This window comes from Flavobacterium calami, from assembly GCF_038290035.1.
GTDB lineage: Bacteria > Bacteroidota > Bacteroidia > Flavobacteriales > Flavobacteriaceae > Flavobacterium > Flavobacterium calami.
Window position 1 is genome coordinate 288,357 of the sequence record NZ_JBBYHS010000001.1, and the last position, 115,343, is coordinate 403,699.

The 115,343-nt window shown below is 35.2% G+C and carries 80 protein-coding genes (2 of these 80 cut by a window edge); 35 read left to right on the plus strand and 45 right to left on the minus strand.

The features are described 5' to 3' along the window. The 16 genes from AAEO57_RS00990 to rhaT form a co-directional block, all read right to left on the minus strand. Positions 1-77 carry the beginning of a DUF4136 domain-containing protein gene (locus AAEO57_RS00990; protein ID WP_341688583.1) on the minus strand. The gene continues 505 nt to the left of window position 1, outside the view, so 77 of the gene's 582 nt are visible here — the first part of the coding sequence; its start codon is at positions 75-77; the stop codon falls past the left edge of the window. Positions 78-521: 444 nt separating this feature from the next. After that, positions 522-1,577: an NAD(P)-dependent alcohol dehydrogenase gene (locus tag AAEO57_RS00995; protein ID WP_341688585.1), complete on the minus strand. Its 1,056-nt coding sequence runs from the start codon at positions 1,575-1,577 to the stop codon at positions 522-524. An 86-nt stretch (positions 1,578-1,663) separates the two neighbouring features. After that, on the minus strand, positions 1,664-2,071 hold the full coding sequence (locus tag AAEO57_RS01000) for a cupin domain-containing protein (RefSeq protein ID WP_341688587.1): 408 nt from the start codon (positions 2,069-2,071) through the stop codon (positions 1,664-1,666). A 232-nt stretch (positions 2,072-2,303) separates the two neighbouring features. After that, positions 2,304-3,173: a helix-turn-helix domain-containing protein gene (locus tag AAEO57_RS01005; protein WP_341688589.1), complete on the minus strand. Its 870-nt coding sequence runs from the start codon at positions 3,171-3,173 to the stop codon at positions 2,304-2,306. A gap of 102 nt (positions 3,174-3,275) precedes the next feature. Next, positions 3,276-6,098 carry a beta-galactosidase GalA gene (gene galA, locus AAEO57_RS01010; RefSeq protein WP_341688591.1) on the minus strand — a complete coding sequence of 941 codons (2,823 nt, stop codon included), beginning with the start codon at positions 6,096-6,098 and terminating at the stop codon, positions 3,276-3,278. Between the two features lie 543 nt (positions 6,099-6,641). Beyond that, complete coding sequence (locus AAEO57_RS01015) at positions 6,642-8,234, minus strand: family 43 glycosylhydrolase (protein WP_341688593.1); 1,593 nt, start codon at positions 8,232-8,234, stop codon at positions 6,642-6,644. Positions 8,235-8,369: 135 nt separating this feature from the next. Beyond that, a complete protein-coding gene (gene uxuA, locus AAEO57_RS01020) occupies positions 8,370-9,524 on the minus strand; it encodes a mannonate dehydratase (RefSeq protein WP_341688830.1) in 1,155 nt (384 codons plus the stop codon). Between the two features lie 28 nt (positions 9,525-9,552). Beyond that, the gene (locus AAEO57_RS01025) at positions 9,553-10,371 is read right to left on the minus strand and encodes an SDR family oxidoreductase (RefSeq protein ID WP_341688595.1); all 819 of its coding nucleotides are present in this window, start codon (positions 10,369-10,371) and stop codon (positions 9,553-9,555) included. Positions 10,372-10,391: 20 nt separating this feature from the next. Then, on the minus strand, positions 10,392-10,979 hold the full coding sequence (locus AAEO57_RS01030) for a LutC/YkgG family protein (protein WP_341688597.1): 588 nt from the start codon (positions 10,977-10,979) through the stop codon (positions 10,392-10,394). Further along, the gene (locus AAEO57_RS01035; protein ID WP_341688600.1) at positions 10,972-12,372 is read right to left on the minus strand and encodes a lactate utilization protein B; all 1,401 of its coding nucleotides are present in this window, start codon (positions 12,370-12,372) and stop codon (positions 10,972-10,974) included. Before AAEO57_RS01035 ends, AAEO57_RS01030 begins: the two co-directional genes overlap by 8 nt. A 42-nt stretch (positions 12,373-12,414) precedes the next feature. Next, a complete protein-coding gene (locus AAEO57_RS01040; RefSeq protein WP_341688603.1) occupies positions 12,415-13,785 on the minus strand; it encodes a glycoside hydrolase family 28 protein in 1,371 nt (456 codons plus the stop codon). Positions 13,786-13,837: 52 nt separating this feature from the next. Then, a complete protein-coding gene (locus tag AAEO57_RS01045) occupies positions 13,838-14,584 on the minus strand; it encodes a (Fe-S)-binding protein (RefSeq protein ID WP_341688605.1) in 747 nt (248 codons plus the stop codon). A 237-nt stretch (positions 14,585-14,821) separates the two neighbouring features. Then, entirely contained in the window at positions 14,822-16,183 is a 1,362-nt protein-coding gene (locus AAEO57_RS01050; RefSeq protein WP_341688607.1) for an FGGY-family carbohydrate kinase, read from the minus strand. Positions 16,184-16,288: 105 nt separating this feature from the next. After that, positions 16,289-17,563 carry a sugar isomerase gene (locus tag AAEO57_RS01055; protein WP_341688608.1) on the minus strand — a complete coding sequence of 425 codons (1,275 nt, stop codon included), beginning with the start codon at positions 17,561-17,563 and terminating at the stop codon, positions 16,289-16,291. 209 nt (positions 17,564-17,772) lie between these two features. Further along, positions 17,773-19,914, minus strand: coding sequence for a bifunctional aldolase/short-chain dehydrogenase (locus tag AAEO57_RS01060; RefSeq protein ID WP_341688610.1), 2,142 nt, complete (start codon positions 19,912-19,914; stop codon positions 17,773-17,775). A gap of 19 nt (positions 19,915-19,933) precedes the next feature. Next, a complete protein-coding gene (rhaT, locus tag AAEO57_RS01065) occupies positions 19,934-21,004 on the minus strand; it encodes an L-rhamnose/proton symporter RhaT (protein ID WP_341688612.1) in 1,071 nt (356 codons plus the stop codon). A gap of 285 nt (positions 21,005-21,289) precedes the next feature. On the opposite strand from rhaT, the gene AAEO57_RS01070 reads away from it, so the two are divergent. The 8 genes from AAEO57_RS01070 to AAEO57_RS01105 all read left to right on the plus strand — a co-directional run bounded on the left by AAEO57_RS01070 (position 21,290) and on the right by AAEO57_RS01105 (position 33,203). Next, positions 21,290-22,330 carry a GntR family transcriptional regulator gene (locus tag AAEO57_RS01070; RefSeq protein ID WP_341688614.1) on the plus strand — a complete coding sequence of 347 codons (1,041 nt, stop codon included), beginning with the start codon at positions 21,290-21,292 and terminating at the stop codon, positions 22,328-22,330. Between the two features lie 186 nt (positions 22,331-22,516). After that, positions 22,517-23,116 (plus strand): RNA polymerase sigma-70 factor, encoded by a 600-nt coding sequence (locus tag AAEO57_RS01075; RefSeq protein WP_341688615.1) that lies wholly within the window; start codon positions 22,517-22,519, stop codon positions 23,114-23,116. Positions 23,117-23,183: 67 nt separating this feature from the next. Further along, the gene (locus tag AAEO57_RS01080; protein WP_341688616.1) at positions 23,184-24,287 is read left to right on the plus strand and encodes a FecR family protein; all 1,104 of its coding nucleotides are present in this window, start codon (positions 23,184-23,186) and stop codon (positions 24,285-24,287) included. A gap of 12 nt (positions 24,288-24,299) precedes the next feature. Further along, the gene (locus AAEO57_RS01085) at positions 24,300-27,650 is read left to right on the plus strand and encodes a SusC/RagA family TonB-linked outer membrane protein (protein WP_341688618.1); all 3,351 of its coding nucleotides are present in this window, start codon (positions 24,300-24,302) and stop codon (positions 27,648-27,650) included. Between the two features lie 4 nt (positions 27,651-27,654). After that, the gene (locus tag AAEO57_RS01090) at positions 27,655-29,139 is read left to right on the plus strand and encodes a RagB/SusD family nutrient uptake outer membrane protein (RefSeq protein ID WP_341688620.1); all 1,485 of its coding nucleotides are present in this window, start codon (positions 27,655-27,657) and stop codon (positions 29,137-29,139) included. Further along, positions 29,126-30,592, plus strand: a complete 1,467-nt coding sequence (locus tag AAEO57_RS01095; protein WP_341688622.1) for a hypothetical protein — start codon at positions 29,126-29,128, stop codon at positions 30,590-30,592. The genes AAEO57_RS01090 and AAEO57_RS01095 overlap by 14 nt, the downstream gene beginning before the upstream one ends. Positions 30,593-30,595: 3 nt before the next feature. Then, positions 30,596-31,744 carry a cytochrome-c peroxidase gene (locus AAEO57_RS01100; RefSeq protein WP_341688623.1) on the plus strand — a complete coding sequence of 383 codons (1,149 nt, stop codon included), beginning with the start codon at positions 30,596-30,598 and terminating at the stop codon, positions 31,742-31,744. Between the two features lie 76 nt (positions 31,745-31,820). Further along, on the plus strand, positions 31,821-33,203 hold the full coding sequence (locus tag AAEO57_RS01105; protein WP_341688624.1) for a T9SS type A sorting domain-containing protein: 1,383 nt from the start codon (positions 31,821-31,823) through the stop codon (positions 33,201-33,203). 107 nt (positions 33,204-33,310) lie between these two features. Here the strand turns inward: AAEO57_RS01105 and AAEO57_RS01110 are convergent, their stop codons facing one another. The 3 genes from AAEO57_RS01110 to AAEO57_RS01120 all read right to left on the minus strand — a co-directional run bounded on the left by AAEO57_RS01110 (position 33,311) and on the right by AAEO57_RS01120 (position 41,257). Beyond that, positions 33,311-35,161 (minus strand): rhamnogalacturonan lyase, encoded by a 1,851-nt coding sequence (locus AAEO57_RS01110; protein ID WP_341688626.1) that lies wholly within the window; start codon positions 35,159-35,161, stop codon positions 33,311-33,313. A gap of 200 nt (positions 35,162-35,361) precedes the next feature. Next, complete coding sequence (locus tag AAEO57_RS01115; RefSeq protein ID WP_341688629.1) at positions 35,362-37,557, minus strand: hypothetical protein; 2,196 nt, start codon at positions 37,555-37,557, stop codon at positions 35,362-35,364. A 73-nt stretch (positions 37,558-37,630) separates the two neighbouring features. Beyond that, positions 37,631-41,257, minus strand: coding sequence for a DUF4450 domain-containing protein (locus tag AAEO57_RS01120; protein WP_341688631.1), 3,627 nt, complete (start codon positions 41,255-41,257; stop codon positions 37,631-37,633). Between the two features lie 223 nt (positions 41,258-41,480). On the opposite strand from AAEO57_RS01120, the gene AAEO57_RS01125 reads away from it, so the two are divergent. The 3 genes from AAEO57_RS01125 to AAEO57_RS01135 all read left to right on the plus strand — a co-directional run bounded on the left by AAEO57_RS01125 (position 41,481) and on the right by AAEO57_RS01135 (position 47,522). Continuing rightward, entirely contained in the window at positions 41,481-42,848 is a 1,368-nt protein-coding gene (locus AAEO57_RS01125) for a rhamnogalacturonan acetylesterase (RefSeq protein WP_341688634.1), read from the plus strand. Between the two features lie 21 nt (positions 42,849-42,869). Then, positions 42,870-45,725, plus strand: coding sequence for a glycoside hydrolase family 2 protein (locus AAEO57_RS01130; protein WP_341688636.1), 2,856 nt, complete (start codon positions 42,870-42,872; stop codon positions 45,723-45,725). Positions 45,726-46,016: 291 nt separating this feature from the next. Then, the gene (locus AAEO57_RS01135) at positions 46,017-47,522 is read left to right on the plus strand and encodes a rhamnogalacturonan acetylesterase (RefSeq protein WP_341688638.1); all 1,506 of its coding nucleotides are present in this window, start codon (positions 46,017-46,019) and stop codon (positions 47,520-47,522) included. Positions 47,523-47,780: 258 nt separating this feature from the next. On the opposite strand, the gene AAEO57_RS01140 is transcribed toward AAEO57_RS01135, so the two are convergent. The 18 genes from AAEO57_RS01140 to AAEO57_RS01225 all read right to left on the minus strand — a co-directional run bounded on the left by AAEO57_RS01140 (position 47,781) and on the right by AAEO57_RS01225 (position 79,266). After that, positions 47,781-47,957: a histone H1 gene (locus tag AAEO57_RS01140; protein WP_163407400.1), complete on the minus strand. Its 177-nt coding sequence runs from the start codon at positions 47,955-47,957 to the stop codon at positions 47,781-47,783. 233 nt (positions 47,958-48,190) lie between these two features. Continuing rightward, positions 48,191-49,558 carry a sulfatase-like hydrolase/transferase gene (locus AAEO57_RS01145; RefSeq protein WP_341688642.1) on the minus strand — a complete coding sequence of 456 codons (1,368 nt, stop codon included), beginning with the start codon at positions 49,556-49,558 and terminating at the stop codon, positions 48,191-48,193. Between the two features lie 117 nt (positions 49,559-49,675). Then, positions 49,676-52,111 (minus strand): glycosyl hydrolase 115 family protein, encoded by a 2,436-nt coding sequence (locus AAEO57_RS01150; RefSeq protein ID WP_341688643.1) that lies wholly within the window; start codon positions 52,109-52,111, stop codon positions 49,676-49,678. A gap of 225 nt (positions 52,112-52,336) precedes the next feature. Then, positions 52,337-53,665, minus strand: a complete 1,329-nt coding sequence (locus tag AAEO57_RS01155) for a rhamnogalacturonidase (RefSeq protein ID WP_341688644.1) — start codon at positions 53,663-53,665, stop codon at positions 52,337-52,339. A 17-nt stretch (positions 53,666-53,682) separates the two neighbouring features. Continuing rightward, on the minus strand, positions 53,683-55,116 hold the full coding sequence (locus AAEO57_RS01160; RefSeq protein ID WP_341688646.1) for a family 43 glycosylhydrolase: 1,434 nt from the start codon (positions 55,114-55,116) through the stop codon (positions 53,683-53,685). An 88-nt stretch (positions 55,117-55,204) separates the two neighbouring features. After that, positions 55,205-56,545 carry a hypothetical protein gene (locus tag AAEO57_RS01165; protein ID WP_341688648.1) on the minus strand — a complete coding sequence of 447 codons (1,341 nt, stop codon included), beginning with the start codon at positions 56,543-56,545 and terminating at the stop codon, positions 55,205-55,207. Between the two features lie 279 nt (positions 56,546-56,824). Continuing rightward, complete coding sequence (locus AAEO57_RS01170; RefSeq protein ID WP_341688650.1) at positions 56,825-58,177, minus strand: glycoside hydrolase family 88/105 protein; 1,353 nt, start codon at positions 58,175-58,177, stop codon at positions 56,825-56,827. 30 nt (positions 58,178-58,207) lie between these two features. Continuing rightward, on the minus strand, positions 58,208-59,488 hold the full coding sequence (locus AAEO57_RS01175; RefSeq protein WP_341688652.1) for a DUF4861 domain-containing protein: 1,281 nt from the start codon (positions 59,486-59,488) through the stop codon (positions 58,208-58,210). A 24-nt stretch (positions 59,489-59,512) separates the two neighbouring features. Beyond that, positions 59,513-60,595, minus strand: coding sequence for a PKD domain-containing protein (locus AAEO57_RS01180; RefSeq protein ID WP_341688654.1), 1,083 nt, complete (start codon positions 60,593-60,595; stop codon positions 59,513-59,515). A gap of 62 nt (positions 60,596-60,657) precedes the next feature. Beyond that, positions 60,658-60,972, minus strand: coding sequence for an L-rhamnose mutarotase (rhaM, locus tag AAEO57_RS01185; RefSeq protein ID WP_341688656.1), 315 nt, complete (start codon positions 60,970-60,972; stop codon positions 60,658-60,660). A 38-nt stretch (positions 60,973-61,010) separates the two neighbouring features. Beyond that, positions 61,011-62,081, minus strand: a complete 1,071-nt coding sequence (locus AAEO57_RS01190; RefSeq protein WP_341688659.1) for a glycoside hydrolase family protein — start codon at positions 62,079-62,081, stop codon at positions 61,011-61,013. A gap of 47 nt (positions 62,082-62,128) precedes the next feature. Continuing rightward, the gene (locus AAEO57_RS01195; protein ID WP_341688661.1) at positions 62,129-63,136 is read right to left on the minus strand and encodes a family 43 glycosylhydrolase; all 1,008 of its coding nucleotides are present in this window, start codon (positions 63,134-63,136) and stop codon (positions 62,129-62,131) included. A gap of 183 nt (positions 63,137-63,319) precedes the next feature. Beyond that, positions 63,320-66,955, minus strand: coding sequence for a rhamnogalacturonan lyase family protein (locus AAEO57_RS01200; RefSeq protein WP_341688663.1), 3,636 nt, complete (start codon positions 66,953-66,955; stop codon positions 63,320-63,322). 345 nt (positions 66,956-67,300) lie between these two features. Beyond that, positions 67,301-68,803 (minus strand): sialate O-acetylesterase, encoded by a 1,503-nt coding sequence (locus AAEO57_RS01205; RefSeq protein ID WP_341688666.1) that lies wholly within the window; start codon positions 68,801-68,803, stop codon positions 67,301-67,303. 143 nt (positions 68,804-68,946) lie between these two features. After that, positions 68,947-70,887 (minus strand): RagB/SusD family nutrient uptake outer membrane protein, encoded by a 1,941-nt coding sequence (locus AAEO57_RS01210; protein WP_341688668.1) that lies wholly within the window; start codon positions 70,885-70,887, stop codon positions 68,947-68,949. Positions 70,888-70,909: 22 nt separating this feature from the next. Then, on the minus strand, positions 70,910-74,032 hold the full coding sequence (locus AAEO57_RS01215) for a SusC/RagA family TonB-linked outer membrane protein (RefSeq protein ID WP_341688670.1): 3,123 nt from the start codon (positions 74,030-74,032) through the stop codon (positions 70,910-70,912). Positions 74,033-74,576: 544 nt separating this feature from the next. Next, positions 74,577-76,121 carry a RagB/SusD family nutrient uptake outer membrane protein gene (locus AAEO57_RS01220; protein ID WP_341688673.1) on the minus strand — a complete coding sequence of 515 codons (1,545 nt, stop codon included), beginning with the start codon at positions 76,119-76,121 and terminating at the stop codon, positions 74,577-74,579. A gap of 1 nt (position 76,122) precedes the next feature. Further along, the gene (locus AAEO57_RS01225; protein WP_341688675.1) at positions 76,123-79,266 is read right to left on the minus strand and encodes a SusC/RagA family TonB-linked outer membrane protein; all 3,144 of its coding nucleotides are present in this window, start codon (positions 79,264-79,266) and stop codon (positions 76,123-76,125) included. 424 nt (positions 79,267-79,690) lie between these two features. Here AAEO57_RS01225 and AAEO57_RS01230 point away from each other — a divergent pair, with 424 nt between their 5' ends. Genes AAEO57_RS01230 through AAEO57_RS01240 form a run of 3 tightly spaced genes read left to right on the plus strand, consistent with a single transcriptional unit; the run spans position 79,691 to position 85,427 of the window. Then, positions 79,691-82,492: a glycosyl hydrolase gene (locus AAEO57_RS01230; RefSeq protein ID WP_341688677.1), complete on the plus strand. Its 2,802-nt coding sequence runs from the start codon at positions 79,691-79,693 to the stop codon at positions 82,490-82,492. A 23-nt stretch (positions 82,493-82,515) separates the two neighbouring features. Continuing rightward, complete coding sequence (locus AAEO57_RS01235) at positions 82,516-83,640, plus strand: glycoside hydrolase family 88/105 protein (protein WP_341688679.1); 1,125 nt, start codon at positions 82,516-82,518, stop codon at positions 83,638-83,640. Beyond that, positions 83,640-85,427 carry a prolyl oligopeptidase family serine peptidase gene (locus tag AAEO57_RS01240; RefSeq protein WP_341688681.1) on the plus strand — a complete coding sequence of 596 codons (1,788 nt, stop codon included), beginning with the start codon at positions 83,640-83,642 and terminating at the stop codon, positions 85,425-85,427. Before AAEO57_RS01235 ends, AAEO57_RS01240 begins: the two co-directional genes overlap by 1 nt. A 64-nt stretch (positions 85,428-85,491) precedes the next feature. Here AAEO57_RS01240 and AAEO57_RS01245 read toward each other — a convergent pair whose 3' ends face one another. The 4 genes from AAEO57_RS01245 to AAEO57_RS01260 form a co-directional block, all read right to left on the minus strand. Next, positions 85,492-87,891, minus strand: coding sequence for a glycoside hydrolase family 31 protein (locus AAEO57_RS01245; protein WP_341688683.1), 2,400 nt, complete (start codon positions 87,889-87,891; stop codon positions 85,492-85,494). A gap of 202 nt (positions 87,892-88,093) precedes the next feature. After that, positions 88,094-89,998: a 1,4-alpha-glucan branching protein GlgB gene (gene glgB, locus AAEO57_RS01250; protein ID WP_341688685.1), complete on the minus strand. Its 1,905-nt coding sequence runs from the start codon at positions 89,996-89,998 to the stop codon at positions 88,094-88,096. A gap of 178 nt (positions 89,999-90,176) precedes the next feature. Beyond that, positions 90,177-91,457, minus strand: coding sequence for a glucose-1-phosphate adenylyltransferase (locus AAEO57_RS01255; protein WP_341688687.1), 1,281 nt, complete (start codon positions 91,455-91,457; stop codon positions 90,177-90,179). Continuing rightward, entirely contained in the window at positions 91,447-92,874 is a 1,428-nt protein-coding gene (locus AAEO57_RS01260; protein ID WP_341688689.1) for a glycogen synthase, read from the minus strand. Before AAEO57_RS01260 ends, AAEO57_RS01255 begins: the two co-directional genes overlap by 11 nt. 134 nt (positions 92,875-93,008) lie before the next feature. On the opposite strand from AAEO57_RS01260, the gene AAEO57_RS01265 reads away from it, so the two are divergent. The 12 genes from AAEO57_RS01265 (at position 93,009) to AAEO57_RS01320 (ending at position 104,366) form a co-directional block, all read left to right on the plus strand. Further along, complete coding sequence (locus AAEO57_RS01265; RefSeq protein ID WP_341688691.1) at positions 93,009-93,878, plus strand: alpha/beta hydrolase; 870 nt, start codon at positions 93,009-93,011, stop codon at positions 93,876-93,878. Positions 93,879-93,888: 10 nt separating this feature from the next. After that, entirely contained in the window at positions 93,889-94,533 is a 645-nt protein-coding gene (locus AAEO57_RS01270; RefSeq protein ID WP_341688693.1) for an endonuclease III domain-containing protein, read from the plus strand. 36 nt (positions 94,534-94,569) lie between these two features. Next, complete coding sequence (locus AAEO57_RS01275; protein ID WP_341688696.1) at positions 94,570-95,304, plus strand: DUF3667 domain-containing protein; 735 nt, start codon at positions 94,570-94,572, stop codon at positions 95,302-95,304. Positions 95,305-95,395: 91 nt separating this feature from the next. Next, positions 95,396-95,722, plus strand: coding sequence for an ArsR/SmtB family transcription factor (locus tag AAEO57_RS01280; RefSeq protein WP_341688698.1), 327 nt, complete (start codon positions 95,396-95,398; stop codon positions 95,720-95,722). 1 nt (position 95,723) lies between these two features. Further along, a complete protein-coding gene (locus tag AAEO57_RS01285) occupies positions 95,724-96,293 on the plus strand; it encodes a hypothetical protein (protein ID WP_341688700.1) in 570 nt (189 codons plus the stop codon). A gap of 57 nt (positions 96,294-96,350) precedes the next feature. Beyond that, the gene (locus AAEO57_RS01290; protein ID WP_341688702.1) at positions 96,351-96,824 is read left to right on the plus strand and encodes a DUF6428 family protein; all 474 of its coding nucleotides are present in this window, start codon (positions 96,351-96,353) and stop codon (positions 96,822-96,824) included. Positions 96,825-96,839: 15 nt separating this feature from the next. After that, positions 96,840-97,469 carry a low molecular weight phosphatase family protein gene (locus AAEO57_RS01295; protein WP_341688704.1) on the plus strand — a complete coding sequence of 210 codons (630 nt, stop codon included), beginning with the start codon at positions 96,840-96,842 and terminating at the stop codon, positions 97,467-97,469. 1 nt (position 97,470) lies between these two features. Then, positions 97,471-98,532 carry an ACR3 family arsenite efflux transporter gene (arsB, locus tag AAEO57_RS01300; protein WP_341688706.1) on the plus strand — a complete coding sequence of 354 codons (1,062 nt, stop codon included), beginning with the start codon at positions 97,471-97,473 and terminating at the stop codon, positions 98,530-98,532. Positions 98,533-98,753: 221 nt separating this feature from the next. Then, entirely contained in the window at positions 98,754-101,279 is a 2,526-nt protein-coding gene (locus AAEO57_RS01305; protein WP_341688708.1) for a PIG-L family deacetylase, read from the plus strand. Positions 101,280-101,401: 122 nt separating this feature from the next. Beyond that, positions 101,402-103,132, plus strand: coding sequence for a sodium:solute symporter family protein (locus tag AAEO57_RS01310; RefSeq protein ID WP_341688711.1), 1,731 nt, complete (start codon positions 101,402-101,404; stop codon positions 103,130-103,132). 10 nt (positions 103,133-103,142) lie between these two features. Further along, complete coding sequence (locus AAEO57_RS01315; protein ID WP_341688714.1) at positions 103,143-103,691, plus strand: GNAT family N-acetyltransferase; 549 nt, start codon at positions 103,143-103,145, stop codon at positions 103,689-103,691. A gap of 111 nt (positions 103,692-103,802) precedes the next feature. After that, complete coding sequence (locus AAEO57_RS01320) at positions 103,803-104,366, plus strand: DUF3575 domain-containing protein (protein WP_341688716.1); 564 nt, start codon at positions 103,803-103,805, stop codon at positions 104,364-104,366. Here AAEO57_RS01320 and AAEO57_RS01325 read toward each other — a convergent pair. After that, the gene (locus tag AAEO57_RS01325) at positions 104,363-104,593 is read right to left on the minus strand and encodes a VF530 family protein (protein ID WP_341688718.1); all 231 of its coding nucleotides are present in this window, start codon (positions 104,591-104,593) and stop codon (positions 104,363-104,365) included. The genes AAEO57_RS01320 and AAEO57_RS01325 overlap by 4 nt on opposite strands. Before the next feature lie 95 nt (positions 104,594-104,688). Further along, positions 104,689-105,327, minus strand: a complete 639-nt coding sequence (locus AAEO57_RS01330) for a hypothetical protein (protein ID WP_341688721.1) — start codon at positions 105,325-105,327, stop codon at positions 104,689-104,691. Between the two features lie 137 nt (positions 105,328-105,464). Here AAEO57_RS01330 and smpB point away from each other — a divergent pair, with 137 nt between their 5' ends. The 3 genes from smpB to AAEO57_RS01345 all read left to right on the plus strand — a co-directional run bounded on the left by smpB (position 105,465) and on the right by AAEO57_RS01345 (position 107,727). Continuing rightward, positions 105,465-105,920, plus strand: coding sequence for an SsrA-binding protein SmpB (gene smpB, locus AAEO57_RS01335; RefSeq protein WP_025571512.1), 456 nt, complete (start codon positions 105,465-105,467; stop codon positions 105,918-105,920). Positions 105,921-105,993: 73 nt separating this feature from the next. Further along, positions 105,994-106,635, plus strand: a complete 642-nt coding sequence (locus tag AAEO57_RS01340; protein WP_341688724.1) for a hypothetical protein — start codon at positions 105,994-105,996, stop codon at positions 106,633-106,635. Positions 106,636-106,710: 75 nt separating this feature from the next. Further along, positions 106,711-107,727, plus strand: coding sequence for a Fic family protein (locus tag AAEO57_RS01345; RefSeq protein WP_341688726.1), 1,017 nt, complete (start codon positions 106,711-106,713; stop codon positions 107,725-107,727). 11 nt (positions 107,728-107,738) lie between these two features. On the opposite strand, the gene AAEO57_RS01350 is transcribed toward AAEO57_RS01345, so the two are convergent. Next, a complete protein-coding gene (locus AAEO57_RS01350) occupies positions 107,739-108,587 on the minus strand; it encodes an NAD(P)H-hydrate dehydratase (RefSeq protein WP_341688729.1) in 849 nt (282 codons plus the stop codon). 238 nt (positions 108,588-108,825) lie between these two features. Between AAEO57_RS01350 and gcvT the strand changes: the two genes are divergently transcribed. The 6 genes from gcvT (at position 108,826) to AAEO57_RS01380 (ending at position 115,248) form a co-directional block, all read left to right on the plus strand. After that, positions 108,826-109,908 carry a glycine cleavage system aminomethyltransferase GcvT gene (gene gcvT / locus AAEO57_RS01355; RefSeq protein WP_341688731.1) on the plus strand — a complete coding sequence of 361 codons (1,083 nt, stop codon included), beginning with the start codon at positions 108,826-108,828 and terminating at the stop codon, positions 109,906-109,908. A gap of 222 nt (positions 109,909-110,130) precedes the next feature. Beyond that, positions 110,131-112,167, plus strand: a complete 2,037-nt coding sequence (locus AAEO57_RS01360; protein ID WP_341688733.1) for a S41 family peptidase — start codon at positions 110,131-110,133, stop codon at positions 112,165-112,167. Between the two features lie 148 nt (positions 112,168-112,315). Then, positions 112,316-113,029 (plus strand): YebC/PmpR family DNA-binding transcriptional regulator, encoded by a 714-nt coding sequence (locus tag AAEO57_RS01365; RefSeq protein WP_341688735.1) that lies wholly within the window; start codon positions 112,316-112,318, stop codon positions 113,027-113,029. Positions 113,030-113,160: 131 nt separating this feature from the next. Then, positions 113,161-113,358 (plus strand): hypothetical protein, encoded by a 198-nt coding sequence (locus tag AAEO57_RS01370; RefSeq protein WP_341688738.1) that lies wholly within the window; start codon positions 113,161-113,163, stop codon positions 113,356-113,358. A gap of 186 nt (positions 113,359-113,544) precedes the next feature. Beyond that, complete coding sequence (gene kdsA, locus AAEO57_RS01375) at positions 113,545-114,363, plus strand: 3-deoxy-8-phosphooctulonate synthase (RefSeq protein ID WP_341688740.1); 819 nt, start codon at positions 113,545-113,547, stop codon at positions 114,361-114,363. 21 nt (positions 114,364-114,384) lie between these two features. Then, positions 114,385-115,248 (plus strand): hypothetical protein, encoded by an 864-nt coding sequence (locus tag AAEO57_RS01380; protein WP_423972133.1) that lies wholly within the window; start codon positions 114,385-114,387, stop codon positions 115,246-115,248. Between the two features lie 62 nt (positions 115,249-115,310). Here AAEO57_RS01380 and AAEO57_RS01385 read toward each other — a convergent pair whose 3' ends face one another. Then, positions 115,311-115,343 carry the end of a DUF1697 domain-containing protein gene (locus tag AAEO57_RS01385; protein WP_341688742.1) on the minus strand. It continues 510 nt past the right edge of the window, so only the last 33 of its 543 coding nucleotides appear in the window; its start codon lies beyond the right edge, outside the window; it ends in the stop codon at positions 115,311-115,313.

Sequence of the window (115,343 nt, forward strand, 5' to 3'; positions counted from 1 at the left end):
ACTGTTGGAGAACAGCTGAAAAACAAACCCAATAAAAATATTGGAATTATACGAAGATTCTTTTTTTTGAAATTCATTTTTGACATTTATTAAATTAGTAATTAACTTTAGTTTAACCTGAAAATTATAGAATTCTTACTAAACCTTAAAATGAAGGTTTAATCATACTAAACAATTGTTAAAAAAACATAAATACCCTGAAAATAAAACATTTACTATATACTCAAAGATAGGGTATTTTATTCAATTAGCATAAAAAACGTAAAAAAATTCAAACAGGAATATCTTTATCGATTTAAACAAATTTAACTATAACAATCTCTAATATTACTATTTACAACGTTTCAAGTTGTTTCATTTTATAATTTGAAACAATAAAACTTCTTACAAATCATGATTTTTCTATAATGCAAAATTTATGATTGAAGAATAACGGGCTAAACCTATCTGTATTGAACATAAAAAAAGCCGTATCCAAAAAGGATACAGCTTTAAAAAAATAATATATAAATTGCTATATGCTAGCTTTTTAAAGAAGCTATATCAATTACAAAACGATATTTGATATCTCCTTTTAACAATCTTTCGTAAGCATTATTAACATCATTTACGCCAATTAATTCAATATCCGCAGTAATATTGTGTTCTGCACAGAAATCGAGCATTTCCTGAGTTTCTGCAATTCCTCCAATCATTGAACCTGCAAAACTTCTTCTCCCTAATATAAGACTAAAAGATGTTACAGGAAGCGGTTCCATTGGTGCTCCAACTAAAACCATATTTCCATCAACCTTTAAAAGATTTAGATAAGAATCAATATTATGTTCTGCCGATACACAATCTAAAATAAAATGCAGACTTCTCGCATGCTGTTCCATCTGTTCCGGATCTGTAGATAAAACTACTTCATCAGCTCCCAAACGTTTTGCATCTTCAGTTTTAGACAATGAAGTTGTGAAAACTACCACATGAGCCCCCATAGCTTTTGCTAATTTGATTCCCATGTGTCCTAAACCGCCGATACCTACAATACCCACTTTTTGTCCTGAGCCGACTTTCCAGTGTTTCAATGGAGAATAAGTTGTGATTCCGGCACAAAGCAACGGAGCAACTCCGGCAAGATCAAGTTTGTCTGAAATATGCAATACATAGTTTTCATCCACAACAATACTTTCTGAATAGCCTCCGAAAGTCTGCCCTCCTAAATGAGCATCCGGAGAATTAAAAGTCAATATACTTCCTTCGTCACAAAATTGTTCCAAATCGTTTTTACAATGTTCACATTCCCTGCATGAATCAACCATACAGCCTACTCCGGCAAGTTCTCCAACTTTGAAATTTTTAACATGCTCTCCCACTTTTACAATTCGTCCGACAATTTCGTGGCCCGGAACTATCGGATAAATTGTTCCATGCCATTCGTTTCTGGCCGAATGAAGGTCTGAATGACAGATTCCGCAATATAAAATTTCAATTTCTACATCATGTGCCTGTACTGCACGGCGTTTGATATCTAATACTTGTAATGGTGCTTCGGCAGCTTCTGTGCCAAAGGCTTTTATGTTTTTTGTTTCCATATAGTTTTTGTCTTTTAGTTTGTTTGAAGTTTCAGATTTCAAGTTTAAAAACTTAGAATCTTAGTCTCTTAGTAACTTAAAAAAATTTAGTCATTACTTAAAAGATAATATTCTCCATCGGTTACTTTTTCTAACCAGGTTCCGTGACCTTTATCAATTTCTGTGATAATGGCAACATACGAGAACTTGTCAAATGGCGTAGCTCCATACCAATGTTCTACTCCCGGCAAAATTGTCACAACTTCATCTTTTTGAAGTTTTCGGACAGCGCATCCTCTTTCCTGATAAAATCCAGTTCCTTCTTTTGCAATCAGCATCTGCAGACCTGCGTTGCTATGCCAATTACTTCTTGCGCAAGGCTCAAAAGTAACTTCCTTAATCAGAGTGTTTTTCGGATGGATATCACTGGTTTGTTTTTTATAGGAAACGTCACCCGTCATATAAGTATTCGGGACTTTTCCTTCTTCAATAACAGCTGAATAATTTGTTGACATAAATTTAGTTGTTTTTTTGAGATTAAATTTATTTGAAATTACTATACATCAATTAACAGTATCAAAATCAGAAAACTAAATTTAAGAAAGCTAGAAACCGCTTTATGAAGTATTATTTAGTCTGTTAAGAACTGATAAATGATTTATATTGTAATTTCAGAAGCAAAATTAGGGCAACAATACTTCTTGAAAATAACAATATTCAAACAAAAAATTATGAAATTGAAACAATTTACGTTCGAAGTGATTTCGGAACTGTTCCTGTAAGTCTTTTAAAATAATTATTAAAATAGCTTGGATATTCGAATCCGAGTGAGTAGCCAATATCAGCAATACTCCAGTCTGTGTGCTGCAGTAGTGCTTTTGCTTCTCCGATAATTCTTTCTGTTATATGTGCTGTTGTCGATTTTCCGGTTATTTCTTTAACCGAACGATTTAAATGATTTACATGTACCGAAAGACTTTGAGCATAGTCCTGAGGTGTTTTTAAGATTAATGGCTGATTTTTTGTTTCAACAGGAAATTGTCTTTCTAAAAGCTCTAAAAACAATGATGTGATTCTCGAAGAAGCATTTTTATGTTTGAAAAAGTTTTCCGAAGGCTGCATTTTCATCGATTCATGGATAATCAGATTAATATAACTTCGCATTAAATCGTCTTTAAAAACATAATCTGTTTCATATTCTTTTATCATTTTTTGAAATAAAGAATCAATAAAGTTCTTTTGTTCAGCACATAAAGAAAAAATTGGAGTTCCTCCTATTTTAAACAAAGGCGATTCATGAAGTGTATCGGAACGATCTTTTGCTTTTAAAAATTCTTCTGTAAAAACACAGGCATATCCTTCATATCGATCAGAAACAGTTTCCCATGAATAAGGAATAATGGGATTACCAAAAAACAGAATGGTGCCGTCGGTTTCTATTCCGCGGTCGGCATATTGTATAATACTTTTACTGGTATTGATACAAATCTTATAAAAGTCGCGACGGCTGTAAACTGGTATTTTGCTTAAATCTCCATTTATTTGATACACTTTAAAACCTTTCAGCTTTAAATCTGAAGTAAAATCGCAATTCTGAGTTTCTGTCTGATTATTCATTTTGCAAAGTTATGAAAATCAAACAAACAAAGATTACTTGTTTTAGTTTTGTTTAGTTTCATGTTTCAAGTTATATGCGCTGCAAAAAACTGAACCCTAAAACTATTTTTTCAAAATTAAAGTGCCTGTATTTAAACCATTGGCTGTAGCCGATAAAGCTATTTCTGCAGCATTTTCCTCTTTTTGGATAATGATTTGAGCATATCCATTAAAAAGTTTTCTTTTCCATGCTTCTGCCGGTGTAATCACCTGAATAATTCCCGGATCGGTATTCATCACATCCCAGTCTTTTACTTTTTGTAAAGGCGGTGCAATAATCTGAATGGTATTTGTTCCCTGCTTTAAAACATTGCTATTCAAAACATACTTTTGATCGTCCTCTGCACTTACAGCAATTTTATTTCCGTTTACAAAAACAACTGCATCTGTACCTATTTTTTTGTAAAAGAAATTAACTGTATTTGTGCTTAAATTGTTGCTTAATTCAAACTTACCACGATACACATATGCCGGAGCCTGATTTTTATAATCGCGATCTTTAAAAGCTTCTTTCCAGCTGTTATCATCAGAAGAAATTTGATTTGAAGCATTTGCTGATGCTAATTTCTTTTCTTCAAAATTCGTAATCGGTACAAGTTCAATATTATCTATAAATTGGTCTTTCTCTAAAGAAGTTGGATTACCGTTTCCAACACCCAAAATCTTTCCTCCTTTTACAGAAAATGTAATCTCATGATTCGCTGTTGGTACATGCAATCCCTTTTTGTCTGTGGTTTCAACCGTAACAATTACAACATTTGCATTAGGCTGATTTTCTTTATCTGCAGAAAGCTTTATATTTCGAGGTGTTTCTGTAGTTTTTTGAACTTCAGAAAGTATTTTTTTGCCGTTTTTATAGCCAATTGCTTCAAGAGTTCCTGGTGCATATTTTACTTTCCATTCTAAATGGCTGTTTTGCTCCATTTTCTTTTTACCAAGACTCTTTTTATTCAGAAAAAGTTCGACTTCATCACAGTTTGAATGTACCCAGACATCAATATCTTTGCCTTCCATTCCGCTCCAGTTCCAGTGTGGCATAATGTGCAAAATCGGTTGGCTTCCCCACCATGATTTCAAATAAAAAACATTGTCTTTCGGGAAACCGCAAACATCCATCATTCCAAAATATGAAGTAACCGATGGCCAGCCATAAGGTGTTGGTTCTCCACGATAATCAAAACCTGTCCAGATAAACATTCCTGCTAAATATGGTCTCTCTGCATAAAACTTCCATCCTTCTTCGATACTGTAAAATGTTGGGCGTGGTTTTTTATCGTAAGCACTTTTATAATGTTTGGCTTCATCATCAAAATAAATACCGCGTGTTGCAAACGTGGAGCCTTCCTCTGTACCCATTCCAGGCTGTTGTTTGAATTGATTTCGATGTGCATCAATATCTCCGTTGCCCAGATAATTATAACCCATAATTTCCACCACAGAAGATATTCCGCTTTTAAAACCACTGCTTATTCCAACCGTAACAGGTCTTGTCGGATCGATACTTTTTGTTAATCCCTGCATGACATTGGTAATGCGTTCACCTACAATTCCGCCTTCAATATTCCATTCTTCATTTCCAACCGACCAGCAAAAAATACTCGGGTGATTGCGGTCACGCTCTATCATTCGTTTTAAATCATTCAGGTGATAATCGTTAATTCCCATCAAACGGGTTTCATCAATAATGAGCATGCCTAGTTTATCACAGGCATCAAGCAATTCTGGTGTAGGCGGGTGATGTGAACAACGATAGGCATTCGAACCCATTTCTTTCAGCTTTTTGATTCGGTAATATTGCAGTTCATCGGGCAAAGCTGTTCCAATTCCGGCATGATCCTGATGATTGTTGGTTCCCTTTAATTTTAAAGGTTTTCCGTTAAGGAAAAAACCATTCTCAGCATCAAACCGAATTGTTCTGATTCCGAAAGCAGTTTCATAGCGGTCAATTAATTTCCCCTCCTGCCTAATTTCAGTTATCAAGCGATATAAATTCGGGTTTTCAATATCCCACAATAATGGATTATTAACTTGTAATTTTGAACTGTAATTCGATGTTTTATAAAAATCAGGAGCACTAAAATTTTGGGAAATGTTTGCAATTTGTTTTCCGGATGCATCTAAAATACTTTGAAGAATTTCGATTTGACCTTTATAATTGCCTTTATTTTCAACAGTAATTTCGGCTGTAACTTCAGCATTGTTTTCTTTTATTTCAGAGGTTACATAAGTTCCGTTTGCAATTACATGAATCGGATTTGTTTTCTTCAGATACACATGCCTGTAAATTCCAGCACCTTCATAAAACCATCCTTCTTCCATCGAAGCATCAACACGCACAACAATCGTATTTTCTCCGCCGTAATTTACATAAGCACTAACATCATATTCAAATCCGTTATAGCCGCTTTCTTCTGTCCCGAGAAAAAAGCCATTGAAAAACACTTTAGAATTTCTAAAAACGCCATCAAATTTTAAAGAAATGATTCGTCCTTTATCACTCTCCGGAATATTGATTTTTTTTCGGTACCAGCCGATGCTTTTTTCAGGAAAACCTTTTCCCGCTGTTTTAAATCCGTGACTGAAACTGCCTTTTTCGCTAAATGACTGCTCGACAGCCCAATCGTGCGGAAGATCTAATTTTCGCCACGCCCGGTCATCAAAATTTTGTGCTGCTGGTCCGTCTCCAAATCCTGTTTTGGTTAAATACGAAAAATAGCCTGTTGCATGATTAAAATCTTTTTGAGTATCGTATAAATGACCAAACGAAAAACGCCAGTCTTTATCAATTAAAATCTGATCTCTTTCAGCTTGCTTTTGTGCTGAAATACAGAAAGATATAAAAAAAGTAAAACAGATAAAAAATCGATTAAGAAAAATTGATTTCATAAATAAATACGGTTAATTTGATGGTTGTGTAAAGTGCATAAATATACCTTTTTAAAAGCACCGGAATTAATAGTATTTTATCAAAGTTTAATGAATTTTAATGATTAAAAACTGAATTACAAATTTTACCATTTAGTCATGTTTAATGGTAATTTTAAGAAGCTGATCCCGCTATCCGTTTCAATCTTTTATGGCGAACCCCGCCACAAAAGGATTTTCACTTCAAACGAAGTTCACTGAACTCCTATGAAAATAAAAGTATAGTGAAGTAATCGGGGGCTAGGACAATTGTTTTCATAAGAATATTTATCGGTATAGTTTGTCATTTCAACGGAGGAGAAATCACTGAAGTAGAGCACTGTTGTCGAAATTACTTGTGTGATTTCTCCTTACGTCGAAATGACAAGATTGCGCATTTTTCAACGGATTAAAATCTAATTTAATAAATACTGTCACCCTGAGCGTAGTCGAAGGCTTCTATGTTAGAAAGGGCTTCGACTCCGCTCAGCTTGACACCTGTTTCCAATTATATCAACTAATTTTTTATTTTCTTACCAATGAAATATCATCAACCTGACAGGAAGCCTTTGCTTCTCCATCAAACAAAAAACCAATCTCAACTTTTCCTGCCTTAACAGGTATGTTTTTTATGATTATGGTTTTCCATGATGCATTTTCTTCCTTTATATTGTATGAAAGTTTTTTACCATTGCTTAAAGCATACATTTCTAAGCCTTTAAAACCTTTAGTGTTCTTAACTTTAGCTGTAAGCGTGTATAAACCATCTTCGAGTTTTACATAAGGCGATGGAGTAATGGTTTGAGAAATTTTTCGTTTAAAATTAATCTTATCGGTAATATTTAAACTTTTTTCACCAATTACAATCTTTCTGTCATTTTCAGTATTGAAATAATTGATTACCGGAGAAGTTAAAGTATCCAGACTAATTTTATTTCCCTCGATAACCTCATTTGTCCATCCTGTCAATTCTGTTTGTACAGGTTTTACAAGACTCGGAATATGTCTTCGATCTGCTTCAAAACTTCCGTTTTTAACATAATTATTATCCTTAGCAACTTTCCATTCACCTGTTTTAGCATTGATATTCCATGAGCTAAGTGAATTAAAATAAGGCGTTTTTCCATCAAATGATAAAGGACACCATTGATTATATCCTAAACCATTGCCTGCAAAATCTGCCCATCGGTCTCCGCAGTACATTATGGTTTCCTGCTTACTTCCTTTTACAGAAAAGAAAAAACCGGTTTGTGAAACATGCGCAAAATCATCTGAAGCGCCTTTCATAACTAACATATCATTTGCTGGAAGATAAGGTCCTCTGATATCATCGGCAACTAAATAATAGGCAAACGAAGCATCCCAGCCATATATATTAGATGCAAACATATAGTATCTATTCTGGTACTTGAACATGCAGTTTCCTTCACGACTTTCGCCTTGAAAAACCTGCGTGCAGTCTAAAAGGTTTACTTTGTCGTCTTTAATACCAATTTCTGAAACGTAGATTTTATTTCTACCTTTTCCATAAGAGTAGATTAAGTATGATTTTCCAGTATCTTCATCAGTAAATACGGTCTGATCGCCTGTATTGCTAGTCCCGATCATTTTTTCCATATTTATTTTCTGATGCCAGACAAATCGACCTGTTGGAGAATCTGAAAGCATAATCAGTACTTCACTATCATGCTGCACAAACATGGCATACTTATTCAGTTCTTTTATGTACGCTACTCCTAAACGGCCAACCCAGGTTTTACCTGATTTATTTACATCATCTTTGGTTACCACATCACCTTCAAACGTCCAGTTTACCAAATCGGTTGAACTATAACAGGGAACCGATTTAAATGTGGCATTTGGCAATGTGATATATGGGGCATTTCTGTAGATATCAGCTTCTTCATAATTTACGCCGTACCAGTAATATTTCTGCACTCCTTCAACCGGTTTTGAAAACTTAAAAATACCTCCACCCTGACTGTTTAGTGGCTGCCCGTCTTTTGTGTTCCAAAAAACATCATTTTTAATATTGTCTTTTTGTGCATTCACATTCGTAATGCAACTTAAGGCCAAAAAACTCATCATTAAAGCAGAGTGTATTTTCTTAATTTTCATATCTTTATGTTTTTTATTACAATCTTGTATATATGAAATAAGTCATATAAGTTCATCTTTTTTTAAATGTACCTATATGACTTATTTATTATAAATCTACAACTAATGAAGATTTTTTACTTTATCACAACTGAATTAAAGTGATCGAATAATACCTTCTTCAAGCCCTCTTAATTCGGCTAAACCTCTTAATCTTCCGATAGCAGAATAACCCGGATTATTCACTTTTCCTAAATCATCTAACATTTGGTGTCCGTGATCAGGTCTGAACGGAATAGAAAGGTTATTGTTTTTTTGTATTAGCAACAACTCTTTAACTACTGCATACATATCCACATTTCCGTCTAAGTGATCGGCTTCGAAAAAATTCCCTTCTTCATCCCTGCGTACATTTCGCAAGTGAATAAAATGTATTTTATCACCTAAAGCTTTTACTATTTCCGGCAAATTATTCTTTTCTGAAGCTCCAAGAGAACCGGTACAAAAACAAATTCCATTTGACTTATACGGCGCTTTTGAAAGAATAAAATCATAATCTTCCATTGAATTTACGATACGCGGTAATCCTAAAATATCAAAAGGAGGATCATCCGGATGAATCGCCAGTTTTACTCCAACTTCATCAGCAACAGGACAAATTTCATTCAGGAAGTAGCTAAGGTTTTCTCTTAAAGCGGCTCTGTCAATGTTTTTATAAGGTTTTAACTTTGCCTGCATATCGGCAACAGTCATCTTTTTTTCTCCCGGAATTCCAAACATAACCACATCAGAAAGTGCTTGTAACTGCTCTTCGTTTAACGAGTTAAAACGTTCTTTTGCTTTAGCAACGATGTTTTCAGGGAAACTACTTTCTGCATTTTCTCTTTTTAAAATATAAATATCAAAAATGGCCAGATCTACCCAGTTAAAATACAAAGCCTCGGAACCGTCGGGCATTACATAATCCAATTGCGTTCTTGTCCAGTCATTAACCGGCATGAAATTGTATGTAATAATTTTTATTCCACAGGCCGCAACGTTACGGATGCTTTCTTTGTATTTTTCGATATAAAGCTGATAATCTCCGGTTTTTGTTTTAATATCTTCGTGAACCGTTATACTTTCTACCACATCCCATGTCAGTCCGTATGCTTCAACTTCAGCTTTTCTTTTATTAATTTCTTCAATTGTCCATACATCTCCGTGAGGAACATGATGCAGAGCTGTTACGATTCCGGTAGCACCGGTTTGTTTGATATGTTGTAAACTTACGGGATCATTCGGACCGAACCATCTCCACGTTTGTATCATTCTATTCATGCTTTTCTTTTCTTAAAAATTATACTCCGCTAAAGATTGTAAATCCACCATCAATAGTCACTTTCGAACCTGTAGCAAATTTTGAAGCATCGCTCAATAACCAAACTAAAGCTCCAATTAATTCGTCAGGATTTCCAAAACGTTTGTAAGGTGTATTTGCTATGATTAAGTTTCCTCTTTCTGTTAAACTTCCGTCAGGATTAGTCAATAACGTACGGTTTTGTTCTGTTAAGAAAAAACCCGGAACGATAGAATTCATTCTGATTTTATCACCATAACGTTTTGCCAGTTCCACAGAAAACCATTTTGTATATGAATCAATAGCTGATTTCGCTAAACTGTATCCTAAAACTTTTGTGATAGCCTGTTCTGTAGCTACCGATGAAATATTTACAATGCTTCCAATGCTTTCATTGTTTTTAATAACCTCTCCAAAAACCTGCGTTGGCAAAAGTGTTCCGAATAAATTTAAGTTCATGACTTTTTGCAAAGCATCCATATTCAGTTTAAAAATATCCTGATCTGACTGAATTACAGCATCGGGCATATTTCCACCGGCTGCATTTACTAACCCGTCAATTTTTCCGTATTTTGAAAGTACCAAATCACGTGCTTTAATTAAATCACTTTCAATTGTTACATCGGCAATTAAGGCTATTGCTTCACCTCCGTTTTTAATGATTGCTTCTGCTCTTTCGTTGGCTACTTTTTCATTTCTTCCTAAAACACCAACAATACCGCCTGCAGCAGCGATACCGTTAACAAAGGCTTCACCTAAAACTCCGGTTGCCCCTGTAACAATTATTACTTTTCCTTCTAATGTAAAATCTGTTTTCAATTTTTTATATTTTAGTTTTTTTAATCCAGTAAAAATACAATTAATCCTCTTGCTCCGTGTGCGCCCAATACTAAAGATTGTTCGATATCTGCTGTTTTTGAAGGACCTGCAATAAAAGTCGCAAAACCATACTCGAGACTTCCAATTTTTTCGTAAGCCTGGTGCATTGTTGCTAATATGTCACTTTTTTTTACAATAATTGCCAAATATTGAGCGATAAATGGTGCTACACGCTGTCCCAAAATATCATCGGTTACCCAGAGTGCACTATTTTCAGCAACCCCAAAATGTGCTTTAACAATAGTTAATTCCACATTTTGAAGTGTATGCGGATCATCATTTTTCCAATCTAATGATGCTATTTCAGAAAGTTCAGAAATTGTGGTAATTATTCTTCTGTCAAGTGCATAATTATTTCTGATAAAATCTAAAATTGCATTATAATCCGCAACTTCAACACTTTCTCCGCCAATACCTTTCAAAACAGTTTTATACGTTTCTAAAATATTAGGATTTTCAGAGCTTATAAGATTTAAATCAGGTAAGTCTGTTACAGAATCAGGTTGATTTTGTTTTATTTTTTGTAAAATTTCGGCCTTGCTACTCATTATTCTTCGCTTTAGATTCACGTGAATTTTTCTTGTACCATTCTCTAAATGATTCTTCAGGAACATCTGGCATTTCACGTTGGTCATACCATTTATTCATCTTATTATTTACTGCAGCAGGAACATTTTTCATCATAAATCTTCCTGATTTACCTGCAATATTAAAAATCGTAGGATTTGCCAAAACGGTTGCCATGGTTTTCATCGCTACTGTTTTTGCAGTTGGCGTATGCCCTTCTTTAACCAATACCTGACGCCATTTGTACAATTGATCATGAATATCGATTTTTACAGGACACACATTCGTACAAGAGCCACAAAGCGTACTCGCAAAAGGCAAATCGGCATTTTTACTCATATCCAGATTAGGAGCCAGAATAGAACCTATCGGCCCTGCAACTGCATTATGATAACTATGTCCTCCGCTTCGTCTGTAAACCGGACATGTATTCATACAGGCTCCACAACGGATACATTTTAATGAGTTTCTAAAATCTTCCCTTCCTAATTGTGTGCTTCTTCCGTTATCCACGATAACGATATGCATCTCCTGGCCTTCTCTTGGTTTTTTAAAATGGCTTGAAAAAGTAGTTATCGGCTGTCCGGTTGCACTTCTGGCCAATAATCTAAGGAAAACACCCAAGTGTTTACGCTGTGGAATCAGTTTTTCGAATCCCATACAGGCAATGTGTACATCTGCAAGATGCGCCCCCATATCTGCATTTCCTTCGTTGGTACATACTACAAATTCTCCGGTTTCTGCAACAGCAAAATTAACTCCGGTTAAAGCTACCTTTCGGGTTAGGAAAGTATTTCTTAAACTTTGGCGTGCTGATTCTGTTAAATATTGCGGATTAAAATTCCCTTTTTCAGTACCTAAATGCTCGTGAAAAGTTTCACTTACATCTTCTTTTTTAAGGTGAATCGCTGGTAAAACAATATGGCTTGGCGGTTCTTTACGGAGCTGTACAATGTATTCCCCTAAATCAGAATCGATAACTTCAATGCCTTTTTCAGCTAAATAATCATTTAAATGACATTCTTCAGTAAGCATTGATTTTGACTTCACCATTTGCTTCACATTGTGCTTCGCCATTATAGCATGTACGATTTCATTATGCTCTTTTGCATCGGCTGCCCAGTGAACAGTGATTCCGTTTTTTTGAGCATTTTCCTCAAATTGCACTAAATAATCATGAATATTCGAAAGTACATTATGTTTAATTTGTGAGGCCGTTTCCCTTAGCAGTTCCCAATCTGGAATTTGATGCGCAGACTTATCACGTTTTTCACGGACAAACCAAAGTGTTTCATCATGCCAGTTTACACGTTCAACGTCTTTGTTAAAACGTGTTGAAGCTTCGCTATGCGATATTATTTTTTCTGAAGACATTTTTTATTAGTTTAAAATAAATCCGTTGGGATCAATTTAGAATCAATTTTTATTTACAAAATTCAAAACATTTTCATGAATGTTCTGAGTTTCTTTAACAGCATCAGCGGAAACATTCGTTAAAAATATATTTTCTACCGGAAGCTCCTTCTGACCTGATATTTTCGAAATAAACTTCACATCTGTTGCTTTTACATTGTTCAGATATACATTTTTTATTGGCGTAAGTCTGCGTTCAATTGTGGGAACTAAAGTACGCCATTGGTACAAAACATCTGTATCAATACCAAGTATTCCTGCGTCAATTTTACCAGAAACAATATTGCTCATATAGATATTTTTGACAAAACCTCCTCTGCGTTCATTTGTTTTTATGAAAAGAAGGTGATTCAGTTTTGCTCCATCCACAACCGTACAATTATCAATAAAAACATTTTCAATTCCGCCGGAAAGTTCACTTCCGATAGCGACTAATTGATGGCCATTTTTTACGGTACAATTACGAATAACAATGTTTTTTGAAGGTGTATTTAATAACCAGGCATTTTTTCCACAACCTGATTTTATGGCAATGGCATCATCTCCCTGATCAAAAACACAATTTTCAATTAGTACGTTTTGACTCATTTCAGGATCAACTCCGTCATTGTTATGTCCGTGAGCATATACTTTAAGATTTCTGAGCACTACATCTTTCGATAAAAAAGGATGAATCGTCCAGAAAGGACTGTTTGTAATCGAAACACCATCCATCAAAATATTTTCGCAACGGTTAAACTGAATGAACTGAGGACGAAAACGGGCAGTATCATTTGCCATTTGTCTTTCTTTCATCGGTTTATTGTATGAAGCGAGATTATAAAGCTTTTTCAGGCTTTCCATGTGTGACTTTGGTCGGGTAAACCATTGTTTCCAGATATCCATTTTAGCTTTGAGTTCGCCATCGCCCGTAATGGAAATGTTTTTACATTTGTAAGCATAAATTAATGGCGAATAATTGAAACATTCATATCCTTCCCAGGTTGAGTTTACAGCCGGCAAATAATCATTCGGTTCTTCTGAAAAAAGTAAAACAGCTCCTTTCTTTAAATGAAGGTTCACATTGCTTTTAAAGTGAAATTTCTTTGTCAGCCACTCTCCTTCAGGTATAACGACAATTCCTCCACCTGCTTTGTTTGCTTTGGCAATAGCCTTATTTATGGCATCAGAGGTTTTATTTTTATCACCTTTGATCGCACCAAAATCAACAATTGAAAATTCTTTGCATTTACTAAAATCCGGAATTTTTATCGCTGGCATTTCAAAAGGAGCTTTTACCACTACTTCTTTTAACGTTACCAAAGACGGATCTTTTTTAAACGATAAAAAAATAAGCGAAAGTACTAATACAAAACAAAGCGTTAATTTTTTCATTGTAAAATTGTCTTTTAAAATTAAAAACTCACAAATGGCTACCTTTTAAATATTAAATTTTAATTGTGGAAGAATTTAATATTTCGGCTATGTGAATTGTTTTTATATTGCTTTTTTGTCTTTTCAGAATTCCTTCTAAATGCATCAGGCAAGACATGTCACCACCTGTAATATAATCAACATCATGTTTTTCATGGTCTTTGATTCGGTCCTGACCCATTTTTACTGAAACGGCTTCTTCCGTTACGCAAAATGTACCACCAAAACCACAGCATTCGTCTTTTCTGCTTAAAGAAACTAATTCCAGCCCCTTTATTTTGCTTAATAATTGTCCCGGTTTAGAGAAAAATGGTGCATTCAATTCAGTCATCTGCGAAAGCTTAAGTCCGCGTTGCCCATGACAGCTTTGATGCATTCCTACTTTATGTGGAAAATTGCCTTCAATCGAGTCAACTTTTAGAATATCAGTAATAAATTCAGTCAGTTCAAAAACTTTTTTGCGTATTTCTGCTGCCAGTTCTTCCTGTTTTTCATCATGTAAATGATCCTTAACATGTAAAACACAGCTTCCTGACGGGCAAACGATATAATCAAATTCTGAAAAATTGGCTATAAAGTTAGCGTCACATCCTTTGGTTAAATGAGCATAACCGCTGTTTGCCATAGGCTGCCCGCAACAGGTTTGTTTCATTGGAAAACGGACATCGCATCCCAATTTCATTAATAGTTCATAGGTTGCAATTCCTACTTTGGGATAAAATTGGTCGACGTAGCACGGTATAAAAAGTCCAACTTTCATTTTTGTATTATTTTAATTTAACACATAGAGCCATAGTATTCATAGTCTAAAAAAAGACGTTTAACTTCTTGAAAAACAAATAGCTATATGTAAAATGATTTGTCATTTATTTTAATCTTTAGTTCAAAAAAACTATGTTTCCATGTGTTTAAATTTTTTTTCACGCAGATTTGGCAGATTGAGCAGATTTTTTAATTATTAATTATCAATTCTCCATTTTTAATTTTTAATTTCAAATCAGTGTTTGTAAAACTTCAAATCAATTAAATCATTCTGTATCGGTTTAGGATTCCAGTTTTGATGAATGGCAAGCGCAGCGCCTAAAGCACTAGCCTGTGCCATTGATGCGGCGTAAACTTCTACATCAGGAAAAGCTTCTGCCAGTAAATTCATAAAAATGGAGTTTTTGCTAAAACCCCCATCTACAAAAATTTTCTTTACAGGACTGTTATGAATCACTAAATTAGTTGAAAAAACCTGTTGTTCAACGAGGTCAAGCATTAATTGATGATACGCAATTTCGTAAGTTTTAAAAGTAGAAAGATCTCTCTTTTGAAAAGGACATTCTTTAAGAATATCAAAATCGTACTTTTTAGGATAGACAATTTGAAAATTTACAGCTCTTAAATTCGATACAATCTTTTTGTCAAAAAATACCTCTTTAAAAGTATCAAACGGCACATTAAAATGTTCTGCAAGTCTTTTTGCCTGTACTTCATGTTCGTTACCTGAAAACAAACGAGCCGCCTTTACTGGTTTTTCGGTGTATTGCATGTAACACAAGCAGTCATTTTTAAGTTCCTCAAACGTTAAAGGCTTATTGTTAAAAGGATTCAGGGAAATACTCCAGGTTCCGGTTGACAATAAAACAAAAGGTTCTGTAAAATTGATCGTATAAGGAATAATTGCTGATGAACTATCGTGCAAACCAATCCCAACAGCCAGATCATTTTCTTTTTTAATGACATCTCTTCCGGGATGAATTGCTGGAAGTTTATCTTTTATACCTTCATTTTTTAGCCATTTGTGATACTTCATCTTTTTAAAATTCCAAAGATTGGTATGACATCCAATACTTGTAATATCAGTGTAAGCTTCACCAGTTAAAAGAAAACTTAGATATTGCGGCAGATGCAGACAATATTTTACTTTCTCAAATAATTCCGGATTTTCTTCTTTTAGCCTGTAAATCTGCATTCCGGAATTCAGGCTTCCTAAAACAGGAGAAGCTGTTTTTACTGCAAAAACTTCTTCTCCTTTATATTTTTTGTAAAAACCATTTTTCAGTTCTTCCGGATAATCTTTCAGATAATTGTATAAAGGAGTCAATGAATTGCCTTCTTCATCAATATAAACAAAACTAGCTCCGTAAGTGCTGAAATTAATAGCTTTCAGAACATAGTTGTTTAGTTCTTTTATTTCTGATAATCGCTCGAGAATCCAGTTTCTTAGTACATCAATATTTTCGCAGGGAAAACCATCTTCATCAACGGTTTCGTCAAGATTTACTGATTTTTCCCAAACGATTTTATAATTTTCATCAAATAAAAATACCTTTTTGTTGGTTTTACCAATATCAAAAATTGCAACTACATTCATTTCTTTAATTGTAAATTGTGAATTATAAATTATAAATTTTAATTACAGAATTATGAGTTTAGCTTAATCTTTTTTAGCTTATAACTCATAATTCATAACTTATAATTACAATCCTGTGGCCATCGTTTTTAATCCTCTTTCGCCAATTAGATTTCCTCTAACGTCAAGATTACGGTATAATTCAACCGGATTTAAAGCAGCTCCTGAACGCAAACGAGCTTCAGCAACCAATGCACGAACGTCTGTACGGAAAGCATTTTGAAGAATTTCCTGCGCTTTTACCACGTCATTCTCTTCCTGAGCAATTTCTAATGCTTTTCTGTCTACAGAAAGCGCCTGAGCATAAGCAATCATAATCGCTTCAACAGATTGCAATAAATCTTCCAAAGGATCTTTTACGTTGTGAGAAGCGTCAATCATCCATCCTAAATCTTTAGCATGATTCATTCCTCTTGCATCCATTCCTTCAACCAATTCGTTGAAAATCAAGAATAACTGGTAAGGTTTTAAAGCTCCTGCAGTTAAATCGTCGTCACCGTATTTTGAATCATTAAAGTGGAAACCTCCTAATTTATTATCCATCAACAAAATAGAAACAATTTGCTCAATGTTTGCGTTTGGTAAATGGTGACCTAAGTCTACAAGCGTTTTTGCTTTATCGCCTAATTTCTGAACGTATGAATATGACTGTCCCCAATCTGCTACAGTTGTAGAGTAAAAGTTTGGTTCAGCACATTTGTACTCTAAAAATAATTTCCAGTTTGAAGGCAATGCATCATAGATTTCTTCTAAACTTTCTAATGTATTTTGATATGCTTTACGGAAGTTCAATTGTCCCGGGAAGTTAGAACCATCTGCCAACCAAACCGTAAGAGAGTCAGATCCTAATTCGATTCCGTGCTTAATCACTTCGATATTGTGAGCAATCGCCTGTTTACGAACTGCTTTGTTTACGTTTTGTAAAGAACCATATTTATAAGTCTGTTCTGCATTTGCCTGATCCTGGAAAGTATTTGAGTTCATAGCGTCAAACTTTAATCCGTGTTGTCCAGCAAGCGTTTTGATCGCATTATAATCTGTTGGAATATCCCATGGAATATGAAGTGAAATTGCTCCTGAAGCATTGTTTAATTTATGAAGCAAACCTACATCTTCGATTTTTTCTTCTAATGAACGAGGCTCTCCTCCACCTGCAAAACGTCCAAATCTTGTTCCTCCAGTTCCTAAAGCCCAGGATGGAATTGCGATTTGAAAATCGATTAATTTCTGAATGATAGCTTCACTTTCTGCAATTTCTGAAGCTGTAAAAACCAATTTATTCTGATGTTTTTTTAATAAACCATCATTATGAGATGCGATAGTGTTTGATTGAATTAACATACTTAATTATTTTTAAATAGGGTTTACAATATAAGGCTATTTCTATAAACCAAACCCTTGTTTTACGTTACTTTTTTGTATTCTTTTAATGTGTTTAGGAAATTTATTTATAAAATACAATTGTCATAAAAAATCTAACGTCCGACCGAGATCGAACGTTAGAAAACAAAAACCACTTTGTTAAATAAACTTAAAAAAAACTAAACAACTTATCGGTAAAAGCCCATTGTTACTCCACCGTCTACATTCAGGGCATTTCCTGTTGACTTATTCAACAGACCTCCTACGAATGCAAAACATGCGTTTGCAATATCATCAGGCAATATAATTTCATTTAATAAGGTACGCTTCGCGTAATAAGCAGGCAATTCCTCAACGGTAATTCCGTAAGCTTTTGCACGACCTTCAGCCCATCCTCCAGACCAGATATTAGAATCTGAGATTACAGCATCTGGATTAACTGTGTTTACACGAATTTTGTCAGCACCTAATTCTGCAGCCATCAAACGTGTTAAATGTGCCTGAGCTGCTTTTGCAGAACCGTATCCAGGATTGTTTGGACCCGCCACCACAGCATTTTTAGAAACAATGTTTACGATATCTCCACCAAAACCTTGTTTACGCATTACTTCGATTCCGGCTTTAGAAACAATAAATTGTCCTTTTACCAAAATATCATATAATCTGTCCCACTCTTCAAGAGTATGCTCTGCGATTGATTTTGAAATACTGATACCAGCATTGTTTACAATGATATCAGCACCACCAAATGCTAAACAAGCAGCATCTAATGCTTTTTCTGTACTTACGTCGTCAGTAACGTTTAATAACGTACTTGAAACAGCATCTCTGCCGAATGTTTTGATAAATTCTGCTTTTGCACCTTCTAAACGCTCTTCATTGATATCGTTGATTACAACACAAGCACCTTCTTCAGCAAATCTTTTAGCGATAGCTTTACCAATTCCACCAGCAGAACCGGTTACTAAAGCAACTCTTCCTGAAAGTGCTTTTGGTTTTGGCATACGCTGTAATTTTGCTTCTTCCAACAACCAGTATTCGATATCGAAAGCTTCCTGGTGCGGCAAAGAAGTATATTCAGAAACAGCTTCTGCCCCTTTCATCACGTTTACAGCATTGATATAATATTCAGATGCCAAACGAGCCATCGTTTTATCTTTGGCAAACGTAAACATACCTACTCCTGGATATAAAATTACAACCGGGTTCGGGTCACGCATTGCAGGCGAATTAGACTTTTTACAAGCATTGTAATAGTCTTTGTACATCGCTCTGTACGCTTCAAAAGCAGGAGTTAGTTTTGCTTTGATTGCATCTACGTCTGATAAATCTTCATTTGGATCTAATTCTAAAACCAAAGGACTGATTTTCGTACGTAAAAAGTGATCCGGGCAAGACGTTCCTAATGGAGCTAATTTTGACAAATCATTAGAGTTAATGAATTCCAAAACTCTTGCATCATCAGTATAATGACCAATCATCTGACGCTCTGAAGAACAAAAACCTCTTAAAATCGGAGCTACTTTTGCTGCTTTCAATTTACGATCCGCTTCCGGAAGACTGTCAATTTTTTTACCTCCAAAAACAGGACGTTTTTTTCCGTAGTTGCTTTCTAAGTATTCAGCACATTTTTCAATTACTTCAAGAGTATTGATATAACTTTCGTATGCAGTATCTCCCCAGGTAAACAAACCGTGAGAACCTAACATGATTCCACGTAATTTTTTTCCTTTTTTCTCAGCTTCTTCCAGACAGCTTCTTAATTGAAGCCCTAAGTCGAAACCTGGACGCTGCCATCCTACCCAACCGATTTCTCCGTCGAATAATTCTTCTGTGATTTTTGCTCCGTCTTTTGCTGCAGCAATTGCAATAGCAGCATCAGGATGAAGGTGATCAATATGTTTAAACGGTAAGAAACCGTGTAAAGGTGTATCAATAGAAGGTGCTTTAGAAGCTAAATCGAAAATACAGTGGTTAAACAATTCAACCATCTCATCTTCAAATTCAATTCCTCTGTACACATTTTCAAGATTGCGTAATCTGTCTAAATAAAGAGCCGCACAACCTGATTTTGTCAATGTTCCGATATCTCCACCAGAACCTTTAATCCACATTACTTCAGAGCTTTCGCCTGTCAATGGGTCTTTATCAGTAATTTTAACCGAAGTATTTCCTCCTCCATAGTTGGTAAGTCTTAAATCTGCTCCCAATAAATTAGAGCGATAGATAAAAAGAGCTACTTCATCTCCTGCTAATGCTGCAGCTTTAGCATCATCCCAAAGGTAGCTTACGTGCTGAAAAGTCATGTTTTTTGTGTTTATATTTGACATTTTATATATTAATTGATTATTATAAAGAGTTCCCAATTCCGACTATAACAATAGATAACATGATAAGTCCGATGCCCAACAAGAATGTGTTGAACGTTACTTTTGCCACGCCTTTCCATTCTTTCAGATAGAATCCCCAGAAGTTGGCGGTAAGTATGATAGTTGACATGTGTAAAATCCATGAGCTGGCTCCGTTTCCTAATTTACTTTCACCCATTCCGTAGAAGAAAAACTGAAGAAACCACATGGTACCTGCAATAGCAGAGAAAATTACATTTTTTGAAATCGGTGTTTTAGTATCTGTGTAATTACTAAAAGTTTTATTTTTAAAATTAAGATAGATACACCATAAGAAGTTAGTTGTTAATCCACCCCAAAGGATAACTATATAGGTAACGTTATTTTGAAATAAGAATTCGCCCTGATTTGGGTTTACCGCTTTCCATGCCTCATTAGCCACATCTGCCATTGGTTTTCCTGCTTCAATACCAAAATTAAAGAATGAACTTAGAATACCTGATACAATAGCAATGATTAAACCTTTTACCAAACTAAAATCTTTGTCTTTATCTTCGTGTCCTGTTGCGAAATCTTTTTCTTTCAGCATTCCTGCTTTTCCTAAAATGGCGATTCCTATAATACATACAAGCACACCAAACAAAACCATTTGTCCGCCTGTGTTTGCAAACATGTCACTGATTGATTCTTTCCCTTCTGTTGGGCTGAAATTGTAATAAATTGGTGGAATCAAAGCTCCAAAAGCAGAACAAAACCCTAAAGTGATTGAATTTCCTAATGACATTCCTAAATAGCGAACACCTAATCCGTAAGTTAATCCTCCGATTCCCCAGATCAATCCCATCGTGTATGCCAACATTTTTATGTTTGGAGCTGCATTAGCAATAATATCTGTAAAATTCGGAATTGTTAAATAAGCGGCGATTGGCGGAACAATTAACCAGGAGAAAAAACCTCCTACTAACCAGTAGCTTTCCCATGCCCAATCTTTAACTTTTTTAAAAGGCATATAAAAACTGCCTGACGAAAATCCTCCTATAGAGTGAAAAATAATTCCGAGTAATGATTCCATTTAATTTTTTTTGTGGTTTAAGTTGATAGTTATTGGTTTGGTAAAATAAGAGAATGTAAAAAAGAAAACTATCCTGTACTGTCCTTTCCTTAATTTATATTTATTTTAAATCATAAATTATTGCAATAAGAATGGAATTATTGTGATTTTTTAAATTTAAAATTCATATTTTAGCGAACGCCTGCGTAATTAATATTTTTTAATACTTTTTAAAGAAAATTATTACATATAATGCAATTTATAATACCATCTCAATATTTTGAGAGAGACTTTACTATACCAACCATGATTAAATTAATTAAAATAGATGAAGATTCAAGGGTTCCAAAATACAAGCAAATTGTAGACTCAATTCTGCAAAATATTGCCAACGGTAACCTGAAAATAAATCAAAAGATTCCTTCTATAAACAACTTCAGTGAAGAGTTTTACATGTCAAGGGATACTGTTGAGAAAGCTTATAATATTTTAAAAGAGCGCAAAATTATTTCTTCTATAAGAGGAAAAGGATACTATATTACCCGAACAAAATTAGAATCTAAAGTCAATATTTTGTTCCTGTTTAATAAACTGAGCGCGTATAAAATGAAAACCTACAGCTCTTTCATTAATACATTAGGAGCAAATGCACATGTAGATTTGCACATCTATCATTGCGATGAAACTTTATTTTTAAATCTGCTGGATAAATTTGAAGGTGCGTACGATTATTATGTAATCACGACACACTTTAAAACAGACGAATTAAAACATTTGAGTTTTACCGATGAAGTAGCAAAAGCCATCCAGAGAATACCACAGGACAAACTGGTAATTATGGATAACATAAAAATTGGATTAGGAAGCGAGGTTATCAAAATATATCAGGATTTTGAAAATGATATTTACAATGCCTTAAAAGAAGGACTTGCCAAAATAACCAAATATAAAAGGCTGATTTTAATATATCCGGAAAAAGCCGTTTATCCTTATCCAAGAAGAATTTTGCATGGTTTCAGGAAATTTTGTGTAGAACACGAGATTAATTTTGAAATTTTAAGTGAAGTTTACGATGATATGATCCTTAAAAAAGGAGATTTGTTTATCACTATAGAAGAATCTGACCTTGTTAATTTAGTCAAACAAATCAGGGACGAAGAATACGTATTAGGAAGCGACATCGGTATTATATCCTACAACGACACCCCATTAAAAGATTTATTAGGCATAACAGTTATGTCTACTGATTTTAATGAAATGGGTGAAATTGCAGCACGAATGATTTTAAACAAAGAAAAAGGAGAAATAAAAGTCCCTTTTAATTTTATAGACAGAAACTCTATTTAATTAATTGTAAGACTATACCGTTTTTTCTGATTTGTATTCATTACAAAAACAACCTTGAAATGTTAATTTTTTAAACTTATTTCTTTTATTTAGAATTAATATAAATAATATTTTATCTTTGTCACCAGCTTCTGGCCTAATACCACCAAGGGATAACCAATCCTTAACCAGAGTTACATAAAATAGATGAATATTAATACCAGCTTTGAACCCGGAACTTTTGAATCTTTTAAAAAAGGAGAAGAAGCTGCGTTTACCTATTTTTATGATAACTATTTTCACAGAATAACTTCTTTCTGTGTTCAATTTATTTATGATGCGGATGAAGCCGAAAACCTCGCACAGGAAGCTTTTATTAATTTATGGCAAAACAGAGAAAACATTGATTCTATAAACGGAATACAATCCTTTTTATATACTTATGCCAAATCGAAATGTCTGAACTTTATTCGTCACAATAAGGTTAAAGATAAATTCAAAAACGACTTATTAAATCATAAAGAGAGAGAACTTGATATCGAAGTCTTAAATTCGATTCAGTTTGATACTTTAGAATTTACCGAATTAGAACGTATTATTAACGAATCGATAAACGATTTACCTCCTAAAACCCGTGAGGTTTTTATTAAAAAACGTTTTGAAAATAAAAAAAACGCAGAAATTGCAGAAGAAATGCAGGTGACCTTAAAAGCTGTCGAAGCCCACATGACAAAGGCTTTGAAGATTTTAAAAACCAAATTATCTGATTATTTGTTTCTACTTTTTATTCTTATTTGTAATAATTAAAAATTAAACATAGGGTTTTTTATTTCTGGAGTGTACTTATAATAACAGGAAGTTTTAAAAACAAATTATGCCATCAGAAATAATTTATAAGTATCTATCTAATGAAGCCACAGAGCAGGAAATTCAAAACCTTTTTGAATGGATCGATGCTTCTGAAGAAAACAAAAAACAGTTTATCTCTATAAAGAAGACGTGGGCACTTTCAGCTTTAACAGAAAATATTTCTATCAATACTGCTCCAATAATTAAAATTAAACGTAAAAATAAGACTCGTAAATACTTTCAGTATGCAGCCGTCTTTATTGTATTACTTGGTTTAATAAAAATAGCTTTCAATTTTAACCCAAGAGCAAAACATTCTAAAGAAATTGTACTTGAACTTGGCAATGGTCAGACAGAATATATCACAAAAAATAATCACAGCAACATAATTAATGACAAAGGCGAACTGATTGCTAAAAAACTTCCTGGCCAAATTGTTTATTTTGGAAAAACAAAAGATGATGAAGTTATATATAACTCTCTTAAAGTTCCTTACGGTAAAACATTTAAACTTACACTCTCAGATGGAACTGAAGTAACTTTGAACTCCGGAACCACTTTACGCTATCCTGAACAGTTTGGAATTAACGGAAAAAGAACTGTTTATTTAACCGGTGAAGCGTTTTTTGAAGTTGCCAAAGACAAAGGACATCCGTTTATAGTTAATGCAAATAAGGCTGACATTGAAGTTTTAGGTACCAAATTCAATGTGAGTGCTTATGCTGAAACTCCTACAGTAAATAGTGTTTTGGTCGAAGGAAGCATTCGGATGTATGAAACTCAAAATCCATCCAATTCTGTATTGCTGAAACCAAACCAAATGGCTACATGGCAAAACAGTACGAAGAAAATCACAACAAAGTCTGTCGATTCTGCTTTTTACTCAGCCTGGACAAAAGGCGAACTCACTTTTCAGGATACCCCGTTTTCAACTATCGTAAAAATAATTCAGCGAACCTACGATGTTGAAATTATCAATAAAAATTCGGATTTGGCCAAACAGAATTTTACCGGGACAATTAAAATTAGTGAATCGAGTGTCGAAGACATTTTAGAACTCCTGAAACGTGACACCCCTTTTGAATACTCGGTTCAGCAAAATACCATTACCATAACCAAACTTCCATAAACCACTAAAAACATGACATTTACGAAAAATCCTTCAAGAAAAATTATATTTTTCTTAGCCATTCTCTTATCCTGTTTTAAAGGTTTTTCACAAAAAAAGCCGATTACATTGCATTTCAATAACGAGCCCATAAGCCTGATTATCAAATCTATTGAAGAACAAAGTGATTTTAGGATTATATACAATGCCAAAAAGATAGATGCTGATCAAAAAGCCAGTATCAATGTGAATAATGTATCCCTGGAAACTGCTTTAACAAAATTATTTAAAGGCAAAAACATTTCGTTTTATATTCAGAAAAAACAGGTTTTATTGACGAGCTCTGCTCCTGCTTCAACCGATAGTTCAGAAGAAACAGAAAGAACAATCAAAGGAGTTGTACTAAATGCCAGAGATAAATCACCCTTACCCGGAGCTACAATAATGGTCAAAGGAACCGGAAGAGGTGCCATCAGCGATATTGACGGAAGATTCATTTATCAATTAAGAGAAAAAGACATAAATAATGTTATACTTCAGGTTGTACTGCTCGGAATGGTAACTCAGGAACAGGAAGTCGGTACTAAAAATAATTTTACTTTTTACCTTGAAGAAGCTGTAGATGAGCTGAATCCGGTTGTTATTACTTCATCATACGGAACGAAAAAGCTAAAGGAAGAAATTGTAGGAAGTATTTCGACTATTACAGCAAAAGATATTCCCGTACAGCAGGCTTCTGAAAGTATTGATAAAATGCTGGAAGGACAGATTGCAGGAGTTTTAATTGAAAATACTTCGGGTATTGGCGGACCTGTAAAAATCAATATTCGTGGAGAAGGAACAATTAAATCTTTAGGTAATCCTCTTCTTGGCACTTCTACACAACCCTTAATTATTATTGATGGTGTTATTATGAGTGAACAATCCGGTATAGATAGTTCCTATTTTGATGGAGGAAGGTTAGCGGAAGGCTTATCGAATCCTCTGGCTATGATTTCGCCTGACAACATTGAAAGCTGGACTGTACTAAAAGACGCAGCAGCAGTAGGAATCTATGGTGCTGATGGAGCAAATGGTGTAATTTTAATTACCACTAAAAGAGGAAAATTAGGGAAAACCAAATTTACTTTTTCCAATCAGCTTGGAGTTTCAGAAGCTATCAACCAGATTAAATACCTGAATGGCGAACAATATACAGAACTTCGAAATGAATATTTAAAGAATACATCAGTTGGTTATGTTCCTGTGCCTTATAATGGTATTAATACTAATTGGTTTGACTTATTGAATCAAACCGGAATTTATAATAAATATAATTTTAGTGTTTCAGGAGCAAACTCCAAATTCTCTTACCGCACGAACCTTACCTATCTGAATATTGATGAACCTCAGATGGGAAATACAACAAAACAGCTTAACGGTGGAATAAGTTTAGGTTTCAGACAATCAAAATGGGATATCAATTTATCATTAAACCCGAGTTATATTAAAAAAGATGCTCCAAATATCTATTATGATTTTGCTTATATCCCGACTTTATCTCCTTACAACGCAGACGGAAGTTACTCAATGCTTGGGGTATCGGGAGGAAATACCGGTGGAAATCCTTTGGCAGCAATCGAGCAAAACAAAAATGAAACCGACAGCTATGGGGTTTTAGGGAGTTTAAATGTAGAATATAAACTGAACAATAACATAAAATTCAACACTTTATTCGGAATGGATTATGTTGACAAAACTCAGGATCGTTGGTTTTCGGGAGAAAATGAAAGTGGACAAAATAACGGAACATTTATTTTAGACGGAATTACTTATAATAACTGGGGAAAACGTCTTATGAACCAAAGAAATACTACAAAATGGAACTGGCAGGGACAAATGCTTTTCAACAAGCAAATCAATAAAAACAATACTATTGATGGTGTTTTAGGATTTGAACTTGCTGAAGAAAAAGGCAATTACAATTATGCATCTGCTTCAGGTTTTGTGAATTACACTGAAATTCAAGGAATTCGTGATGCCCTTCAGGATGATAATATAGAAACACCTGTCGACGAAACTTACGAGAGACAGATTGCCGGCGGAGAAATCAGTAATAGTTCCAGAGTTTCTATGTTTACTCAGATTAATTACAATTATAAAAAGAAATATTACGCTTTATTTAATATCAGACGTGACCAAAGTTCTGTTTTTGGTAACGATTCAGATGTAGCATACAATAGTGGCGGTGGATTCGCCTGGATTACCAGTAATGAGGATTTCCTGAAATCAAATTCGTGGATTGATTTATTAAAACTCAAAGTAAGTTATGGTTCGACAGGTAATTCCAGAATTGGTTCTTACACCTCTAAAGGACTTTATAATATTACACAAAATGGATATAATGGCTCCACAGATGCTACAGCCGGAACTTCACCAAACGGGAAATTAAGCTGGGAAAGAAACCTGAAATTTAATGCAGGTGTTGATTTTAATGTATTCAATGCAGTAGAACTTACATTAGAATATTATTATGACAACAAAAAAGACATGATTACCGGCCGAAGCATTCCTACAGAATTAGGATACGGAACTATGCAGATAAACGGTTCCAGTATGTACAATAAAGGGATTGAACTTAGCACAAGAATTAAATGGTTTCAAAAAGATAAATTCAAATGGACCACTTCATTCAATATTTCAACCGTAGACAATAAGGTAACCGACCTAATAGGTTTAGGAAGCAGCTATTCTACCGCAAGCAAGGCACTTGCTCAAAAAGTAGGCTACAGTACATCTGTAATTTGGGGAGCCAACTGGGTAGGCGTTGATCCGGCAACAGGAAGAGACCTTATCAAAAAAGACGGAAAAGTATATGATGCTGCTACTTATAACAGTCTTTTTACAGAAGCAGACTGGGAGCCAATTGGTAATACCCAGCCAGATGCCTATGGTGGATTCAGTAATACTTTTTCAATCAATAATCGCATTAGCTTGTCTATTACTGGTGCCTTCCAATGGGGCGGAGACAAACTGGTTTCAGAAGAAATCATTGCAAAATACAGAACAACTTCCAATCGAAATATGACTGTAAATGCCTATGATTACTGGAGAAAACAGGGAGATATCGTTTCGCAGGCTGTTCCCAGCAACAATACCATAATGGCCAATATGAGCAAGTACGTTTATGATGCCACTTACATCAAAATCAATAACATCAACTTAAGCTATAACGTTCCTTTAAAAAACACTTTTATTGATTCCTTAACTGTATTTGGAGATGTTTCAAATGCCTTGTATTGGTATAAGGAAAAGAGTCCGTCAGGAATGAACGGTATCAGAGAATTAAGCTACACCTATCCGCAGGCAAGAACTATTTCTTTTGGAGTTAACACTAAATTTTAAAAAGATGAACTACTTTAAAAACATAAAACAATTTACATTTTCGATACTTGTGGCGATGCTTTTATTGCAAAGCTGCAGTGATTTTTTAGAACAGGAACCAGGCACACAAATCTCGGTAACAGAACAGTTGGCTACTAAAAATGGTGTTTTACAGGCTCTTAATGGTACTTACAGAGAACTAGAAGCTAATCTAAGAAGTGAACGTTTTGGAACCTATGCAGATCTACAGGGCGGGAATATAAAATTCACTCCCTATCCTACTACCCGATCATCAGGTGTAGGCGAAATTGTTACACCTACTAATATCGAAAATCTATATTCGTTTGACGACAAATCTGTAGATTCTGATTTTGCATCATTTTACACTGGCAGTTATGACATTATTAACCAGTGCAATTTGATTTTAGAATTTACGGATGCACTTCCTGATGCTACTGAAACTGAGAAAAACGAAATAAAAGCAGAAGCTTTAACTATAAGAGCCTATTCACACTTCTTATTAAGCGAAGTGTATAGCCAAAACTATGGTTTTACTGAAGATGCATCGCATTTGGGAATCATTTACAATACACAATCTATTACCAAAGGACTGAAATATCCTGCAAGGGAAACGGTTGCTAAAACGTATTCATTGATTATCGAGGATATTACAACAGCGTTAAGTCTGTATTCCAACACTTTGCTTTCTGCCGGACCTGCTTATTCATACTTTAATGCTACAAGCGCAAAAGCATTATTGGCAAGGGTTTATTTGTCTAAAAGTGACTGGAAAAATGCTTACGATACAGCAAATGATGTCATTACAAACTCAGGAGTAAATTTAATGTCCACAGCAGATTATATTGCACAATGGGAAAAACAAGACACTCCTGTTTCTGAAATTTTATTAGAACTTTCAATTCCAGGAGACAATTCATCAGGTACAGGGGCAAACTCTATGTTTGCTTTTTTTGGTTATACATCTGAAACTGTTTATAATAATTACATCGCATCTCAGGATTTATTAGATCTGTATTCTGCAACGGATATCAGAAAACAGATGTTCTTAGAAAGACCTATTTTAACCTTGATAAACAACCAATTGGTAAAAGTCAATTACTATTTTACTAAAAAATTTCAGGGAAATGCAGCCTACGTGAGTTTCAGATTAAGCGAACAGTATCTAATTCGCGCTGAAGCTGCTTTAAAACTAAACAATACCGATCAGGCAAAAACCGACCTCAATATCATCCGCGGAAGAGCCAATGCCAGTTTACTTACTGATACAGAAAACCTTGAAGACGCTATATTTTTAGAAAGAAGAAAAGAGCTTTGTTTCGAGGGGCATTTGTTTTTTGACATTGTCCGAAACAAAAAAAGCCCTTCCAGAAATGATGGGTGTATCTCTCTGAATTGCAGCCCTTCTTATCCGTCTCCAAAATTTGTATTGCCAATACCACTAAATAATATTTATCTAAACGCAAACCTGAAACAAAATGAATCGTATTAAATTTATATCTGTATTAAGTACTGCTTTAGTGCTGTTTTATTCTTGTTCTAAAGATGATTACAAATTAGACAAAAGTGTTGATCCTTTTGTACGTTTTAATTTCATCACCAGTTCTACCGGCGTACCATTGGAGTATCCATCGGTAAATACAGGACAGATTCCTGTAAATACTTATGAAAACAAATCTGTTAAAACCTTAAAAGTCCCTGTTGCTTTAACTACAACAACTTTAAAAAATCCGGTTACAGTAAATTTTAGTGCTGCTACTTCAGGTGACGTAAACACTTTTAGTGTACAACCCGAAAATCAATTAGTATTTGAGGGAAACAAACTAATTGATACCATTTTTGTTTCTTTTGATAAAAGATGGCAGAACAAACAGAGTATTACCTTAAAATTAGAAAACGCTTCTGATCCTTTGATTCATATAGGAAACCTGAATACCGAAGCGCCTAATACTACTTTTACCATCAATTTAGGAGAGGTGGCCACAACGTACAACTTTCCGGTAAAAGACTTTACAATCAAAGGGGAAATTGGCGAAAAAGTAGATTTTAAAGTAAATTTCCCTAATGGTTTTATTCCTTCAGAAATTGAAAATCTTGAGATATTTAGTTTTTTAAAAGGATTTGATTATTCTTTAACTCATGACGATTTTGGAGACAACAGAAGTTCGATTACCTATCATTTGACCCTTTTGGAAGATATCCAAAATGATGATGCAGAATACCGAACTGATATCACATTAAACAGCGTGTCAAATTATATTGCCAACGGAAATACGATCCTGACGATTAAAAAACCAATCAAAACACCTCGTGATGTTTTAGCCAATCCGGCTTCAAAATTTTATGATTTATCCAATTCAAATTATTTAACTTATGGTGTAAACTGGTTTGACAGAAGTGGTACGTGCGTTTGGCAGGCTTTTAATGCCCTGACTTTCCCGGTAGTTGTTACAAAAGACAATCCAAATGCTATTTTGTACAGCGACAAAGGCACTACAAATCCTAACGACGACATTTATCACGATGCATTCAAAATTGGTTTCCGTGTGGCTTCGGGAACTAATACAGTAAACTCTTTTAACTTAAAAAGATGGTTTACTAATCCAAGCAGTACTGCAGCCAATTCACCCGGTTTTAACATAAGCTCTGCCCTTGAATTTTTCCCTGAAAACGGAAACAGTAAAACAAACGGAACTGTTCTTGTAATTCCGCAGTACATTAAAATTGCCGGAACAAATGGAAACAGTTACAATATTGCTATTGAAGGTGAAGGAATTTACAAAGAAATAAGTACCGGTTTATTTGAAATTTCTTTTGAATTAAAACTTACCAACGAGAAACTATTTGGAGGAACAGTTACAGGTAAATACAAAATTTATAACAAAAATGGTTTCCCAACAGTAGCGCCATTAGATGAACCTTGTAGAACTGCAATTGATCTTTAAATTATGAAAGTAAAAAAAATAATAGTACCCGCTTTATTACTGTTGAGTCTAACAGCGTACAAAAGTATCGAAGAACCTGATTATATTGATATTCCCGAATTACGAAAGCTATATTCCAGCGGAGATGCCTCAAAATGGCCTGCTGCAGAATTGCACGAAAGTATAGATAAATCTAAATTTCAGGATATCGGGGTACTTCCTGCTGTGCCTTATCCGGCTTACAATCCGTATTCTAAGGAAAAAGAAAGTCTGGGAAAAATATTGTTTTTTGATCCAAGATTGTCTTTGAGCGGACAAATTGCCTGTGCTTCCTGCCACAATCCGGAATTGGGATGGACCGATAACCTGACCCGTTCTTTTGGTCATGACCGCCAGACCGGAAAACGAAATTCTATGACTATTTTAAACTCAGCTTATGCTACTTCCTTATTTTGGGACGGCCGTGCGAAGAGTTTAGAAGATCAGGCACAGTTTCCTGTGAGCGATCCTTTAGAAATGAATGAAAAACTAACAATTGCTGTCGGTAAAATTGGAAAAATAAAAGGGTATAATCCGCTTTTTGAAGCTGCTTTTGGAGACAAAAAAGTAACTCTTGAGCGAATTCAATATGCCATTGCTACATTCGAAAGATCAATTAATAGTCCAAAAAGTAAATTCGATCATTTCGTTAGCGGAAAATCAGAAGCTTATACCGATCAGCAGGTAAAAGGCCTTCATTTGTTCAGAACCAAAGCACAATGTATCAACTGTCATAACACACCTTATTTCAGTGACAACCAATTCCATAATGATGGGCAGGTTTTATTTGGAACAAAAAATGAAGATTTTGGACGCTACAATGTGACTAAAGACGTGAAAGATATAGGCAAATTCAGAACGCCTACGCTTCGTGAAGTAGTCAATACAAGACCATGGATGCATCACGGGCATTTTCCAACTTTATTGGATGTTGTAGAGCTTTACAATTTAGGCAACCCCTCTCCTGTTCAGAAAAAATACCTCGGAACGCCACGTGATTCATTGATACCAAAAGTAGATCCAATGCTTAAGAAATTAAATTTAAGCAAAGAAGAAATGAGCGATTTATTGGCTTTTATCGAAACTTTAAGCACGCCAACCAGAAGAATTATGGCTCCGGATCTTCCAAAATAGTTAGTTATTAGTTATTAGTCCTTAGTAATTAGTAATTTTTAAAATATTAAATCTTAATACTTAATACCAATAAAATATGAAAAACAAATACCTTTTTTTATTATTAATATCCGCCCTGTCGTTTGGGCAAATAAGTCTGGTGAAAGACATAAATAATGGAACAGGAAACTCTTCGCCAGAAAATTTAATAGTCTTTAATAATAAAATATATTTTGGAGCCGATGATGCTACTGGAACAAATAGCCCTGGTGCTGTAGATTTAGGGAAAGAGTTATGGGTAACCGATGGTACAGCCACTGGAACTACCTTTGTAAAAGATTTAAGACCCGGTAGTAACAATTCAATTCCAACAGGCTTTTTTAGCTACAATTCAAATTTATATTTTTCAGCGAATGCAGGTTCAGGAAATGTTTTATTTAAAACCGATGGTACAGAATCTGGAACGGAAAAAACAGTTCATTCTTTTATGCTTAACCCAGTAGAATTCAATAATTTAGTATACTACGCGAATACTAATAGATTGTATGAATTTAACGGAACCGAAACTGCAAACGTAGCTGATGTAGGTACAGGTGATGAAAGTGTTACAGGAGGAATATTTATACCTTTTAATAACAAAATCTTTTGCTATATGAGTTATACTACTGATGCTTTAGGTTTGAAATTATATGCTTATGACCCAGCAAATGATACCTTTACGCTTATAAAGAACATCACAGATTATGGAAATAATGCTGGCATTAGCAACTTTACCGTAGTGGGTAGCGAATTATATTTTGAAGCCGGAGCTGGTATTTTATGGAAAACAGATGGAACTACTGCAGGCACTGTAGTTGTAACCGCTGCAACATCACTAACTGGTGCTACAAGTTTATTTAATTGGAATGGTAAATTATATTTTGAAGCTGATAACGGTACTTCTGGCGATCAACTTTGGGTTTACGACCCCGCAGCTGATACTATTACAAATTTAAGCAATATAACAGGCGATCACAACCCTTCAGATTTTACTGTTTTAAATAGTTATTTATACTATTCAGGTCAAAATGGTACTTTGAAATATTTATACAAAACAGATGGTACAATCATTGAACGAGTTGATGACACTATTTTTGATATTGATAATATTGCTGTTTTAAACGGAAAATTATTTTTTGAAGGTGATAATGGTACAACTGGAAATGAACTTTTTATTTACACGCCATCAGTACTTTCAGTTGATGATAACAATGTATTAAAATCAGTAGCCGTTTATCCAAATCCTTCTGATGGAAATTTCTTTATCAATAATGCTGATAATGAAACCATACAATACGAAGTGTTTGATGTGTTAGGTAAAAAACAAGCTGCCGGTAAAACAAATGATAATTCATTTCATTTAAATTTAAAATCAGGTTTGTATATTTTAAAACTGACTAAAAACAGCCTGACTTCAACGACTAAAATAATTATCAAATAGTTGTAATTTTTAATATAAATAAGTTTGTTTTTGCCCCATCACAAACCTAAAAAGTCCGTTTCATATATTTGAAACGGACTTTTTTATTGCTGTCTTAATAGAAACTATTACTTCTTAGGAACTAAAACAATATTAGGTTTTGGAGCCGGCTGCATTCCGCTTCCAAAATAAAATCCGGGATGAGGCGGCTGATTATACCCTATATTTTGCCAGGCAATACTCAAACGGTACTGAGGATCGTGCATCAAAGTATACTGCTTTACATCTGTTGGAATTGTAGTCGAATAAATTCGTAATTCTTTATTGTCTTCGCTTCTTAAAATCAGTTCTTCTCTCCAGTCTCCCAAAATATCTGCAGAAAGCGCAGGAGTTGATTTGGTGCCATTATTCGAAACCGCTCCTGTTGCAGTAAATAATCTCCCTTTACCATATTTTTCAATATAATTTGAATTCAGTAATTCTCTTGAAGTATCTCCATCCCAATAAATGAGGAAGTTGATTGATTTTGGAGCATCCCCTATTTTATTTCCTTTCATATCATATAAAAACGGAGAGCCTGACCACCAGCATTGTGCACCTTTTCTGGTTGGATCAATATTATCTGCAACCCCTCTGCCAACATCTTCATTAGGAGAATCGGTAAACAAAACTTTTCCATCAGCTGCAGAAAACAACGTTACTCCCGGACCTGTGGTTTTATTTTCAATTTCATGGATTCCAAAAGCTTCTAAACCCGGAACCTCTAAATCCAAATCTGAAACGTGCAGCGCATCACCATGTCTGAAACCGGTCGTGTACAATCCTTTGCCATTATCATCTACACACATAGATCCGTAAATGATTTCATCTTTTCCGTCGTTATCAACATCAGCAACCGTAAGACCATGATTTCCCATTCCGGAATACGGATTTTCAGCATCCTTACTGTCAAAAACCCATCTTGAAGTCAGTTTTTTATTTTTAAAATCGAAGGCTGCTAAAACAGTTCTTCCATAATAGCCACGGCACATTACCACGCTTGGGTGAATGCCATCCAGATAAGCAACACAGGCTGTAAAACGGTCAATTCTGTTTCCTTTGGTGTCATTTCCTCCGCTTCCTCCATGTCCGCCCCAGCCAGCCAAATCACCACGCTCTGGAATATAATCTGTGGTTGTAACCAGTTTTCCAGTTTTTCCATCAAAAACGGAAAGATATTCAGGACCTTTTAAAATTTTTCCATAAGTTCCAGATTTTTGATCTCTGTCAACCCAGTCTTTTGAAGCATCTCCAACCACATTTCCCTGACTGTCCGTAGTTCCGTCAGCTGTTTTACAAACCAGTTCTGCAATTCCGTCACCATCCAGATCATAGACCATAAACTGTGTATAATGCGGTCCTTCACGAATGTTTTTGCCTAAACTAATCTGCCATAAAAATTTCCCCTCTAAAGTATACGCCTGAAAAATAGGCGGATCAGTTATTCCGGTATGTGAATTATCATGCCCTTTTCCGGTCATATGAACTACCAAATCGTATTTTCCGTCTCCGTCTAAATCGCCTGTGGATAAATCATTCGAAATATACCCTTCAACCGGTTTTATCGCAATTGACAAATAATCCTTGTCCGGACTTGAAGCCAGAATCGTAAAACTTCCTTTAGCTTCTGCCTCTTTTCCTTTTAAAACCGTTTTTACAAACCAGGTATTTTCTCCGTTCGGATTGGCTTTTGTATCAACAAAATTCGTAGCACCTGTTATAGGCTTTTCATTTAATTTTACAGCTTGTTTTGAACCGCTTTTTCGATATAGATTAAAAGCCAGATCATCTGTATCTGTTCCTAACACCCGCCAGCTGATAAAAAACTGACCTTTGTCTTTTATGGCAACTACGCCACGATCTAAATTTTCCATTTGTCTTTGGGCAAACAAAATTGAACCAGACAAAAGGAATAACGTTACTAAAATTCTATTTTTCATAATTGGTTTGGTTGGTAAAGTTTAACGCAAGTTTAGACTGCCTTTTACAGTTAAGGTTTACTTTAAAAAAAAAATAATCTCGCAAAGTCGCAGAATCGCAAAGTTTTGATTTTATATTTTTCTTTGCGTCTTAGCGACTTTGCGAGATTAAAAAAAACTTAGCACCTCAGAACCTTAGCAACTTAGCATCTTCAATAAAATTAAAACATCTTCTTAAATCCTTCACTTCTGACTTTCCATGTTCCGTCTTTAGGAAACCCCGGATTTTCAATGGTATTTCCCTCCCAGCCGGCGCACATCATAGCAACTGCTGTTAGTAATCCTCCATTACCCGGAAGATAAAGCGTTAGTCTTGGCGATTGATAATTGTGTCCGTTTTTCAGATACGTATTCGTAGTTACATTCATAAACAAGGCATCAATCGCTTTTTCAGGCATTTGCAAACGGGCTGCAGACATGGCAGTCATCGGAAAATCCCAACCCCAGGTTTTATCCCATGTCCAGGTATCCCAAACCAGATTGAAAGTGTTTTTCATGATTTTTTTATCCAGAAGGGAAGTTTCCGGAAGCATTCCGAAAGTTCCTAAAACAGACGGATGATCTGTTTTAAACTCAGGATTTGTGTAGGAGTCTGTTGCACTTTCTGTCGCCAGATACACCTCTTTTGCAATTGGCAATGGCGATAGTTTTTTCAAAACGTCTTCCCACTTTTCAGGAACTTTCTGGTTTAGTTTCTTCTTCCAGTTGATTGCTGTTTTCAAAGCCCAGTTCCAGTATGCCAGTTCATAGGTTGGGTTAAAAGTTTCGATGGCTTTGAATCTTTCCTGCGCCGGAATCACGCCCGGCCCTAAAACGTAACGATCATTTTTACTGTCGTAATTAGCGAATGAAGCCATAAAATCTGCCGTTGCAAAAACACGTTCGCTGTATAAATTTAATGTTCCGGTTGTTGGTTTTGCCTGATAGATCAAATCTGCATAGGTGATAAAATGCGGCTGCTGCCAAATCAGGAATGCCCCCACCGACGACGGACTTTCATTACCATCATAATCTGTCATTTTTTGCCATCTTGCCCCTTCAAAACCTTGTCTTTTGGCGATATTTTTAGCTTTATCGAAAACTTTCTGATACCACGGAAGGCTTTTTTCCAGTAATTCCGGTCTGTCCCAAAGTGCAAAATGTACGCCGTGCCACCAATGCATTTCTAAGTGTGGTTTTCCGAACCAGCTGTTGTAAGTTAAACCTGTTTCCTGTGGCGGAACTTTTCCTGTACATTGTAATTTAGTCAGGTATTGCGAAAGAATCACACGACGCTCCAATTCGTTTGCACGCTTGTCTGTACTGCCTGAAAAATCAACCGCTGCTCCACTTTTCCAAAAGGATTCCCAACCACCGATACTGCTTTTTTCAATCGCTTCAAATGAAGGAATTGCAGATTTATTTTTATCTGTTTGGATAAATGAACAACTCAATTCAATTGTACTGCTTTTTGAAGGTTCTACAACAAAATAATGCTTTGCTTTTTCTTTAATCGATGCAGTCCCTTTCCATTTCAGATTAATATCATACGAAATACTGTCCATTATATGTGTAATGGTAGCTTCTGATTTATTTTTGATTTTCAGATTGCTTGTATAATCTTGTTTTCCTCCCCATTTTTTCCCCATATCAGTCCCGGCAATAGCAACCTTTGAAATAGCCACATCCTGTTTTTCTTCCCATTTCGTACCCATATCACCCCATAGTCCTGTTGGAAAAGGGATTCGGATACGAATTTTCAAACGCCCTTGCTGAATTAAATCCGATTCTACTTTAAAACCTAAAGCATCTTTTGTCTGATCGCAAGCCGTTGTCACTTTCACAGGAGTGCCTTCCACCTCAAAATAGCTCTCAATTTTTCCGGTCCATAAATTCAGCTTTTGATTAATGGCTTTAATATCTTCCGGCTTTACCAAACTGCCGTCTTTTTTGGTGATTTCAAAACCTATATTTCCCAATTGCAACAAATGCGGGTTCTGACGAAACCATTCGACTGCTTCTTTTTTTCGTGCAGGTTCTTTAATTTGTGTTGAATATGAAATCTTACGACCATACTGATCCACGTCCTTTAAAGTCTCAGAAAACTTATAATTTTCGGTATTTTTATAACTGTCCCAACCCCATTCCGATTGCGTTCCAAGCGGAATCCCGTTTTGGTATTTCTCTGGAAAACTTTGCAGTCCCGTAGCATCAACTGTAAAAGCAAAAGTACCGTTACCTACAGTTAAAGAAGCTAAAGTATCTATTGCAGTAATTTGAACATTGTGTCTTGTTACCAATGCTTTCCTGTCTATTTTTTGCTGAGCTGACAGCGAAATCGAAAATACAAATGCAATAATTAATTGATATTTTTTCATTTGAATATTAAGTTTTTAATTTTGATCGTTCAGTTTCAAGTTTAGGCAATTGACTAATTTTCTAATTATCAAATTATCTAATTAAAGTAGCACTCATCAAACCAATCACCACATCATTGGCTATTGCTTTCAGAGTAAGATTTTTTAAGGTTTTATTTTTGTTTAAAGGTAAATCCAGAATCGTTCCTGCTCCGCCATCAATTCCAAAATTAGAATATCCTTTTATAGTGGTAAAATCTTTGAAAGTTCTCGAAATTTCACCTGATTTCAAATAGACTCTTGGCGGTTTTGGGGCTTCTGTTGTAAACGCCAGTCCGTCAACAAAATAATCCTGTTCGATAGGCCACCAGTTTTCTGGGTTTTTCAATTGTAAAATTTCCGAAGTTCCGTCTGTGTAATTTACCTGAATTTCACCATTTACGATACGGCTTTGCATCGGATTTGTAGTTCCGGCCACCATGAAATAAATGTGTGACGCTTTTCCGTTTAAAGGAATACTAACGCTTTTTGGAAAATTATCCCACTGTGATGTAAAAATGATATTTTTCTGATTTTCATCAGAAGGTGTTTTAAACGAAAAACCATATGGCGTTAAAATCTCTCCGGTTGATTTAGCCTTTCCACGCAATCCTGAATCGTCAATATTTACAGAAACATTTGGGTAACACCAATTTCCTATTCCGTTTGTCGGAAGCTGTAAAGTTACAGTTTGTGGTCTTGGAGACAAGTATTTCTGATTGAAAACATCAATCACTTTCGAATTAAAAAAAGAAGAAAGCGAAACCGTTTCTGTTTTTGTTAAACTATTAAACGGAATATCCCAATTAATAAAAGTTACTTCTTTTATCGTATTTGAACCTGAATTAACTGAAAATGTATTTGTTCCCGGAACCAATTGCTGAAACGGAAGAACAACGGTTTCTCTTTGATTTGGATCTAAAATAATCTTTTGCTGAATGTCTTTCGCGGAAGCATCAAAAACTACATTTCCTTCAATCTTGTCCTCGGAATTATTCTTTAGCGAAATCTCTAAGTTATTATTTTTTGACTCAATAATTTGGGATTCTATTTTAGGTTTCAAATCCAGTTCGATAGGTTTCCACCAAAGTAAATCACCTTGTTTTAACTGAACAAAAAAGGTTTTAAACTTATTCCCATAAACAATTGCCTCATAAGATTTATTTGTTTTTGAAATTTCACTCAGAATAGACTGCGGATCATAGATCGAAATTATTTCTGCCTTCGCTGTTGTTAGGGCAAGAGATTCTCCGGCTGTTGAAGGCAAACTTGACTTTACTTCTTCTAAGACATCTCCCAGCCAGTTAATTTTCACATCAAAAACAGCAGCATACGGAACCTCAATTGCAATTTTTGGATTTCCGATACTTTCCGGAATATTTTTCCAGCTAACCGTTTTCCCATTAACCGTTACATCCTGAATTCCATCAAAAGGTGCATTTACAATCAATTTCAGGTTCATTTTTGTGGTAAACTGATTTTTTACAAGATAAGAATCTGTTTTGTTTTCTCTTTTAAAATCAATTGAAATATCCGGAATATCTAAAGTTGCCTGATTCCATTTTGAAGGAAATCCAGGCTGAATTGTCAAAACTCCGGCCAGAGCGTCTGGCTGAATTCCGAATAATCCTTCTACCAAAGTTCTCGACGCCATTCCAATCGGGTCAGCAAAATCACGGTACAATTCACCTCTAATAGCATCCTGATATAAAAGCTGTTCGAAGCCACCCGGAGAAGCCCCCAGATACATACTTTCGATCAAAACACTTTCCCACATCTTAAATGCTTTTTCAGTTTGTCCGCCCTGCCAGAAAGCCAAAGAAGTATGCAATTGTTCTGCAAGGGCAACATTATTGATGGACCAGGTATAAGGCTGCCAATTAGTAGTGCTTATCGTGTAAAGATCGGTTTTATCAAGTCCTTCTGCCGAAATCGGAATATGCGGAATCTGCTTATCCACATAACTCAGCATCTGATAACTCTCGAACGGATTCGATAATTCAGAGTCAATTGTGTGATAAATACTCCAGACACCGGGAACATCATGCAATAATCTGTTCCCCATTGCATCTTTATACTCTGCAAAAATGCCTTTTTTAGGAATCCAAAGCTGATCTTTCGAAGCTTTTAGGATTTTATCTGCTTCTTTAATGAAAGGATTTTCGTCCTGCTGAATTTTTTTAGCAACTTCAGCAACCGTTTTATTTGCATAAAAATTATAAGCCGAAGAATGAATCACACCACCACCGCTGTATTGCAATGCGTCACTCGCCCATATTGTGGCATAAGCATCGTAAAGTCCGTCATTATCCGGGTCAAAGTTTCTTTTTTCCCAGTTTAAATGTCTTTGGATTGTGGGCCACATTTCTTTCATAAACGAAGTATCTCCCGTCCATTTAAAATGTCTCAGCATCTGATCGAAAAAAACCAGATTCATATCATAGTGATGCGCTACCGTATTTTTATTCGGATTTCGGCTAATGTAACCACTGCTGAACATAGAGGTTCCCATTACTTCTTTCTGACGGGCAAAATTTCGAACTGTATCCAAAACAATAGGACCATTTTCAGGAGTCGTTACCTGAGAATTGCTGTAACTTGTAAAATGAGTTTTCGCACGATCATGCCAGCCCAAAGGATCTGCTGTATATGCGCCACGCCAGGCATTCAGGTGCATTCTCCACGCGATTGCACCATGAAGATACGCCGGACTTTCCCAAATACCATCAGCGGCAATGGAAAGTGCTGAACCCAAAGTGTTGATATAAGCGTCAGGAGTTGTTACTTTAACTCTATTGGCTAAAAGATGTGTTTCCCGAACCGATTTATCATACAATTGTGATAATCCATTTTGAGAAATATCCGAATTTAAATCTTCGCTTGAAAAAAGCCAGAATAATTCGTTTTTTGAAACGGCGCTCTTTCCTGTGACAAGCGTTAGATTTTCTGGATTGGAACTGTATAATTCCAAAGGTTTTTTTTGGTGTTTTGGATCAGCTAACTTGATATCAGGACCCGGAAAATAACCAACAAGACTTTTGTTATTACCTGTTTTCTGTTTATTGCTTTCAGAACCGTATTCCAGCAAAAAAGACTGCTTTTTTAGGGTATATTTATTATTGATACAATATTCAGGCTGCAAATAAAACACCGACTCAGGGTCGGCTCCAATATCACCATCGCGACTGAATTTTTTACCGGTTGCTCCTCCATACGCCCAGATTAAATTTACTTTTTTGGATAAATTTTCTCCTGATACTTTTACAATAAAACCTTCTTTTTCTTTTAAAGCAACAGCTTTTACAATCAGTTTTCCATTCCCTAAAATTGGATCCTGAATTTCGTATTGCATCGTTCCCAATACATATTTTGTATCAATTTTTGAAGCTTCGGTAATCCATTTGCTGTCTTTGCCATTAACCAGACCGAGTTTAAAATTCCCGCCCATACCCGGCATGTACATAGCAAATTCCGGCAAATCTCCTGTTTCAACTCTGAATCCAGTATTCGAACCATAAAGCGCTCTGTTGAATTTTCGGGTACCATTTTTTAAAACAAAACTATTGCCTTCAGGAGCATAATGAATTTTACGCACAGCTTGTTTTTCCTGTCCAATAAGTAATGCAGGACAAAGTAATAGCAAGCCAATAAGGTTCGGGATGGTATTGTTTTTGGTTTTCATAAAATTTAATAATTCAGAGGCACATAATCATTATCAAATACCTAATGATTTTGATAATTTAAACGCAATTTCTCTGTTTTTTTACGGTATAGCATCCTGTACCTACCTGATTTTTATAATATCATAATTTATGTTCTTTCATTTTTTTAACATCATAGTACAGGATAGTATATAAAAACGTAACCGTTAGTTTTGAAAATACAATAATTTAAATAGAAAAACTTTGATAAAAATTAAAACTTCATTCTGTATAATCCTTGGATTAATGATGCAGACAAATATGTTTGCGTTCAGTTTTGATAACAGTTTAAATCAGAGAGCTAATTCCCTGAATAACAATAACACAGCTAATAATAATGAAAGTAAATTATTCAATTTTGGGAGTGCCGAAAAAAACAATAAAGGGATTCCCATAAATACCGCTTTAGCTTATAATGCGGCAACAGGCTATGGTTTTGATTTAAATTCGGCTTCGAATGCAACGATCAATTCAAATACATTTTCCGCCTTTAAACCAACTTACTTTTCCGTAAGACTTCCGGAAGGAAATTATCAAATTGAAGTGGTTATGGGAAGTTCTGAAAAACAGACAAACGTTACTATAAAAGCAGAATCCCGAAGATTGATGCTGGATCAGCTTTCCATTAAAAAAGGAAAGCCTGTAACCAAAGTTTTTAATGTAAATGTCAGAACTCCAAAAATTGATGACAGTCAAAATGTTTCACTAAAAGACAGGGAAAAAGATATTTTGAACTGGGACGACAAGCTTACTTTAGAATTTTTAGGAGATATTTCAATTCAAAGTATAAAAATTACGCCAAAAGACAATTTAACTGTGGTTTATCTTGCCGGAGACTCCACCGTTACCGATCAGGATGTGGAACCATGGGCTTCTTGGGGACAGTTTATAACCAATTATTTTGACAGTACTGTTGTAGTTGCGAATTATGCGGTTTCAGGCTCTGCACTGAGTTCTTTTAAAAGAGGAAATCGTTTAAAAAAGATTCTTTCTTTAATTAAAAAAGGTGATTATTTATTTGTGGAGTTTGGACATAATGACGAAAAAATCAAAGGCGAAGGAAATGGTGCCTGGGGCTCTTACTCTACTCTGTTAGCTGAATTTGTTCAGTCTGCCAAAGACAAAGGTGCTATCCCGGTTTTGGTAACTCCAACACAACGTCGTGCTTTCAATGAAAACGGAACTCTAAAAGAAACCCACGGTGATTTTCCGGCTGCAATGCGTACTGTTGCACAAAAAAACAACGTTCCTCTTATTGACGTTACTAAAATGACAACCGAACTATACGAAACCTGGGGCGACGAACCTTCCAGAAAAGCTTTTGTTCAATATCCTGCAAACACTTTTCCGGGACAGGTAAAAGCTTTGGAGGATAATACTCATTTTAATAGCTTTGGAGCAAACGAAATTGCGCTTTGTGTCCTTACAGGAATTCGCGAATTGGACATTCCTTTAAAAAAACAAATTCAAAAAGAAGTTCCAAATTACAATCCCAAGAAACCTAATTATATTTCAAACTGGACACTTCCAATGAGTGACCGATATGAAGTTACTAAACCAGATGGCAACTAACCATTATACAAACCCTCATTTATGTTACTAAAAAACACCTTCCAAAACTTAACAATTGCTGCCGTTGCTTTATTTTCTTATCAAAATAGCGCAGCACAGCAAACTGATAAAGTCTATCTTTCCGGGAAAGATTTTGAACACCCTGTAAAATGGGATTTTTATTGTACCGGAGGCAATAACAGTCAAAAATGGTCTAAAATAAACGTTCCGTCTCAATGGGAATTAGAAGGTTTTGGAGAATATACGTATGGAAGATGGTACAAAGAACTGAACCAGAAAGAACCAAGCAAGGAAGAAGGTTTATACAAATACGAATTTGAAGTTCCTGCCGATTATAAGGATAAAGAGGTTCAGATTGTTTTTGGCGGAGCCATGACAGATACCGAGGTGAAAGTCAACGGAAAACTTGCCGGAGCAATTCATCAGGGAGGTTTTTATGAGTTTAAATATGATATTACTTCGTTATTAAGATTCGGTTCTAAAAATACTTTAGAAGTGCATGTTTGGAAACATTCTGCTAATAAATCGGTTAACGCAGCTGAAAGAAGAGCAGACTGGTGGCTTTTTGGTGGTATTTATCGTCCGGTTTGGCTGGAAGTTTCTCCTAAAACCAATATTCAGCACATTGCTGTAAATCCGAAAATGGACGGTTCCATTACGGTTGATCTGAATCTTAAAAATATTTCTAAAAATACCACTTTAGAAGCAACACTTAAAACTTTAAACGGAGAAAATCTTCAAACGTTTACTTTCCCGATTAAAGCAAAAAGTACGAAAGAATCCATTGCAGCTCAGTGGAAAAACATCAAACCATGGAATCCGGAAAGTCCAAATCTGTATGATTTAGAATTGGTTTTAAAACAAAACGGAAATATTATTCATAAATATGACAAACGAATTGGTTTCAGAACTTTAGAGTTTAAAAAACAAGACGGAATTTATGTCAATGGTACAAAAATCATCATGAAAGGAATTAATCGTCACTCCTTCTGGCCGGAAGGCGGACGAAGTACCAGTAAGAGAATCAGCGATTTGGATGTAAAATTACTAAAAGACATGAACATGAATGCCGTTCGCGGACATTATCCTCCTGACGAGCACTTTCTTGACGTTTGTGATTCATTGGGCCTTTTTGTTTTGAATGAATTAGCGGGCTGGCAAAACTCTTATGATACTGAAACCGGAACTAAACTGGTTACAGAAATGGTTGTTCGCGATGTCAATCATCCTTCTGTAATTATTTGGGATAATGGTAATGAAGGCGGATGGAATTACAATGTTGATAAAGTTTTTGAAGAGAATGATCCACAAAAAAGAATCGTGATTCACCCTTGGGCCGATTTTAATGGCTGGGACACACACCACTACCCGACTTATCTAACCGGAATGCATCGTTTTAACAATGGTGAAAATGTATTTTTCCCAACAGAATTCATGCACGGAACTTACGATAACGGACACGGAGCCGCTCTGGAAGACTTCTGGACACGTTATAAACAAAGTCCGCTTTTTGCAGGAGGATTTATGTGGGCAATGTTAGACGAAGCCGTATTTCGCTCTGATTGGAAGGGAGATGCAAAATTTGACTCGAAAGGTTCTTTGGCTGCGGACGGAATTTTAGGGCCACACCGTGAAAAAGAAGGAAGTTATTATACCGTAAAAGAAGTTTGGGCACCAATTCAGTTTTTGCCTAAACAGGTTACTCCTACTTTTGACGGATCGTTTTTGATTACCAATGATTATCTTTTTAGTAATCTGAATTCCTGCAAAATGGAATTTAAAGTATTGCAATCTGATACAAATGTGCTTTACTCTAATGGCACTTCAAAAGAAATCGGTTCAGGAAAAATTGAGATTCCGAGTATCGATCCCGGAGAAACACGTAAAATACAATTCGCTGTTCCTAATAATTTTGCCGAAGGTGATGTATTATCTATTTCAGCTTACGATCAGTTCAATAAAGAAATTTATACGTGGACATGGCCTATTCACAAAGCAAAATATTATGCTGAAAAATTCTTAGCGGTACAAAATACAAAAGCAAAAGCTTCAGCAACAAAAAACGGAAATGAAATTACTTTAAAAGGCAGTGATGTAACCGTAACTCTTGATGCTTTGACAGGAGAAATTTCTTCTGTTAAAAACGGTACATCCACTATTCCGTTAACAAATGGTCCACGTCCGATTGGAATGAAAGCCAAACTAAAAGAAGTTCAGGTTTCTCAGGAAGGTGACAAAGCAATTTGTAAAGTATTGTATGCGGGAGGCATATCTTCTATCAAATGGATTATGGAACCGGATGGCAGATTTAAAATGGAATTGATAGCCTTGAAAAATTCAGAAAACAATGGTGGCTTTGACGGTGCTGCTTTTGAAGATAAAATCAGTGCGTTCGGAATTACTTTTAGTTTTCCGGAAAAAGGAGTTACCGGAATGAAATGGTTTGGAAAAGGCCCTTACCACGTTTGGAAAAACAGATTAAAAGGAACCACATACGGTATTTGGGAGAAGGATTACAACACCACTATAACCGGCGAAAGTTTTGAAAATCTGGTGTATCCTGAGTTTAAAGGGTACCATGCCAATTTATTAGGAGCAAGCTTAAAAGCGGGCACATCATCATTTAAAGTTTTCAGTGAATCTGATAATTTATTTTTGAGATTATTCACACCGGATTTGCCTAAAAATGCTTTCCCCGGAAGTTATCCACAGCCAACATTCCCGGAAGGAGACATTTCGTTTATGTATGAAATTCCGGCCATGAGAGATTTCAAACCTTTGGAACATCAGGGGCCAGAAAGCCAGCCAACCAATATTCGTATCAAAAGTGGTGATGAGGGAATTAAGATGAATTTATGGTTTGATTTTAGGAAGTAAAAAGAGTTTCAATTTTTTCTTTGTTTCAGGTTTGTTATCGAACAACCTTAACACAAAGCATGTCATTTCAACGAAGGAGAAATCACACCAGAAACTCCGTCCTTAAAGTTGTCAATCTTTGTCGAATTGCGAGTGTGATTTCTCCTTCGTCGAAATGACAAAATTGAGAAAAAAGGGCTTCGACTAAGTTTATTCTGAGCGGAGTCGAAGGCTTTAAAGCAAAAAACGTTATTTGAAACAAAATCGCAAGATCATTTTACAACATACATTTCACATTTTACAAACAACAATATGAAATCACTCAAAATACTTTCTGTCTTATGCCTGACAGTATTATTTTTCAATTTTACTCCTAAACAAAACAATAAACCTACTGTGTACACTGTAGGTGACTCCACCGTAAAAAATGGTCGAGGTGACGGATCCGGCGGACTTTGGGGCTGGGGAGATTATATTGGGCAGTTTTTGGACACTTCGAAAATCAAAATCGAAAATCATGCTTTGGGCGGTACCAGCAGTAGGACTTTTCAGGATAAAGGGTTATGGGAAGCAGTTTATAAAAAACTTAAAAAAGGTGATTACGTCCTGATTCAGTTTGGACATAACGATGACGGTCCACTAAATGACACGCTGCGTGCAAGGGGAACCATCAAAGGAATTGGATCAGAAACCCAGGAAATCGACAACATGCTGACTAAAAAGCATGAAACGGTTCATACTTATGGCTGGTACATCCAGAAAGTAGTTCAGGAAGCCAAATCAAAAGGCGCTATTCCGATTATCTGCTCCCCTATTCCACGAAATGACTGGAAGGAAGGGAAAGTACCCCGAAACGACAAATCATATGGATTATGGGCCAAACAAATTGCAGAAAAAGAAAAGGTAACTTTTATCAATTTGAATGATAAAATGGCCGTTGAAATGGAAAAGCTTGGTGAACAGAAAGTAACCGGAACTTATTTCTACAAAAAAGATCATACACATCCCTCTGCAAAAGGAGCTGTATTAGCAGCTTCGCTAATTATCAATGAACTAAAATCAAGTAAAAACTCTTTAAAAAATTACATTTTAAAAAATCCAAAAATTGTACTTCCGGCTAAAAAAAGAGTGTTTTTAATTGGTGATTCTACGATGGCAAACAATGGCGAAAATCCAAATGCTGTGGGCTGGGGAGTTGCATTTCCAAAATATTGCGATACCACCAGAATTGAAGTGATCAATAAAGCCAGAGGAGGAAGAAGTACACGTACTTACACCAAAGAAGGATTATGGGATGAAGTAAAGAATCAATTGAAACCAGGCGATTTTGTAATGATTCAGTTTGGTCATAACGATGCCGGAGCTATTGATAAGGAAAAATTCAGAGGTTCATTAAAAGGTAATGGAGATGAAACTCAGGTTGTCGTTCGTGACAGTTTAACCGAAACTGTTCATACTTTTGGCTGGTACATGCAGAAATTCATCAAAGAAAGCAAAGAAAAAGGTGCTGTACCCATTGTTTTAAGTCAGACCCCAAGAAACGAATGGCCAAACGACAAAGTAGAACGCAAAACCGATACTTATGGAAACTGGTCAAAGATTGCTGCCGAAAGAGAAAAAGCGTTTTATATTGACCTGAACGAAATTGTAGCTCAAAAATATGAAGCTTTAGGCAAAGAAAAAGTAAAATCGTTTTTTCCAAAAGATCATACACACACAGGAGCTGAAGGCGCTACTCTAAATGCACTGACAGTAGCTGAAAGTCTTAAAAAAATTAAAGACTGTGGATTGAGGGAGTATATTGAAATTCCGAAGTAAGTAAAATGTGAGATGTTAGATGTGAGATGTTAGATGTTAGATGTTAGATGTGAGATGTTTGATGAAATTTAAGAATATAAATTACGTGAAGTTTGAATTTGCAGTTTTTCACTTTTCACATTTCACATTTCACATTTCACATTTCACATTTCACATTTCACATTTCACATTTCACATTTCACATTTCACATTTCACATTTCACATTTCACATGTAATGCATAAAAAAACCTCGTTTAATTTAAACGAGGTTTTTAGTATTATTTTTTTGATTCTTCGATAGAAACTTTTCTGAACTCTTTTAAAAGTTTTTCAATCTCTAAAGATGATTTACGTGCTCTTGCTCCAGCTGCTTTAATACCTTTCTCAGATAGTGATTCAGCTTCTGCTTTAAATGTTTCGATTTCGGCGTTGATTTTTACTAATAAATCTTTCATGATAATTCTGTATTAAATTAAGGGAGCAAAAATATAAGTTTGCTCCATAGTTAACGTAACTTTAGTGTTAAAATTATCCATATTTTTCTTCTTAGTGTTAATTTTTAATAAAACCAAACAGACACATATTCATAATCAATTAATTACATAAATCACATTGAAATTATTTTTTACTCCAAAACGCTTTTTTTAGGGTTTTATGCTGCTTTATTAAGGTATTTTGATGCTAAAATCTATTTTATTTTATCATGATTCACCTTTTTAGCATCTTTTTTGAACTGATTTTCAAGCGCAGTTTTCATTTCTTCAGCTATAGATTTGTTTTCAGAAATAACGTTATTTTTTTCCTGAGAATCTTTTTCAATATTATAAAGTTCATAGTCAGCAGGCGCATTCGCATGTCTGGTTCTAATTATTTTCCATGGCTTGTTGATTAAGGATTCCTGGAGATGGCCTCTCACATAAATTTCCTTATTGGTAATGGTTTTGTTTTCAGAAATCGTGGACCAGATATTTTTCCCTTCAATACTTTGAGGCATATCATTATCTCCAGCTAAAGACAGAATAGTGGGTAGCAAATCTATAACCGAAATATAATTGTCATTTTTGTATTGCTGCAAATGATCTTTCCAGTAGAAAATACAAGGAACACGGATTGCGCCTTCATAATTCGATGTTTTCCAGTCCCTGAGCGGCGTATTATCTCCGAGAGTGGTATTGGACGGATGAACTCCATTATATTCATTTTTCGAATCCCAATTTTCCATAGCACCATTATCGCTCATAAAAATGACCAGTGTATTCTTATCCAGATTTAGCTGTTTTAACTTCTCTAGTAATATCCCGATGCTGTGATCCATGTGGCTCATAGCTGCAGCAAAATCCCTGCGAGAACTGTCTTTTATGGAATTCATATACGGATCTTTCCATTTTTGTTCTTCCTGCAAAGGAAAATGCGGGGCACTGTAAGCAACCTCTAAAAAGAAGCTTTTCTTTGGATCTCTTTTTTCCGAAATCCATTTAATAGCTTCATTGGTTAGTAAGTCCGTTACATGACCTTTTTCTTCAATAAATTCACCATTTCGATACCAGCTTTTATCTCCATTTTTATATAAATGAGTATACTGATCTAATTGTCCGTGAAGGAAACCATACGAATAATCAAATCCATACGCTTTTGGTCCGCTGCTTGGCTGCAACCCAAGATGCCATTTGCCAATAAGTGCTGTTTGATAATTATTTTGATGTAATAATTTCGGCAAGGTCGGAATTGAATCCGGGAGTTTCAACTGACTTTTATCACTAATCGGAGCTACGATTCCCATACGGCTTGCAGGCTTTCCGGTAAACAAACTCGCCCTTGAAGGAGAACAGGTCGGATTTACATAAAACCGGTCCAATTCTACTCCGTTTTTTGCCAGAAAATCAATGTTAGGAGTCTTGATTTCCGAACCGTGATAGCCAACATCATTCCATCCCGCATCATCCGCAATGATCAAAATGATATTCGGTTTTTCAGTTAAATCATTTTTACTTTTTTGGCTATACAAAACTGAAAAACAAAACGATAACATTAGTAATAATTGCATTTTTGTATTCATAATTTTTAAAATTTAATTAAAACTAGACTTCGTTTGAAACTTTATGTATCAATAGGGCTTCGCCGAAGTTTATCCTGAGAGAAGCCGAATGGGCTCAGCCTGACACCTCTTTTAAAATTATTTCACTGTTATATAATCCAGTACAATTCCCGTCTGATTTACAGCAATCGTAATAGTATGCTTTCCTTTATTTTCAATTGAAAAAGGCAATTTTACAATGGCGCTGTTACGAAGCACATTTTCTTTCCAGGTTTTGTCACGGTCTTTAGTGTTAATTGAAAACGACTGTGCCTTATTTCCGTCAATCTGTACTTCTATCTGATGGTCGAAATTGTTTGCATGTGTTGGCAGCAGATGAATTTCTATTTCATAATCACCCGCTTTTTCAACTTCAAATTCATAGGCAATCGAGGGTTTTTCATCAAAATAAGAATGCTTAAACGGAAACAATGTAATCGAATTATTACTGTATCCTAAACCGTTAATTGTTTTCCATTTATAGTTTTTTACCGTTTTGTTGGCAACAAAATTATTTGCATTAATTGTAATAACTGATTTGGTATTTGATTTTGCAGTAACTTCTTCTGAAGTCGCAGGCGCTTTTATGGAATCAAAAACCGGTAAATTTCTTGGTTTCATAGACATCATGTGATTCCATTTTCCATTGCTCATTTTTGTATTATAAAAATGGGTAAGCTCTTTGATTTTCTCATAAGCTTTCGCTGACAAATTCAAATAATTTTCCTTTTGTTTCAAATCGGTTGTCATAGCAGCCAGATTCCAATATAAAAACTTATGGTTCATGTAGGCCGCTCCTTGAATTGGGTAAGTTACCAATTGAAAATATGCATCATCTCTTTCATCGGGAACAAGTCGTCCGAAATCTACAGAAACTGCAGTTTGCAGCTCATAAACCATGTTAATCAAATTATCATAAGCTTTTATTCTTTCAAGGCATTCTTCTTCCGTAAAATCAGAAAGCTTTATTTGTGTAGTTGGTTCTGTCTGGCTCCATCCCATATATTCCGGCTTTCTGAGAAATGCCAATCGGTAATGTTCTTCAAATACAGAACCTAAGTCTGCTGCAATTTGCGGAGAAAACTCTCTGCTAAGCCAATCTTTCAGGTACTGATTGATTCCGTCAGATTTGATACTGTTGATATCCCAAGCCAAATCGAGAAAAAGTTCGGTATCATATTCTCCAGGTTTTATATCTCCTACGTTTACAATCCACATTTTTTGAGCACCATTTTCGTATGCTTTTGTCATTTCGTACCAAATCAAACCCGGTTGCGTTGTGCTCAGCCAAAGATAATCGTGTGGCCTTCCCCAATAACTGATGTGGTAATAAACACCGCTTCCTCCTGCTCTTTTTTGCTCTTCTTCGTTGCTCAGACGACGAATATACCCGTAATTATCATCGGGCCAAACGAGTGTTATATCATCCGGAACTTTTAATCCATTGTCGTATAATTCTAATACTTCTTTGTACGGAACAAAAGCTTGCGGAATATCTTTTAATGGTTTTTTAAAAGTATTCGAAAGCATTTCACGTTGGTTCACAATTATTTTTTCAACCATTTCAATTGATTCTTTCAAATCTTTGGCACCTTCCATTTTGCTGTCGTGAACACCTCGCATACCTAAAGTCATAATCGTTTCATTCTGAAAAGCTTTTACTTCATCCAAACGATCCTGCCAGTATTTATCTACCTGCGTTTTATTGGTGAAATAATTATAATCTCCGTGAATTTTGGGTTTCCATTCATCTACATTGTTTCGGAGCATCGGTTCAGCATGCGATGAGCCAATGACCATGTGGTATTTTTGAGCCATTTCCTTATTCCCCGGAAGGGTAAAAAAGCCTTTTGTAGAAGGGTGCATCGCCGGCCAGATCGTATTGGCTTTTAGTCGTAACAGCAATTGAAAAATTTTCTCGTAGGTTTTGGGCCCCATATTACCAACTTCCGGTTCGAATGTTTTTTCTGCCCAAGGCTCTAATCCCCAGTCTTCATCATTTAGAAATATTCCTCTGTATTGTACCGATGGTGATGAAATGATTCCTTTTTGAGGAAGTTCTAATGCTAGTTTTTCTTTTTTTATCGGATGAACATCTGCCCACCATTTCCATGGAGAAATCCCCAGACGCTCTGTAATTTCAAAAATGGCGTAAACTGTTCCTCTTATATCGCTTCCGGTAACCACAAGATTTTCCTTCTCCTTTTTAATGGAAAATTTTTCCCACTGGCTGGACAAGTCTTTTGATTTTGACTTAAAAAGACCTGATGAAACCTGTCCGATATAAATTCCTTTTTTCGAAATCGTTTTGATTGGAATAATTTCTGGTCTTTTTCCGGTTATTTCTTTTACATCATCAGCCAGTTCGTTTACAGCCCAGACAATTAAAGGATCTGTATTTTTATCGATATAAATTGTAGCTGACTGATTGGAATCTGCAATTGAAAAATTAACTGCGTTTTTATCCTGACTGTAAATGTTGTTACTCAAAAAAATAAGCAACAACAGGGAACTTACAAGTATATTTTTGTTCATCTTTAATTTATTAGCTTTTAGGTCAGTAGATTTCGCTTCAGCATCTAAAAATTAACCACAAATTGCACAAATTGACGCAAATTAATTCGTGAAAATTTGTACATTTTGTGGTTAAATTACACTTTTCAACCTTGCATGTTTAGTTATCCCAAAAAAACAAAGGATCAAAGTTTACACGCATTACATTCGAAAAATTGAACTCCTGTTTTATATTATTAGAGAAATTTACTCAACCAACTGCTTGTTTATCACCACATTTTTTAGCGTAATTCCGTCTACAATACTTTTATCTATAGCAGTTTTAGTCGCTTCAATTTTCAGGTTCTCGAAAGTAAAATTAGATAAACGAACATTCGGATCTTTTTCTACATTAAAAAATGTATCCGATTTCATTTCGATATTTTTTAAAGTCACATGATCGCCATAAGATAACGGAACATCAGGACGTCCTTTTAAATCAAAAAATTGTTTCCATGCCAATACAACCAAACAGTTTTTTGCCTGCCCTTTAATATCTTCTACTCTAATGTACTCGTATCTTTGAGGTGTATCCGGTCTCATTTTTAACCAAAGCATTCTCGTTGCTCCATCAATTTGGCAATTACGCATAATCACATTTCGGTTGTGGATAGATTCACTTCCGTTTGTTAATGCCGAGTGACAGAAACCAAATCTACAGTCTTCGATGATGATATTAGCATTTGGCCCGTTGTTTTTATCCTGATCCGCATAAGGTCCTTTACCGCCTTTTAATGCAATTGCATCATCATTTACAGACAAATAACACCCTTTTACTAATACATTCGTACAGATATCAACATCGATTGCATCTGTACTTGGAGCTTTAACTTCTAAGTGAGGAGAGAAGATGTATAAATCTAATAGTTTTACATTATTACATTTATAAAAATGATTCGTCCAGAAACCTGAATTGATCAATTTAACATCCTGGAATTGTACATTATTTGAGTTCCATACAAAAACCAGTCTTGGTCTTGAAACCTCCAAATTGGTACATTTTGGATTGATTTTGCGTCTCGCCCAGAAAGCTTCGTAATACTTATAACCGTTACCGTTGATGGTTCCTTTTCCTGAAATAGAAAAATTATCCACACCATAAGCGTTTACCAAAGCCGGAAAATAATCCAGATTCTGACCTTCCATTCTGGATGCCATAATTGGATAATTGGCAATATCATCAGAGCCTTTTAAAGTACCTCCTTCAGAAACGTATAAACTTGTTTTAGGTTTAAAAAACAAAGCGCCGCTAAGAAAAACCCCTTTTGGAATCACGATTACTCCACCACCATTTTTGGCCGCATTATCAATAACCTTTTGGATTGCAACGGTCTGGATCTTGGTACTGTCTTTAGTAACTCCAAAATCTGTAATGGTGTATTGCTTCCCTAAATCTTTCAATTGGAGTTTGGTATAATCTTTAAACCAGGGTGTAATGGCGCTTCCATCAGGAAATGTATCGTTTGTATAATTTTGAGAAAATGCAGACTGGGAAATTCCCAAAATGCAGATTGCAAGTGTCAATAATCTTTTCATTGTATCTTTTTTGGTTTTTAAATTTTATGAGGTTTTATTTTAATTTGACTGATAGAAATATAATATCCTGTGCTTCCGTAATTTGATTTCCTTTTATCTGACCAGTTGGGTCTTTCTCCTGTAACAGAAACAGTTAAACTATAGTTGTCTTTTTTCAATATTGGAGATCTGAATACCTGTGTTGATGTAGAGAATTTGCTGTACATATCCACAAGAGCAGTAACAATTATCTTGCCTTTTTTATCGGCCAAAGTAACATTTGCATAACCATTTTCTGAACCAACAAGGCTGTACAAAGCAATTTGCTCACCGGAAAAACTTAGAGTAAACGAAGAGTCTTTTTCATCAGATTTGCTTTCAGAATCGGTATGCTTCCAATTTCCATGATATTGAATTTGTGTATCGGTATTTTTAATGATTTCGTCATTATTTTCTGCAACAGATGAAATTCCGGTTAAAGTATCAAGTTGCCAGGCATCCTGATAATTAGGAATCGATATTGAATTTCCTGAAATAGTAAGTGGCTGCCAGACATACGTTGCCGATGAAGCCTGTTTAGGAAAAGACCAGCGATCGCCCATAAACATATACGTTGTGCCTTTTGTCCCCTGAATTGGTAATACAAAAGTCGATTGAGAATTCCATGTGAGTGTTCCCTCAGGAGCGATTAAACCTTGAGAAATCCAAGGGCCTTTGAGCGAATCAGATGTGTAGTAATAATTGTCATTTTTCTCCCAACTCGTTAAATGTGAGCCTATAAAATAATAAAGTCCGTCTTTTTTAAGCATCGTCGGAGATTCGAATCCTGATGTGATATTTTCGTTTACTTTCTCCGTAACCGATTTATAATCATCTGCTAATTTATAAATTTCACCACCATGAACTAAAATATAGCCGGAACCATCTGTATCCTGAAAAGTTCCCATGTCCCATTTTTTTATCGGTTTTCCGTTAAACAAAAGCGGGCCTTTAAACTCATAAGGTCCATTTATTTTCCTGGAAACTGCGTAGCCTACAAACTGATCTTTATAGGTTAAGGTATCGGCGTGCATGTACATGATAAATTCTCCTGTTTTCGGACATTTCATCACTTTGACTCTCTCTCCCACACGATTTGGACCTAATTTACCGGATTTTTGTAGCGGTAATGCAATGCTTTCAAATTTCCAGTTGCAAAGATCTTTTGAAGAATAACAATTAAATCCGACAAATGCATTGCTGGTATCTGTATGCGCTTCACCAAAAAGATAAAATGCATCTTTCTCTTTAATAATATTGGCACCATGGGCGCTTACAATATTTCCGTTTTGATCAAACCATGGTGTTCCGGAATAGATGGCATCCATTTTTCCTGACTTTTGTGCGAAAGAAAAAGTCAAACTCATTACCAAAATGGCACAAATGATTTCTTTAGGCAGGCTTCTGAAAATAAAACAATTATTTCTGAACATTTTTTATATAAAATTACAGCACAACCAAATTTACTTTTTCCATAAGTCTTCAGTATCCTGTTCTATACTGCATTTCTTTTTAAATCACTTATTTACGCTTAAGCCATTCTTTTGGAACATTTACAATACAGATATTCATTGTACGATTGTCCTCAGAAAGCATCGCCGACTGAATCTGAATTTTAGTTCCGTCTCTGTTAAATGTTGGATGAATATGATCGGCTGCAGTTTGTTTATGTCCCGTAGTAAGCATCATCATTTCGTTTGTGTTCCTGTCTATTAAATACAAACTTCTCGAAAAATCGTCTCCTACTGCCCATCTTCCGTCTGCTGAACCGTGTACATGCCATAATCCGCTGCCGCTTTTGGTTTGTCCGGCAATAATCATTTCACGGGTTCTAAGATTTACTATTCCTAAACCTGTAGGTTTTTCACGGGTTCCAGTATTTCCCCAATTACTTTCCTGACCGGGATTGACTGGATTTTTAATTTCTCCGTTTAATGCAACTTCTACAGGAGCATCTTTTTGGATATCAATTTTACGATGCCCCATGATTGCTATGGCTACTTCATCCTTAGAAATAACAGCTTCATGAGTCACCCATTCAAAATCAGATTCGGGATATAAAGGTCGCAAACCCGTTCCGTCTGCCATAACTGTCCAGGTGCGCTGTGGAGATTTCCCACCTGTTTCCCAGCAAAAAACAATCTCACCCGGATTCCAGATATTAGACTGAATATGACCTACCTGAAAAGGTACCGAAACCACATGTTTAAATTCACCTGTTTTCAAATTCATACTACCAATACCACCTGGTCCTGCACCCATGTTTCGGGGACCAAAACTTTTTTCAATTTTAATATTAGGATCTAAATGTCTTGCAGCTTCTTCTTTTCCAACCCGAAAATAAACCTTTTCTTCATCAGCATCCAAAGCCATATCCCCAGAAGCACTCATTTCAGGTTTTGTTATTCCGCAAATTCGTTCGTAAGCTGAAACAGGTTTCATTTTCCCGGATTTACTGTCTTTAAAAACAGCTTCCAGATTGACTTCCATAATCTGCATTTTATCACCCTCGATTTGACGCATAAAATACAATTTCATCGATTTCTGCGCCATGCAAAGTGTTCCTGTGTAGCCACCTTCTGTAACCTGAACCATCACGCCCGATTTTTCGTTGACAGCTACTGCTTCTCCATTTGCTCTTTTGGTTCTGAAAATTAACCATTCTCCATCTGAAGTCCATTGCGGATGGGTTGGATAAGTTTTAGAATCGCCTGCTGATTTAGTCGTTAAAAAAATTAAGTCAAGACCTGTAACGGGATCTTTTATAATCTTTTTCTCAGATGGAAATCTTGTTCCAATCTGACTGAAAGTCAATAGGGTAAAAAACAAGAAAAATATATTTATTGTTGATTTTAATTTCATCTTAGTTTCAATTTGAATTGACAGGTATTCTACATAAAAGTTTCTTTAAGTATCGCCTCAATTAATCTGGCAAAGGCGTAAAGCTGCAGATTTTTTATTTGAAGTAATAAAATTTGTCTAAAGCCAATAGGACAAAAAAAATTTACCTCCAGCTAAAGCTGGAGGCTATTAATCTCAATAAAGCTTTACATTTTTTAGCTTTAGAATAATTTATTTAATCATTATTATGAATAAAATTCAAAACTTCTAACTTTTGACAAATAACATTTTACTTTTAAATTACTTGTGAAGATTGTTTTTTCCTTCAACTTTTAATTGGATAGCGCTGTCGTTTATCTGAAACTGAGTATCTTTTAACAACAAAATCACTTCGGCTCCAGCCAATAAAACCGGACCATAACCGTGTGCTGCGAAAACATTTATGGGACGATAGTAATAAAATGCAGGATCAAACCCCATTCCGGTTCCTACGCAGGTTCCTTCAACCTGACCTTTGTCGTTTACTTTTGAAGCAACAGCATTCCAGCCTAATAAAACGGCCGGCCCGTAGGTCATTTTATCGACATAACCGCGATTAATTGCTCTTGCAATTGAATACGTATAAATAGCCGTAGCAGAAGTTTCCAGATACGAATCATTTCTATCCAGTAATTGATGCCAAAAACCGGTTCCATGTTGATATTGTACCAATCCTGCAATGTGTTTTTGAAGCTGTGTCAAAACCTGAGAATACCCCGGATGATTTTTAGGCAAGACTTCAAGTAATTCAACCATAGTCATTACAGCCCAGCCATTTGCCCTAGCCCAGTGAAATTGTGGATGAACTTCCATAGACTCTACCCAGCCATGCATGTAAATCCCTTTTTGTTCGTTGAACATTCGTTTAGAAAACTGATTAACTTGTTTTACAGCATCATCAAAGTATTTTGAATCGCCGGTATAAGCTCCCATTTGTGCTAAAGCAGGTACACTCATAAACATATCATCCAGCCAAAGCGTATTGTCCTGAGGTCTGTTTCGGGCTAAAGTTCCGTCTTTTAATCTGAATTGTTCTTTGCTGATAAAGTGAATGTAATTGTTTACCAAAGGATCAATATTGGCTTTTAAACCTTCTTTTTTGGCTTTGATAAAGGCTGCGCAAAGTGCTCCTGCAAAATCCAGTGCTTCCGGATGAAGCGTTTTGAGCATGTCTTTGTCCTTGATGTTTTTTTCCTGAATATTTTCAGCAACGTCAGCGATTAATTGTATTCTTTTATTCGAATAATCGGCAAAATATTTTTCTCCTGTGGCTTTAGAGGCCAAAAGCATTCCGGCATACGTAACGCCCCATTCATAGCTGGTTAGTCTGAAAGCACCCGGCTCAAAAATGACGTCTTCCTTATTTTTCTTGTAATCCGTAATTTCAGCCTTTGTTGTGGCATTCACAATTTTTGAAGCCGAATTTTTATCTAAAAAATTGTAAACCCTGTCCAAAACCGCTTTTATGTTTTCCTTTTGCGGAATAACATACGGTGTTGGATAATCAGGCTGCATCAAATGTAATGGGGTTGTAGCATCATTTGTCTGGGCATTTGCAAAACTACAGGCCCCAAAAACAAGTAAGGTTATAATTTTAGTCGGTTTATAGGTCATGGTTAGATATTTTTAGTTAGTGAAATTTTATTATTTGCTTACTTCAATCTTTATTTTAGCCGAAAGCTGTTTAGCAAGAGTCGTTACATAATTACTGAAATAAGCTGAATCTTTGAAGTTTGGATCAGCGCTCAGTTCCCAGCCTGCAACAGGGTAATAACTAATTGGCTGATTGTTTTTTGTACTTACTTTTATCAAATAGGAATTGGTCAGTTTACCTGTTTTTGGAGCTTCAATATAGCCTATATAATTTGCTTTTGGGATTATAACTGCTGTTCCCAGAATCCATTGACGCTCATAAGTCAGTTTATCATGCTGAATAAAACAAACATAATCTCCGGAATCAATTACCTGCAACGGATTTTGATTGTTGATGTTTGAAAGCGCAATAGCCAACGTTTCATTACCTTTTAGTCCGTTTAAAGAAACTGTATTTTTATATCCATACATACCAGGCCAGATTGAAGCCGTTTCCTGCACCTGATATTTGTTTCCTGAAGCCTGCCAGTTTTGATATCTATAACTCAAAACCGAATTTACAGGGCCTTCGCTTACAATTTTGAAAGTCGTTTTTTCAACATTATTAATCGTATCATTAATCAGAATTCCGAGTCTGTTGATTTCATTTCCAACAATTAATCCGTATCCGCCCAATCCGGCCGAAGTTCCAACAGGAAAAATATCCCTTCCCCAGTCGTGCATCTGATGATAATTATCTTCTACTGCTCCAGTGCTGCTGATTCCAACGTTTTCTGGTGTGATACCGGGAGTTCTTTTACCAAAAACATCTTTACAGTTTCTTCCATCCAGATAATGTCTGAAACCCACTTTATCATTTTCCCAGGTAGGGCCATCGGTCTGATATTTTTGAAAACCTAATTTTTTGTACACCTGATTCGCTAATAAAACTTCTTCAGTTGCAGGCTGTACAGGTAAATTTTCTGCTTCTCTTTTTCCGAAACGTGCACTGGTTTTTATTGTATATTTAGGATCAACATTTGACCATTTAAGTTCAAGTGTTTTCTTTTCTTTAGCAGAAAAATCAGCCACAAAAAATAACTCATCCCATTTTCCATCACCATCCAAATCATTTACCTGTGCCGGAATCGTATCTGAATTTTGCACTATTATTGGAAAAAATTTTTCAATACCTTTTACCTTTAATGTGCTTCTTTTTATTGAAACTGCTTTTTGAGGCAATTCTAAATCCGAATTATTGGTTAAAACTATTTTGGATTGTGATTTTTGTGCTCTACAACTTAAAAAAATCATAGCTGATAAAGCTATTGAAAGACTGAGTTTCGATTTCATTATACTTATTTTTATTTTACTAACTTATTTGACCGCAACATCCCAAATTTTTGACAATCTGGATTTTCCTTTTGGTCCTGAAATGTCTAAAACTACGACATATTTTCCAGCCTCTTTATATTCATGCACCGGATTTTTTTCTGATGACGTGCTTCCATCTCCAAAATCCCATTTGTACGATTCAATTTCACCTTCAGACTGGTTGATAAAAGCTACTGTCCTTTTATTTTTATCAATGACATTGAAAGTCCATTTTGCACTGATTTCTTTTTGAAATTGTTTTTCTAAAGGCATTAATTTAAACGGAAGACTGTAAGAAGCATTTCCATACATTTTATGCTCTTTTGAAAGATTCCAAAATCCGTTGTTCGCCTCTTTATTGACATCATCATAATCAATAATCGCCCAGCAAAGTCCGATGTTTTTATTTTCTTCTAAAATAGATTCTACAGCTCTTGAAGGATCATTTCCTGCATAGTCAAAAGGTGTTATCCAGAATTCCAATGTCAATTTTCCTGATTCTCCTGCTTTAAAATTATAATTAGAAGCAGAATTAGCATACGGAAGTTCCTTAATCCAGGGCTGGCTTCCCCAAACCAATGTCCAGTCTTTTCCTTCTGCAGGAGTAAAAATATGATAGTTTTGGGCATGCACTCCGTGATAAGAAAAAAAGGCATCCATTGTATTTGTCAAAGCCGGATTGGGATGAAACCTGTCTATAAATGGTCCGCCGGACTGATCTGCATCAACAATAACTTCAAAAGTATCATTGTGAAGACCCGGCAATGAGAAATCCCAGTAATCATCATAAGCTTCATACAAAAAATACAGGCGGTTCAGACCTTTCACCCAGGCAACTTTAACACTAACATCTAAATTTTTAGGATTTGCTTTGGCATGTTTTCCGCTGTCTTCCCATAACTGATCCATTCCAACCGTATAACTTTCAGGAACCATTTTCCAGTCATCCGACTTTCCGTCTATCGTTGGGATTTTATTCGCCGGAAACTGAAAAACTTTAAAAGTTCTGGTATCTTGTGACCAGCATTGAAACAACGTGCAAAACATTATCGCTAAAAAAAATGTATTCTTTGTATGAAGTTTCATAAGCATGTTATTTAATTTTTACTCGGATTCAAGGCTGTTTTTTTTGAATAATCAGAAGAATATTAATCTAAATGAAAAACTTCCTTCAGACCAATAGCAACAGGAGAATTATCAGGGTTGGTTTCCATAATGTCGCCCATGTAAGCCCACCATTTTTTCACAATCGGATGGTTTGGCAATAAATCAAAATCGAAATCATCACTTATTTTTTGAACCGCAAAAAGAATTAATGTTTCTTCGTCCAGAAAAATACTGTAATCCTGTATGCCGGTTTCTGAAAGTAAATTTGCCAACTCAGGCCAGATCTCGTCATGTCGTTTTTTGTATTCCGTTTCAAATCCCGGTTTCAATTTCATTTTAAAAGCATTTCTTACCATAAATTTTAATTTTTTAAAGAGTATTTTTATAAAGATATTTACATTATTTTAAAAATAAACGAAGAGGCTGTTTCAAACTTTCCGCCTTGTGAGGCAGTAAACAAATAAGTCGCTTTTCCGTTTTGAAATAACAACTGAGGACGCTCTGCACGACCATAACGGTTGAGATGTTTTGGAGCCTCTGGCTGATTGATATATTTATTTAAAGGCTGATAGGATATTGAAGGATCAGACCAATGAATTCCATCATCGGAATCCATATAAAGTCCGTTGTCCTGTCCAAAGACTCCCAAATCCCTTGCCAGCATTTTGAACTTTTTATCTTCATACCACACAAAAGCATCTTCACATTGTTTGTTATCTCCTAATTTAGAAAAATCAACCACGGGATTACCTTCATATTTTTTATATGGCCCTTCCAGAGATTTAGCTACAGCCAATCCATACTGTCTGTTTCCTTTGATTGGAAATTTTGGATGTACATAATTTTCTGTATTTAATGATTTATAATACAGCCAGTATTCACCATTTGGATGTTTTAAAAAAGAAGGATTTGTAGTCAAAAGATCATCCCATGAGCCTTCATTTCCCGGAAGCAATAAAGGTTCATCTGGTCTTTTCCATGGGCCGTAAAGAGAATCTGAAGTCGCTAATCCAATACGCTTGGTATTCATTTTACCATTCGAATTTCCCATAAAAAACAACGCATATTTTCCGTCCACAAAATGAATACTCGGATTATGACAAGTCGTTGCATCCCAAAAGCCTTCACCACGGGGAGCCAAGACAGTACTCACATACGTGTAAGGACCTTCTGGTTTATCAGCAACGGCATGAGCAATTTCAGAACCGTTAATCCAGCCACTCATTGATTTAGATTTTTTCCAACGCGAAAAAAAGACATGAATTTTACCATCAGGCCCTTCAATTGGACTATTGCACCATATATAATAATCTTCAAATTCAAGTGCACGTCCTACCGGTTTAAGTCTTTTTTCGAATTCAGAAAGTTTCGGATCAGACAGAAAAGTATTGCTTCTGATTGGAAACGGAAGACAAAGCCCAATAAGAGCTAATGAATTTCCAATTATGAATTTTCTTCTGTTCATTTTATTTTAGATAAAAATCAAATTTTTAATATTTTAAAACATCCCAATTAATGTTTTAAATTAACATATACCGGTTTATCACGGTTACACACAATTTCGCCATTTATGTATTCTAATTCTGCGACTTGTATCGAACTTCTTCTTGTTTCAAAATTATCAATTCCTTTATTTTCAGGTATTCTTCCCGGATGGGTAAAATAAAAAACATAGGCTTTGTCATCATTTACAATAACATCAGCATGTCCGCCTATTACTTTGTCATCTTCTCCCGTTCCCGGAATTTGAAGAATGTTTTTTTCCTGTCTTTTCCAGTTTATAAAATCATCCGAAGAGAAAACAGCCAAACCCTTCCATGGATCTGTAATCATCCAGTTTTTTCCTTTCCAGCTAAAAATTTTAGGACCTTCTCCTCTGTCTTTTACTACTTTTTTTCCACTGTCTGCCCAATGGTACAAATCTTTACTGTCGGCATAATAAATTGATTTTCCGTCATTTTCATTGTTGTAATACATGCGCCAGTTTCCGTCAGGCAATTGAAATACGGAAGCATCAATACAACGTTCTGAAGCCAGTTTTAGTTGTGATTCAAATTTCCAATTGATCAAATTTTTACTGGTCAGATGCACAATATATCTCGGATGTTTCCAATCTTCAAAAATACCCGGAACAATCGTTAAGTACATGTGATATTTTCCTTTGTGTTTAATGACTTCGGGAGCCCAGTAGGTAACATCTTTAATTTTATAATCGATATTGCAATTGGTTTTATATTTCCAATGTGCCCCTTCATCTGATTCGGCTATACCAATGGGAGTTCCATGCACCCAGCTCACTCCATCACTATCAATATTAGCTCGTCGATTGGTATAAAACATCAGCCATTTTTTATCTTTTTTACTCCAGATAATAGTCGGATCTGCAGCACCATCAAAAACAGGATCCCGATATAAAGGCTTATCTGCAATTTCGTTTTTTACTTCCTGGGCAAAAGCGGAAAGACAAAATAAAAAGTATAAAAAGGATATTTTTTTGAAGTTTATGAGGTGGTATTTCATGTAATAAAGTAAAGTGGTTGTCCCAAATTTATTTATTTATTATGCGAATAGCATCCTGTGCTATACTGTACTTTTTAAAGCTTAAAAAGAGTGATTAGTACTAGTCATTAGTGATTAACTTTTCTTTTAGCTATCTTCACTAATCACTAATGACTAATCACTCTTCACTAATCACTTACAATATTATTTCTCAATCAGAATTTTAAGTGTTTTAGTTCCTTCTTCACTAATTACTTTTAGAAGATAAACACCATAATTATGATTAGGAATACTAAATGCAGCATTTTGATCATTCCCAGTAAGTTCAATATCTTTTTTCACTAAAACCTGACCTGTTATATCTGAAATTACAACGGTTGCCTTAGATGATTTATAACCATTAAATCGGATATTAAATTGTCCCGAAGAAGGATTTGGATATACCAGTACTTCTGCTGTTACAGAAGCAGTTGTTTTTTTAACTCTTAAACTCGAAATGTCTTTGATAACAATATTCGATGCTGGAACCGGAGCCATATCATATCCCAGAAAAAAGCTCGGATGAGGAGGCTGATTGTAAGCCGAATTTTGCCATGCAATTGCTGTACGGTATTGAGGATCATGCATCAGGGTAGGAATTCGGTAATCAGAAGCGATATTGGTTGTAAAAAGAATCAGGGCTGTATTATCACTACGACGAAGAATAATTTCCTCTCTCCAGTCACCTAAGATATCTCCTGTAAGTGCAGGGTTCTTTTTAGAATCGTTATTTGAAGAAACCGGAGCTGCCTGATAAATGGTGAATAAGCGGTTTAGTGATTGCGTAGTTGGGTTCCATTTATCCATAATTGTACCGTCAAGCAATTCACGACCTAAATCGCCATCCCACCAAACAGCAGCATTTACAGCCTGACTTCCGTTAGTTGGTCTGCTTGTACCAATTTGTCCATCCTGAACATTATACAAATTCCCAGCGGAACTCCACATTTCATAGCCTCTGTGGTTAGGATCAATATCTGCTGCCAAAGCACGGCCAACATCACCTGTCGTTACTGCTCCAAAAATCATTTTACCGGTTTTAGCATCATTAAGCCTGATTCCGTATGGGCTATATTGACTTTCGGATTCCAGACACTGCCAGATTTCCTGACCGGGACGATCCGGATCCATATCCGACATGTGAAGCGCATCGCCATGTCCCTGCCCGTAAGTCCAAAGTCGTTTTCCATCATCATTAATAGCACTTGAACCATTTATAATTTCGTCTTTTCCGTCACCATCCACATCACCAATAGTCATCTGATGATTTCCCTGACTTGAATAGGCATTGTTGGCAGGGTCACTGGCATCTTTACTGTCAAAAATCCAACGAAGCGTTAGTTGTCCATCGCGCCAGTCATAAGCCGCACGCATTAATTTATCATAATAACCACGACCCACAATCAAACTCGGACGAGCACCGTCTAAGTAAGCTACCGCAGAGACAAAACGATCCTGACGATTTCCGTAAGTATCACCCCAATCTGCTGTATTTGCTCTAGCCGGCTGATAAGCAACTGTTGCCATAGCTGCGCCTGTTAAACCATTGAAAACAGTCAGGAATTCAGGACCAGATTGTACCCATCCTCCTGAATTACGATAATCTACAGTAGAATTTCCAATCACAACTCCAGTTCCATCAATGGTTCCATCAGCTGTTTTTAAAATTATTTCAGCTTTTCCGTCTCCATCAAAATCATAAACCATAAACTGATTAAAATGTGGACCTGCATTTACGTTTTTACCTAAATTAATTCTCCAAAGCAAAGTGCCGTTCATTTTGTAGCAATCGAAAATTTGTTCCCCTGAAAATCCTCCTCCGTTATGATTCAATAATGTAGGATCCCATTTTAAGAAAATTTCATATTCACCATCTCCGTCAACATCTCCCACACTGGCATCATTTGCTGTATAAGTATATGCTGTTCCATCCGGAATTGTACCTCCCGGCGGAATTTGCAACGGAATTGACAATTGATTATTTGCCCAAACTGAAACAGGAGCCGATGCTGCACCTTCAGTACCACCGATAACTGCTTTTATTGTGTAGCTTCCATTTGTTGTAATATTATCGATATAATTTGTCGAAGATGTAATAGGAGCCGAATTGACTTTTACATTATCCCTGTACACATTAAAAGCAATATTCGAAGGATCATTGCCCAGCAATCTCCAGCTAATAAAAACTTCATTGGTCGATTTACGCAAGGCAACTACACCACGGTTCAGAAATTCTACCTGTTTTGGTGTATTCACTACCGCATCAGGGAATGCTAACGTGTTAAATCTTATATTTTCTCCATAAGTAGTACCTCCATTGATAGCATAAGCTCTCACATAATATAACGTAGCAGGGGTAAGACCTGGAATATTTACCGAAAAGCTGCCTGTCCCACCTGTATGGGCTACAATTTTGGTATTGGCGACAGTCGGATTGCTGCTTGTGCTGTATACAATTCCTCTTTCTGTAATAGCTGTTCCTCCATCAGAAGTAATATTTCCTCCTGATTCTGCCGTTGTAGAAGTAAGATTTGCGACTGCGTTTGTAGTTAAAATCGCAGGCGGTGGAGCTGGAACATAAGTTCTCACGATAGGGGTTAAAATGCCTCCTGTATTTGCTTTGGTGTAAACGACATAAGGATACAGACTTCCTGCAGCAATTGTTAAATTACCAGTAGGTTCATCAATACCTCTAACTACAGTCGGATCTTTCATTTCTGTCCATGTAGTTGCACCGGCAGCTTGTTTAAACACTCGTGCAGAATAAGTAGGAGTACTACTTACATTATCAATAAAAGAACAATACAGATTACCCGATATATCTTTTATTAAACTTAAACCTGGTGAATCTCTGGAAGCTATTCTTGTAGTGGAACTCCAAGCTGCAGTAGTTTTATTATACTCAATAGCTGTAGCTCTGTTAGAATCAGCTGTGTTAAAATACACAATAACAGGGTTACCAATAGAATTAATTGCCATACTGGTGTGACGAATACCGGCAGTTATCGTAGGGGTAATGTAATTCCAGGTTCCGCCAGTAAATTGATAAAAAGCCATGGTACCGGTAGAACTTGTAGCTGTAGCCAAACTACAAAATACCAGCCATGGCACATCAGCCTCATCTATGGCAAGACTTACCCCTACAGCTATCTGCGCAGCATTATTTGCAGTATTCAATGGAAATATACCTACCGTTATCCATGAGGTTCCATCAAATTTTTTGACAGTAGGAGTTAATGAAGCGCCTTCTCCAAAAGCAATATAAGGATTGTTATCCGAGTCAAAAGCTAAGGAACATCTTGGTGTTGAACCATATTGCGAAACACTATTGGTAACTGAACCAGTAGAAACATAGAGGTTGTTTGTTTCATTATTTAATGGCTCCCATGCATTTGCAGCAGCATTATAAATCTTTACAGCTAATTTATTTCCATTTGCAACATCAACATAAGTAACAAATAGTCGGTTAGTCTTATCCAGTAAAATTCTGGAGAATGAAAGGTTCGCTCCGATATCATTCCCTACTTGTTCCCAGCTTCCTGTGGCAGTATTTCTTTTTTTCACTTTGACAACAAGTCCTGTTGCTTCCCTGAAAACTACATAAGGGACATCATTTAAAACGGCGATAGAAGTATAAGAAGAAGCATCCGAAGACACCTGTGATTCATTACCCAGAATATTCCAGTTTTGTGCAAATGAGTGATGAAGGTTAAAAAAACTAAAAAGCGTAATAAAAATAATTTCAAGGAATTGTTTCCGAAAATGAATTGGTTTAAATTCAAAAAGTACTTGTTTTTTCATAAATGGTTGGTTAAAAGGTTAGTGATACTAAAATTATCGGGATAAATATTTAATACCGTCCTGTTCTACCCTGCTAATTTTCTGAAAATTAGATTTTTACACTTTAAAGAAAGCTTGAAAAGAAAACTAATAAACTAGAAATCAATAAATTAAACACAACAGCTCCTTAACAAACAATTACATATATATTTTGTTATAAAAATTAACATTCAATTTTAAAACTCTTAATTTTCTATCAAATCCCAAAAAACTCAGTTTAATTCATAAAAAAAATCCCTATCCATTTTACTCAGAAATGAACAGGGATACTATAAACTAACAAACTAACTCAATTTTGCTTTTCGATTACCAGTTATCGGTACGAAAAGGAGATGCCGGTAAATTTTCGACATTAAATAAATTAGGCTCCGGAACCGCTTTCCATGCAAAACGAACCGCTACCGGTTTTTTAACTTTCTCAGAAGAAACTACAATTGTTTTACCGTCCATTTTAGCAACAGCAGGATAGAAGATTTTATCTTCACCAGCAATTTCAAATTCCTTTAAATTTTCAACTGTTTTTTTGAACCCGGAATCAGCATAATCAAAAAACAACTGAATTTTGTCTTTTTTAATTTTCAAATGATCGTAAATTGGTCCCGAATAAACCAGTTTTTCTTTATACGTTTTAGCTAAAGAAATTAATGCCAGTCTATGCCCCACGGTTTGTTTATCTATTGGATGAATATTATTAGTGTCTCCAACATCAGTGGTAACCGCCATTCCGCTATTCGGTATTACTTTTAGTGATAATAATTGTGCTTCCCTGATTTCAGGAGTTTGTCCTTTGTGAGGTGTGATTTGTACATAATAAAAAGGGAAATCGCCTTGTTTCCAGTCGTCTCTCCAGTTTTTTACCATCGCAGGAAATAAGGTCTGATACAATTTTGCTTTACCTGAATTACTTTCTCCCTGATACCAGATTACACCTTTCATTGTGTAATTTATTAATGGATGCAGCATCGCATTATACAGTACATACGAAGTTTTATTCGCTTCTTTTTTAGGCTTTTTAAGTTCTGTTTTAGAAGCATTATTAGCCTGTTTTTCATTTCTTAAATTCAGGTAGTAAGTTTCCAGTTTCTCCTGATACAGTTTTTCATTTTTAGCATCCTCTTCAAGAATGGTCAAAAAATCCGGATTTTCTTCCAGAACATTCTGAGAAGTCCAGGCTTCTGCTTTTGTACCTCCCCATGAAGTTGAAATAAGACCAATCGGAATTTTCAATTTCTGATATAAATCTCTTCCGTAAAAATAAGCTACTGCCGAAAACGTTTTTATTGTTTTAGGCGAACATGCAGCCCATCTTCCGGTAACATCATCTAATGGCTTTGGAGAAGCATTAGTTAAAACAGTAAACAATCTGATATTTGGAAAATTGGCATTTACAATTTCTTCTTCATAATTTTTAACTCCGGTTTTCCATGTGCCTTCTTCTTTTCCAACAGGAAAATACATATTCGACTGACCCGAACAAATCCAAACCTCACCTATAAGAATATTATTTAGTACAATTTTATTAGAAGCATTGATCGTTATCGTATATGTTTTTTCGCTTCCCAAAGGAGTATCTACCGCTACCTTCCACTCTCCTGTTGTATTTGCAGTGACTTCTACAGGGCTGTTTTGCCAGCCTACCTGAATATTTATCTTTTCGTTTGGAGATGCCCAACCCCATAAATTAACTTTTGCATTTTGCTGCAAAACCATATTGTCACTCACCAAAGCCGGCAGTTTAACCTGAGCGTTTGTAGAAAATGAAACGTTTAAAAAAATTAAAAACAAAAACAGATTTCGTATGAAATTCATGGGTGCAAAATTTACTATTTAGAAATTTAAAAATAAATTACTAAAACGATATAGGTATCCTGTGCTTCCCTGTTAATTAAACAAAAGGGGCAATAACTAAGTTACTACCCCTCCTCTTTTAAAACTAAACAGTTAATTAAATATTAATAACCAGGATTCTGCATTGCATCTTTTTCTGCAGCAGTAAGCGGTTTACCATTTGCATATATTCCATCAAGGAAAGTTTGAGGAATAGGACGTAAGACATGATAATCCTTAACATTTGGATTAGCTTCTATATTATAAGCTTTTGCTCTTGCAACCAAAGTTTTAGTTCTGCTCAAATCCTGCCAACGATGAAATTCCCCACAAAGTTCTCTTGTACGCTCATTTAATACTAAACATAACATTCGGTCATAATCACTTGCATATCCTAATTTTGTAATCACAGCTAAATCTTCAGCAGGCAAAGCATTAATACTAGTAATATTTAAACTGGTTGCCGCTGTTGTAGCTGTTATATTATTAGACTCATAATACGAATTTTTTGGGATATATGAAATTGGGATACCAGCCTGACCTGCAGCCGTCCATGCCGCAGATCCGTCCGCATAAGCCGAACGATCTTCACCAGCCTTATAAGCCCCACGATTTCGGACTGTATTGATATATGGCAACGCATCAGCAAATGAAGCAGCACCTTGTTTTGCTAAACGTACTTTTGCTTCTGCCGCGATTAAATATGTATCTGCAGAACGTGCTAAAATAATATCCCTAGATCCTCTTTGACTTGTTAAATCAATTCTTGATCCATCCATATATTTACTTAAAGAAGGAAATCTTACATCAGCCATAAGCCCTACATTATCTGCTGCATATTGTACGTAAACACTAGGAACTTTTTTTGCAGCTCCCGGAATAAGAAAATCTGTATTTTTAGTTTTAGCAAAACGATTATCCGTTGGAGCATTCATTATGTAGACAATACCTAAATCCCCATTTACATAAGTAGTTCCAGACTGATTATTAACGATACTTTTTGTTTGAAAGCTTTTCCAAAAACGGGAATCATTAACTTTATCATATACATCATAAGTATAATACGTTGGTGCTAGACGACTAAAAGGTCTTCCTCCTGCCAGGTTACGTCTCATCTGAGGTAATTGATCATAAGTCGAAAGAAAATATAAATGCTGCCAATTCGACCCTGTATTTAACTGACTTGAATTAAATTGTCCTGCTAATATTATTTCTGATAATTTTTCATTCGGACCATCAGGTGCTGTAAAGTTCCATAAATCAACATAATTAGGCGCTAAAGGATGACGAGAAATAACTTCATCTGCCAATGCAACCACCTTTTGTAAATCAGCTGTTTTTGTAGCAGAGTTCCAAGTATCATTTATTTCACTGGCACGAGACAAATAAGCTTTTGCCAAATAATGTGCAACTGCATCTTTTGTGATTTTGGCAGATCCACCTGCATTATCAAGCAAGTCATAAGCTTTCGTAAAATCATCTATAATTTGTGCAAATACTTGTTCAGCTGTAGCTCTTGAAAACTCAACTTCAACAGTGGTGCTTAAATCTAATTTTAACGGAACACCTCCATACTGGCTAACTAATTTTAAATAATTGAAAGCTCTCAAAAAATAACCTTCCCCTAAAGCTCTTTTTTTAATAGCAGCATTAGTTGAAACAATTTCTGTAGCCGATTTAATCAATGTATTCGCATTTCCTATTGCAACGTACAGGTTATCCCAATTGGTATTAGCCGCAACAGTATTTGCATTAGAAACCGTTACAAATGAGTTTAATCCTGATGCATATGAATTCCAAATATGATTGGAAGGATCTCCTCCGGCATGAAACTCATCAGTACCTGACTGAGTAGCGGTAAGTGGCACTTCTAATGCAAACTCTAAAGCAAAAGACTGATAATAGGTTCCAACTGCTAAAGCCTGAATACCAGCTTCGGTTTTGTAGTAATCTTTAGTATAACCTGTTTCCAGCTTTTCGTCCAAAAAGTCATCGCTGCAAGAACTACCAAGACTTAATAGAGCAATAAGCATCAAATTAATATATAGTGATTTATATTTTTTCATATTTATGATTATTAAATTTTAATTAAAGTTCAACATTTAAACCTAAAGTAAACCCTCTGTTAGAAGCCGTTGTCTGCGTATCCAGATCCATCCATTTTACTTTATTATAAATCATCCCCGGGTTCATAACCTGAATATAAAGTCTCAGTTTTGAAACTCCGGCTTTTTCAGCCATCTCATTTGTAAAATTATAACCTAAAGATATATTTCGCATTTTTAAAAATGCACCATCACGATATCCTAAAGTCGGGAAAAAAGAATCTCCAGTACCTGCTGAGTAAATTGGTTTTTGATATTCAGCATTAATGTTGTTATCTGTATAATAATCAATAGATCTCTGACTGCCTTTTGCACCTTCATTTTCACCAAGTGTATTATAAATATACCCCATGCGACCATAAATAAAGAACGATAATTCTACATTTTTATATCTAAATGTATTAGTTAAACCGGCAATATATTTAGGATCAGCACTACCAATTATAACACGATCGTTATTAGCATCAATTTTGTAATCTCCATTTTGGTCTTTAGGTCTTGCGTTACCAAATGAAAACCCGGCACCATTTGCATTAAATTTAGCCATTTCAGTCGCATCTTCTGGTTTCCAGATTCCGTTTGACGCGTATCCGTAAATTACATTTTGTGGTTGTCCTATGAACAAATTATTGTTAATATCGTCAAATTTACCATTCGCCAAGGTCACAATTCTGCTTTGCTGATAAGAAGCACTTAAATTTGAACTCCATTCAAAATCTTTTGCTCTTACATTTATAGTATTTAATGTAAGTTCAACTCCTTCTCCTTCTGTTTCACCAACATTTTCAAAGGTATCTCTATACCCTGTAGGTGTAGGAACACTTCTTTTTAACAACAAATCCGTTGTATCACTGGTATAATATTCTAAGGTTCCGGATATTCTGCTATTCACAAAAGAAAAGTCAACACCATAGTTAATTTGTTTTGTTTTTTCCCATCCTAAATCTGGATTTCCTAAAGTTGCATTATTTACTATACCAGAACCGTTAGGGTAAACAATCCCAGCCAATGGAGGCTGAGTAGAATAAGGATCTACCGCAGCATTACCAGTAACCCCAAAACCTATTCTAAGCTTTAACTGATCTATCCACGAAACATCACTTAAAAAACTCTCCTGATTCATATTCCACGCCAATGAAGCACTTGGAAAGAAATCCCATTTTTTTCCATCTGCCAATTGTGATGCTCCATCATAACGTCCTGAAGCAGTTAACAAGTATTTATTATCATACCCATAAGTTACCCTTCCCATATAAGACAACAAACCTGACTCTATTAAATTAGAAGAATAGTTACTAAGAGTCACATTAGCAGGAGTTAAAGCATTCCATTTGTTCTCAGGATTTTTAACATCATTTGCAGCCATCATACTGTCTTCATATTCATATCCTGTTTTACTTTGTAAAAAAGTCAGACCTAAATCATGTTTCCCAATCGTCTTATTGTAATAAAGTAAATTGTCTAATGTATAAGATATTGTTTGCGCCTTTATCAATGAAGCAAAACTTGTTCCTGAACGGGCAGCAGATCTACCATCCAAAAACACTCCATCACGATATGAAGTAATGTCTGGTCCAAAATTCATCCTGTATTTTAAACCACCCAGCAAAGGAATAAGCTTCCCTATATCCACCTGAGCATATAAACTACCAAAAGCTCGTAATGTCACACGCTGATCCTGAGAATATTTATCTTCATCAATAACTGTTCTGATAGTATTATCTCCTCCAGGATTATCAATCCTGTTACCATTACTATCATAAGGAACAGCATAAGGAAGATTAAGACGTGCTGTATTATATATTCCGGTTGTACTACTTACAGCTGTTCTTCCTATATTAGATTGACCATACTCATTTATACTATAACTCGTATTTAAATTAGCTCCCATAGAAAACCAATCTGAGGGTGTGATATCTATATTGGCTACACCGTTATAACGTTTATACCCCTGTCCTTTCAACACTCCTGTACTTCCTGTATAACCAAATGAACCATAGCCTTTCATTTTTTCAGTTCCTCCACTAACAGCTACAGTATGCTGTTGTGTAATTCCTGTACGGGTTATAAATTTTGTCCAGTCTGTTGTTGCTACTTTGGAACCATCCCAAGTTCCACCTTCCCAACCTTTAGCAATATTTGCCCACGCAGAAGGATCAGCTGATTTTAGGAAAATTAATTCATCATTAGCAATCGTTGGTGCATCTCCTTTTGGGAAAGCTGATGGATTTGAATAATATCTTGCCCATCTGCGAAAATCAATATATTCACCAGCCGTCATCATTGGTGCATTCTCATGAATTTCTTCTGTAGTAACTGAAGTATTATAGTTTAATGAAAATTTACCATTTTTCCCTTTTTTAGTAGTTACAATAATAACTCCATTTGCTCCACGGGAACCATAAATTGCAGTTGCAGATGCATCTTTAAGTACATCAATCGATTCAATATCTGTAGGATTCAGGAAATCAATACCTCCTGCATTGGAATCACTTACATCACTCACTGACTTACCTAACGCTCCTGCCAATGGCTTAGAGTTATTAATTGGCACTCCATCTACTACATAAAGAGGTGAATTCGAAGCCGAAATGGAACGTGCACCACGAATTGTTACCTTCCCTACCGTACCAGGACGCTCATTTGAAGTAATATCGACTCCAGCAGCTTTTCCCTGCATGGCCTGTACAGCATTTTGAACCGGCCTGGAACTTATTACTTCAGAACTTACACTTACGATGGATCCCGTTAAGTCTTTTTTCTTTTTTACACCATATCCAACCACAACTACTTCTTCAAGTGAATTATCTTCTTCCTTTAACACCACATCATAAACATTTGCACCACCAATAGTAAGTTCCTGTTTTTTAAAGCCAATGAAACTGTAAACAAGAGTACTTCCTGGTGCAGCTTCAATAGAGTAACTTCCGTCAAGATCCGTACTGACTCCTTTCTGCCCCCCTTTAATGAGTACATTAACGCCTGGTACCGGTAAACCACCAGCGTCTTTTACCACTCCTTTGATTACTTTGTTCTGCGCATAAACGGACACATTCAGCAATGCAATCAACGTTATAGTCAACAGAAGACTAAATTTTTTTTTCATAAAAGTTAAATTTTGGTTAATTAATTAGTTATTTTCAAATTTATTTACAACAAAACACCAATCTATCCTGTGGTATCCTGTATACTCATATTTAACATTATTTTTTTTTATTTGTTAATATAAAAAATAAAAAAAATCACTTGTCTTTATTTTCATTAAACATAATACACAAAAGAGCAACATGTTATAAAAAATTAGCATTTCCAATATGCAACATACTAAAAACCTATAATCAAACAATTATTAAAAAAAACACAAGAGATTATGCAATCGATTACACAAATGTATTATTATTTTTATAATAAAAATTAATAAGTTAAAAATATTTTAAATAAATAATAAATTGACAAAAAAAATACATTAACAATAAATATCATATTCGTAACAGACAGAAAAAGACTATTTTTTTAATTAAATTGTAATCGATGACATTAATGAATGATATAACTTTAATAACTAACAATTACATCGTAAGCAAAAAAAAACCGCCTCATATACTGAGGCGGCTTTTAAAAAATAAATAGAAAGGGGGCAAAATATTTATTTAGTCGTAACCTATATTTTGATCGTATAGCCCAGGAACCGCTAACATCTCTGACAAAGGAATTGGATAAAGCAACATATTAGCATCAATAGTTCTAATTTTATTACCAGTATCTTCTGCAGCTTTCCAGGCATTCATAATAGTGATTGCCTTTCCTGATCTGATCAAATCAAACCATCTTGTTCCTTCAGAAAAGAATTCTTTTCTTCTTTCATCAAATAATTGATCTAAAGTAATACCAGAAGCATTTGCCGTCACACCAGCTCTTGTTCTAACCTGATTTACAATTCCATCAACATCTGCCTGAGTACCACCCCCTCCATGAAGCGTACATTCAGCCATCAGCATCAATACATCTGTGTAGCGAATTACCATAAAATCTACTCCCCAGTCTTCACGACCTCCGGTTCCATATCTGGCTGCATCTATATACTTTTTGAAAACCGGAAGCGTGTAACTCCCTTTGTAAGTTCCGGAAGCCACTGTATAACTTGTTGCAATTCCAACAGTTTTTCTGTTATCATTAGCCGCAAACATATTTAAAAAACCTGTTGAAATTGGTCTTGCCTCTAATGATCCCTGATTCGATCCAATACCTACAGAAGCAAAATAAGGCTCGTAACCTACTTCAACCATAAAATTACCTCCAATAGAACTTGCCAAACTTTGTGTATAAGGAATCGTAAGAACATTTTCTTTATTAGCAATTCCTTCTACCTTAAAAATAGCAGCATAATCAGGACCAAAAGTATACAAACCACTTGTTTTAATATCATTTAGTTGTTGATATGCTTTATCCCATTCGTTCAGTCCTAACATTGCACCATCAATACCATAAGTTGGACTTGAACGGGTCATATAAACCAGACCTAACAAAGCTTTTGCTCCGTATTTAGTAACACGACCAACGTAGGTCGCATCTGTAGTTGGAGCCGGAAGATCTGCAATTGCTAATTGTAAATCTGAAATTACCAAGTTATAAATATCTACAACCGGGCTTCTTCCAATTTTTGAAGATTCCTGAGCTGTCATTGTTCTATCAATCAACGGAACTCTTCCAAACCATCTCAATAAATCAAAATAACAGAATGCTCTCAAAAAACGGGTTTCAGCAATCATTGCAGCCTTATCGGTTGGATTTGTAAAAATCTGATCTCCTTTTTCTGCAATTTTTTCTAATAATTGATTGGCTTTATAAATCGCATTAAAGTTGCTTACATAAGCCTCTTTTACATAAGTATTAGAACTAATAGAAGTATAAAAACTATTAATTCCTTCCCAATCTCTGGAGGCCGTTGTTATGGCTAACAAATTATCGGACCTGGTTTCACTTAAATTAAGCACACGGTTCGCATATCCATAAGTTCCCGTTCCGTGAAAAGCAACAGAATACACTGCATTTCTTGCCTGAACAAAATCCCCAGGGGTAGCATAGAAATTCTCCTCAGTTCCTTGAGACAAAGGAATTTGTGTCAATTCATCGGTACAGGAAGCTGTTCCCAATAAAAGCAAATTTGCCGCTAGTAAATAAATATATTTTTTCATTTTAATTAAAATTTATGTTAAGACCTAAAACCACCGATTTTGCTAAAGGCGCCCCTCCATAATCAACAGGAACAGCAAAATCACTATTTGAACTTCCTGAGGTATTTACTGCTTCAGGGTTAAAACCTCCGTCATATTTATTCCAATAGAACCAGTTTTCACATGTTATATACAATCTTGCATTATCTATTCTTTTTAAGCTTTTAACTGCTTCTCTTAAATTATAACCAAAGGACACACTTCTTATACTAATATAATCTGATGGGTACAACCAATCAGAATTGGCCTGATACCCAAAAGATGTTTTCCAGTTACCTCTTACTGCAGGATCCACGTTTAACGCATTTTCGACAGACCCCATTCCGGTACGATTGATAGCCCTTCCTGTTAATCCGTAAACTGTTCCACCGTTTTGACCTTGTACTAATACACTTAAATCAAAATCTTTATACTTAAAAGTATTTGTAATACCCCAAGTATATTTTGGAGTTGGATTACCTAAGTCAACACGATCTTCTGTATTAATTTTTTTATCGTCGTTCTGATCAATATATCTTGGATCACCTAAAACTAATTTGTTTCCTCCAATAGTAGTTCCTCCAGCATCAATATCCGCCTGAGTGATTACACCATTTTGCTGTAACCCAAAAATTGTATACATAGGTTTTCCAACTTCTAATTTTATAAATGGAACCCCTGCAGCAAAATCATTGTTAATTTCAATTTTAGTCTGATCCGGCCCTAATGCCAATACCTTGTTTTCATTATGACTTAAATTAGCTGATGTTTTCCATTCGAATTTATTAGTCTTAACATTGACAGTGTTTAACTCAAACTCCCATCCCTGATTTTGTACCGCTCCTACATTAGTAAGATAACTTGTAAAACCTGATGCCCCAGGAACCGGAAGTCTAAGTAATAAATCGGTGTTCTTTTTTCTATACACATCAAATGTTGCCGAAATTCTGTTTTTCAAGACCGCAAAATCCAATCCGAAATCAACACTTTTTGATTGTTCCCAGTGCAATGAAGGATTCCCTATAGAATTCACACCTTGTCCTATTCCAACAGCTCCACCAATAGCATAATTATAGGAACCTAATGTGGAGTAAGATGAATAACTACCTATATTATTGCTACCGTTTGTACCTGTACTGGCTCTAAACTTTAGTTCGCTTAACCAATCCACATTTTGTAAAAACGATTCCTGCTTAACTCTCCATCCTAAAGATAAAGAATAAAATGTCCCCCATCTGTTATCACTTCCAAACTTAGAAGAACCATCACTCCTTACACTTGCAGATAGCATATATTTTTCTTTATAATCATATTGAAATCTACTAAAAAAAGACAACAAAGTATTTTTTTCTGCATTAGTAGAACCTAATGATCCCGTTGGAAGGGTTTCAATACTAGAATTAGTGTAAAGCCCTCCAGAAGAAAGAACTGATCTGGTAATTTTATAAGAACTAAATGATTCTCCCAAAAGAACATTAAAACCATGATCTCCTACAGATTTATTGTAAGTCAAAGTATTCTCATTTACAATATTTAATCTTCTATAAGTATTATAAGCCCCTCTTATACTTGCAAGAACATCATTTGGCGTATAACTTTCAAATGTGTTATCAGCATTATCAAAATTAATTGTGCTTTTTAGTGTAAAAGCATTTGCAAATTTATAATCAAAATAAGTAGAAACAATATTTCTATACATCGAATTTTTACCAGTTCTAGCCAACGCATTAAGCATATTTGTCGTACTACTCCCCCATGCGTATCGGGTTGTGTATTTTTCACCCGCTGCATTAGGTGCACTTTCAAAAACAGGAGTTGCCGTTAAAGCCTTGAATAATGTATTATCTTTTCCTTCAACACCCGGATCATTTCTTTCAGAATAAGACGGAGAAAAATTAATCCCTATTTTAAATTTGTCTGATAATTTAAAATCAATATTAGCTCTTGCAGAAAACAAAGTATAATCTGTTCCTACTATATATCCTGTGTTTTTTTGATAATTGGCCGAAACATAATAATTAACCACATCTGTTGCTCCCGAAGCAGACAATTGATAATTACTAAACTCTCCTGTACGGAAAACTTTGTCCTGCCAATCAATATAATCTAATCCTGGGTGTCCCGGTATATCCCATCTGTCATCATACAAATAGGTATAATAACTATTATTACTTGGCACAAGAGGATTTGTTGGATTTTTTGCATTATAAGTAGCAATACGCTCAGCATTATTCTGATCTTTCGAAGCCCCAGGTATACCTGATCCAGCCCACTGAGTATCAATCATTGTTTTAGCCCTTTTGATCCACCCTTCAGCCGACAACATATCTACCCTGTTAGCTTCTTTATTTATACCACCATAAGTATTAAAAGTATATTTTGTTTTTCCTTTTGTTCCTTTTTTAGTAGTAATCAATACAACACCATTAGCAGCTCTTGAACCATAAATAGAAGCTGCTGCTGCATCTTTTAAAACCTCAATGGAAGCAATGTCATTTGGATTCATATTATCCAGCGGACTTCCACTCGAAAAACCTCCATTGACATTAGTCCCTTCAGTAGAAAGAGGAAATCCATCAACCACATACAAAGGTTCATTTCCTGCTGTAATTGATCCGGCACCACGAATTTCAATACTAAAAGGTTGTCCCGGCATACCCGTTGTCTGTTTAACACGAACCCCGGCTACCTGACCAATTAACCCCTGATCAACTCTTGAAATTGGTCTTTCTGTAAAATTTTCTGTTTTAATACCTGATATTGCACCTGTCGTTAATTTTTTCTTTTGCGTTCCATAACCAATAACAACAACCTCATTCAAGTTTGCACTTTCGGCGTCCAAAGAGACATTATACGTGTTAGACTCTCCTACTTTTTGCTCTTTGGAAACAAAACCAACAAATGAAAAAACTAAAGTTTCACCTGGTGAAACTGATATTTTATACCTACCGTCAAAATCTGTACTCGTACCACGATTCGTTCCTTTTACCAATACGTTTACTCCCGGAATAGAAAGCTTAGCAGGATCGGTAACCGCCCCTGTCACCTCTTTGTTTTGCGCATAACCCGACACATGCAATATTGCAAACATCGCTACCGCTAACATTAAATTAATTTTATTTTTCATAAAAGTTAAATTTGGTTATAATTTAGTATCCCAAATTTATCCAGAAGCACCTCTGACCGCATCCTGTAGTATCCTGTTAATATTCAGCATATTACAGTTTGTATTTTGTTTTTGTTTAACAAAACCAAGACAACTTACTGATTAACAACATTAAATTCAGTTTTAATCCAGCTATATGGAATACAAAATTTAACTAAATTATTTTTTGAACATTCGTATTTTTTAAGTCCAAATAATGAGAAATAAAAAAAAATACACTTCATTATTTATTTATTAATTTATTATCAATAATTACCAATCAGGATGCCACAGGATAGCAAATTCATAAAAGCTTTTTATTTTTACTCGATTAGCTTTTACACAAAAAAGACCTGATTCATTTTATCAGGAATAAATTCTATCAACCATTGAACTCAGACCTATAATGAAACTTTCGAAAATCCTCATTTCTTTTTTATTTATCTTTTGTTTTATTTTCAAATCATTTTCCCAAAAATCCGATAAATCTCCCTGGCCGGATTCCAGTAATATTAATCAGCCATGGACAAGATGGTGGTGGATGGGGAGCGCTGTAGACAAACCTAACTTAAAAAGAAGTCTCATAGATTTTCATAAAGTTGGAATTGGAGGTGTAGAAATTACTCCAATATATGGTGTAAAAGGTGAAGAAAATAATTTCATCGATTATCTATCTCCAAAATGGATGGATATGCTCGATTATACAATTCATGTAGCAGATAGTCTTCACATGCAGGTTGATATGGTTTTGGGTACCGGATGGCCTTACGGAGGCTCACATGTTACATTACCACATGCAGCCTCAAAACTGATTGTAGAAAAATATGATCTAAAAAAGAACGAAACGATAGACCGAACTATTAAGGTTGAAAATACTAAAGAAAAAAATCCTGCTGAACTCCTGTACGTAGTAGCGTATGGCAAGGACGGAAGTTATGTAAACCTAACAGATCAATTACAAAACAAAAGTTCAATATCAAATGATAAAGGCATTGAAGGTACTCACATAGCACTACCAAACACTTTAGAGCCAAATAAATTAAAATGGAAAGCAAAAAAAACAGATTATATCATATATGCTGTTTTTAGCGGCAAAACCGGACAGCAGGTAAAAAGGTCTGCTCCGGGAGGAAAAGGCTATACTTTAGACCATTATTCCGAAGAAGCTCTGAACGCTTATGTAGTTCCTTTTAACAATGCCCTAAAAGGACGTGAAGGAAAAATAAGAGCCATCTTTAACGACAGTTATGAAGTTTACGGAACGGATTTCACTCCAAATTTTTTCGAAGAATTCCAAAACCGAAGAGGTTATGATCTCAAAAAGCAATTATCTATGCTTCTGAACGAAAAAGATGAGGAAGTTTCTAACCGGATAAGAAGTGATTACAGACAAACCATAGCCGACTTATTATTGAATAAATTCGATAAGCCATGGACCCAATGGGCACATTCAAAAAACTTTAAAACTAAACTTCAGGCACATGGATCTCCTGGGAATTTAATTGATTTGTACGCTTCTGCAGATATTCCTGAATGTGAAACTTTTGGTTCTATGCCATTTGATATTCCGGGTTTCAGACGTGAGAAAGAAGATATCCGCGAAGGCGATGCCGACCCTGTAATGCTTAAATTTTCATCATCTGCTGCTCATATTTCAGGAAAAAACCTGGTTTCATCTGAAACTTTTACCTGGCTGAGAGAACATTTTAAAACCGCTTTGTCACAATGCAAACCGGAAGCCGAAGATTTAATGCTAAACGGTGTGAATCATATTTTTCTTCATGGTTCAACTTATTCACCTGACAGAGCTGCGTGGCCTGGATGGAAATTCTATGCCTCTGTAAATTTTAATGCAACTAATAGTATTTGGGAAGATGCGCCTGCCCTATTCTCGTATATATCAAACTGCCAGTCGATGCTGCAGCAAGGAAAAGCAGACAATGAAATATTGCTTTACTGGCCTATTTTTGACAATTGGGACAAGTATAAAAAAGGAAGTTTATTTGTTGAATACAAAATACATTCTTTATCCGAATGGTTACACGGAACTCCGTTTTACAACACGACTAAAGAATTAATGAATAAAGGCTATGGTGTCGATTTTATCTCTGATAATTTTATTGCCGAAGCCAAAGTTCTAAATGGCAATATCGCTCTTCCGGGCGGTACTTTTAAATCGTTAATTGTTCCTGCATGTAAAAAAATGCCTCTTGCTACTTTGCAAAAACTAATTGAATTACAAAAAGCCGGTGGAAAAGTTATTTTTGAAGGATTACCTGAATCTGTTCCCGGTTTTAATGATTACAAAAAACAGGAAGCAAAACTTCAGGCTGTTTTGGCAGAAAATAAAGAAGCTGTAAAACCAGTTTCGAATATCGTTGAAACATTGGAAAATGCCCAGATATATCCTGAAACACTTGTTAATACTGGCCTAAAATTTATAAGAAGAAATGTCGACGGTGAAAAAATATATTATCTTGTAAATCATACTCCAAAAACAATTGATGATTTCATTCCATTGCAAATAAGCAATAAAGAAGTTATCATTTTCGATCCTTTAAACAGAGAATTTGGAAATGCAGTGGTAAAAAAATCAGACAATACAACTTTAGTCAAAATCAAAATTGAACCGGGTCAATCTTATTTCCTGAAAACAGAAAATACAGCTTCCCAAAAAAAATGGAATTACTATGAACCAACTGCTGAAGCAATTCCATTAAAAGGAAACTGGAAAATCAATTTTGATAAAGGCGGACCAAAATTACCTCCAGCAGCGGTAGTTTCAAATCTGGAATCGTGGACAAAATTAGGTCCTGAAGCTGAAGCTTTTTCAGGATCGGCAACTTACACACTTGAATTTGAAAATCTGAATGCTAAAACAGAATCATGGAATTTAAATCTGGGAGACGTTCGCGAAAGCGCAAAAGTGTGGTTAAATGATCAGTTTATTGGTACTGCATGGTCTGTTCCTTATAAATTAAACATTGGAAAATTAAAAAAAGGAAAAAATACTTTAAAAATTCAGGTAACCAACCTTTCAGCCAACCGAATTCGTGATAAAGAATTAAAAGGAGAAGAATGGAAGATTTTCTACGAAATCAATATGGTAGACAAAGACTATAAAAAATTTGATGCCACAAAATGGAATCCAATGCCATCAGGACTATTAGGCCCGGTTACTATTACACCATTAAAAGAACAAAACTAATTATTTAATAAAGAATACTGAAAATGAAAAAATTACTCTTAATCATTGCTATAACCTTTTTTTATACAGGCACATCAAATGCCCAGCAGCCTTTTGATAAAAAACTAGTGCTGAAACAAATGATTTTGGCCAACGATTATTTTATGCAAAAATGGCCGGAAACAGGTAAAACAATCATCACTAATAAAGAACGTCCAAGTAATATCTGGACACGTGGGGTTTATTATGAAGGATTAATGGCTTTGCATGAAATTTTCCCAAAAGAAGCTTATTACAAATATGCTTATGACTGGGCAGAATTCCATAAATGGGGTTTTAACAGCGGGAACGTTACCCGAAATGCAGACAATTATTGTGCTGCCCAAACCTATATTGATTTGTACAATTTAGAACCGGATGCTAAAAAACTAAAAAACACCAAAGCCAATATCAACATGCTACTCAATACGCCTCAACTTGACGACTGGTCTTGGATTGATGCTATTCAGATGGGAATGCCTGTTTTTGCCAAATTGGGTGTGTTAGAAAAAGACAATCGTTATTTCGAGAAAATGTATCAAATGTATATGTACTCAAGAAATAAACATGGCGATAACGGGCTTTTCAATCCAAAAGATGGTTTATGGTGGCGTGATGCCGATTTTGATCCTCCATACAAAGAACCAAATGGCGAAGATTGCTACTGGAGCCGCGGAAACGGATGGGTAATTGGAGCCTTGGCAAAAGTATTGAGCATAATCCCTCAAAATGCGCCTCACAGAGATCAGTATGTAAAAGATTTAAAAGCAATGGCTGCAGCTTTAGTTCCAATTCAGAGACCTGACGGGTTCTGGAATGTGAGTTTACATGATCCAACAAATTTTGGAGAAAAAGAAACATCTGGAACTGCTTTATTTATTTACGGAATAGCTTATGGTATCAACAATGGAATTTTAAAGAAAGAAACGTATTTGCCTGTAATCGAAAAAGCATGGAACGCAATGACTAAAGATGCTTTGCACGATACCGGATTCTTAGGATTTTTACAGTCAACAGGAAAAGAACCAAAAGACGGACAGCCATTATCATACGACAAAATTCCTGATTTTGAAGATTACGGGTTGGGTTGTTTTCTATTAGCAGGATCTGAAATTTATAAAATGAAATAATGAAAAAAGCTTTTTTCTATTTTATTTCTTTGGGGTTTAGCCTATCTACTTTCTCTCAAAAAAAGGAAATTCCGCTGTGGGATAATATCCCGGATGCTATTGAATCTACAGAATATGCAGAAAAAATAGTAACCAATAAAGATGGCATTGCAGTAGATGTCCGTAAAGTAACTACTCCAACTCTCACAGCTTATTTTGCAGATCAGGAAAAATCAAACGGAACAGCTGTTATAATTTGTCCCGGAGGCGCTTACGGAATGCTTGCTATTGACAAAGAAGGTTATAAAGTAGCCGAATGGTTTAACAGCTTAGGAATTAATGCTTTTGTTTTAAAATACAGATTGCCAAGCGATTTGATTATGAAAAATAAAACTGTTGCGCCTCTGCAGGATGCGCAGGAAGCTGTTCGTCTGGTTAGAAGAAATGCGGCAAAGTGGAAATTAAATCCTAACAAAATCGGCTTCATGGGATTTTCTGCCGGAGGACATCTGGCATCAACTTTAGCGACACATTATGACGATAAAGTATATACTCCTTCTGATACCACAAGTGCAAAACCTAATTTTTCAATTTTAATTTATCCTGTAATATCCATGCAGGAAGGTGTTACACATCAGGGTTCAAAAGACAATCTATTAGGTAAAAATGCACAGGGAGAGATAGTCGAAAAATATTCAAATGAAAAACAGGTAACAGCTTCAACACCCAAAACTTTTTTAGTGCATGCAACTGATGATAAAGCTGTTCCTGTAGAAAACAGTATTAATTATTATCTGGCTTTAAAAAAAGAAAAAGTTCCGGCAGAAATGCATTTATATGAAAATGGAGGTCATGGTTTTGGTCTTGGGGTAAAAGGTACTAATGCGTACTGGTCTGAAACCTTCAGGAAATGGCTTGCTGTTAACGATTATATTTTAAAAGGTGATGGTTATGTTTTTACCTATTTTAAAGGGAATGGTGAAGATGGGCTACATTTGGCTTACAGTGAAGACGGTTACAAATGGAACACTTTAAAAAATGACACGTCTTTTTTAACTCCTGAAGTCGGAAAAGACAAACTTATGCGCGATCCTTGTGTAATTAAAGGTGGTGACGGTTTATACCACATGGTTTGGACAGTAAGCTGGACAGATAAAGGTATTGGATATGCTTCTTCAAAAGATTTGATTCACTGGTCAAAGCAGGAATTTATTCCGGTTATGACACATGAAGAAAAAACCAGAAATACCTGGGCACCTGAAATTACCTATGATGAAAAATCTAAAACCTACATGATTTACTGGGCTTCTACAATTGACGGAAAGTTTCCGGAAACCAAATCGGAAGAAGAAAAAGGATACAATCACAGAATTTATTATACCACAACAAAGGATTTTAAAAAATTCTCTAAAACCAGATTGCTTTATGAGCCGGGTTTTAATGTCATTGATGCTTCTATTGTAAAAACAAATGAAGGCTACACCATGTACTTAAAGGACGAAACAAAAGTCCCGGTTCAGAAGAATTTAAAAGTAGCGACCAGTAAAAAACTGGAAGGACCATACACAAAAGTAAGTGACCCCATTACCGGAAATTACTGGGCTGAAGGACCTACCGCTATTCAGATAAACAATGAATGGATTGTGTATTTTGACAAGTATACCCAGAAAAAATATGGAGCCGTAAAACAAACTTCTAAAGGCTGGGAAGATATTTCAGAACAGGTTAGTTTTCCTAAAGGCACACGGCACGGAACTGTAATTAAAGTTTCTGCGGCTGAAATTAACGCTTTAAAAGAAATAAAATAAAATAGTAATGATATAAAAAAAACAGCGAACTTAAAATTATTTAAGCTCGCTGTTTTTTATTTAATTATTCTCCAACAATATGAAGTTCATTAAATCCTTTTTCAACAATTAAGAAATGATTCAATTCGAAATCAACTGCACTAAATTCAATTTTTTCATTATCGATTTCTACTTCAGTAACTTTAAAAGGCAAACCTATAAAATTGATTTTGTATTTTCCATAAGGCGTTTCGTATTTTCCTTCTTTATGCAATTGGATAATTAATTCTTTTTCTTTTCCAATCGTTCTGAAAGACAAAAAGCTAAAACGGCCTTTTTTATAATCATAACCATCCTGTGCATCTTCATAAACTTCTGATTTTTCCTTGCCGATTTTAAAATAATAATCGAGTACAAGTTCATCAAATTCTAATTCTCCTACATATTGCTGAACCGGATATTTCGGAATAATTGATCCTGCTTTTACAAAAACCGGAATTTCATCAAATTTAGAATCCACCCAGACTTCCCGGCCTCCAATTGCAAATTCATTTGTCCAATAGTTGTACCACTCGCCTCTTGGAATATACATACGTCTTCCTACGGCATTAGGTTCTAAAATCGGACAAACTAATATATGATTTCCAAAGATAAATTCATCATTACGATAATGGGTCTGAGTATCATCCTGATCGTAGTAAACCAAAGGTTTTAACATTGGGATTCCTTCTTCGATATACTGCCAGAACATCGTATATAAATAAGGTAATAACTGATAACGGAGACTCACAAATTTTCGTGTGATGTTGATTACTTCTTCATCAAAAGCCCAAGGCTCCTGATTTCCGTGATCTCCTGAAGAATGCGTTCTGCAAAAAGGATGAAAAACCCCTAACTGAATCCATCGTGCGTACAATTCTCCCGTTGGCTGTTCGGCAAATCCTCCAATATCAGAACCAGTAAAGCCCATTCCGGAAATACTCATACGCTGCACCTGAATATTCGCAATCCATAAATGTTCCCATGTAGCTACGTTATCGCCTGTCCATGAAGAGGTGTAACGCTGTGCGCCTGAATAAGCAGATCTGGTAATTACAAAAGGACGTTTTGGATACACAAATCGTTTTACACCATGATAAGTAGCTCTTGCCATTTGGGTACCGTAGATGTTATGCGCTTTTCTGTGGCTGCAAGGATTTCCATCATAAAAGTGTCTGACATCCATTGGAAAAGTTTTATTCGGAACCTCCATAACGGCAGGCTCGTTCATGTCATTCCAGACTCCTTTTACTCCAATATCTGAGATTAATTCCTTAAACAATCCAGCCCACCATTCTCTTACTACTGGATTGGTATAATCCGGAAAATTACATTCACCCGGCCAGACTTTTCCTTTCATATAGGGGCCATCTGCTCTTTTACAGAAATAGTCTTTTTCCAGACCTTCCTGATAAACCCAGTAATTTTTATCTATTTTAATCCCCGGATCTATGATTACTATTGTTTTAAAACCATCTTCAGCTAATTCAGCAACCATTTTCTTTGGATCCGGAAAATAATCTTTATTCCAGGTAAAACATCGAAAACCGTCCATATAATCGATATCCAGATAGATGGCATCACAAGGAATTTTAAGTTCTCTGAATTTTGAAGTGATTTCTTTTACTTTACTCTCAGGATAGTAACTCCATTTACACTGATGATACCCTAAAACCCAAAGCGGCGGCAACTCTGGCTTACCGGTCAAATCAGTATACGTCGTAACGACATCCTGCATTTGGGGTCCGTAAACAAAGTAATAATTCATTTCGCCACCTTCGCTCCAGAAACTGGTTACGTTTCTTCTCTCCTGACAGAAGTCAAAAAAAGTACGGAATGTATTGTCAAAGAAAATACCGTAAGATTGTTTGTTATGCAGACCAATATAAAAAGGGACTACCTTATATAACGGCTCCTGGTCTTTGTGATATGCGTATTGGTCGGTAGCAAAATTTTCTACCCTTTTGCCTTTTAAATTCATTTGTGTGGCTTTGTCGCCAAGGCCGTAAAAACATTCACCATCTTTTGATGACTTACTCATTTTTACAATATTTCCACCATACTCATAGCTTTCTTCCCAATGAAAACCAAGTTCGTCTTCAAGAATTAAAAAGTCATTTAAATCATAAATCGACAAGCGTAGATCCGCCTTCTTGATTTTACATTTTACTTTACTTGTCCTGATTTCAAAATGATTTTCTTCTTCAGAAACATTCAGAAAATTATAGCCATGCAGCTGACTTTTATCAATTGCATACGAAAAATCATTACTGAAATAACCTTTTGTGGTAAAACGAAAACGAATTAAACTGTCTCGGAGAATAGTGACTTTTAAAATTACGTTATTATCCGTATTAAAAGAAATAGAATCACCTTCATGCTCATACGAAACGACTTTTGACGGAAATAAATTGCCTTTGTATTCTAATGCGGTATTTGTAATCATATGACTAATGAATTAATTTTAATGATGCTGCCTTTAATTTCAAACTTACAAAAAAACTTAGTAATCCCCTATGAATAAACGGTTTATTAACGAAAACGTTTTTTCTGAATGAGTGATAATTTACATCTCCAAAAAAAGCTAATTCAGTAATTTATATCCTTAAAAATAACAAAATCACAGTGTACAAATCAGCTGAATTATTTTACACGAAAGAATAAACCGTAACACTTAAAGGAGGCAAAATTAATTCAACCGAAAAATCCCTTCCATCGTAAGGAGAAGATTCAATTTTTAATATCCCTGAATTTACAACCCCGCTTCCTCCGTAAAGTTTAGAATCACTATTAAAAATTTCTTTCAGATTTCCTTTTTGAGAAATTCCAATTCTGTAATTCTCCCGAATAACCTGAGTAAGATTACAGACAATTATTAGGTTTTCTTCAGCTTTGTTTCCTTTTCGGATGTAGGATATAACTGCATTCTGATGATCTGAATAATTGATCCATTCAAAACCTTCTCCGCTAAATTGTTTTTCATACAAAGCCGGACTTGATTTATACAACTGATTCAAATCTTTAATTACATCTTTGATTCCTGAATGATAATCATATTTCAACAGATGCCAGTCCAGACTATTTTCAAAATTCCATTCGGCAGTTTGCCCAAATTCAGAGCCCATAAATAACAATTTTGTTCCGGGATGGGTAAACATATAACCGTAAAGCAACCTTAAATTGGCAAATTTCTGCCATTCATCGCCCGGCATTTTATACACTATGGATTGCTTTCCGTAAACTACTTCATCATGTGAAAAAGGCAGCATGAAGTTTTCGGTAAAGGCATAAGTCATCGAAAAAGTCAAATCATTTTGATGGTATTTCCTGTAAACCGTTTCTTTTTGAAAGTATTTTAAAGTATCATGCATCCAGCCCATCATCCATTTCATTCCGAAACCTAAACCTCCGGTGAATGTAGGCCTGGAAACCATCGGAAACGAAGTGCTTTCTTCTGCAATGGTCTGAACCCCGCTGAAATTAGCGTAAATAACTTCATTGAATTCTTTTAGGAAACTTATTGTCTCCAGGTTTTCCCTTCCACCATATATATTTGGTTCCCACTCCCCTTCATTTCTGGAATAATCGAGGTACAGCATAGAGGCTACCGCATCAACCCTTAAGCCATCAACATGATAGTTTTGAAGCCAAAAAACAGCATTACTAATTAAAAAAGCACGAACTTCGTTACGCCCGTAATTAAAAACAAGGCTTTTCCAGTCCGGATGATAGCCTTTTCTGCGGTCCGGATGTTCGTATAGATGTGAGCCGTCAAAAAATCCTAAACCGTGAGCATCATCAGGAAAATGTGACGGAACCCAGTCCAGAATAACACCAATACCCGCCTGATGCAGTTTATCAACCAAAACCATAAAATCCTGTGGTTTGCCAAAACGGGATGTTGGCGCAAAATATCCAACCAACTGATATCCCCATGAAGGATCATACGGATACTCCATGACCGGCATAAACTCGACGTGTGTAAAACCGGTTTCTTTAACATAAGCTACTAAATCATCTGCAAGTTCCAAATAGGTTAAAAACTTATTATCATCACCACGTTTCCACGAACCCAAATGAACTTCGTAAACCGAATAAGGTTTATCCAAAGCATTATGTTCGTGACGCAACTGCATCCACTTTTCGTCTTTCCAGTTATAGTCTAAATCCCAGACTACAGATGCCGTGTAAGGCGGTTTTTCGCAGTATAAAGAAAAAGGATCCGCTTTTTCAGTTATGATTCCGTCAATGTGAGACTGTATTTTGTATTTATAAATAGCTCCTTTGTCTAAATTGGGAATAAAACCTTCCCAAATACCTGATGAATCCCAACGCACCTGCAAAAGATGTTCTCCCTGAGTCCAGTAATTAAAGTCCCCTACAACCGAAACAGATTTTGCGGTCGGTGCCCAGACGGCAAAATAAACGCCTTTTACACCATCGACTTCAACTAGGTGCGCACCCAGTTTCTCATATAATCTGAAGTGTTTTCCTGCTTTGAATAAATCGATGTCAAAATCGGTAAATAAAGAATACGTAATAACGTTGGACATATATTGAGTTCTTAGTGATTAGTAACTAGTACTTAGTGAATAATGCCTAGTTCTTGCATTTAGTAATTGGTTATTTTTTTTTATCTAATAATCTAATTATCAATCCTTAATAGCGCCCATTATAATATAAAGAACACACTTTACTAATCACTGAGGACTAATTACTAAGGACTAAATATTAATCTATCCTGAAATTATCCGGAAGCACTACACCTTTTTTGACAACCACAATACCGTCTTTTATACTGTATAATTCATTGGTGAAATTTTCTAAATGTTTACCTCCGTTAATATGAACGTTATTACCTATTCGCACATTTTTATCGATTAAAGCATTTTTTATATAACAGTTGTCGCCGATTCCAATATGTATCTTATTGTTTATTGTATCGCGGTTCATTTCATCCAGATCCTGGTAAAAATCATTCCCCATTACGTATGAATGCTGAATCACAGTTCCGTCACCAATTCTGGAACGTATCCCGATTACCGAATTTTTAATTTCATTCGCATTAATGATACAACCTTCTGAAATTAAAGATTGATTGATGTTTGAATTTCTAAATTTTGAAGGTGGCAGTAACCTTGGACGTGTAAAGATTTTATTCTCATCATCAAACAAATTAAATTCTGGTATGTCAGCAGTTAAACCGATATTTGCTTCAAAAAACGAATCAATGTTTCCAATATCTGTCCAGTAGCCTTCATATTGGTAGCTTAGGATTTTATGCTTTCCAACAGCTTGCGGAATAATTTCTTTTCCAAAATCTTTGGTTTCAGGATCAGCCATCAAATCCTCCAATAATTGACGGTTAAATATATAAATACCCATTGAAGCAAGATACTTTTTGCCTTTTTCCTGCATTTGCTCACTTACTTCAGATTCCCATTCCGGTAAAAGCGAAGCGTGTGGTTTCTCAATAAAAGCTTCAATGAAACTTTCACGATTCGTTTTAAGAATTCCAAATTCAGGAGCATCTTTAGCATTTACCGGCAATGTAGCAATAGAAATCGCAGCATCAGCAGCAATGTGTGCTTCCAGCATTTCGTTAAAATCCATTTGATATAACTGATCTCCCGAAAGTATCAAAGCATATTCAAAATCATGTTTTAAAAAATGTGACATACACTGACGCACCGCATCTGCAGTACCCTGAAACCATGTTGGATTATCAGGTGTTTGTTCGGCCGCTAAAATATCTACAAATGACTGACTGAAAATGCTAAAATTAAAGGTGTTTTTGATGTGCGCATTTAGAGAAGCCGAGTTGAATTGTGTCAATACGAATATTTTAAAAATATCAGAATTGATACAATTGGATATAGGAATATCTACTAATCTGTATTTTCCTCCAATCGGAACTGCCGGTTTTGATCTAGTTTCTGTTAACGGATATAAACGTGATCCCTGACCACCTCCTAAAATAATAGCAACGACTCCCTTTTTGTTAACTTTCATTTTTCTGAATTATTTGGTTATATGTTTCGATATATTCTTGACAAACTCTTTCCCAGGAATGATCCGTTGACATTCCTTTTTTTATTATTTTATTAAATTTAGTTTTATCATCATACAGGTTTACAGCACGATTGATCGAATAACACACATCTCCAACCGAAGACTGGTCATGACAGATTCCGTTTCCATCATCTCCAAAATCAATTACGGTATCCCGCAAACCGCCAGTTCTTCTCACAATGGGAACTGTTCCGTAACGCAAAGCATACATCTGATTTAACCCGCACGGTTCTACTCTTGAAGGCATTAAAATAAAATCGGAACCGGCATAAATTAAATGGGCAAGTTCTTCATTATACCCGATGAAAACATTGTAATTTCCTTTATAATCGTTTTGCAACTGCAACAATTGCGTTTCAATATCAGGGTTCCCAGATCCTAAAATCAGGATATTTATATTCTCAAAATGTTCAGATAAAGCGAGTGCCGAAGCCTGAGGTAATAAATCCCCTCCCTTTTCATCAAATAATCTTCCAATAAAACTAAATAGCGGTTTTGAAGGATCTAAATCAAACCGTTCACACAATTTATCTTTGTTTTTTTGTTTTCCTGTTTCAAAATCCTCGATACTGTAATGTTCTTCAAGCATTTTGTCTTTTAAAGGATTCCAGACTTCAATATCTATTCCGTTTAGTATTCCCTTCGATTTGTTTCGTACAGAATTAAATAATGATTCCAGCCCGTTTGCCGAAACATTAATTTCATCCAGATAACTTGGCGAAACTGTGGTAACTGCATGCGCACATTTGACTCCGACAGCTAACGAATTCAGGGAATTATTCCATTCTAAAAACCCAACATGCCTTAAATCAAATTCTGGTATATAATGCAGTTTATCAGAACCAAACCATCCCTGATACAATCCGTTATGAATCGTAATAACAGTTCTGACATTGCTTAACACTTCATATTTATAACTAAACTGAAGCATAAACGGAATTAAACCTGTATGATGATCGTGGCAGTTTATAACATCAGGAATAGCATCACGTTGCATAATCCAGTCTAAAGTAGCTATCTGAAAAGACAGGAAACGTTCGATATCATCTTCGTAACCATAAATATTAGGACGGTCAAATAATTCTTTAATTTCTATCAGGTATAATTCGTAACCTAATTTATCTGTAGTTTCTTTTAACACACTGAATGGAAACTTAAAATTTCCTAATTCAGCCGTTCCCCAGTGCACACACTCAAAATTGTTTTCGTTTTTAAATTTAGTATTATAACAGGGAACTACTACCCTTACCTGATGCCCTGCGTTTTGTTGGTATTTTGGCAATGCCCCTACAACATCGGCTAATCCGCCAACTTTTGCCATTGGGTAGCATTCAGCACTAATATGAAATATTTCCATTTAAAGACTGCTATTTTTATAAAATTGGTACTAAATTAAATTAATACGTAAATTGCTATTATTCTGTAATTTTATGTTTTTTAAATTTAGGAAAAAACTAAGTAAAATAAAGCCCAAAAACAAAAATTATCATTATGCCAAAAAAATCACCAAATCCTGTAAAATCTTTAAAAATCCCTCTCTTTATTCTGCTTTCCAGTAAATTATGTGCTTTTATTTCACCTAAACTTGCTACACTTTATGCCGCCAGACTATTTACAACTCCTATAAAACATAAGGTTCCAAAAAGAGAACTGGATATGGACACAGCAAGTACACAAAAAACAATTCATATTCCGGCAATTGATAAAAACATTACAGTTTATGAATATGGTAAAAGCGAAAAGAAAGCTCTCCTTGTTCATGGCTGGTCGGGCCGAGGAACACAATTATTCAAAATTGCAGATGCTTTGATAGAAAAAGGATATGCTGTGGTAAGTTTTGACGCTCCTGCACACGGGAAATCAAAGGGCAATTCTACCATAATGTCTGAATTCATTGAATCAATCTTAGAAATTGAAAAACTATACGGAACGTTCGAAATTGCCATCGGGCATTCACTTGGAGGAATGTCAGTTCTGAATTCAGTAAAAAGTGGTTTAAACATAAAAAAGGCCGTAGTGATTGGCAGTGGCGATAAAGTGCAGGATATTCTGGATGATTTTATTTTTAAATTGGGTTTAAAACCCGAAATTAGTATTCATTTGCGTGATTATTTTGAAAATAAATATGAGGTAAAAATGGATGCCTTTTCGGCATACAAAGCGGCAGCCAAAACAGAAATTCCTGTTTTGGTAATTCACGACAAGGATGATCCTGAAGTTCCTGTAAAAGCCGGAATCCATATTCATAAACACTTAAAAATAGGTAGTTTATTTTTAACTGAAGGTTTGGGACACCGCAAAGTTTTAGGAAACCAAAGCGTAATTAAAAAAATTATAGAATTCATTCAGTATAACGATTAATTGAAACTACATGGATTTATTTGGAGAAACAAAGAACTGGGAAAACGATTTAAAACCCATTTTAAAGAAATACAAAGGGAAAAAACATCCTTTGAATTATAAAAACACCTATCAATTGCTGGTAATGGTCGTTTTATCAGCGCAGGATTCTGATGCTAATATTAATAACATTGCTCCTGCCCTGTTTGCTGAATTTCCTACCTTAAAAAGTTTATCAAAAACAGACAAAGACAGTTTTATACCTTATATCAGTAAAGTTCGGAATCATGCTACCAAAGCCGAATGGCTTCTTGAAATTGCAAAAACAATTAAAAATGACGACAACATTCCGTTAACGATGAACGGATTGACGGCTTTAAAAGGACTGGGAAGAAAATCTGCCAATGTTATTTTGAGGGAAACTCATCAGCCGGCAGAAGGAATTATTACCGATTTACATGTGATTCGTGTTGCTCCAAGACTTGGCATTGTAAAAGAAAGCAAGGACGGTAACAAAATCGAAAAACAATTGATGGAAGTTTTACCTAAAAAAATATGGTCAGAAATTGGTATGGCAATATCATTTCTAGGCAGAGAAATCTGTAGACCAAAACCTAAATGCGAAGAATGTCTTTTGAAAGACTGCTGTGAATATTATCTGAATTCTTTAAACTAAAATTTATATAAAATCTCTTTAACTAATAATTTGAATATGAATATTACATGTAAAAATTGTGGGCAGATTTTCAAAGGACATTATTGCAACAATTGTGGGCAATCAGCAGAAACCCATAAAATAAATGCACATTTTTTATGGCATGATATTCAACACGGATTATTCCATTTTGATGCAGGAATTCTGTATTCGCTAAAACAATTATTTACAAGACCGGGGCATTCTATTCGGGAGTTTATCGAAGGAAAACGTGTCAGACATTTTAAACCTTTGTCATTAGTTGCAGTTCTTGGAGCATTGTATGGCTTTTTATATCATTATTACCATATCGATTTATTTTCGAACGCCAAAAATTCTACCATAGATTTACACGACTACAATGAATGGATGGCAACACACTTTTCCTGGATAACTATTGCTACTATTCCAGCTTACACACTTGGAACTTTTATCGTATTCAGAAAAGAAGGTTATAATTTTTTCGAATTTTTTGTTCTCAATACTTTTAAAGCCGCACAAAGACTTTTTGTACAAGTCCTTACTTTTCCGGTTTTGTTATATCTGAATAGTATAGGGCATGCTAAATGGTTTTCAACTATGACTTATATAATTGGTGTAGTATTAATATTTTGGACTAATATTCAGTTTTTCAATAAAATATCCAGGACTAAGGCTTTCTTTTTAACCTTATTAAGTCACCTGATTTTTTTAATTTCTTTTCTGATAATTGCAGCAATAATACTTGTATTGAGTGGAAAAATGCCAGAATAAATAGAATATTTAGTTAAGAATAAAATAAATTGGTTTCTTTCTTTTTTTAAATCAAAACATTATCGTAATATTGCAATATAAAGATAAATACATGGGCGCAACTAAAACAGATCATTTTACGGACAAACAAAATCAAATTGCCATAATCGCAAAAGCTTTGGGACATCCTGCAAGAATTGCCATTATTGAATACTTGCTCAAAGTAAATACCTGCATTTGCGGTGATATTGTAAATGAACTTCCTCTTGCGCAGCCTACAGTTTCTCAGCATTTAAAGGAATTAAAAAATGCGGGACTCATTAAAGGAAATATTGAAGGAAATGCAATTTGCTATTGCATCGACGAAAAAACTTTTGACATATTAAAGGAATACTTTTCTAAAATTATCCTAACTGTTACAAATCAAAAATGCTGTTAATATGGAAATTGCTTTTGTTATCTCTACAATATTATTAATCTTATATTCAGCTTTAGCATTGTTTGACGGAGTGTATTTACATCTTTATAAATTTCGTTTGCATGAAAACAAAGAGAGTCAATTTGAGCATCTTACACATACCATAAGAGCCTTTTTATTTTCAGGTATTCTTTACACATTGTTTATTAGCATCGAAAATAACAACCTGTTTTTTATAGGCATACTATTTATTTTTCTTGACATTTTTATAATGATTATTGATGCATATACGGAAAAAGACAGTCGGGAATTTATGGGTGGTCTGCCTCGCTGGGAGTACATTATACATCTTTTGGTAAATGGTATTCATTTTGCCAGTATTGCTGTATTTCTGGCCCTTAAAATCAATCATACAAAAGAAGGTATGATGACCTTGCAAAATAGTTTTCAGGAATTTGAAAATTATAATTTTTTCAAAATAATCGCTCTAAATATTCTGCCTGGTTCTGTTTTAATAGGGTTACTACATGTTTTGGTTTATATCCCCAGATTTAATTTTTACTTTAGAAAAATGAGCCTTAAGTGTTGTTAAAAACTTTTTTTACTACAAAAATCGCAATATTGCAATAAACAGTTAAACAAAAAAAATATGAAACTTTCAGAAATTAAACAAATACTCAATACTGTTGAAGCAGTAAATTTTCAATTGCCAGACGGAAGCTACGTTCCGGAATATTTCCACGTTACCGAAGTCGGTTTAATTACCAAAAACTTCATTGATTGCGGAGGAACAGTTCGCAAAGAAACCGTAGTGAATTTTCAGCTTTGGAATGCTAATGATTTTGAACATCGTTTAAAACCGCAAAAACTAATTCATATTATCGAACTTTCAGAAAAAGTTTTAGGAATCGAAGATTTTGAAATTGAAGTAGAGTATCAGGATCACACTATTGGCAAATATGATCTGGATTTCAATGGTAAAGATTTTCAACTCCTCAACAAACACACGGCTTGTTTAGCTGAGGAAAATTGTGGAACGCCTAAAGAAAAAGCTAAACTGAATCTTATCCAACTTAATAAAGAAAACAATAATTCATGCACTCCGGGCGGAAGTTGCTGCTAATTTAGACCTAAAAAAATGCCAAATAAAGGACCATTATTTACAGAAATTGAACAAACCGTCTTATCATTTTATTTTGATGAAATTGATTTTGAACGCAAAAATATTTTACAGTCCCTTATTGATTTTATTCAGTTGAAAGTTGATAATCAAGAGGATATTCTGTTAAATTTTATTTGTACACACAACTCCAGAAGAAGTCATTTGTCTCAGATTTGGGCACAAACTGCAGCACATTATTACGGAATAAAAAATGTTTTTTGCTATTCTGGTGGTACAGAAGCTACAGCTCTGTTTCCAAAAGTTGCTGAAGTTTTAAAAAACACAGGCTTTAAAATTCAGAAACTTTCTGAAGAGAACAATCCTGTTTACGCCATAAAATTTGCTCATAACGAATCTCCGGTTATCTGTTTTTCTAAAACGTACGATGATGATTTCAACCCTAAAAATAACTTTGCCGCCATTATGACTTGTTCATCTGCAGATGAAGGCTGTCCTTTTATTACAGGGGCTGAAAAACGGATTCCGGTTAGATTTGAAGATCCCAAAGCTTTTGACAATACCCCACAGCAAACTGAGAAATATCAGGAACGCAGTTTACAGATTGCTAGTGAACTCTTTTACGTTTTCTCCCAAATAAAAAAATAATATGACTATAAATCATTGTACGCCAATTGCAGAAAGAAAAAAGCTGGGGTTTTTAGACCGATTTCTCACTTTGTGGATATTTATTGCCATGATAATTGGCGTTTCTATCGGTTATTTTATTCCGTCAAGCGGAAATTTCATAAACTCCTTTTCCAGCGGAACTACTAATATTCCGCTGGCAATTGGACTAATTTTAATGATGTATCCACCTTTGGCAAAAGTAAAATACGAGAAAATGAGAGAGGTTTTTAAAAACACAAAAGTCCTTGGAGCTTCGTTATTACTGAACTGGATAGCAGGGCCAATATTGATGTTTGCACTCGCACTTGTATTTTTAAAAGGCTATCCGGAATACATGATTGGTTTAATCCTTATTGGTTTGGCACGCTGCATTGCTATGGTCGTAGTCTGGAACGATCTTGCTGATGGAAATCGGGAATATGCCGCCGGATTAATCGCCTTAAACAGTATTTTTCAGGTTTTGCTTTATAGTGTTTACGCATATATTTTTATCACAATTCTGCCTCCTTATTTTGGCTATACAGGATTTAATGTGAATATAAGTATTAGACAAATTGCAGAAAGCGTGGGTATTTATTTAGGAATTCCTTTTGCGCTTGGCATTATAAGTCGCTATAGCCTGATAAAACTTAAGGGAGAAGAATGGTTCCAGAATAAATATGTTCCTTTTATCTCACCTGTTACGTTAATTTCCTTGCTGTTTACGATTGTAATTATGTTTAGCTTAAAAGGAGAATTGATTGTTCAGATTCCGATGGACGTACTTCGAATTGCGATTCCTTTGGTGATTTATTTTGTTATCATGTTTGTCATTAGTTTTTTTATCGGAAAGTATTTTGGTGCTGATTATTCAAAAAGTACTGCGATTGCTTTTACAGCTACAGGAAACAATTTTGAGTTGGCAATTGCGGTTGCAATAGGTGTTTTCGGAATTAATAGCGGACAGGCTTTTGCAGGTGTTATTGGGCCTTTGGTTGAAGTTCCTGCTTTGATTGCCCTTGTAAATGTGGCTTTTTGGTTTAGGAAAAAATATTTTCTTTAATAAACTAAGGTTCTAAGAGAATCTTTTATATCCTAATAAAAACTAGAGCCCTAGCCCAGATGGAAGCGGCATCCTTTTTATTTTTTCTTTAAAAATAAAAAGATACAGCGGACAGCGGGAATAGCTTCTTATTAAAAAATTCAACATTAACATTTCATTTAATTACTGTTCAAGGATATAATTACTATTTTTGAGGCTCTTTCAAAAATTCGAATCACGATATGCGAAAAACTCAGCTCTTTTTAATTTTCTTAATCAGCATACAAATATCTTTTGCCCAACAGCCACAAAAACCTAATGCTGTTGAGATTTACAACCAAATTCAAAAACTAAATTTTCTGGGGTCAGTCCTGTATCTCGCAGCGCATCCTGATGATGAAAATACCCGTTTAATATCTTATTTATCAAATGAAGTTAATGCAAGAACTGCGTATTTATCATTAACCAGAGGCGACGGCGGACAAAATCTGATTGGTCCTCAGTTACGTGAATTATTGGGTGTTATCAGAACTCAGGAATTAATTGAAGCCCGAAAAATTGATGGCGGAGAACAGTTTTTTTCACGTGCGAATGATTTTGGTTTTTCTAAAAATCCGGATGAAACTTTAAAAATCTGGGATAAAGACAAAGTCCTTGCCGATGTGGTCTGGACTATCAGAAAATTTCAGCCCGATGTGATAATCAATCGTTTTGACCATAGATCACCGGGAACAACACACGGACATCACACTTCGTCTGCAATGCTTAGTGTCGAGAGTTTTAATTTAACCAATAATCCTAAAATATATCCTGAACAGCTCAAATACGTAAGTACATGGCAAGTAAAAAGACAGTTTTTTAATCCGTCGTGGTGGTTTTTTGGAAGTCAGGAAAAATTCGATGCTGCAGATAAATCCAAATATTATGCATTGGAAACCGGCGTTTATTATGCCGGCATCGGAAAATCGAATCAGGAAATTGCCGCTTTGAGCCGAAGCCGCCATCAGTCACAAGGGTTTGGAAGTACCGGAAGCCGAGGTGATGAAACAGAATATCTTGAACTTATTAATGGCGAAAAACCTAAAAACCGTAATGATTTATTTGACGGAATTGATACGAGCTGGAACCGTGTAAAAAACGGCAAACCAATTGGTGAGCTGATTTCGCAGATTATTAAAAATTATAATTTCAGTAATCCTTCAGCCAGTGTTCCTGATTTACTGAAAGCTTATTCAATGATTCAGTCCTTAGAAGATCCGCATTGGAAGACTATTAAACTGGCCGCAATAAGAAATATTATTGCATCCAGTACCGGATTATATCTTGAAGCTGTAGCTGAAGAACAGGAAGCTACTCCGGGGAGTATTATCAAATTAAACCTTGAAGCGATTAACAGAAGTGCTGTTGAAATGCAGCTGGTAAGTGTAACTTCGTTACCGGACAACAAAACGACACTTCAAAACAGTATTCTAAAAAACAATAACGATCAGAAGTCTAAAATTGAAATTCAGCTTCCTGATACAATTGAATATACACAGCCCTATTGGCTTAAAGAAAAAGCCACTGTGGGAATGTACACCGTTTCTAATCAGGAAATCATCGGGATTCCGGATATCATCAGAGAAGTTAAAGTTGTTTTTAATCTAAAAATTAATGGCATAGAGATTCCGTTTGAACGAATTGTGGTTTATAAATACAATGACGGCGTAAAAGGCGAAATGTATAATTTCCTGGACATCGTACCTGAAGTCAGCACTTCTATTCTGCAAAAAGTCTTAATTTTTAAGGATACGAAAAGTAAAATGATTCCGGTAAAAGTTCGTGCGGGCAAAAACGGAATTAAAGGAAATTTACAATTGGAACTTCCTAAAAGCTGGATAGTCTCTCCTAAAGAAATTCCATTTACGCTGGATAAAAAAGGTATGGAACAAACTTTCTATTTTGAAGTTATTCCTCCATCCAATCCGGAAGAAGCTGTTGCTAAAAGTGTAGTTGTAGCAGAAAATAAAAGTTTTGACAAAGATCAGACTATCCTTGATTTTAATCATATTACAAAACAATTGGTCTTAAAATCAGCAGAATCAAAATGTATCCGGATTGATTTAAAAACTACTGGAGACGCAATTGGCTATATCATGGGTGCTGGTGATGAAGTTCCTGAAAGCCTGACACAAATGGGTTATAAAGTGACTATTTTGAAACCTGAAGAAATTACACCCGAAAAATTAGAATCTTTCAATGTCATCATTACAGGAATTCGTGCTTACAACACAGTAAAAGCTTTGGCTAACAAACAATCAGTACTTTTTGATTTTATAAAAAGTGGTAAAACAATGATTGTGCAATACAATACGAATAGCAGATTAATTACTGATAAAATTGCGCCTTATTCGCTTAAACTTTCAGATGACAGGGTTACTGAGGAAAATGCTAAGGTTACTTTCCTGGCAACGGATCATCCTGTTTTAAACACTCCGAACAAAATCAGCACAAAAGATTTTGAAGGCTGGACTCAGGAACAGGGGTTGTATTATCCTAATCAGTTTGATCCTGCTTTTACCCCGATTATATCCTCACATGACAAAGGCGAATCTGAGAAAAACGGGGCTTTATTGGTCGCTCCTTACGGAAAAGGTTACTATATTTATACCGGTTTAAGCTTTTTTAGAGAATTACCGGAGGGTGTAGCCGGAGCTTACCGATTGCTTTCAAACATTATTTCGTTAAAACAGCCTGTAGAAGCTCCAAAGGCAGAGTTAAAAAACTAAAAAAAACTAAAATGGAAGCGAGAAAAGAAAAAAAATGGAAAAAAAGTTACACCTATGTATTAGTCGCTAACGTGATTTACATTGTTATCTTTTTCTTAATCATGCAATTATACTCTTAACACATGCAGCTATTTGATTGGTTGGTACTTATTGTTACTCTTTTATTTATCGTTGGATATGGATCCTGGAAAACAAAAGGAAGCAAAAATGTCGAAGATTTTATTTTAGGAAATAATGAAACTCCATGGTACACCGTTGGACTTTCTGTAATGGCTACACAGGCCAGTGCCATTACTTTTTTATCCACACCAGGGCAAGCCTATCATGACGGAATGGGTTTTGTGCAATTTTATTTTGGATTACCAATTGCCATGATTGTCATTTGTCTGACATTCATCCCGTTATACCATAAATACAAAGTATTTACAGCTTATGAATTCCTTGAAAAACGATTCGATGTAAAAACACGCTCGTTGGCCGCTATATTATTTTTGGTTCAGAGAGGTCTGGGAACCGGTTTGACCATCTATGCCCCTGCAATTATTTTATCGGCTCTTTTAGGGTGGAATCTGACTTTAATGAATATTATTATTGGTGTACTCGTTATAATTTATACTTTTTCAGGAGGTACAAAAGCTGTAAATGTTACTCAAAAACAGCAAATGTTTGTAATTATGACCGGAATGTTTATCACTTTCTTCCTGATTTTGCATTATCTGCCTCAGGATATGACTTTTTCAAGTGCCATGCATATTGCCGGAGCAAATGATAAAATGAATATTGTAGATTTTTCTTTTGATCCGGAAGAAAAATATACCTTATGGAGCGGAATTACAGGGGGATTTTTCCTCATGCTGGCTTATTTTGGAACAGATCAGTCACAGGTAGGCCGATATCTGTCCGGAAAATCAGTAAAAGAAAGTCAAATGGGATTAATCATGAACGGATTATTAAAAGTACCAATGCAGTTTTTTATATTGCTGACTGGGGTTATGGTGTTTGTGTTTTTTCAATTTAATCCAGTTCCATTAAATTTTAATCCGAATAATAAAATTGTCATTGAAAAGTCAAAATATAAAGAGGATTACCATGCTCTAGAACTTAAACTTGATAAGCTTTCTGAAGATAAAAAAGTAATCAATCTTTTATATATCGAACAGCTTAATCAGGATTATGACAACCCGATCCTAAGAAAAGAACTGGTTGCTTTATCCAATAAAGAAAAAGATTTACGCGATAAAGCAAAAGAAATTATTTCGAAAGCAGACAGTAATAGTGAGACTAATGACAAGGATTATGTGTTCTTTCATTTCATTTTGAATTATCTGCCCAAAGGTCTCATCGGTTTATTACTGGCTGTGATAATTTCTGCTGCTATGTCATCTACAGCTTCCGGTTTAAATGCCCTTGCATCGACAACTGCGATCGATATCTACAAACGAAACCTAAAGGAGGAGAAATCTGAAAAACATTATCTCAATGCTACCAAATTTTTTACACTTTTTTGGGGATTGATCGCAATACTTTTTGCCTGTGTGGGAACCTTATTTGAAAATTTAATTCAGCTGGTTAATATCATTGGTTCTATATTTTACGGAACAGTACTGGGAATATTTCTTGTTGGTTTTTATTTGCACAAAGTCCAGGCCAAACCAATGTTTTATAGTGCTATCATTAGTCAGACAACCATTTTTATTATTTATTATTTTATGATATACATCTATCCGAGTGACCAGGAAAAACTTGGTTATTTATGGTTAAATTTTATAGGTGCAATTTTAACTATTCTTTTATCTTTATTCATCCAGTTTGTATTTTTCAAAAGAAATACTCATCTGTTAAATAAATTATAAAATATAAAATATGCTGAGTTTTAATTTTACACCATTTCCTGTCATAGAAACAGAACGTTTGATTTTAAGACAAATAACAAACAACGATGTAAATGAAGTTTTTGAATTGCGGTCTAATCCCGAAACGATGAAATATATTCCGAGACCTTTGGTAAAAACAACCGAAGATGCTCTGGAACACATTGCCATGATTGAAGAAAAAATCATATCAAACACAGGAATCAATTGGGGAATTACATTAAAAGGGAGTTCTAAACTACTTGGTCTTATTGGCTTTTACAGAATTCAGCCAGAAAATTATCGCGCTGAAATCGGCTATATGCTACTTCCGGATTTTCATGGAAAAGGAATTATCCCCGAAGCCGTAAATCGATTGATCACTTATGGTTTTAATGATTTAAAACTACACTCAATTGAAGCCGTGATAGATCCTAAAAATACGGCTTCAGAAAAGGTTTTACAAAAATGTGGCTTTGTCAAAGAAGCTCATTTAAAAGAATGTGATTTTTTTGAAGGTAAATTTCTGGACAAGGTAATTTATTCATTACTCTCACATTAAAATCATTATTCAGAAAAATTAGAACAAACTTCATATTTTATAATAGTAAAATACTTCGTTAAACTATATTTGCAGGCAAAACAAGAAAAAATCTTGTTGGAGTCCAAAATCATGAAAAAAAAAATTATTGCAATCCTTTTTATTACTTCAATCAGTTCTTATAGCCAGACTTATTTAAAATTTAATGCATTTACAGCATTAGCTCTTATGCCTAATATTGGTGTAGAAACTAGTATTGGCGAAAAAACCACCTTTAGTTTTGATATTATGGCTTCCTTTTGGGAATCAATTGACGGTAAAAAACCTATGAAGTTTGCTACGTTTACCCCAGAAATACGATATAATTTTAAAGAAAAATATAACGGTTTTTATGTAGGAGGACATATAGGTTTTGATACTTTTGAACTCCAGAAATGGACCTATTGGAATAAATTACCTACTTGGTACGAAACAGGAATGGGATACAGAATTGGTGCCACAATTGGTTATAATACAAAACTTAGTGAAAAATTTTTACTGGATATTTTTTTAAGAGGAGGCTGGCATCAGGGATACTACAAAGGGCATTATAACGATGGAACACCCGGAAGCTATGAAAATGTTAAAAACTGGAACAAAAGTGGTGAATGGCTGCCTTACGGAGGAGGAATTATGCTTTCATATAAATTAAATTAATCCTTAGGGAATTTAGAAAGCGATTTCAGATATAAAGATTCGACTTTTTTTCTTGCCCAGTCTGTTTTCCTCAAAAAAGTAAGACTTGATTTTACGCTGGGATTTGAAACAAAACATTTTAGAGGAATTAATTCACCCAGAGTATCAAAACCGTAATAATTTACAAGGGTTTCAACAATATCTTTAAGTGTAATTCCATGAAGCGGATCTTTGGATTTGCTTTCCATATTCATATTTTAAATGATAAAACAAACCGCACTCTTTCTAAAAGTGCGGTCTGTTTGCAAAACTAACGAATTGATACAAAACAATTCACTAATTTTTAGAATAAGAACTTAAATCCAAAAGAAAGCGGTGATGTCAAATTTGGATTACTTCCTGCAAGCGCCGTATTGTAAAACGGATCAACATTTGCAACGTGCGCTAATCCAAAATTGGTAACTGTAGTTTTTTCTCCATTTTTAGACTCCAGAGTTGTAGTGGTAAAATTTGCCAAATCATAAGAAAACTCGACTGAGAAGTTTTTAGTGATAAAATAATCAAAACCTCCCGATACAGATAAGCCAAACTGATTTACTTTTAGCTCACTTTCCTTTTCTTTTCCGGTGATTACTGGCAAGGCTGCTTGTCCGAAGAAATACAATGAGCCAGCTATGTTCCAATATTTTCTCACCAAGGGCTGAATAACAATCAGATCTGTTTTTGCTGCCGTTCCTGCATCTGATTCTGCTTTGATATTGATATAACCAACTCCTGCTCCTACAACAACTGATGGAGTTACAAATGTTCCAACAATTGGCAGTACCGATAAACTTGTGTTTTTTTCATCTGCCGTTTTGGTCTGCTGATAACCAAATTGAGAAGTTGCAAACCATGTTCCTTTTAAGCCCTGACTTCCTTCCTGAGCTTTCGCAGTTAAACCAATTAATACTACACTCATTAATGTTACAATTTTTTTCATGTCATTATATTTATTAATTACATGACAAACTTATGTCGAAGCTTTTGTGGCGGGGATGATTAAAATCATAGATTAAAAAAAATCTTTAATTATATTTATGCTCATTAAAGTTTTACAATTTTACCTATTTTTGCATCATGTTAAAATCAGTCAATATACTTAATAAAAGAGCCCGGTTTGATTATGAAATAATCGATACCTACACTGCGGGAATTGTTTTGGCAGGAACGGAAATTAAATCTATCCGCTTAGGAAAAGCCAATATAACAGAAAGCTTTTGCGAATTCAGTAATAATGAACTGTTTGCTATTAATACCTATATAGAAGAATATTCTTTTGGCAATCAGTTCAATCACAAATCACGAAGTGAAAGGAAATTATTATTGAACCGAAAAGAATTAAAGAATCTTCAGAAAAGTGTTCAGGCAAAAGGATTAACAATTGTTCCGCTAAAATTGTTCACGAATGAGAAAGGACTGGCAAAACTTCAGATTGGACTTTGTAAAGGAAAGAAAAATTACGATAAACGTGAATCCCTGAAAGAACAGGACACTAAACGTGATCTGGACCGTATTAAAAAAGCTTTTAATTAATTCACTTCAAATCAGCAACTTTTAATATTTTATAACTAAATTTACTACAACAACAAATTTAATTATATAGTATATGAAAAAGTGCTTACCCTTATTTATTGTTTTTGTCTTTATAAGCTGTGGTACCAGCAACACCTCAATTGTAAATAGCTGGAGAGATCCCGACGTAACTGTAGCAAAAGAAAGTTTTAAGAAAGTTCTGGTTGTTGCCTTAGTAAAAGATGAAGCATCGAGAAGGATTACCGAAAATAGGATTGCTTCTATAAATCCTATATTCAGGACTTCTTATCAGATCCTCAACAACACTAATTTACAGTTTACGCAGGAACAGAAATTACAAATATTAAAAGATGAAAATTTTGACGGTGTCATCACAATGCGTCTGGTAAGTGCTGAAAAAGAAACCAATTATGTCCCGGGAACTAATACAGGTCTTTATTATGGCGGTTTTGACGGAATGTACGGAGGAATGTACGGTTATGGTTTTGGAAACTGGTACGGAATGTATTCTGTCAATTTTTATGACCCAGGCTATTATCAGGAAACAACCGCTTATATGGTAGAAACTAATGTTTTTTCATTAAAAGACAACAAATTAATATGGACAGGCACAACTAAGTCTGAATATGCTACAGATTTAGGACTAACTGTAGACGCTATAATGCAGGCTGTAGTAAAAGAGATGAGAAAAGACGGTAGTCTTCCTCCAAAATAATAAAACAATCAAAAGCAATATTCACTATTGCTTTTTTTATATAAAATCTGATGACAAAATTAGTCAATATCTTTTATGAAATCACTTCTTAAAAATGCCAGAGAACAGAAAGGTCTAAAAACCCGTGAGGTTGCACAAACTCTTGGCATTGATCAGGCTCTAATCAGTAAATTTGAAAGCGGACTCAGAAAACCAACAAGAGATCAGGTTACAAGATTGGCTAACCTTTTAGAAATTGATTACGAAACATTAATGATTGCATGGTTAAAAGAAAAAATTTTATACGAAATTGAAAATGAAGAATTCGCTTTAAAAGCCCTTACAGCTGCAGAAGAAGAACTTAAGTATCAAAAATCTGTTTCAAAAATAAAATTATCTTCTGTCTTAGAAAAAACACTTAAGGAAATTGATATTTTAAAAGCTCAATTACACACTTACCCTAAAAAAAACTATGCCGAAATCTCCAAAACGACCGAATTAGAATATATTTTTGAGAGCAACCGGTTAGACGGAAATTCAATGACACCTCAGGAAACTGAATTGGTAATCAACCAGGGACAAACAATTTCCGGCAAAAGCATGCGGGAACATCTGGAAGCTGTCAATCATCAGGAAGCAATTCGCTTTATAAAAGATCTGCAAAAAAACAATTCATTTAATGAACTCAAGCTTTTATCCATGCATAACATAATTCTAAGAGGAATAAATACTGAAAATGCCGGAAATTACAGGAAGAAAACATTTTTAAAAAACGAAAATACAAACATTGGGACAGAGCATTCAATAATTCCTAAAGAAATGCAAAACTACTTTTTTTGGTATGAAGTCAACAAAAACAAACTACACCCGGTCATTCTGGCAGCAGAAATGCATATTCGCCTTTTAAAAATATGCCCTTTTGCTGAAGCTAATGAAAAAACGGCAAGATTAGTAATGACCTTAATTTTATTCCAACACGAATATCCAATTGCAATTATAAAAGAAAAAAACAGAAAACAATATGAAGAATTGACAATAAACGATAATGCAGAAGATTTTATATTTTTTATTGCCCGGACAGTAAAAGAAAGTTTAGAAAACATCTTAGAATGACTAATTAAAAATCAATTCTCTATATTCAAAAAGGCTTTTCCAAGATTTTCAGTAATATCAGAGGCTGTAAAAGACTGATAACCGGTTTGTGGAAGCGCAATATCTGCGGTTAAACCGTGAATAAAAACACCCAGTTTTGCAGCCTCGCAAGGTTCATAATTCTGCGCCAAAAGTCCTGTTATAATTCCGGTAAGCACATCACCACTCCCAGCAGTTGCCAAAGCAGCATTTCCTGTAGTATTTTGATAAACTTTGGTTTGATTAATAATAAAAGTCGGCACACCTTTCATCACAATAATTATTTTATATTGCTCAGAAAAAGCAATTGCTTTTTGAAACTTTTCAGATTCAGAATCCCATTTTCCTATCAGCCTTTCCAGTTCTTTTTGATGTGGTGTGAAAATTGTATTTTCAGAAACTAATTCGAGCCACGCCTTATTCTCAGAAAGAATGTTTAAAGCATCTGCATCAAGAACCAGAGCAGATGTATTGGTTCTTAAAAATTCAAATAAAGCCTTTTGTGTGGCAAGCTCCTGCCCCATTCCGGAACCAATTCCGATTGCTTTTGGAATTAATGGCAGGTGAATATGTGTAATAAAATTTGTGTTTTCATCTGTAACAACCATCACTTCTGGAATTGAGATCTGAAGAATTTGGTACCCACATTTTGGGGTAAAAGTCGTTACAAGACCGCAACCCGATTTCAGACAGGATTTTGAAGCCATAACTGCCGCTCCAACTTTACCATAACTTCCCGCAATAATCACGGCATGTCCCTGAAGTCCTTTGTGTGTCAATGGATTTACAGATTTATAAAACTTTAAAATTTCTTCTTTGGTGATTAGATATGGAGACTTCATCTAAATGTTTTTTTTGTAGATTAAAATTACATAAATTATTGAAATCTTCAATATGCCTTAAAAACGATTACTCCTTAGCCCTGATAGCAGCGACATCCTTTTTGTTTTGCTTCCAAAAACAAAAAGATATAGCGGATAGCAGGAAATAGCTTCAAAATATTGCGAAATTTATAATTTAGGCTATCCAAATTCGATATTTTTTGAATAAATTTGTGGCTCAATTTTATAAGACAATACAATGAAAAATACTGCGCTTACGCATATACATGAAGGTTTAGGGGCTAAAATGCTTCCTTTTGCAGGTTATAATATGCCAATTACGTATGAAGGTGTGAATGCTGAACACGAATCGGTTCGTAATGGTGTGGGCGTTTTTGACGTTTCGCATATGGGTGAATTTTTATTAACAGGTCCAAATGCTCTCGCATTGATTCAAAAAGTAACTTCAAATGATGCTTCGACTCTGACAATTGGACGAGCTCAATATTCTTGTCTTCCAAACAATGAAGGCGGAATTGTGGATGATTTGATTGTATATAAAATGAAAGAAGAACAGTATTTACTGGTTGTAAATGCTTCTAATATTGAAAAAGACTGGAACTGGATTTCTTCTCACAATGATTTGGGAGTAGAAATGAAAAACCTTTCTGATGATTATTCTCTTTTGGCAATTCAGGGGCCAAAAGCTGTTGAAGCGATGCAGTCTTTAACTTCTGTTGATTTGTCTGCGATTGCATATTATCATTTTGAAGTAGGCGATTTTGCCGGAATTGAGCATGTAATTATCTCTGCAACTGGTTACACAGGTTCTGGTGGATTTGAAATTTACTGCAAAAATGATGAAGCTGAACAGGTTTGGAACAAAGTTTTTGAAGCCGGAGCTGCTTTTGGCATCAAACCAATTGGTCTTGCTGCACGTGATACTTTGCGCCTTGAAATGGGATTCTGTTTGTACGGAAACGATATTAACGACACTACTTCTCCTCTTGAAGCAGGTTTAGGATGGATTACCAAATTCACTAAAGACTTCACAAACTCTGAAGCTCTTAAAAAACAAAAAGAAACCGGCGTAACCAGAAAATTAATTGGATTTGAAATGCAGGAACGCGCTGTACCAAGACACGATTATGAAATCGTAGATTCTTCGGGGACTGTGATCGGGATTGTAACTTCCGGGACAATGTCGCCAACTTTGGGTAAAGGAATCGGTCTAGGATATGTTACAGTATCAAATAGTGCGGTTGACAGTGATATTTTCATCAGAATCAGAAAAAATGATGTTCCTGCCAAAGTAGTTAAATTGCCTTTTTATAAAAAATAATATATACTTTTAATAAGTCACAAATGCATTACAATTTAAAGGTTGTAATGCATTTTTTCTTAAAAAATTAATCAACCTGAGCGTTTTAAATTCAAAAATCAACAGTTGACCACCGTACTCCTGACTGTATTTCACATACAAAATATTTAATCGTCGATATTTTGAAGAAAATACTGTCATTATAAAAAAATAAGCGTAACTTTAATCTAATCGATGATTGTTATGTTTATGAATAAAATCCGATTAATATTATTATTGTTCACAAGCGTTCTATTTGGTCAAAATAGTGACAAAACGTGTCTGATAGTAAACAAAATAAACATCCTTATCCAGTCAGAACATATCAGACCTAAACCTGTTGATGACAGTTTATCGGTTTTTGTTTTTGACAATCTCATCAACGAATTAGACCCTTCCCGAAATATATTTTACAAAACCGAATATGACGATTTAGCAAAACGTTATCGTTTTAATTTAGATGACCTGATTTTAAAAGGAGATTGTTCGTTTTTATCTGATATAATTACCCAATACACCAATGGACTCCTCAGAACCAAAATTGTTTTAGAAAAAATTAAGACCGGAAATATTGATTACACCAAAAAAGACACTATTCGATTTTACAAAAAAGCTTTTTCTTTTTATCTGAAAAAAGAAAATTTAGAAAAAGTATGGACAAAAAAAATACGTTACCAAATTTTGGATGATATTTCAGAAATGGGCAATAACTTAGACTCCCTTAAAACTAATTTTAAAACCTTAGAATTAAAATCGAAAGACTTTATTGTTTCAAACGAAATCTGCCGAATTAATACACTTTTAGAAAGAAAAGATTCTCAGCAGGAAAAACTGTACAACTATTTTTGCAGCTATTTTGATCCTCACACCGCTTATTTTAGTGATGATTCTAAATCCAGCTTTGTGGCTTCCTTATCAAAAGAACATCTTTCTTTAGGAATGAGCATAAAATTGAACGAAAAAAACGAAATCATCATAGAAGAACTGGATCCAAACGGTCCGGCTTTTCAAACCGGGCTAATAAAAAAAGGAGACCAGATTGTTTCTATTTCCAATCAGAAAGAAACTTTACAGGTTTCATGTGCTTCTCTGGAATTGATATCAACTATGATTATGTCTGAATCGAACAAAAACATCACATTGACATTAAAGAGAAATTCAGGTCAAAATTTTGATGTGTATATCGAAAAACAACTCATGAAAGACGAAGAAAATTCGGTTTACAGTTTTGTTGTCGGAAAAGAAAATAAAATCGGCTATATCAAAATACCAAGTTTTTATGCTGATTTAGAATCTAATAGTCAGAAAGGATGTGCCGATGATGTTGCCCGTGAAGTTATAAAACTTGAAAGAGACAACATAAAAGGACTTGTAATTGATTTGATTGACAATGGCGGCGGCTCAATGGAAGAAGCCATCAGAATGGCTGGAATGTTTGTAGATTATGGTCCGATTTCTATAGTGGTCGATAACCGCCAGGAAAAATCTGTAATCAACGATCCCTACAGAGGACTTATTTACCGAGGACCAATTGTAGTTTTGGTAAACAGCAATACAGCTTCTGCCAGTGAATTTTTTGCATCTATATTACAAGATTACAACCGGGCATTATTATTGGGCAGCAGCACATTGGGGAAAGCCACAATGCAAACTTTCCTTCCGCTTGACGAAAACACAACTACTGATTTTTTAAAAATATCAATTAATAAATTTTACAGAGTTACAGGAAAAAGTCATCAAAATACCGGAGTTATACCAGATGTTATCCTGCCTGAATTTTACGAAAATGTATATCAGAAAGAAAGCAATTTTCCAACGGCAATTCAAAATGACAGCATTGTTTCCCTATTGAAATACAAACCCTATGTAAAGAGAATTCTAATTGATAAAATTGCGAAAAATAGTTCCGCGAGGCTTCAAGACAATATATACTTTAACGAAATAAAAAAAATAAATTCTAAAATCGACGAAATAATTAACACTCCAAAAACTGAAGTTCCAATGACTTTAGAATCGGTTTTTGAACAAAAGGAAATACGAAGCGCAATATGGACAGAAATTAACCATTTTAATGACAAAAATAATCCGTTGGATATCTATAATTCTACCGTCAATCAGTTTTTACTTGGTGTTTACCCAGATGAAAAATTAGTCAATCAATACCAGATTGACAATCTTAAAAACAATCCATATCTAAATGAAGCTGTAAATATTATTAAAGAGTTTAATGCTTCTAAATAAACTTCATTAATGATACAGAAGCAAGAAATCGTAATCCTGACTCTTATTTTAATTAACCAGACACTTATTTTAATTAAAAAGAATAGATTTTGATTTTGGAAAAATAAGGAATAACCGTATTTTTGCCTCACAAAACTTAAAATTAGAAATGGGAAGAGCATTCGAATTTAGAAAAGGAAGAAAAATGAAACGATGGTCAGCAATGGCCAAAACATTTACCCGAATTGGTAAAGATATCGTTATGGCTGTTAAGGAAGGTGGTCCAAACCCGGATGCGAATTCCAGATTAAGAGCTGTAATCCAAAATGCAAAAGCGGCCAACATGCCTAAGGACAATGTTGAACGCGCTATCAAAAATGCAAGTAATAAAGATACTGCCAACTATAAAGAAATTCTTTTTGAAGGGTACGCTCCTCATGGAATTGCCATTTTGATTGAAACTGCTTCTGATAATAATAACAGAACTGTTGCTAATATTCGCAGTTACTTTAACAAATGCAACGGAACTATGGGAACTCAGGGATCTGTTGAATTTATGTTTGACCACACCTGCAATTTCAGGATTGCAAATAACGGAATCGATGCGGAAGAATTAGAACTGGAATTAATCGATTTTGGTGCAGAAGAAGTTTTTGAAGACGAAGACGGAATTTTAATATACGCTCCTTTTGGAAGCTTTGGAGCTTTACAAAAAGAATTAGAAAACAGAGGATTAGAAATTTTATCATCTGGTTTTGAGCGTATTCCACAGATTACTAAAGAATTGACAGAAGCTCAAATTGCTGACGTTGAGAAACTAATAGAAAAAATCGAAGAAGACGATGACGTAATGAACGTTTATCACACAATGAAAGAAGAATAATTTTTTCTTCATAAAACATCAAAGCTCTGGAATTCCAGGGCTTTTTGTTTATAATGACTTTAAACAATCGCTTAAGCGGATAATTATCCTGCGAACTCTTATATTTGTAAATCCAAATTTAAAATAACCTTATGAAAAATTCTAACTTCACTAAAATTGCCGTAATCATTATGGTAATATTGTTTGTAATTGTAAGCATGTTAGGCTGCACGGTACAACACAATCATTCACATACACATCATAAAACAAAAAAAATGCCTCCTGGGCAGGCTAAAAAAATATCCGGCCAAAAAAGTGCTAAAGCACACGCTCCGGGTCAGCAAAAATAATTCACTTCAAAGTCTTTTAGTCTTTCTAAAGGGCTTTTTTATTTTCATATCGTCGATTCCTTTAACCGTTTTTTAAAAAAATGTAGTATTATCCAAAAATTTAAATAACATTTTTAAAATAATCACAAATCTTCATCTGTAAATCGCAAATCCTAACTACCTTTGCACAGTCAAAAAAACACAGATATGAACTTACAGCATATTCCACAAATTAAGCATACTGATAGTGGAAATTTCTTTTTGTTGGCGGGACCTTGCGCTATCGAAGGAGAAGAAATGGCTCTCAGAATTGCTGAAAAATTAGTTGGTATTACCGACAAACTTCAGATTCCTTATGTTTTTAAAGGATCTTTTAAAAAAGCCAACCGCTCCAGAATTGATAGTTTTTCAGGAATTGGTGACGAAAAAGCATTAAAAATTTTACAAAAAGTTTCTGAAACTTTCCATATTCCAACTGTTACAGACATACATACCAATGAGGATGCGGATAAAGCAGCACAATATGTAGATGTATTACAAATTCCGGCCTTTTTAGTACGTCAGACTGATCTGGTTGTAGCTGCTGCAAATACCGGGAAAACAGTTAACCTTAAAAAAGGACAATTTATGAGTCCTGAAAGCATGAAACATGCCGTACAAAAAGTCTTGGATTGTAACAACGAAAATGTTATGGTTACAGACCGTGGTACTATGTTTGGGTATCAGGACATGATTGTTGATTATCGCGGAATCCCGACTATGCAGCAATATGCCACAACAGTTTTGGATGTTACACACTCTTTACAACAACCTAACCAGACAGCTGGTGTGACAGGCGGAAGACCAGATATGATTGAAACCGTAGCCAAGGCTGGTATTGCCGTAGGCGTTGACGGTATCTTTATCGAAACCCATTTTGATCCTGCAAATGCTAAAAGTGACGGTGCTAATATGCTTCATTTAGACTATTTTGAAGGTCTAATGACCAAATTGGTAGCAATCAGAAAAACAGTTAATTCATTCTAATCTTATTACAGTTTAATTTCTTTGAAAAATAATTTTTTATTCTTGCCTTTTTTCTTAATGTGTTTTGCTGTGAACACGTTTGCTCAGGAAGAAATTGCAATACAAGACAAATACACGGCACACAATAAAGGAAAATTCTTTGTTTCGTGGGGAGGAAACAGAGAGAGTTATTCAAAATCTGACGTAACCTTCAGAGGAAAAGATTATGAATTCACTGTTCATAACATGAGTGTACATGACAAACCTAAAGGATGGCATGTCGATTATGTTAACCCATCCCGAATGACAATTCCGCAAACTAATTTAAGATTTGGGTATTTTGTGAATGACCACTATAGCGTAGCTATTGGAGTAGATCACATGAAATATGTAATGACACAAAATCAGATTGCAAATGTTACCGGTTATGTAAATTTACCTGCAGATCAAATTGGTTCAGCCCACAATGGTGTCTACAATAACACCCCTGTAGATTTTACAGACGAAACTTTTTTAACTTACGAACATACTGATGGTTTAAATTACGTAAACACAGAAGTTTCAAGACATGATGACATTTCAAAATGGTTTAGACTTCCTAATATCGATAAGGTTCAGATTAACTTAACAGAAGGTCTTGGGGCCGGACTTTTATATCCAAAAACAAACACCAAGCTTTTAGGAAAAGAACGTCATGATGATTTTCATGTTTCAGGTTACGGAGTATCTGCTAAAGCCGGAATCAATGTTACTTTTTTCAAACACTTCTATATTCAGGGAGAGTTAAAAGGCGGTTATATTAACATGCAGGATATCAAAACTACAGCAAGTAATGATGATAGTGCGTTTCAGGACTTTTTCTTCTTTCAGCGAATTATTGCTTTTGGCGGTATTTTCAGAATCTAAAATATTATAATTCAATATAAAAAAGCAGGCTCATATATTAATTTGAAGCCTGCTTTTTGTTTTTACTCCGTATACATATTCAGCAGATTAGTCAC

What these genes read in the sequence shown, in the direction of transcription:
- AAEO57_RS00995 (WP_341688585.1), bottom strand. Translation starts at nt 1,577, where the DNA reads ATGGAAACAAAAAACATAAAAGCCTTTGGCACAGAAGCTGCCGAAGCA.
- AAEO57_RS01000 (WP_341688587.1), bottom strand. Translation starts at nt 2,071, where the DNA reads ATGTCAACAAATTATTCAGCTGTTATTGAAGAAGGAAAAGTCCCGAAT.
- AAEO57_RS01005 (WP_341688589.1), bottom strand. Translation starts at nt 3,173, where the DNA reads ATGAATAATCAGACAGAAACTCAGAATTGCGATTTTACTTCAGATTTA.
- galA (WP_341688591.1), bottom strand. Translation starts at nt 6,098, where the DNA reads ATGAAATCAATTTTTCTTAATCGATTTTTTATCTGTTTTACTTTTTTT.
- AAEO57_RS01015 (WP_341688593.1), bottom strand. Translation starts at nt 8,234, where the DNA reads ATGAAAATTAAGAAAATACACTCTGCTTTAATGATGAGTTTTTTGGCC.
- uxuA (WP_341688830.1), bottom strand. Translation starts at nt 9,524, where the DNA reads ATGATACAAACGTGGAGATGGTTCGGTCCGAATGATCCCGTAAGTTTA.
- AAEO57_RS01030 (WP_341688597.1), bottom strand. Translation starts at nt 10,979, where the DNA reads ATGAGTAGCAAGGCCGAAATTTTACAAAAAATAAAACAAAATCAACCT.
- AAEO57_RS01035 (WP_341688600.1), bottom strand. Translation starts at nt 12,372, where the DNA reads ATGTCTTCAGAAAAAATAATATCGCATAGCGAAGCTTCAACACGTTTT.
- AAEO57_RS01040 (WP_341688603.1), bottom strand. Translation starts at nt 13,785, where the DNA reads ATGAAAAAATTAACGCTTTGTTTTGTATTAGTACTTTCGCTTATTTTT.
- AAEO57_RS01045 (WP_341688605.1), bottom strand. Translation starts at nt 14,584, where the DNA reads ATGAAAGTTGGACTTTTTATACCGTGCTACGTCGACCAATTTTATCCC.
- AAEO57_RS01050 (WP_341688607.1), bottom strand. Translation starts at nt 16,183, where the DNA reads ATGAATGTAGTTGCAATTTTTGATATTGGTAAAACCAACAAAAAGGTA.
- AAEO57_RS01055 (WP_341688608.1), bottom strand. Translation starts at nt 17,563, where the DNA reads ATGTTAATTCAATCAAACACTATCGCATCTCATAATGATGGTTTATTA.
- AAEO57_RS01060 (WP_341688610.1), bottom strand. Translation starts at nt 19,914, where the DNA reads ATGTCAAATATAAACACAAAAAACATGACTTTTCAGCACGTAAGCTAC.
- rhaT (WP_341688612.1), bottom strand. Translation starts at nt 21,004, where the DNA reads ATGGAATCATTACTCGGAATTATTTTTCACTCTATAGGAGGATTTTCG.
- AAEO57_RS01070 (WP_341688614.1), top strand. Translation starts at nt 21,290, where the DNA reads ATGATTAAATTAATTAAAATAGATGAAGATTCAAGGGTTCCAAAATAC.
- AAEO57_RS01075 (WP_341688615.1), top strand. Translation starts at nt 22,517, where the DNA reads ATGAATATTAATACCAGCTTTGAACCCGGAACTTTTGAATCTTTTAAA.
- AAEO57_RS01080 (WP_341688616.1), top strand. Translation starts at nt 23,184, where the DNA reads ATGCCATCAGAAATAATTTATAAGTATCTATCTAATGAAGCCACAGAG.
- AAEO57_RS01085 (WP_341688618.1), top strand. Translation starts at nt 24,300, where the DNA reads ATGACATTTACGAAAAATCCTTCAAGAAAAATTATATTTTTCTTAGCC.
- AAEO57_RS01090 (WP_341688620.1), top strand. Translation starts at nt 27,655, where the DNA reads ATGAACTACTTTAAAAACATAAAACAATTTACATTTTCGATACTTGTG.
- AAEO57_RS01095 (WP_341688622.1), top strand. Translation starts at nt 29,126, where the DNA reads ATGAATCGTATTAAATTTATATCTGTATTAAGTACTGCTTTAGTGCTG.
- AAEO57_RS01100 (WP_341688623.1), top strand. Translation starts at nt 30,596, where the DNA reads ATGAAAGTAAAAAAAATAATAGTACCCGCTTTATTACTGTTGAGTCTA.
- AAEO57_RS01105 (WP_341688624.1), top strand. Translation starts at nt 31,821, where the DNA reads ATGAAAAACAAATACCTTTTTTTATTATTAATATCCGCCCTGTCGTTT.
- AAEO57_RS01110 (WP_341688626.1), bottom strand. Translation starts at nt 35,161, where the DNA reads ATGAAAAATAGAATTTTAGTAACGTTATTCCTTTTGTCTGGTTCAATT.
- AAEO57_RS01115 (WP_341688629.1), bottom strand. Translation starts at nt 37,557, where the DNA reads ATGAAAAAATATCAATTAATTATTGCATTTGTATTTTCGATTTCGCTG.
- AAEO57_RS01120 (WP_341688631.1), bottom strand. Translation starts at nt 41,257, where the DNA reads ATGAAAACCAAAAACAATACCATCCCGAACCTTATTGGCTTGCTATTA.
- AAEO57_RS01130 (WP_341688636.1), top strand. Translation starts at nt 42,870, where the DNA reads ATGTTACTAAAAAACACCTTCCAAAACTTAACAATTGCTGCCGTTGCT.
- AAEO57_RS01135 (WP_341688638.1), top strand. Translation starts at nt 46,017, where the DNA reads ATGAAATCACTCAAAATACTTTCTGTCTTATGCCTGACAGTATTATTT.
- AAEO57_RS01140 (WP_163407400.1), bottom strand. Translation starts at nt 47,957, where the DNA reads ATGAAAGATTTATTAGTAAAAATCAACGCCGAAATCGAAACATTTAAA.
- AAEO57_RS01145 (WP_341688642.1), bottom strand. Translation starts at nt 49,558, where the DNA reads ATGAATACAAAAATGCAATTATTACTAATGTTATCGTTTTGTTTTTCA.
- AAEO57_RS01150 (WP_341688643.1), bottom strand. Translation starts at nt 52,111, where the DNA reads ATGAACAAAAATATACTTGTAAGTTCCCTGTTGTTGCTTATTTTTTTG.
- AAEO57_RS01155 (WP_341688644.1), bottom strand. Translation starts at nt 53,665, where the DNA reads ATGAAAAGATTATTGACACTTGCAATCTGCATTTTGGGAATTTCCCAG.
- AAEO57_RS01160 (WP_341688646.1), bottom strand. Translation starts at nt 55,116, where the DNA reads ATGTTCAGAAATAATTGTTTTATTTTCAGAAGCCTGCCTAAAGAAATC.
- AAEO57_RS01165 (WP_341688648.1), bottom strand. Translation starts at nt 56,545, where the DNA reads ATGAAATTAAAATCAACAATAAATATATTTTTCTTGTTTTTTACCCTA.
- AAEO57_RS01170 (WP_341688650.1), bottom strand. Translation starts at nt 58,177, where the DNA reads ATGACCTATAAACCGACTAAAATTATAACCTTACTTGTTTTTGGGGCC.
- AAEO57_RS01175 (WP_341688652.1), bottom strand. Translation starts at nt 59,488, where the DNA reads ATGAAATCGAAACTCAGTCTTTCAATAGCTTTATCAGCTATGATTTTT.
- AAEO57_RS01180 (WP_341688654.1), bottom strand. Translation starts at nt 60,595, where the DNA reads ATGAAACTTCATACAAAGAATACATTTTTTTTAGCGATAATGTTTTGC.
- rhaM (WP_341688656.1), bottom strand. Translation starts at nt 60,972, where the DNA reads ATGGTAAGAAATGCTTTTAAAATGAAATTGAAACCGGGATTTGAAACG.
- AAEO57_RS01190 (WP_341688659.1), bottom strand. Translation starts at nt 62,081, where the DNA reads ATGAACAGAAGAAAATTCATAATTGGAAATTCATTAGCTCTTATTGGG.
- AAEO57_RS01195 (WP_341688661.1), bottom strand. Translation starts at nt 63,136, where the DNA reads ATGAAATACCACCTCATAAACTTCAAAAAAATATCCTTTTTATACTTT.
- AAEO57_RS01200 (WP_341688663.1), bottom strand. Translation starts at nt 66,955, where the DNA reads ATGAAAAAACAAGTACTTTTTGAATTTAAACCAATTCATTTTCGGAAA.
- AAEO57_RS01205 (WP_341688666.1), bottom strand. Translation starts at nt 68,803, where the DNA reads ATGAATTTCATACGAAATCTGTTTTTGTTTTTAATTTTTTTAAACGTT.
- AAEO57_RS01210 (WP_341688668.1), bottom strand. Translation starts at nt 70,887, where the DNA reads ATGAAAAAATATAAATCACTATATATTAATTTGATGCTTATTGCTCTA.
- AAEO57_RS01215 (WP_341688670.1), bottom strand. Translation starts at nt 74,032, where the DNA reads ATGAAAAAAAAATTTAGTCTTCTGTTGACTATAACGTTGATTGCATTG.
- AAEO57_RS01220 (WP_341688673.1), bottom strand. Translation starts at nt 76,121, where the DNA reads ATGAAAAAATATATTTATTTACTAGCGGCAAATTTGCTTTTATTGGGA.
- AAEO57_RS01225 (WP_341688675.1), bottom strand. Translation starts at nt 79,266, where the DNA reads ATGAAAAATAAAATTAATTTAATGTTAGCGGTAGCGATGTTTGCAATA.
- AAEO57_RS01230 (WP_341688677.1), top strand. Translation starts at nt 79,691, where the DNA reads ATGAAACTTTCGAAAATCCTCATTTCTTTTTTATTTATCTTTTGTTTT.
- AAEO57_RS01235 (WP_341688679.1), top strand. Translation starts at nt 82,516, where the DNA reads ATGAAAAAATTACTCTTAATCATTGCTATAACCTTTTTTTATACAGGC.
- AAEO57_RS01240 (WP_341688681.1), top strand. Translation starts at nt 83,640, where the DNA reads ATGAAAAAAGCTTTTTTCTATTTTATTTCTTTGGGGTTTAGCCTATCT.
- AAEO57_RS01245 (WP_341688683.1), bottom strand. Translation starts at nt 87,891, where the DNA reads ATGATTACAAATACCGCATTAGAATACAAAGGCAATTTATTTCCGTCA.
- glgB (WP_341688685.1), bottom strand. Translation starts at nt 89,998, where the DNA reads ATGTCCAACGTTATTACGTATTCTTTATTTACCGATTTTGACATCGAT.
- AAEO57_RS01255 (WP_341688687.1), bottom strand. Translation starts at nt 91,457, where the DNA reads ATGAAAGTTAACAAAAAGGGAGTCGTTGCTATTATTTTAGGAGGTGGT.
- AAEO57_RS01260 (WP_341688689.1), bottom strand. Translation starts at nt 92,874, where the DNA reads ATGGAAATATTTCATATTAGTGCTGAATGCTACCCAATGGCAAAAGTT.
- AAEO57_RS01265 (WP_341688691.1), top strand. Translation starts at nt 93,009, where the DNA reads ATGCCAAAAAAATCACCAAATCCTGTAAAATCTTTAAAAATCCCTCTC.
- AAEO57_RS01270 (WP_341688693.1), top strand. Translation starts at nt 93,889, where the DNA reads ATGGATTTATTTGGAGAAACAAAGAACTGGGAAAACGATTTAAAACCC.
- AAEO57_RS01275 (WP_341688696.1), top strand. Translation starts at nt 94,570, where the DNA reads ATGAATATTACATGTAAAAATTGTGGGCAGATTTTCAAAGGACATTAT.
- AAEO57_RS01280 (WP_341688698.1), top strand. Translation starts at nt 95,396, where the DNA reads ATGGGCGCAACTAAAACAGATCATTTTACGGACAAACAAAATCAAATT.
- AAEO57_RS01285 (WP_341688700.1), top strand. Translation starts at nt 95,724, where the DNA reads ATGGAAATTGCTTTTGTTATCTCTACAATATTATTAATCTTATATTCA.
- AAEO57_RS01290 (WP_341688702.1), top strand. Translation starts at nt 96,351, where the DNA reads ATGAAACTTTCAGAAATTAAACAAATACTCAATACTGTTGAAGCAGTA.
- AAEO57_RS01295 (WP_341688704.1), top strand. Translation starts at nt 96,840, where the DNA reads ATGCCAAATAAAGGACCATTATTTACAGAAATTGAACAAACCGTCTTA.
- arsB (WP_341688706.1), top strand. Translation starts at nt 97,471, where the DNA reads ATGACTATAAATCATTGTACGCCAATTGCAGAAAGAAAAAAGCTGGGG.
- AAEO57_RS01305 (WP_341688708.1), top strand. Translation starts at nt 98,754, where the DNA reads ATGCGAAAAACTCAGCTCTTTTTAATTTTCTTAATCAGCATACAAATA.
- AAEO57_RS01310 (WP_341688711.1), top strand. Translation starts at nt 101,402, where the DNA reads ATGCAGCTATTTGATTGGTTGGTACTTATTGTTACTCTTTTATTTATC.
- AAEO57_RS01315 (WP_341688714.1), top strand. Translation starts at nt 103,143, where the DNA reads ATGCTGAGTTTTAATTTTACACCATTTCCTGTCATAGAAACAGAACGT.
- AAEO57_RS01320 (WP_341688716.1), top strand. Translation starts at nt 103,803, where the DNA reads ATGAAAAAAAAAATTATTGCAATCCTTTTTATTACTTCAATCAGTTCT.
- AAEO57_RS01325 (WP_341688718.1), bottom strand. Translation starts at nt 104,593, where the DNA reads ATGGAAAGCAAATCCAAAGATCCGCTTCATGGAATTACACTTAAAGAT.
- AAEO57_RS01330 (WP_341688721.1), bottom strand. Translation starts at nt 105,327, where the DNA reads ATGAAAAAAATTGTAACATTAATGAGTGTAGTATTAATTGGTTTAACT.
- smpB (WP_025571512.1), top strand. Translation starts at nt 105,465, where the DNA reads ATGTTAAAATCAGTCAATATACTTAATAAAAGAGCCCGGTTTGATTAT.
- AAEO57_RS01340 (WP_341688724.1), top strand. Translation starts at nt 105,994, where the DNA reads ATGAAAAAGTGCTTACCCTTATTTATTGTTTTTGTCTTTATAAGCTGT.
- AAEO57_RS01345 (WP_341688726.1), top strand. Translation starts at nt 106,711, where the DNA reads ATGAAATCACTTCTTAAAAATGCCAGAGAACAGAAAGGTCTAAAAACC.
- AAEO57_RS01350 (WP_341688729.1), bottom strand. Translation starts at nt 108,587, where the DNA reads ATGAAGTCTCCATATCTAATCACCAAAGAAGAAATTTTAAAGTTTTAT.
- gcvT (WP_341688731.1), top strand. Translation starts at nt 108,826, where the DNA reads ATGAAAAATACTGCGCTTACGCATATACATGAAGGTTTAGGGGCTAAA.
- AAEO57_RS01360 (WP_341688733.1), top strand. Translation starts at nt 110,131, where the DNA reads ATGTTTATGAATAAAATCCGATTAATATTATTATTGTTCACAAGCGTT.
- AAEO57_RS01365 (WP_341688735.1), top strand. Translation starts at nt 112,316, where the DNA reads ATGGGAAGAGCATTCGAATTTAGAAAAGGAAGAAAAATGAAACGATGG.
- AAEO57_RS01370 (WP_341688738.1), top strand. Translation starts at nt 113,161, where the DNA reads ATGAAAAATTCTAACTTCACTAAAATTGCCGTAATCATTATGGTAATA.
- kdsA (WP_341688740.1), top strand. Translation starts at nt 113,545, where the DNA reads ATGAACTTACAGCATATTCCACAAATTAAGCATACTGATAGTGGAAAT.